The organism is Streptomyces sp. NPDC046335, from assembly GCF_055587985.1.
Window position 1 is genome coordinate 55,534 of the sequence record NZ_JBVJFF010000010.1, and the last position, 107,795, is coordinate 163,328.

General features: G+C 72.2%; 76 protein-coding genes and 2 pseudogenes (1 of these 78 running past the window's edge). 38 read left to right on the forward strand and 40 right to left on the reverse strand.

Annotated features, from left to right (window positions below):
• The 5 genes from ACZ6JY_RS24770 to ACZ6JY_RS24790 all read left to right on the forward strand — a co-directional run.
• Window positions 1–215, forward strand: the end of a protein-coding gene (locus tag ACZ6JY_RS24770; RefSeq protein WP_469198906.1) for an ATP-dependent DNA ligase. The gene continues 1,324 nt to the left of window position 1, outside the view; the window shows 215 of its 1,539 coding nt (coding positions 1,325–1,539); its start codon lies off the left edge, out of view; its stop codon occupies window positions 213–215.
• Window positions 216–347: 132 nt separating this feature from the next.
• Entirely contained in the window at window positions 348–833 is a 486-nt protein-coding gene (locus ACZ6JY_RS24775; RefSeq protein WP_469198908.1) for a cation:proton antiporter regulatory subunit, read from the forward strand.
• A 4-nt stretch (window positions 834–837) separates the two neighbouring features.
• Window positions 838–2,094, forward strand: a complete 1,257-nt coding sequence (locus ACZ6JY_RS24780) for a cation:proton antiporter (RefSeq protein WP_469198910.1) — start codon at window positions 838–840, stop codon at window positions 2,092–2,094.
• A gap of 97 nt (window positions 2,095–2,191) precedes the next feature.
• A complete protein-coding gene (locus ACZ6JY_RS24785; protein WP_469198912.1) occupies window positions 2,192–2,902 on the forward strand; it encodes a hypothetical protein in 711 nt (236 codons plus the stop codon).
• A gap of 85 nt (window positions 2,903–2,987) precedes the next feature.
• Window positions 2,988–3,581 (forward strand): sigma-70 family RNA polymerase sigma factor, encoded by a 594-nt coding sequence (locus tag ACZ6JY_RS24790; RefSeq protein WP_469198915.1) that lies wholly within the window; start codon window positions 2,988–2,990, stop codon window positions 3,579–3,581.
• Between the two features lie 92 nt (window positions 3,582–3,673).
• Here the strand turns inward: ACZ6JY_RS24790 and ACZ6JY_RS24795 are convergent, their stop codons facing one another.
• Window positions 3,674–4,147, reverse strand: coding sequence for a GNAT family N-acetyltransferase (locus ACZ6JY_RS24795; RefSeq protein WP_469198917.1), 474 nt, complete (start codon window positions 4,145–4,147; stop codon window positions 3,674–3,676).
• A gap of 254 nt (window positions 4,148–4,401) precedes the next feature.
• Here ACZ6JY_RS24795 and hemC point away from each other — a divergent pair, with 254 nt between their 5' ends.
• Window positions 4,402–5,337, forward strand: coding sequence for a hydroxymethylbilane synthase (gene hemC / locus ACZ6JY_RS24800; RefSeq protein WP_469198918.1), 936 nt, complete (start codon window positions 4,402–4,404; stop codon window positions 5,335–5,337).
• Between the two features lie 15 nt (window positions 5,338–5,352).
• Here the strand turns inward: hemC and pulA are convergent, their stop codons facing one another.
• The 7 genes and pseudogenes from pulA to ACZ6JY_RS24835 form a co-directional block, all read right to left on the reverse strand.
• Window positions 5,353–8,061: a pullulanase-type alpha-1,6-glucosidase gene (pulA, locus tag ACZ6JY_RS24805; protein WP_469198921.1), complete on the reverse strand. Its 2,709-nt coding sequence runs from the start codon at window positions 8,059–8,061 to the stop codon at window positions 5,353–5,355.
• A gap of 238 nt (window positions 8,062–8,299) precedes the next feature.
• A pseudogene (locus ACZ6JY_RS24810) lies at window positions 8,300–9,697 on the reverse strand (alpha-amylase); the annotation flags it as partial.
• A gap of 397 nt (window positions 9,698–10,094) precedes the next feature.
• Complete coding sequence (locus ACZ6JY_RS24815; protein ID WP_469198923.1) at window positions 10,095–11,162, reverse strand: LacI family DNA-binding transcriptional regulator; 1,068 nt, start codon at window positions 11,160–11,162, stop codon at window positions 10,095–10,097.
• Window positions 11,150–12,799 (reverse strand): glycoside hydrolase family 13 protein, encoded by a 1,650-nt coding sequence (locus tag ACZ6JY_RS24820; RefSeq protein WP_469198925.1) that lies wholly within the window; start codon window positions 12,797–12,799, stop codon window positions 11,150–11,152. Before ACZ6JY_RS24820 ends, ACZ6JY_RS24815 begins: the two co-directional genes overlap by 13 nt.
• A 343-nt stretch (window positions 12,800–13,142) precedes the next feature.
• Window positions 13,143–14,027, reverse strand: a complete 885-nt coding sequence (locus ACZ6JY_RS24825) for a sugar ABC transporter permease (RefSeq protein WP_469199417.1) — start codon at window positions 14,025–14,027, stop codon at window positions 13,143–13,145.
• Between the two features lie 5 nt (window positions 14,028–14,032).
• The gene (locus tag ACZ6JY_RS24830; protein WP_469198926.1) at window positions 14,033–15,079 is read right to left on the reverse strand and encodes a carbohydrate ABC transporter permease; all 1,047 of its coding nucleotides are present in this window, start codon (window positions 15,077–15,079) and stop codon (window positions 14,033–14,035) included.
• Window positions 15,080–15,117: 38 nt separating this feature from the next.
• Window positions 15,118–16,389, reverse strand: a complete 1,272-nt coding sequence (locus tag ACZ6JY_RS24835; RefSeq protein ID WP_469198928.1) for an extracellular solute-binding protein — start codon at window positions 16,387–16,389, stop codon at window positions 15,118–15,120.
• A gap of 348 nt (window positions 16,390–16,737) precedes the next feature.
• Here ACZ6JY_RS24835 and ACZ6JY_RS24840 point away from each other — a divergent pair, with 348 nt between their 5' ends.
• Window positions 16,738–17,775 (forward strand): LacI family DNA-binding transcriptional regulator, encoded by a 1,038-nt coding sequence (locus ACZ6JY_RS24840; protein ID WP_469198930.1) that lies wholly within the window; start codon window positions 16,738–16,740, stop codon window positions 17,773–17,775.
• Here the strand turns inward: ACZ6JY_RS24840 and rfbB are convergent.
• Complete coding sequence (rfbB, locus tag ACZ6JY_RS24845; RefSeq protein WP_469198932.1) at window positions 17,772–18,803, reverse strand: dTDP-glucose 4,6-dehydratase; 1,032 nt, start codon at window positions 18,801–18,803, stop codon at window positions 17,772–17,774. The genes ACZ6JY_RS24840 and rfbB overlap by 4 nt on opposite strands.
• Entirely contained in the window at window positions 18,800–19,867 is a 1,068-nt protein-coding gene (locus tag ACZ6JY_RS24850) for a glucose-1-phosphate thymidylyltransferase (protein ID WP_469198934.1), read from the reverse strand. Before ACZ6JY_RS24850 ends, rfbB begins: the two co-directional genes overlap by 4 nt.
• A gap of 248 nt (window positions 19,868–20,115) precedes the next feature.
• Here ACZ6JY_RS24850 and ACZ6JY_RS24855 point away from each other — a divergent pair, with 248 nt between their 5' ends.
• The 13 genes from ACZ6JY_RS24855 to ACZ6JY_RS24915 all read left to right on the forward strand — a co-directional run bounded on the left by ACZ6JY_RS24855 (window position 20,116) and on the right by ACZ6JY_RS24915 (window position 37,566).
• The gene (locus tag ACZ6JY_RS24855; RefSeq protein ID WP_469198936.1) at window positions 20,116–21,411 is read left to right on the forward strand and encodes an aspartate aminotransferase family protein; all 1,296 of its coding nucleotides are present in this window, start codon (window positions 20,116–20,118) and stop codon (window positions 21,409–21,411) included.
• Window positions 21,408–22,475, forward strand: coding sequence for an ABC transporter ATP-binding protein (locus ACZ6JY_RS24860; protein ID WP_469198938.1), 1,068 nt, complete (start codon window positions 21,408–21,410; stop codon window positions 22,473–22,475). Before ACZ6JY_RS24855 ends, ACZ6JY_RS24860 begins: the two co-directional genes overlap by 4 nt.
• Window positions 22,472–23,287 (forward strand): ABC transporter permease, encoded by an 816-nt coding sequence (locus ACZ6JY_RS24865; protein ID WP_469198940.1) that lies wholly within the window; start codon window positions 22,472–22,474, stop codon window positions 23,285–23,287. The genes ACZ6JY_RS24860 and ACZ6JY_RS24865 overlap by 4 nt, the downstream gene beginning before the upstream one ends.
• Window positions 23,284–24,084 (forward strand): ABC transporter permease, encoded by an 801-nt coding sequence (locus ACZ6JY_RS24870; protein ID WP_469198942.1) that lies wholly within the window; start codon window positions 23,284–23,286, stop codon window positions 24,082–24,084. The genes ACZ6JY_RS24865 and ACZ6JY_RS24870 overlap by 4 nt, the downstream gene beginning before the upstream one ends.
• An 8-nt stretch (window positions 24,085–24,092) precedes the next feature.
• Window positions 24,093–25,571, forward strand: a complete 1,479-nt coding sequence (locus ACZ6JY_RS24875) for a hypothetical protein (protein ID WP_469198944.1) — start codon at window positions 24,093–24,095, stop codon at window positions 25,569–25,571.
• Window positions 25,572–25,573: 2 nt separating this feature from the next.
• A complete protein-coding gene (locus ACZ6JY_RS24880) occupies window positions 25,574–27,676 on the forward strand; it encodes a glycosyltransferase (RefSeq protein ID WP_469198946.1) in 2,103 nt (700 codons plus the stop codon).
• Window positions 27,669–28,796: a sugar phosphate nucleotidyltransferase gene (locus tag ACZ6JY_RS24885; protein ID WP_469198948.1), complete on the forward strand. Its 1,128-nt coding sequence runs from the start codon at window positions 27,669–27,671 to the stop codon at window positions 28,794–28,796. The genes ACZ6JY_RS24880 and ACZ6JY_RS24885 overlap by 8 nt, the downstream gene beginning before the upstream one ends.
• A 98-nt stretch (window positions 28,797–28,894) precedes the next feature.
• A complete protein-coding gene (locus ACZ6JY_RS24890; RefSeq protein ID WP_469198950.1) occupies window positions 28,895–31,945 on the forward strand; it encodes an HAD hydrolase family protein in 3,051 nt (1,016 codons plus the stop codon).
• Window positions 31,938–34,025: a 4-alpha-glucanotransferase gene (malQ, locus tag ACZ6JY_RS24895; RefSeq protein WP_469198952.1), complete on the forward strand. Its 2,088-nt coding sequence runs from the start codon at window positions 31,938–31,940 to the stop codon at window positions 34,023–34,025. Before ACZ6JY_RS24890 ends, malQ begins: the two co-directional genes overlap by 8 nt.
• A gap of 26 nt (window positions 34,026–34,051) precedes the next feature.
• Window positions 34,052–35,263 (forward strand): sedoheptulose 7-phosphate cyclase, encoded by a 1,212-nt coding sequence (locus tag ACZ6JY_RS24900; RefSeq protein ID WP_469198954.1) that lies wholly within the window; start codon window positions 34,052–34,054, stop codon window positions 35,261–35,263.
• Window positions 35,260–35,637, forward strand: coding sequence for a cupin domain-containing protein (locus ACZ6JY_RS24905; RefSeq protein WP_469198956.1), 378 nt, complete (start codon window positions 35,260–35,262; stop codon window positions 35,635–35,637). Before ACZ6JY_RS24900 ends, ACZ6JY_RS24905 begins: the two co-directional genes overlap by 4 nt.
• On the forward strand, window positions 35,612–36,649 hold the full coding sequence (locus ACZ6JY_RS24910; protein ID WP_469198958.1) for an ROK family protein: 1,038 nt from the start codon (window positions 35,612–35,614) through the stop codon (window positions 36,647–36,649). The genes ACZ6JY_RS24905 and ACZ6JY_RS24910 overlap by 26 nt, the downstream gene beginning before the upstream one ends.
• A 5-nt stretch (window positions 36,650–36,654) precedes the next feature.
• On the forward strand, window positions 36,655–37,566 hold the full coding sequence (locus ACZ6JY_RS24915; protein ID WP_469198960.1) for an SDR family oxidoreductase: 912 nt from the start codon (window positions 36,655–36,657) through the stop codon (window positions 37,564–37,566).
• On the opposite strand, the gene ACZ6JY_RS24920 is transcribed toward ACZ6JY_RS24915, so the two are convergent.
• Window positions 37,563–40,670 carry an alpha-amylase family glycosyl hydrolase gene (locus tag ACZ6JY_RS24920; RefSeq protein WP_469198962.1) on the reverse strand — a complete coding sequence of 1,036 codons (3,108 nt, stop codon included), beginning with the start codon at window positions 40,668–40,670 and terminating at the stop codon, window positions 37,563–37,565. The two genes, ACZ6JY_RS24915 and ACZ6JY_RS24920, sit on opposite strands and share 4 nt — an antisense overlap.
• 156 nt (window positions 40,671–40,826) lie before the next feature.
• Window positions 40,827–42,242 (reverse strand): annotated as a pseudogene (locus ACZ6JY_RS24925) (alpha-amylase); the annotation flags it as partial.
• A 372-nt stretch (window positions 42,243–42,614) separates the two neighbouring features.
• Between ACZ6JY_RS24925 and ACZ6JY_RS24930 the strand changes: the two are divergent.
• The 4 genes from ACZ6JY_RS24930 (at window position 42,615) to ACZ6JY_RS24945 (ending at window position 46,561) form a co-directional block, all read left to right on the forward strand.
• Entirely contained in the window at window positions 42,615–43,538 is a 924-nt protein-coding gene (locus ACZ6JY_RS24930) for an adenosine kinase (RefSeq protein ID WP_469198964.1), read from the forward strand.
• Entirely contained in the window at window positions 43,535–45,028 is a 1,494-nt protein-coding gene (locus tag ACZ6JY_RS24935; RefSeq protein ID WP_469198966.1) for a GMC family oxidoreductase, read from the forward strand. Before ACZ6JY_RS24930 ends, ACZ6JY_RS24935 begins: the two co-directional genes overlap by 4 nt.
• A gap of 50 nt (window positions 45,029–45,078) precedes the next feature.
• Window positions 45,079–46,023, forward strand: coding sequence for an aldo/keto reductase (locus tag ACZ6JY_RS24940; protein WP_469198968.1), 945 nt, complete (start codon window positions 45,079–45,081; stop codon window positions 46,021–46,023).
• Window positions 46,024–46,087: 64 nt separating this feature from the next.
• On the forward strand, window positions 46,088–46,561 hold the full coding sequence (locus ACZ6JY_RS24945) for an MSMEG_6728 family protein (protein WP_469198970.1): 474 nt from the start codon (window positions 46,088–46,090) through the stop codon (window positions 46,559–46,561).
• Window positions 46,562–46,566: 5 nt separating this feature from the next.
• Here the strand turns inward: ACZ6JY_RS24945 and ACZ6JY_RS24950 are convergent, their stop codons facing one another.
• The gene (locus tag ACZ6JY_RS24950; RefSeq protein WP_469198972.1) at window positions 46,567–48,012 is read right to left on the reverse strand and encodes a sugar porter family MFS transporter; all 1,446 of its coding nucleotides are present in this window, start codon (window positions 48,010–48,012) and stop codon (window positions 46,567–46,569) included.
• Complete coding sequence (locus tag ACZ6JY_RS24955) at window positions 48,005–48,874, reverse strand: phytanoyl-CoA dioxygenase family protein (protein WP_469198974.1); 870 nt, start codon at window positions 48,872–48,874, stop codon at window positions 48,005–48,007. Before ACZ6JY_RS24955 ends, ACZ6JY_RS24950 begins: the two co-directional genes overlap by 8 nt.
• Before the next feature lie 115 nt (window positions 48,875–48,989).
• Between ACZ6JY_RS24955 and ACZ6JY_RS24960 the strand changes: the two genes are divergently transcribed.
• On the forward strand, window positions 48,990–49,994 hold the full coding sequence (locus tag ACZ6JY_RS24960; RefSeq protein WP_469198976.1) for a LacI family DNA-binding transcriptional regulator: 1,005 nt from the start codon (window positions 48,990–48,992) through the stop codon (window positions 49,992–49,994).
• Between the two features lie 15 nt (window positions 49,995–50,009).
• Here ACZ6JY_RS24960 and ACZ6JY_RS24965 read toward each other — a convergent pair whose 3' ends face one another.
• From ACZ6JY_RS24965 to ACZ6JY_RS24985, 5 genes are read right to left on the reverse strand one after another with little or no spacing between them, the layout of a single operon-like run.
• A complete protein-coding gene (locus tag ACZ6JY_RS24965; protein WP_469198978.1) occupies window positions 50,010–50,705 on the reverse strand; it encodes a formyltransferase family protein in 696 nt (231 codons plus the stop codon).
• On the reverse strand, window positions 50,705–51,937 hold the full coding sequence (locus ACZ6JY_RS24970) for a cytochrome P450 (protein WP_469198981.1): 1,233 nt from the start codon (window positions 51,935–51,937) through the stop codon (window positions 50,705–50,707). The genes ACZ6JY_RS24965 and ACZ6JY_RS24970 overlap by 1 nt, the downstream gene beginning before the upstream one ends.
• A gap of 2 nt (window positions 51,938–51,939) precedes the next feature.
• Window positions 51,940–53,745: a beta-ketoacyl synthase N-terminal-like domain-containing protein gene (locus ACZ6JY_RS24975; RefSeq protein WP_469198983.1), complete on the reverse strand. Its 1,806-nt coding sequence runs from the start codon at window positions 53,743–53,745 to the stop codon at window positions 51,940–51,942.
• Window positions 53,746–53,775: 30 nt separating this feature from the next.
• Window positions 53,776–55,596: a non-ribosomal peptide synthetase gene (locus ACZ6JY_RS24980; RefSeq protein ID WP_469198985.1), complete on the reverse strand. Its 1,821-nt coding sequence runs from the start codon at window positions 55,594–55,596 to the stop codon at window positions 53,776–53,778.
• Window positions 55,593–61,649, reverse strand: coding sequence for an acyltransferase domain-containing protein (locus ACZ6JY_RS24985; RefSeq protein ID WP_469198987.1), 6,057 nt, complete (start codon window positions 61,647–61,649; stop codon window positions 55,593–55,595). The genes ACZ6JY_RS24980 and ACZ6JY_RS24985 overlap by 4 nt, the downstream gene beginning before the upstream one ends.
• Window positions 61,650–62,415: 766 nt before the next feature.
• Here ACZ6JY_RS24985 and ACZ6JY_RS24990 point away from each other — a divergent pair.
• Both ACZ6JY_RS24990 and ACZ6JY_RS24995 read left to right on the forward strand, forming a co-directional pair.
• The gene (locus tag ACZ6JY_RS24990) at window positions 62,416–63,768 is read left to right on the forward strand and encodes an MFS transporter (protein WP_469198989.1); all 1,353 of its coding nucleotides are present in this window, start codon (window positions 62,416–62,418) and stop codon (window positions 63,766–63,768) included.
• Between the two features lie 442 nt (window positions 63,769–64,210).
• A complete protein-coding gene (locus tag ACZ6JY_RS24995; protein ID WP_469198991.1) occupies window positions 64,211–65,713 on the forward strand; it encodes a PP2C family protein-serine/threonine phosphatase in 1,503 nt (500 codons plus the stop codon).
• A 94-nt stretch (window positions 65,714–65,807) separates the two neighbouring features.
• On the opposite strand, the gene ACZ6JY_RS25000 is transcribed toward ACZ6JY_RS24995, so the two are convergent.
• Window positions 65,808–67,301: a DNA-binding protein NsdB gene (locus ACZ6JY_RS25000; RefSeq protein ID WP_469198993.1), complete on the reverse strand. Its 1,494-nt coding sequence runs from the start codon at window positions 67,299–67,301 to the stop codon at window positions 65,808–65,810.
• Between the two features lie 234 nt (window positions 67,302–67,535).
• Here ACZ6JY_RS25000 and ACZ6JY_RS25005 point away from each other — a divergent pair, with 234 nt between their 5' ends.
• The 3 genes from ACZ6JY_RS25005 to ACZ6JY_RS25015 all read left to right on the forward strand — a co-directional run bounded on the left by ACZ6JY_RS25005 (window position 67,536) and on the right by ACZ6JY_RS25015 (window position 72,029).
• On the forward strand, window positions 67,536–68,723 hold the full coding sequence (locus ACZ6JY_RS25005) for an aminoglycoside phosphotransferase family protein (protein ID WP_469198995.1): 1,188 nt from the start codon (window positions 67,536–67,538) through the stop codon (window positions 68,721–68,723).
• Between the two features lie 218 nt (window positions 68,724–68,941).
• A complete protein-coding gene (locus tag ACZ6JY_RS25010; protein ID WP_469198997.1) occupies window positions 68,942–69,775 on the forward strand; it encodes an alpha/beta hydrolase in 834 nt (277 codons plus the stop codon).
• Window positions 69,776–70,037: 262 nt separating this feature from the next.
• Window positions 70,038–72,029, forward strand: a complete 1,992-nt coding sequence (locus ACZ6JY_RS25015) for an N-acetylmuramoyl-L-alanine amidase (RefSeq protein WP_469198999.1) — start codon at window positions 70,038–70,040, stop codon at window positions 72,027–72,029.
• A gap of 84 nt (window positions 72,030–72,113) precedes the next feature.
• On the opposite strand, the gene ACZ6JY_RS25020 is transcribed toward ACZ6JY_RS25015, so the two are convergent.
• Both ACZ6JY_RS25020 and ACZ6JY_RS25025 read right to left on the reverse strand, forming a co-directional pair.
• Window positions 72,114–74,447 (reverse strand): glycoside hydrolase family 95 protein, encoded by a 2,334-nt coding sequence (locus ACZ6JY_RS25020; RefSeq protein WP_469199001.1) that lies wholly within the window; start codon window positions 74,445–74,447, stop codon window positions 72,114–72,116.
• 159 nt (window positions 74,448–74,606) lie between these two features.
• Window positions 74,607–75,107: a hypothetical protein gene (locus ACZ6JY_RS25025; protein WP_469199003.1), complete on the reverse strand. Its 501-nt coding sequence runs from the start codon at window positions 75,105–75,107 to the stop codon at window positions 74,607–74,609.
• Between the two features lie 237 nt (window positions 75,108–75,344).
• Between ACZ6JY_RS25025 and ACZ6JY_RS25030 the strand changes: the two genes are divergently transcribed.
• Entirely contained in the window at window positions 75,345–76,073 is a 729-nt protein-coding gene (locus ACZ6JY_RS25030; protein WP_469199005.1) for a leucine-rich repeat domain-containing protein, read from the forward strand.
• A 36-nt stretch (window positions 76,074–76,109) separates the two neighbouring features.
• Here the strand turns inward: ACZ6JY_RS25030 and ACZ6JY_RS25035 are convergent, their stop codons facing one another.
• The 5 genes from ACZ6JY_RS25035 to ACZ6JY_RS25055 form a co-directional block, all read right to left on the reverse strand.
• Window positions 76,110–76,352 carry a DUF397 domain-containing protein gene (locus ACZ6JY_RS25035; RefSeq protein ID WP_469199007.1) on the reverse strand — a complete coding sequence of 81 codons (243 nt, stop codon included), beginning with the start codon at window positions 76,350–76,352 and terminating at the stop codon, window positions 76,110–76,112.
• A gap of 119 nt (window positions 76,353–76,471) precedes the next feature.
• Window positions 76,472–77,650 carry a thiolase domain-containing protein gene (locus ACZ6JY_RS25040; protein WP_469199009.1) on the reverse strand — a complete coding sequence of 393 codons (1,179 nt, stop codon included), beginning with the start codon at window positions 77,648–77,650 and terminating at the stop codon, window positions 76,472–76,474.
• A complete protein-coding gene (locus ACZ6JY_RS25045) occupies window positions 77,647–78,726 on the reverse strand; it encodes a thiolase domain-containing protein (protein ID WP_469199012.1) in 1,080 nt (359 codons plus the stop codon). Before ACZ6JY_RS25045 ends, ACZ6JY_RS25040 begins: the two co-directional genes overlap by 4 nt.
• Entirely contained in the window at window positions 78,727–79,689 is a 963-nt protein-coding gene (locus tag ACZ6JY_RS25050; protein WP_469199014.1) for a Zn-ribbon domain-containing OB-fold protein, read from the reverse strand.
• A gap of 120 nt (window positions 79,690–79,809) precedes the next feature.
• A complete protein-coding gene (locus tag ACZ6JY_RS25055) occupies window positions 79,810–80,610 on the reverse strand; it encodes a crotonase/enoyl-CoA hydratase family protein (protein WP_469199016.1) in 801 nt (266 codons plus the stop codon).
• A gap of 211 nt (window positions 80,611–80,821) precedes the next feature.
• Between ACZ6JY_RS25055 and ACZ6JY_RS25060 the strand changes: the two genes are divergently transcribed.
• Window positions 80,822–82,435, forward strand: coding sequence for an acyl-CoA synthetase (locus ACZ6JY_RS25060; protein ID WP_469199018.1), 1,614 nt, complete (start codon window positions 80,822–80,824; stop codon window positions 82,433–82,435).
• 38 nt (window positions 82,436–82,473) lie between these two features.
• Here the strand turns inward: ACZ6JY_RS25060 and yczR are convergent, their stop codons facing one another.
• Entirely contained in the window at window positions 82,474–83,976 is a 1,503-nt protein-coding gene (yczR, locus tag ACZ6JY_RS25065; RefSeq protein WP_469199020.1) for a MocR-like transcription factor YczR, read from the reverse strand.
• 98 nt (window positions 83,977–84,074) lie between these two features.
• Between yczR and yczE the strand changes: the two genes are divergently transcribed.
• Window positions 84,075–84,707: a membrane protein YczE gene (gene yczE, locus ACZ6JY_RS25070; protein ID WP_469199023.1), complete on the forward strand. Its 633-nt coding sequence runs from the start codon at window positions 84,075–84,077 to the stop codon at window positions 84,705–84,707.
• On the opposite strand, the gene ACZ6JY_RS25075 is transcribed toward yczE, so the two are convergent.
• Both ACZ6JY_RS25075 and ACZ6JY_RS25080 read right to left on the reverse strand, forming a co-directional pair.
• A complete protein-coding gene (locus tag ACZ6JY_RS25075; protein ID WP_469199025.1) occupies window positions 84,690–85,298 on the reverse strand; it encodes a chorismate mutase in 609 nt (202 codons plus the stop codon). The two genes, yczE and ACZ6JY_RS25075, sit on opposite strands and share 18 nt — an antisense overlap.
• Before the next feature lie 22 nt (window positions 85,299–85,320).
• The gene (locus ACZ6JY_RS25080) at window positions 85,321–86,166 is read right to left on the reverse strand and encodes an alpha/beta fold hydrolase (protein WP_469199027.1); all 846 of its coding nucleotides are present in this window, start codon (window positions 86,164–86,166) and stop codon (window positions 85,321–85,323) included.
• Window positions 86,167–86,352: 186 nt separating this feature from the next.
• Between ACZ6JY_RS25080 and paaK the strand changes: the two genes are divergently transcribed.
• The gene (paaK, locus tag ACZ6JY_RS25085) at window positions 86,353–87,651 is read left to right on the forward strand and encodes a phenylacetate--CoA ligase PaaK (RefSeq protein ID WP_469199029.1); all 1,299 of its coding nucleotides are present in this window, start codon (window positions 86,353–86,355) and stop codon (window positions 87,649–87,651) included.
• A 3-nt stretch (window positions 87,652–87,654) separates the two neighbouring features.
• Here the strand turns inward: paaK and ACZ6JY_RS25090 are convergent, their stop codons facing one another.
• On the reverse strand, window positions 87,655–89,166 hold the full coding sequence (locus ACZ6JY_RS25090) for an acyl-CoA synthetase (RefSeq protein ID WP_469199031.1): 1,512 nt from the start codon (window positions 89,164–89,166) through the stop codon (window positions 87,655–87,657).
• A gap of 259 nt (window positions 89,167–89,425) precedes the next feature.
• Here ACZ6JY_RS25090 and ACZ6JY_RS25095 point away from each other — a divergent pair, with 259 nt between their 5' ends.
• Window positions 89,426–91,780, forward strand: a complete 2,355-nt coding sequence (locus ACZ6JY_RS25095) for a penicillin acylase family protein (protein WP_469199033.1) — start codon at window positions 89,426–89,428, stop codon at window positions 91,778–91,780.
• 45 nt (window positions 91,781–91,825) lie between these two features.
• Here the strand turns inward: ACZ6JY_RS25095 and ACZ6JY_RS25100 are convergent, their stop codons facing one another.
• The 8 genes from ACZ6JY_RS25100 to ACZ6JY_RS25135 all read right to left on the reverse strand — a co-directional run bounded on the left by ACZ6JY_RS25100 (window position 91,826) and on the right by ACZ6JY_RS25135 (window position 102,197).
• Entirely contained in the window at window positions 91,826–93,400 is a 1,575-nt protein-coding gene (locus tag ACZ6JY_RS25100; protein ID WP_469199035.1) for an acyl-CoA synthetase, read from the reverse strand.
• Entirely contained in the window at window positions 93,397–94,509 is a 1,113-nt protein-coding gene (locus tag ACZ6JY_RS25105) for an NAD(P)H-dependent flavin oxidoreductase (RefSeq protein WP_469199038.1), read from the reverse strand. The genes ACZ6JY_RS25100 and ACZ6JY_RS25105 overlap by 4 nt, the downstream gene beginning before the upstream one ends.
• 77 nt (window positions 94,510–94,586) lie before the next feature.
• Complete coding sequence (locus ACZ6JY_RS25110) at window positions 94,587–95,546, reverse strand: MerR family transcriptional regulator (RefSeq protein ID WP_469199040.1); 960 nt, start codon at window positions 95,544–95,546, stop codon at window positions 94,587–94,589.
• 70 nt (window positions 95,547–95,616) lie between these two features.
• Window positions 95,617–97,170: a phytoene desaturase family protein gene (locus ACZ6JY_RS25115; RefSeq protein ID WP_469199042.1), complete on the reverse strand. Its 1,554-nt coding sequence runs from the start codon at window positions 97,168–97,170 to the stop codon at window positions 95,617–95,619.
• 91 nt (window positions 97,171–97,261) lie between these two features.
• Window positions 97,262–99,508 (reverse strand): serine/threonine-protein kinase, encoded by a 2,247-nt coding sequence (locus ACZ6JY_RS25120; RefSeq protein WP_469199044.1) that lies wholly within the window; start codon window positions 99,506–99,508, stop codon window positions 97,262–97,264.
• Window positions 99,490–100,428: an oxygenase MpaB family protein gene (locus ACZ6JY_RS25125; protein WP_469199046.1), complete on the reverse strand. Its 939-nt coding sequence runs from the start codon at window positions 100,426–100,428 to the stop codon at window positions 99,490–99,492. Before ACZ6JY_RS25125 ends, ACZ6JY_RS25120 begins: the two co-directional genes overlap by 19 nt.
• 68 nt (window positions 100,429–100,496) lie before the next feature.
• A complete protein-coding gene (locus ACZ6JY_RS25130) occupies window positions 100,497–101,684 on the reverse strand; it encodes an acyl-CoA dehydrogenase family protein (protein ID WP_469199048.1) in 1,188 nt (395 codons plus the stop codon).
• Window positions 101,685–101,810: 126 nt separating this feature from the next.
• Window positions 101,811–102,197 (reverse strand): four-helix bundle copper-binding protein, encoded by a 387-nt coding sequence (locus tag ACZ6JY_RS25135; RefSeq protein ID WP_469199050.1) that lies wholly within the window; start codon window positions 102,195–102,197, stop codon window positions 101,811–101,813.
• 245 nt (window positions 102,198–102,442) lie between these two features.
• Here ACZ6JY_RS25135 and ACZ6JY_RS25140 point away from each other — a divergent pair, with 245 nt between their 5' ends.
• On the forward strand, window positions 102,443–102,892 hold the full coding sequence (locus ACZ6JY_RS25140) for a VOC family protein (RefSeq protein WP_469199052.1): 450 nt from the start codon (window positions 102,443–102,445) through the stop codon (window positions 102,890–102,892).
• A gap of 13 nt (window positions 102,893–102,905) precedes the next feature.
• Here ACZ6JY_RS25140 and ACZ6JY_RS25145 read toward each other — a convergent pair whose 3' ends face one another.
• Window positions 102,906–104,375, reverse strand: a complete 1,470-nt coding sequence (locus ACZ6JY_RS25145) for a PepSY-associated TM helix domain-containing protein (protein WP_469199054.1) — start codon at window positions 104,373–104,375, stop codon at window positions 102,906–102,908.
• Window positions 104,376–104,786: 411 nt separating this feature from the next.
• Between ACZ6JY_RS25145 and ACZ6JY_RS25150 the strand changes: the two genes are divergently transcribed.
• Entirely contained in the window at window positions 104,787–106,130 is a 1,344-nt protein-coding gene (locus tag ACZ6JY_RS25150) for an MFS transporter (protein WP_469199056.1), read from the forward strand.
• A 66-nt stretch (window positions 106,131–106,196) separates the two neighbouring features.
• Window positions 106,197–107,645, forward strand: coding sequence for an argininosuccinate synthase (argG, locus tag ACZ6JY_RS25155; RefSeq protein ID WP_469199058.1), 1,449 nt, complete (start codon window positions 106,197–106,199; stop codon window positions 107,643–107,645).
• Window positions 107,646–107,795 lie beyond the last annotated feature (150 nt).

Genomic DNA, 107,795 nt, shown 5'->3' on the forward strand with positions numbered 1-107,795 from the left:
AGCGCCTCAAGGAACTGGCGGTCAGCGCGGACGAGTTCGTCGTACGGGTCCGCCCGCAACTGGTCGTCGAAATCGCCTACGACGGCCTTCAGCGCTCCTCGCGCTATCCCGCGGGCGTCACGCTGCGCTTCGCCCGCGTCGTGCGCTACCGCGAGGACAAGCCCGCCGACCAGGCAGACACCATCGAGACAGTGCTGGCCGGACGCACGCCCTGACCTCGGTGTTTCACCACCCGGCCGCCGTCGTGAACGGCCGGCCCGGCTCCTCCCGCGTGATTTTTTGCCAATCCTTGGCCCCGATAGGGTGACAGACCGGGGGTAGATCAAACATCACGCAAGGGGAGAGCTGTGCCCGCATCACGTCTCAGCCGTACGCCGCTTCCAGGCATCGGCATCCGGTACGACCTGGCCACCCGAGAACAGCGCCGGCTCTCGGTGATCGCGCACCGGGACGGGGCGCGGACGCTGAGCGCCTACCGCTCGGACGACCCCGACGAGTGCGCGCTGTCGATGCGGCTCAGCTCGGGCGAGGCGGACGCGCTGATCGACGCGCTGATGCCCTCGCACCACAGCCCGAACCTGCTGCACACCACGGACCTCGGCCTGGTCGCCGAGCGGGTGCTGCTGTCGGCCACCTCGTACTGGAACGGGCGCCTGCTCGGCGAGACCCGGATGCGGACCGAGACCGGCGTCTCGATCGTCGCGGTCCTGCGGCGGGCCGAGGCCATCCCGTCCCCCACCCCCGACTTCCGGCTCGCGGGCGGCGACACCCTCATCGTGATCGGCACACGCGAAGGCGTGGAGACGGCCGCGACGATACTCGGGCGGGAGTGATCGCGTGCATTCCGCTGTCTTCCTGATCGAGTTCGGTGCGATCATCCTGGCCCTCGGCCTGCTCGGCAGGTTCGCCGGGCGCTTCCACTTCTCACCGATCCCGCTGTACCTGCTCGCGGGGCTCGCCTTCGGCCAGGGCGGGCTGCTGCCGCTCGGCGCCAGCGAGGAGTTCGTCGCCATCGGCGCCGAGATCGGCGTCATCCTGCTGCTGCTGATGCTCGGGCTCGAATACACCGCCAGCGACCTCGTCAGCAACCTCAAGACGCAGTATCCCGCCGGGCTCGTCGACATGACGCTCAACGCCCTGCCGGGTGCCGTCGCCGCGCTCCTCATGGGCTGGGGGCCGGTCGCCGCCGTGGTCCTCGCGGGCGTCACCTGGATCTCGTCGTCGGGCGTCATCGCCAAGGTCCTCGGGGACCTCGGGCGGCTCGGCAACCGCGAGACCCCGGTGATCCTCAGCATCCTGGTCCTCGAAGACCTGGCGATGGCCGTCTATCTGCCGATCATCACCGCCCTCCTCGCGGGCGTCGGCCTGGCCGCGGGCAGCCTCACGCTGGCCATCGCCCTCGGCGCGGCGGGCATCGTCCTCTTCCTCGCGGTGCGCTACGGACGGGTCATCTCCCGCTTCGTCTCCAGCGACGACCCGGAGAAGCTGCTCCTCGTGGTGCTCGGCCTGACCATCCTGGTCGCGGGGATCGCGCAGCAGCTCCAGGTGTCCGCCGCCGTCGGCGCGTTCCTGGTCGGCATCGCGCTCTCCGGTGAGGTCGCCGAGGGCGCCCACTCGCTGCTCGCGCCGCTGCGGGACCTCTTCGCCGCCGTCTTCTTCGTCTTCTTCGGCCTGCACACCGACCCGGCCAGCATCCCGCCGGTACTGCTCCCGGCCCTGGCGCTCGCCGTCGTCACTGCCCTGACGAAGATCGCCACCGGCTACTGGGCGGCGCGCCGCGCGGGCGTCTCCGTACGGGGCCGCTGGCGGGCGGGCGGCGCGCTGGTGGCGCGGGGCGAGTTCTCCATCGTCATCGCCGGGCTCGCGGTCGCCGCGGGCATCGAGCCCATGCTGGGGCCGCTGGCCACGGCGTACGTCCTGATCCTCGTCATCGTCGGCCCGCTGACCGCCCGTTACACACAGCCCGTCGCGGGTTACGTGAGCGGGGTCGTCGCCCGGCGCCGCGCGACCGCGGACACCACTGGCGCGACGGTGCCCGGTCCGCGGGAGGCCGTGGAGTCGCTGGACGGGCAGGACGCGGGCGAGCGGTCCTAGCCGCCGTACGGCTCGACGCATTACGTGTAGAGGGCATGTGCAGGTAACCGCGGGACTGCCTCCCGATGCCCCGTTCCCGCCTGGCACGATGCTCCCCATGACCTCAGGGCCAGGGTTCCGCCTCGCACGAGCCGCCGTGTTCGCGGCCGTGTGCGTAGTGGCGACGGCTCTGGGTCACGCGCTCATGTCCGATGCCCCACTGCCCTGGTGGGCGGTGGGGTACGCGTTCGCCGCGACGTCGGCCGCCGCGTGGTGGCTGACCGGGCGGGAGCGCGGGGCCCCGGCGGTCACCGGTGCCACCGTCGCGGCGCAGCTGGGCCTGCACGAACTGTTCGGTCTTGCCCAGCGGGTGAGCGCCCCCGCCCCCGCCCCCTCCCCCACGTCCATGTCCACGTCCATGTCCATGGGCGCTGGGGGTGACGGCATGGATCACATGAGCCATGCGATGCCGATGCCGGTGCCTGTACCGGCGTCGCCGCACTCCGCCGTGCCGGACGAGGGTGTCTCGCACTGGATCATGTCTGTCTTCGGGCCCGGCGACTCCGGCATGTTCCTCGCCCACCTCACCGCCGCGCTGATCTGCGCCCTGTGGCTCTGGCGCGGCGAGGCGGCCGCGTTCCGCACCGGACGGGCCCTCGCCGCCGCCGTCTTCGTACCGCTGCGGCTGGTCCTCACGGCCCTGGCCGTCTCGCTTCCCCCGGCTCCGCCGCACGTCGGCGCGCTCGCGCCCGTACCGCGCCTGCGCGGGGTCCTCCTCCAGCACGCCGTCTCCCGCAGAGGTCCGCCGGTCCTTCCGGCCAGTTCCTGACACCGCCCGCACCCCCAGGTGCCGGGCGGATCTTCGGCGTTCCACGCCGTCGCACCGGACTCTCCTCACCGAAGGACCTCTTGCGATGCCTCCTGCCCTCGTGCGCCCCGGACACGGCCAAGACGCCGCCCGGGACGAGCTGATAACCGAATGGGCCCTCGCCGCGCGCGACGGCGACCCCGACGCGTTCGAGCGGTTCGCGCGCGCCACCCGGCGTGACGTCCTGCGCTTCGTGACCCATCTCAGCGGCGACCCGCACGCGGCCGACGACCTGACCCAGGAGACCTACCTCCGCGCCCTGACCTCGCTGCACGGCTACGCCGCCCGGTCCTGCGCCCGCGTCTGGCTGCTCGCCATCGCGCGGCGCACGGTGGCCGACCGCTTCCGCGCGGCGGCGGCCCGGCCCCGGATCTCCGACACCGGCGACTGGCAGGCCACCGCGGAGCGCGCCCAGCCGCGCGGTCTGCCCGGCTTCGAGGAAGGCGTGGCCCTGCTGGACCTCCTGGCGGCCCTTGACGCGCCGCGCCGCGAGGCGTTCGTGCTGACCCAGCTCGTCGGGCTTCCGTACGCGGACGCCGCCGCCGCTGTCGGCTGCCCCGTGGGGACGGTGCGCTCCCGGGTGGCACGCGCCCGGGAGCGGGTGAGCGCGCTGCTGCTCGCGGCGGACCACGTCGCGTGACCGCCCCCGGCTGACACGACGGCCCCGGCCGCCGGCGCCCACATGCCTCGCGGGTCCGGCGGCCGGGGCCATCGCTCTGCCGGGTCCGTGGCCTAGCCGGTGTTCTCGCGTACGAAGAGCGTCACCGACACGCTCGCCTCGAAGCCGTTGGCGCGCATCAGGGCGGCCGAGGCGGTGTTGCGGGATTCGACGTCGGTGACCACGGCGTCGGCGCCCGCCTCCGTGAGGGTCGCGCAGCAGGCCTTGACCAGGCGGCTCGCGATGCCCTGGCCCTGGTACTCGGGGGCGCACGCGATCCACTCCAGGTTGCCCCAGTCGGAGCGCTGGTCGAAGCCCATCGAGCCGAGGACGAAGCCGGCGAGCCGCTCTCCGTCCAGCGCCACCCAGCAGGCGGACGCCTCGCTGTCGAGGTGGCCGGCGATGGCCGAGAGGGACCAGGACGTGTACGGCTTCACGGAGGTGTCGTAGACCCTGCGGCCCAGCGCGAGGACGTCGGCCAGATGGGTGGCCGTCATCGGGGCGAGGGCGACGGCCCGGCGCTCCGGCGACGCGGCGGGGGTGGACATGCGGGCCTCCCGTGGGCGCGGCGCGGCGCCGGGCCGCGCCTTGGTGACCTCACGCTATGAGGCGGCCCACGGTTACGCATGCCGAGAAGACCCGGGCGGCGGCCGGGCTGTGGCCGGGCGCACGCGCCGCCGGAAGTCCGGCCCGCCGCCGCCCGCCACTCGGCCAACTGGGTTACGCCGGGCCGCCCTTGCCCGGCGGCCCGTATCAGGGGCGTGTGCGTGAACCGCGACCGCGAAGCCCTATCGTGGGGCGCATGTCCGTTCCTGAACTCATCCGCATCGTCTCCCGTTCCTCCCCCATGGCCCTGGCCCAGGTGGAGCGCGTCCGCGCCGAACTCGCCGCGCTGCACCCCGGCATCCGCACCGAGGTCGTACCGGTCACGACCTCGGGCGACCGCTGGATGGGCGACCTGGCGCTGCTCGGCGGCAAGGGGGCCTTCACCAAGGAGGTCGACGCCGCGCTGCTCGCGGGCGAGGCGGATCTCGCCGTGCACTGCGTCAAGGACGTACCGGCGGACCGGCCGCTGCCCGCGGGCACGACGTTCGCCGCGTTCCTCAAGCGCGACGACATCAGGGACGCGCTCATCCACCCCGGCGGCCTCACCCTCGACGAGCTGCCGGCCGGTACGCGCATCGGCACCTCCTCGGTGCGCCGCCGGGCACAGCTCGCCGCCTCGCACCCCGAGCTGGAGTGCGTGCCCATGCGGGGCAACGCGGGACGGCGCATGGAGAAGCTCGCCGCGGGCGACGCCGACGCGCTGCTGCTCGCCCAGTCGGGCCTGGAGCGCATCGGCCGCCCCGACCTGGCGAGCGAGGTGCTGTCCGTCGAGACGATGTGTCCGCCGATCGGTGCCGGCATCCTGGCCCTTCAGTGCCGTGAGGACGACACCGCCACCATCGACGCGGTGACGGACCTCGGCGACCGGGACGCCTGGCGCGAGGCCACCGCCGAGCGCATGTTCCTGCACGTGCTCCAGGGCCACTGCAACTCCCCGATCGCCGGGTACGCGCGCTCCGAGCGGAACGGTGACCTGTCGCTGCGCGCCTGCGTCTTCACCCCCGACGGCAAGACCGTGATCAACGCCCACGAGTGGGCGGGCCCCCTCGACCCGGCGACGCTCGGCACGTCCGTGGCCGTCGCGCTCCTGCGCCAGGGGGCGCGGGAGCTGATCGACGGCATCGCCCACTGACGGAGCCCGCGGGCCTCAGCGCCGCTCGAAGACGGCGACCGTACGGGCGGGGACGGTGAACGTGCCGGACTTCCTCTCGTACGAGGCGGCCCTGACGGTGGCGTCGGCGCCCTTGGCCTGTACGGGGTGCAGTCGGTACGCGGTGTCCGCGAGGGCCCCCACCCGCTGGGTCCGCGCCTGCGGGGTCGCGTTGAAGACGACCACGAGGTCACCGACCCGCATGGTGACGACGCCCGGCGTCTCCGCGGCGGTGCCGGAGAGCGGGAAGGAGAGCCGGGACTGGACCTCGGCGGCCGTCCTCAGGGAGAAGGCGGGCTCGGTCGCGCGCAGCCTGACCAGGTCCCGGTACGCGCCCGACGCCGAGTCGATCTCCCGGCAGCCCGGGTTCAGCGCGGCGGACGCCAGGAGGGGCTTGGCGAAGCTCCACTTGGCCTTGTTGTCCGCGGCCGGCGGCAGCCCGCGCCCGAAGCCGTTGCCCTCCCGGCAGTTCCAGTGGATGGCGTTGAACCAGTCACCGCTGTCGAAGGAGTTGCGGTCCAGGGACTTCGAGCGCAGCAGGTCGCTGCCGGCCTGGGAGAGTGAGGGGCCCTGGGCCAGGGTCGCGGTCGCCATCGCGAGCACCTGCATGCGGGCCCGGTCGGCGGGTGACGTGTCCGCGGGCAGCTTGAAGGCGAGCGCGTCGTACAGCGACTCGTTGTCGTGCGCGTCGGCGTAGGAGAGGGCGTCGCCGGGAGCCGCCGCGTAACCGGCGGGAGAGCCGTTGTAGTCGACCTCCGAGCCCTTGACCCTGCGGCCCGCGGAATCGGTGAACGTGTACGAGGCGAGGTTTCCGGCCAGGCCCACCTTCAGCAGGTCCTGGTAGTGCAGGAGCCTGGCCTTCTGCTGGGCCTCGGTGCCGTTCGACTTGGAGGCGTTGGGGTCGGTGTAGAGGCCGCTCGCGAAGCCCTGGACGCCGGGGTCCTCGTCGAAGGGGCTGCCGCCGCGCACGGCGTCGCGGCTGCGGTCGGAGAAGGTGGCGACGCCCGTGCCCGCCATGTTCTTCTGGGTGGCCTGGACGAAGCGGGCGTCGTCGGCGACCTCGCCGAAGTTCCAGCCCTCTCCGTAGAGGATGATCTTTTTCCCGTCGACGCCGTCCCTCTTGGGGGTCAGCGCGTCCAGGGCCTTGCGCACGGCGACGATGTTGGCCTTGGGGTGATGACCCATCAGGTCGAAGCGGAAGCCGTCGACCTTGTACTCCTTGGCCCAGGTGACCATGGAGTCGACGACGAGTTTGCCCATCATGGCGTTCTCGGGCGCGGTGTTCGCGCAGCACGTCGAGTTGGCGACCGTTCCGTCGGCGAGGAGCCGCTGGTAGTAGCCGGGCACGATCTTGTCGAGGACGGATTCGTCGGCCTGTCCGCTCGCGACGGTGTGGTTGTAGACGACGTCCATCACGGTCCGCAGCCCGGAGCGGTTCAGCCCCTGGACCATCTGCCGGAACTCGACCGTGCGCCGGGTTCCGTCCGGGTCACTCGCGTAACTGCCCTCCGGCACGGTGTAGTGCACCGGGTCGTAGCCCCAGTTGTATCCGTCCTTGGCGGCGGTTTTGCCGACGCACGCCTGCTGCTCCTCGGAGTCGGGGGCCGGCGCCGTCAGGTCGCAGTCGGGCTTGGCCTGGTCGTCCTCGCGCTCGGGGACGATGCCGAAGTCGGAGGCGGGCAGCAGATGGACGTACGACGTACCGGCCTTGGCGAGCTTGCGCAGGTGCTTCATGCCGTCGGACGCCGTGTCGGTGAACGCGCGGTACTTGCCCGGGTGGCGGGAGGTGCGGTCGTCCACGGAGAAGTCGCGGATGTGCAGCTCCTGGATCTGCGCGTCCCGCAGCGGCGTCGCCTTCGGCTTCTTCGTCCTCTCCCAGCCCGCGGGGGCGAGCCTCGGGTCGTCGAGGTCGACGGCGAGGCTGCGGGCGGAGCCGGCGGTCAGGCCGGTGGAGTAGGGGTCGGTGACCTTGTTGGTGACCACCTTCTGGACGCTGGGCGCCCACACCTTCACGACGTACCGGTACGACGTGCCCGCCCAGGCCTTGGGGCCGCTGAGCGACCACACGCCGCTGGCGTCGTCGCGCCGCATGGGCACGGCCTTGCCGCCCAGCTCCAGCGCGACGGACTGGGCCGTGGGCGCCCAGACGGCGAGCGTGGTCCTGCCGTGCCGGAACCGCGGGCCCAGCTCCGCCTTGGTCGCGGCGGCGCTGTAGAGGTCGTCGAGGATGCCCTGCGTCTGGACGCCGGTGGCGGCGAGCAGCGTGCCGTCGGCGTCCTCGCGGACGGCGACGACCTGGCCGGTGAGGGCATGGCGGACCTGGTCGCGGTCGCGCGGGTCGACGGTGAAGGCCGCGTAGCCCTTCAGGTGCGGGTACTTCTTCCGCTGGGCATCGGTGAGACCGCCCTCGGCCGGGGCCAGGCGTATGCGCCGCCCGTCACCGGCGAGCTTCCCGTCCCGCACGGCGAGCCGCCCGTCGGGCGAGTACACCAGCTCGTGGGTCGTGGCGCCACCACTCGGCAGCTCCCAGGCGACGGTGTTCCGGTCGATCCACTGGGCCCTGGCCTTGACCAGATCGACCTGGTCACCCGCTTCGGCGGCGTCGGACGCGCGGGGCGTCGCGGCAACGGAGGACGTCAACGGCGCGACCAGGGCGAGCAGAGCGAGGGCGGAGGTGACGAGGGTACGACGGGGCGAGCCGGTCAAGGGGGTCTCCTTGTGAAGTCGGGGGCCAGAAGCAATCACCGGGGCAAAAATCAGCCCTCCGGCGACCGGGAAGCGGAATGCCGGGGCAAAAATCAGCCCCTCCGGCGTTTGAGGAGCGGGGTCCGGGGCGGAGCCCCGAGGCGGGGGACGGAGCAGCGGGTGGGCCGCCCGGCGGCGGGGAAGCGGAAGCCGGGCGGCCCGTATCGCGGGACGGTTCAGCCGCGCCGCACGGCGCTCAGCACTTGCGGGCCCCCGTGTGCAAAGCCAGCGCCGTGCCCGGCGCGACGCTCGCCGTGAACTGCCCCGAGCCGTTGACCGTGACGGACCTCCGGCCCTGGACGTCGCAGTAGTCGCCGGCGGCCAGCGAGGTCTGGAAGGTGCGGTTGACGGTGGAGCCCTCGTGGTTGATCACCACGTACGCCTTGTCGCCGCGGCCGAACGCGATGGCGTCATTGCCGTTGTCCCACCAGTTGGTCATGCCCGTCCCGCGCGCGGTGTTGCGGAACTTGACCATGCTCCTGATCTCGGGCCAGGCGTGCTGGCACTTCCAGCCGTCGCTGTAGCAGGCCTTCACGTAACCGCCGTCGGGCGACCCGGCATCGGTGTTGCTGAACTCGTAGCCGGAGTGCACGTCGGGCGAGCCGTAGGGCAGGGCGAGCATGAAGACGTGCGCGAGGGTGTACTTCGCGCCGTCCTTGTAGTTGAGGGTCTGGCCGTGCCGCTCGGTGTCGTGGTTGGTGACGAAGACGGACGTCTTCGAGCCGGGCATGTAGCCCCAGCCCTCGCCGTAGTTCTTGAGGTAGGCGAGCTTCTCGTCGTTGAAGACACGCTTGAGGTCCCAGCCGTACCGGAACTCCTGCGCGTCACCGACCGCGGTGTACTCGCTCGGCGACACCGCCTCGTTCGCGCCGAACAGCGTCTCCTGCTTCCAGTAGATGTCCTGCTTGCTCAGCCGCGACTTGATGTTCCTGAGGTCGTCGACGGGCATGTGCTTGGCCGCGTCGACGCGGAAGCCGTCGACGCCGAGCGAGAGGAGGTCGTTGAGGTAGGCCGCGATCCGGCCGCGGACGTACTCCTCGCCCGTGTCGAGGTCGGCGAGGCCGCCCAGTTCGCAGTTCTGGGTGTTCCAGCGGTCCTGGTAGTTGCTGATGGGCGCCTGGCAGTTGTTCATGTCGAAGTGGGAGTACGTGCCCGGGTAGTCGTACTTGGTGAAGCGGGAGCCCGCGGAGCCGGTGCCGGAGGCGTTCGTCATGTGGTTGATCACCGCGTCGGCGACGACCTTGACGCCCGCCCGATGACAGGTGTCCACCATGCTCTTGAACGCGGCCCGGTCACCGAGCCGGGTGCCGATCTTGTAGCTGACGGGCTGGTACGCGGCCCACCATGCCTCGCCCTGGAGGCGCTCCTGGGGCGGCGACACCTGGACGGCGCCGTACCCGTCGGGGCCGAGCTGGTCCGTGCACGCCTTGGCCACCGAGGCGAACTTCCACTCGAAGAGTACGGCGGTGACGTCCTTGCCGCCGGGCGGCGCGGCCTGCGCCTGCGGAGCTCCGGCGACGAGGCTGCCGGCGACTCCGGCGGCGAGGGCGAGGGCGGCGGCGAGGGGTCTGCGGACTCTGGTCTTCCGGGCAGCCATGAGGGCCTCCTGCGTGAGTGGGGATGGCCTTGTCCGGCAACGCGCCGTGCCCGTCAGGCCGTTGAAGGATGTTGCAGCAACATTTCAACGCCGATTTCGGTCGAGACCGTACGACCCCACGGAACCCGGGTCAACCCTTCCGGCACAACTGGGCGCCACACTGCGGTTTCCTGGATTTCATTCAACGCAAGACCTTTCGCAAGAGATTGCGACGGTGTTACGTTCAACGACGACTCCGGCCCGGGCGGTCGGGGGTCCTGAGCAACGGACCCCACGCGCCCGGCCGTTCGGGCCGGGGTCCCGCGAACGGGGAGGCCCCGGTGCCACATCGTTACCCCGCTGCCCCGACCGGGCCGGCGCCGGGCCCTCCCTGCGACACCTCCCCGCGACACCTCACTCAGCGCGGCGCCTGCGCCGTGGACCCCCGGACCACCAGCTCGGGCTGGAAGACGAACTCCGTGTGCTGCACGGGGTTCCCCTGGATCTCCTCGAGGAGCGCGCCCACCGCGGCCGTCGCCATGGCCTGCACCGGCTGCCGCACCGTGGTCAGCGGCGGGTCGGTGAACGCGATCAGGGGCGAGTCGTCGAAGCCGACGACGGAGACGTCCCCCGGCACCGAGAGCCCGCGCTGACGCACCGCGCGGACGGCGCCCAGCGCCATCATGTCGCTGCCGCAGACCATCGCCGTGCACCCCTGGTCCAGGAGCGCGCTGGCCGCCGCGTGGCCGCCCTCGACCGTGAACAGAGTGCGCTGCACCAGCCGCTCGGCCTCCCCCTGTGCCAGGCCGAGCAGGCTGTGCAGCGCCGCGGTGAACCCCTCGGCCTTGCGCCGGGAGGGAACGTACCGGGTCGGGCCGATGGCCAGACCGATCCGCTCGTGCCCCAGGTCGACCAGGTGGCGCACCGCCATCCGGGCCGCCGCGCGGTCGTCGGGCGAGACGAAGGACACCGGGATGTTCTCGTTGTAGCCGTTGATCAGCACGAACGGTGTTCCACGGCCCGCCAGTTCGAGGTAGCGGGTCGGGTCCGCTGTGGTGTCCGCGTGCAGCCCGGAGAGGAACACGATGCCGCTGACGCGGCGCTCCTCCAACTGCTCGACCAGCTCGTCCTCGGTCGCGCCGCCCGGCATCTGGGTGCACAGCATCGGGGTGTAGCCGTGCCCGGCGAGGACCTGCTCGACGACCTGCGCGAAGGCGGGGAAGATCGGGTTGCTGAGCTCGGGGACGACGAGCCCGACGAGACCGGCGCTGTGCCGCTTCAGGCGCAGCGGGCGCTCGTAGCCCAGGATGTCCAGGGCCGCGAGCACCCGCTGCCGCGTACCCGTCGCCACCCCCGGTTTGCCGTTGAGGACCCGGCTCGCGGTGGCTTCGCTCACCCCGGCCTGGGCCGCGATGTCCGCGAGGCGCGGAGCACCGCGGTCGGCCCAGTCCGAGGCGCGCGACGGGGAGATGGTCACACCGCCCACCAGACGGTGGTGTCGGCGGGCAGCTCGGCCTTGCCGTCCACGGCCTCCACGGGGGCGTTGGCGAGCAGGATCCGGCCGGGAGCCGGTATCCGCACCGGGGCACCGGTGGTGTTGGCGGTGCACACGAAGCCCTCGCGGCGGAAGGAGAGGACCCCCTCCGGGGCGTCGAGCCACTCCAGTGAGTCACCCGCGCCGAGGCCCGGCTGTGTCCGCCGTACGTCAAGCGCCCGCCGGTAGAGCTCCAGGGTCGAGTCGGGGTCACCGGTCTGTGCCTGCACGCTCAGCTCGCCCCAGCCGGCGGGCTGCGGCAGCCAGCTCCCGCCCGTGCCGAAGCCGTGGCTCGGGCCTTCGGCGGTCCACGGGATGGGCACGCGGCAGCCGTCGCGGAACCCGTCCTGCCCGCTGGCCCGGGCGAAGGAGGGGTCCTGGCGCACCTCGTCGGGCAGGTCGGTGACGTCGGGCAGGCCGAGCTCCTCGCCCTGGTAGATGTAGGCGGAGCCGGGCAGCGCGAGCATCAGGAGGGTCGCGGCGCGGGCGCGGCGCAGGCCGAGTTCGCGGTCGCCGGGGGTGCGGAGCTGGGTGCCGAGCCCGGGCGGGTTGGCGAAGCGTGTGGCGTGGCGGGTGACGTCGTGGTTGGAGAGCACCCAGGTGGCGGGGGCGCCGACGGGCCGCATGGCGGCAAGTGAGGCGTCGATGACCGCCCGCAGCTCCGCGGCGTCCCAGTACGTGCCCAGGTAGTGGAAGTTGAACGCCTGGTGCATCTCGTCGGAGCGTACGTAGGCGGCGGAGCGCTCGATGGTGGGTGTCCACGCCTCCGCCACGAGGATGCGCTCGCCCGCGTACTCGGCGAGGACGGCGCGCCAGCTCCGGTAGATCTCGTGGACACCGTCCTGGTCGAAGAAGGGCATGGTGTCGTTGCCGAGCAGCATGAGCTGGTCGTGCGCGCCGATGTCCGGCAGGCCCTCGGCCTTGACCAAGCCGTGGGCGACGTCGACGCGGAAGCCGTCCACGCCCATGTCGAGCCAGAACCGCAGGATCGAGCGGAACTCGTCCTGGACTGCCGGGTGCTCCCAGTTGAAGTCCGGCTGCTCGGGGGCGAAGAGGTGCAGGTACCACTCGCCGTCCGGGGTCCGCGTCCAGGCGGGGCCGCCGAAGATGGACTCCCAGTCGTTGGGCGGGAGTTCACCGTTGGCGCCCTTGCCGGGGCGGAAGTGGTAGCGCTCGCGCAGCGGCGATCCGGGGCCCTCGCGCAGGGCGCGCTGGAACCAGTCGTGCTGGTCGGAGGAGTGGTTGGGCACCAGGTCCACGATGATGCGCAGGCCCAGCGCGTGGGCGTCGCGCAGCAGGGCGTCGGCGTGGTGCAGGTCGCCGAACATCGGGTCGATCGCGCGGTAGTCGGCGACGTCGTACCCGGCGTCGGCCTGCGGCGACGAGTAGAACGGGCTGAGCCAGACGGCGTCGACACCGAGGTCCCTGAGGTAGGGCAGCCGGGCGCGGATGCCTGCCAGGTCGCCCATGCCGTCACCGTTGCCGTCGGCGAAGCTGCGCGGATAGACCTGGTAGATCACCGCGTCGCGCCACCAGTCCGTGTGGGTGCCGGAGGCGGGGGCTGTGGGGGCAGCGAGATGCTGGGTCATGTCTTCCCTGGGATCGAGAGATCGAGAGATCGATGGGCCGGGAGAACCGGTGGGCCTGGAGCCGGTGGGCCTGGAGCCGGTGGGCCTGAAGCCCGGTGGGCCGGGAGCCTGGGCCGGGAGCCTGGGCCGGGAGATGCGGTGGCCGAAGGGGTCGGTGGCCGAAGGGATCGGTGGCCGAGGGATCGACGGCCGAGAGGGTCGGTGGCCGAAGGGGTCGACGACCGAAAGGATCGGCAGCCGAGGGATCAACGGCCGAAAGGACGGTGGCCGAAGGGGTCGACGGCCGAAAGGGTCGGTGGCCGAGGGGTCGGCGGCCGGCGGGATCGGTGGTCGGCGGTGTCGGTCAGGACTTTGTCGCGCCGGCCGTGAGCCCGCCGACGAGGTGGCGCTGGACGAAGCCGAAGATCACCGCGGCGGGGACCGCGACGATCACCGCGGCGGCCGTCAGCGAGCCCCAGTCGCTGGTGTACTGGTTGACAAAGGTCTGCAGACCGCCGGCGAGGGTGAGGTTCTCCTCGCCGGTCATGAAGGCGGACGCGTAGGCGACCTCGGCCCAGCCGGTGATGAAGCTGTAGAAGCCGGTGACGGCGAGCCCCGGCTTGGCCAGCGGCACGATGAGCCGCCAGAAGGTGCCGAACGGGTTGAGGCCGTCCACCCGCCCCGCCTCGTCGATCTCCACCGGGATCGTGTCGAAGTACCCCTTCATCATCCAGGCGCAGAACGGCACCGCGATCGTCAGGTAGGTGACGACGAGGCCGATGGGCTGGTTGAGCAGGCCCAGGTTGGCGAGGAGGTTGTAGAGCGGCACGATGAGCACCGCGACGGGGAACATCTGGGTGATCAGCAGCAGCCACATCAGCGGCCGCATGCCGGGGAACTTGAAGCGGCTGACGGCGTAACCGGTGGTGGCGGAGATGAAGACGCCGATGACGGTGGTCAGGCCGACGACGAACAGGGAGTTTCCGACCCAGCTCACGAACTCGGTGTCGTTGATGACGTGGTCGTAGTTGCCGAGCGTGAAGTCCTTCACCACGGCGGTGGAGAACGCCTCGCTCTGCGGCTTGAACGAGGTGATCAGCAGCCACAGCGGCGGCAGGACCGCGATGGCGGCGGCGATGACCAGGGTCACGTGGAGCCCCACGGAGGCCAGCGGCCCGCGCTCGCCGCGCGGTCTGACCTTCGGCTTCGGCTCGCTCCTGGACGTGTTCCCCGTCGGTCGGTTCGTCACGGTCGTCACCAGACTTCTCCCTGCTTGCGGAGCGCGCGGCGGTAGACCACCGCGAAGAGCGAAAGGAGCAGCAGAATGATCACGCCCCAGGCCGCGGAGCCCGCGAAGTCGCGGGGGCTCACGACGAAGGAGAGCCGGTAGGCGTACGTCACCAGGATCTCGGTGGCGTCTCCTGGGCCGCCCCGGGTGAGCAGGAAGATCACCGGGAACATGTTGAAGGTCCAGATGCTGCTGATGAGGATCACCGTGCTGCTGACGGACCGCAGGCCGGGCAGGGTGATGTGCCGGAAGCGCTGCCAGGGGCTCGCGCCGTCCATCTCGGCGGCCTCGTACAGCTCGCCCGGGATGGACTGGAGGCCGCCGAGCATGGCGACCAGCATGAACGGCACGCCCAGCCAGACGTTGACGGTGATCACCGAGATCTTGGCCCACATGGGGTCGTTCAGCCACGGGACGGCGTCGATGCCGCCGCCGGCCAGGAGCTTGTTGAGGATGCCGTTCTTCTCGTTGAAGATCAGCCGCCAGGTGAACACGGAGACGAAGGCGGGCACCGCCCAGGGCAGGATCAGCGCCATCCGGTAGAAGGAGCGCCCCGCCAGCTTGCGGTTGAGCATGTTCGCCAGGGCCAGGCCGAGCGCGAAGGACAGCGCGACACAGGAGACGGTCCAGATGACCGTCCAGGTCAGCCGGTCCCAGAAGACGCCGTCGGAGAGGACCGCGGTGTAGTTGTCGAGGCCGACCGACGTGTACGTCGCCGGGATGTGGTTGACGCCGATGGTGCGCTCGACGTTCGCCTCGTTGGCGTCGGTCGTGGACAGGTAGAGGCCGCGCACCAGCGGATAGCCGATGATCACGCCGATCACGGTGATCACGGGGGCGACCATGGCCCAGGCGTACCAGTGGGTGGACATCGCCCGGCGCAGGCGCCCGGGGCTCTTGCCGGTCCGGTGGTTCTTGCCGGTCCGGTCGGTCTTGCCGGTCAGGTGGCCGCGGCCGCGGATGCCCGTGGCATCCGCGGCCTTCGCCACCGACTGGCCGCTCTCGACAGCCATGAGGCGGTCAGCCCTCCTCTTCTTCCCGTTCCCGCTGCTTACTTGTAGTCCTTGAGGAGCTTGCGGTAGGCGTCACCGACGCCGTCCGCGGCGCCCTGCGGCGATGCCTTGCCGCTGAGCACCTTGCCCATCTGGAGGCGGATCGGCTCGAAGAGGGAGTTGGCCTGCGGGATCCACGGGCGCTCCACGGACTTGTCCACGGCCGGCTTGAAGAACTGCACCATCTGGTTGTTCTTGACGGACTTCTCGTCGTAGACCGACTTGCGGGTGGGCAGCAGGCTGAGCTTCTCGGTGGTCTGCTGCTGCACCTTGGCGGAGCTCATGTACTTGATGAACTCGTAGCTCGCGTCGAGGTTGCCGGAGCCCGCGTAGGCGGCGAGGTTCCAGCCACCCTGCGGGGCCGCCTGCCGGTCACTGCCGCCGGGGACGGGGGCGACACCGAGGTTGCCCTTGTCCGCCTTGAACTCCTTGCCCTGCATGGCGCCCTCGATGGACCACGGGCCGTCGATGGCCATGGCGACCTCGCCGTCCTTGAAGGCGTTCAGCTGGTTGTTGTAGCCGTCGCTCGCGTCGGTGGTGGCGGCCTTGGAGTCGACCAGGTCCTTCATCACCTCGAACGCGGCGACACCCTCGGGGTCGTCGGCGGTGATCTTCTTGTTCTTGGTGTCGAGGAGGTCGCCGCCCTCTCCGTAGAGGTACGGGAGGTAGTAGTACGGGTCGTCGCCGCGCAGGTAGAGACCGGTCTTGCCGGTCTTCGACTTGATCTTCTTCGCGGCGGCCTTCACCTCTTGGAAGGTGGCGGGCACCGGGACACCGGCCTTCTTGAGCATCTTCTTGTTGTAGAAGAGCGCCAGGGTGTCGATGGTCTGCGGGACCGCGTAGGTCTTGCCCTTGAACTTGGTGCTTGCCGCCGCCTGCGGGAGGTAGTCGTCCGGCTTGTCCAGCGCGGCGGTGCCCTCCAGCGGGGCGAGGTAGCCGAGGTTGGCGAAGTCCGCGACCCAGGCGACCTCGGTGCGCATCACGTCGGGGGCGCCGGAGTTGCCGCCGGCGGCGTTCTTGAACTTGGCGTTGGCCTCGCCGAACGCGACGCTCACGTAGTTGACCTTGACGTCGGGGTGGAGCTTCTCGAAGCCCTTGGCGAGCTTCTCGTAGGTCCCCTTCTCCGCGTCGTTCGAGGTGTCCCAGAACGTGACGGTGCCGGAGAGCTTGCCCGAGCTCTTCTTGCCGCTGTCACCGTCGTCACCACCGCACGCTGCCGCCGTCAAGGTCAGGGCCGCGACCAGCGCGGTGGCCCCTATGCCACGCCGCATGTGAACTCCTTCAACTGAACCCGAGAACAAGGGGAGGCGGCATCTCGGCGAGAGGCGCCTCCGGTGAGCCGCACTGGACGCGGCGCCGGGTTGCCAGGGAACGTAACAGGATTGAAAAGCCTCCGAAAGACCTTGCGAGAAATTTCTGCAAGCGTTGGTCATTGTTACCGCTGCGTGTCCTTACGGTTGCCATCGAGGCGCTTGACACGGCCCTGAGGTGGGTGGCATTCGCCGTGGACTCCGCTTCCAAGGCTGCAAGTTTCTTGCATGAACGTGAGCTTGCTGAAAGGTTGCACGTTCTTGCGGGTCCGGTGTGAAAGCGGGCTGATGACAGGTACAGTCCAGTCCATGACCGCACGGCTCGTCGACATCGCAGCGCAGGCGGGCGTCAGCGAAGCCACCGTGAGCCGGGTACTCAACGGCAAGCCCGGTGTCGCGGCGGCCACCCGGGAATCCGTCCTCGCGGCGCTCGACGTGCTCGGCTTCGACCGGCCCTCACGGCTGCGGCAGCGCAGCAGCGCCGGCCTCGTCGGCCTGATCACACCCGATCTGGACAATCCGATCTTCCCCGCCCTCGCGCAGGTCATCGGCCAGGCCCTGACCCGCCAGGGCTACACGCCCGTGCTCGCCACCCAGACCCCCGGCGGCTCCACCGAGGACGAGCTGACCGAGATGCTGGTGGACCGCGGCGTCTCCGGGATCATCTTCGTCTCCGGACTGCACGCCGACACCACCGCCGACATGGAGCGGTACGAGGTGCTGCGCGGCAAGGGTGTGCCCTACGTCCTGGTGAACGGCTTCTCCGCCAAGGTGCGGGCGCCATTCGTCTCCACCGACGACCGGGCCGCGGCGCGACTCGCCGTCACCCACCTGGCCTCGCTCGGCCACACCCGCATCGGCCTCGCGGTGGGCCCCCGGCGGTTCGTGCCCGTACTGCGCAAGATCGAGGGCTTCCAGCTCGGCATGCGCGAGCGCCTCGGCATGACGGCCGATGCCTCCGCGGAGCTGATCGCGCACTCCCTCTACAGCCTGGAGGGCGGCCAGGCCGCGGCGGACACGCTGATCGGCCGGGGCTGCACCGCGATCGTGTGCGCCAGCGACATGATGGCGCTCGGCGCGGTCCGTGCCGCCCGCGAGCGTGGCCTCGACGTGCCCCGCGACATCTCGGTGGTCGGCTACGACGACTCCCCGCTCATCGCCTTCACCGATCCCCCGCTGACCACCATCCGCCAGCCCGTCCAGGCGATGGGCCAGGCCGCGGTCCGCACGCTCCTGGAGGAGATCGGCGGCACCCCCGCCCCGCACAGCGAGTTCGTCTTCCTGCCGGAGCTGGTCGTACGCGACTCGACCGCGTCGGGGCGGCGGGAGGACCGTCGCACCGCCTAACAGCGGGCCGGCAGCAGCGGCTGCCACCAGGCGCGGTTCTCGCGGTACCAGCGCACGGTACGGGCCAGGGCCTCGTCGAAGTCGGCCCGCGGGTGGTAGCCGAGCTCCGTGCTGATCTTGGTGTGGTCCACGGCGTAGCGCCGGTCGTGGCCCTTGCGGTCGGTGACGTGGGTGATGCGGGCCGGGTCGGCGCCGCACAGGGCGAGCAGCCGGTGGGTCAGCTCCAGGTTGGTCAGGGAGGTGCCGCCGCCGATGTTGTACACCTCGCCGGGCCGCCCTCCGGTGCGCACCAGCTCCAGGCCGCGCACATGGTCCTCCGTGTGCAGCCAGTCCCGTATCTGGAGCCCGTCGCCGTACAGCGGCACGCTCTCCCCGTCGAGCAGGGCTGCGAGGAAGCGCGGGATGAGCTTCTCCGGGTGCTGGTGGGCGCCGAAGTTGTTGGAGCAGCGGGTGACCCTGACATCGAGGCCGTGGGTGCGGTGGTGGGCGAGGGCGATGAGGTCGGATGCCGCCTTCGACGCCGCGTAGGGCGAGTTGGGCGCGAGCGGGGACTCCTCGGTGGCCGCGCCGTGCGGCAGTGAGCCGTACACCTCGTCGGTGGAGACGTGCAGGAAGGGGCTCACGCCGTGCCGCAGTGCGGCGTCGAGCAGCGTCTGCGTGCCGAGCACGTTGGTGCGGGTGAAGTCGGCGCCGCCCGCGATGGAGCGGTCCACGTGGGACTCCGCGGCGAAGTGCACGATCTGCCCGTGGCCGGCCACCAGCGCGTCGACCAGTTCCGCGTCGCAGACGCTGCCGTGCACGAAGGTGAACCGGGGGTCGTCGCGCACCGCCGCGAGCCGGGTGAGGCTGCCCGCGTACGTGAGGCTGTCGAGGACGGTCACCGCCGCGCCCGGGCCGCCGGGCCCGAGCAGCGTACGGACGTAGGCGGAGCCGATGAAGCCCGCGCCGCCGGTGACGAGGATGCGGGAGCCGCGGCCGGTGCCCGCGGTCCGGGGGCCGGCGGCGTGCGCCGGGACATTGCCGGTCATGAGGTGAGCTGCACTCTGCTGTGGTCTCCGATGACGAGCCGGTGGGCGCCGGGAAGACGGGGCGCGGGGGACACCGCGGCGCCCCGGCCGATCAGGGAGGTCTCGATGCGGGAGGCCCCCTCGACCTGCGCGCCGCGCAGCAGTACGGAGTGCGCGATGGCGCTGTCCTCGATCCGGCAGTCCTCGGCGATGGATGTGTAGGGGCCGATGCTGCTGTTGCTGACGACGGTACCGGCGCCGATCACCACCGGGCCGACCACGTGGGAGCCGCGTATGACGGCGCCCTCGGCGACCCGCACCCTGCCGACGAGGGTGCTGTGCGCGTCGACCTTGCCCTCGACGAGGCCCGTCATGCCGTCGAGCACCTGCCGGTTGACCTCAAGGAGGTCTTCGACGCTGCCCGTGTCGCGCCAGGGCCGCTCGGTGGTCTCGGCGGACACGCGCATGCCCTGTTCGATCAGCCACTGCACGGCGTCGGTGATCTCCAGCTCGCCGCGTCCCGATGGGCTGATGGCCCGGACCGCGGTGTGGATCTGCGGGCCGAAGGCGTAGACGCCGATGAGGGCGAGGTCGCTGCGTGGCCGGTCCGGTTTCTCCTCCAGTCGCAGGACGTCGCCGTGCTCGTCGAGTTCGGCCACGCCGAAGGCCGTGGGGTCCGCCACCGGGGTGAGCAGCAGCCGGGCCGCGCTCCCCTCGGTCTCGGCGCGCCGGACGAATCCGGTGAGGCCCTCTTGCAGGTAGTTGTCGCCGAGGTAGAGCAGGAAGTCGTCGTCGGCGAGGAACTCCCTGGCGAGCAGCACCGCGTGGGCGAGGCCCAGTGGTCTTTCCTGGTGCAGATAGGTGATCCGCAGCCCGAACCGGGCGCCGTCGGCGACGGCTTCGCGGATTTCCGTGCCGTGCCGGCCGACCACGATCGCGGTCTCGGTGATCCCGGCCGCGGCGATGGCCTCCAGACCGTAGAAGAGCACGGGTTTGTTGGCGATGGGCAGCAGTTGCTTGGCGCTGGTGAAGGTGAACGGCCGCAGTCGGCTGCCCGTTCCGCCCGCCAGGACCAGAGCCTTCAAGGAAGCCGCCCGCTCTGCGGGGCGGCAAGGGGGTGCGTGTCCACGGTTCCCTCCTCGTACTCGAAGCGGCTCCATGACTCAAGCAGAGCCGACCCGATCGCCGCAAGGGCTGTCTGAAAGTTTCTGAAAGCTCTTGCCAAAGGCGTCGGCGGCTTGTTTGACTCGGTCCGTGTTCACCGGGGCACCGCTCAACTCGGGTCTCGGTAGACGCACTTGACGCACGATCGGAACCATGACTGGGGGCAGCAGTGACAGGTCACCGCCAGCGCGCACAGCTGGCCGGGGAGGCCGCCCACCTGGCGCCCGGCGCCTCGGAGGAAACCGCTCTGGGGCAGCGCGTCTTCGCGCACGGCCGAGGTACCGTGCTGACCGATCTGGACGGCGGGGACTACCTCGACTTCGCCGCGGGCACCCTCACGCAGTCGCTCGGCCACTGCCACCCGGAGGTCGTCGACGCGCTCACCACGCAGGCCGCCCGGCTGTGGAACGTGCACGACAGCGCGACCGAGGGTCGGGACGAACTCCTCGACCTGCTCGCCCGGTCGCTGCCCGAGCACCTGGACACGTACGCCTTCTTCTCCACCGGCGCCGAGGCCGTCGAGGCCGCGCTGCGCGTGGTGCAGGCGACCGCTCCCCCGGGCCGCAACCGGCTCGGCGCGCTCCGCCACGGCTTCCACGGCAAGACGATGGGCGCCCGGATGCTGGTGCACTGGGACATCGGCAACCAGGCCTTCGCCGGGAACAGCGTCCTCGGCTACTCGCCGTACTGCTACCGGTGCCCGCTCGACCTGGAGTACCCCTCGTGCGAGGTGCGCTGCGCCTCGCTGGTGCGCAAGCACATCGCCGAGAAGCCGAACGTCTCCGCGCTCGTCTTCGAACCGGTCCTCGGCGCGGCCGGCGTGATCGTCCCGCCGCCCGGTTACTGGGAGCAGATCGCGGAGGCCTGCCGCGCCAACGGCGTGCTGCTGGTCGCCGACGAGGTGCTGACCGGCGGCGGACGCACCGGCACCTTCCTCGCGAGCGAGGCCCTGGGCATCGAACCGGACCTGGTGGTCCTCTCCAAGGGCATGGCCAACGGCTTCCCCTTCGCGGTGCTCGCGGGCCGCGCCGGACTGCTGCGCTCACCCGACGCCGCGAAGGCCGGGTCGTACGCCTCCACCTACGCGAGCAACCCGCTCGGCATCGCCGCCGCGCGCGCCACGCTCGGCGTCATCGAACGCGACCGGCTCACCGAACGCGTACGGGAGTTGGGCGCGTCGCTCGACGAGCGGCTCCGCGCCCTGCGCGAGCGGTACGAGCAGCTCGGCGACGTCCGCGGGGCCGGGCTCCTGGCCGGGCTCGAATTCGTGACCGACAAGGAGAGCCGGACACCCGCTCCCGACATCGCCCGTGACGTCTACACGACCGCGCTCGACCTGGGCCTGCGGACCTCGGTCGGCGGGCACATCATCCGGCTCGCCCCGCCGTTCACGCTCACCGATGCCGAGCTCGACGACGGCGTGCGCATCCTGGCCGAGGCCATCGAGCGGGTGACGTCACCGTGACCGGCTCGGAACCCGTCATCGTCGCGGAGAACCTCACCAAGGAGTTCCGTATCGCCGAACGCGGCCCCGGTCTCCTCGGCGCGCTCTCCACCCTCTTCACCCGCGAGCACCGCATCATCCGCGCGGTGGACGGGGTCTCCTTCGAGATCCCCGCCGGTTCGAGGACCGCGTACATCGGGGCCAACGGAGCGGGGAAGTCCACCACCATCAAGATGCTGACCGGCATCATGACGCCCACCTCCGGGCGCTGTCTGGTCGCGGGCATCGAGCCCTACCGGGAGCGGCAGCGCAACGCCCGCTCCATCGGCGTCGTCTTCGGCCAGCGCAGCCAGCTGTGGTGGGACCTGTCGGTGCCCGACTCCTTCCGCATCCTGCGCCGGATCTACGACATCCCCGATCCTGTCTACCGCCGTAACCTGCGGCTCTACCGCGAACTGCTCGACATCGACGCCCTGGGCACCACGCCCGTACGGCAGTTGAGCCTCGGCCAGCGGATGCGCGCCGAGATCGCGGCGAGCCTGCTGCACGACCCGGCCGTCGTCTTCTGGGACGAACCCACCATCGGGCTCGACATGGTCCTCAAGGAGGCGGTGCGGGTCCTGGTCAACCGCGCCAACCGGGAGCTCGACACCACCGTCGTGCTCACCAGCCACGACATCGGTGACATCGCGGCGATCTGCGACAGCGCCCTGGTCGTCGACCGCGGCCGGGTCGTCCACCAGGGCACCATCCACGACCTGCTGCGCACCGCCGACCGGCGCAGCGTCACCTTCGACCACCGCGACCCGCTGCCCCTGCCCGCCGCCTGCGAGGAGATCGAGCGCGGGCTGCCCGGTGTGCGGGCGAGCGAGGACGACGGCGGGCGCATCCGGGTGGACTATCCGGTCGCGGCCTTCACCTCACGGCAGGTGCTCGCCTTCCTCCTGGACCGCTTCGACCTGGCGGACTGCTACGCCCCCGAGCCCGACCTGGAGGACGTCCTGCGGCGCGTCTACGAACGCGACGCCGACGAGAGCCGGTCCAAGGACGAGCAGGCCGCGCCCGCCGAAAGCGGTGCCGCATGAGTGTGGTGACCCGCACCCGCCGCTATGTGCCCTTCGCCACCGGCGGGCTCCAGTCGCTGCTCCAGTACCGCTCGATGTTCTTCGTCACCGGGGTCACCGCGGCGGCGGGGGCAGCCGTGACGGTCTTCCTGTGGCGGGCCGTGTACGCGGGCTCGCCCGGCGCCGGGCCCGGCGGGTTCACGTCGGCCGGCATCACCACGTACCTCCTGGTGGCGCAGGTGCTCCAGGTGCTTCACGCCAACCGCGTCGACGACGAGGTGGCCGCCGAGGTCTACCGCGGCGACGTGGCGGTGATGCTGGTGCGTCCGGTCAGCTATCCGCTGGTGCGGTTCGCCGCCTGTCTGCCGGTGGTGGCGGCCAACGCGCTGCTCGTCGGCGTCCCCGTCCTGCTGCTGTTCTCCTTCCTCGTCCCGATGACGGCGCCGACCGCCGGGGACGCCGCGCTGTTCGCCCTTTCCACGCTCCTGTCGGTGCTCATCGCCTTCTGCGTGAACCTGCTGACCGGCATGACCGGCTTCCTCACCACCAACACCTGGGGCGTGCGGATGCTCAAGCAGAGCGTGGTCGCGTTCTTCGCCGGACAGCTCGTGCCGATCGCGCTGATGCCGGGCCCCCTGGCGGCCGTCGCCATGGCGCTGCCGTTCAGAGGCATGGTCGACGGCCCGCTGACCCTGCTCCTCGGGCGGTACGAGGGGGTCGCGGGAGCCCTCGGGGTGCTGGCCCAGCAGGCGGGCTGGGTCGTGGTCCTCGCGGGTCTGTCCACGGTGCTGTGGCGCGCCGCCACCGGACGCCTGGAGGTGCTCGGCGGATGACGCGCACGGCTCTGCGGTACATCCGCCTCTCCTTCTTCCTCGGCGGCGTCGGCCTGCACCGCCTTGCCGCCTACCGGCTCGACTTCGTGCTCGGCGCCGGGGCGTTCCTGGTGCGCGTCGGCATCCAGACGGCCGTGGTGGGGCTGGTCTTCCGCCAGGTGCCCTCGGTGGGCGGCTGGTCGTACCACGAGGTGCTCTTCCTGCTCGGCTTCTCCCTGCTGCCGCGCGGCCTGGACCACCTCTTCACCGACCAGCTCTGGGAGCTGGGCCGCAAGCTGGTGCAGCGCGGTGAGTTCTACCGCTACCTCATCCGGCCGGTGAACCCGCTGTTCTCCCTGCTGTCCGAGCGCTTCTTCCACCCCGACGGGCTCGGCGAGCTGATCGTCGGCGTAGTGCTCGTGACCTGGGCGGGCAGTGAACTCGGCCTGGACCCGACGGCATTGCAGTGGGCGCTCGCGCCGCTGCTGGTGCTCTGCGGCGCGCTGATCCACACCGCCGTGAAGCTGTTCTTCGCCTCGCTGTCCTTCTGGACCGTGACGAGCCTGCCCGCGATGTACGCCGCCACACAGGTGTCGGAGTTCGCCTCCTACCCGCTGGACATCTACCACTCCTCGCTGCGCTCCCTGCTGACCTGGGTGCTGCCCTTCGCCTTCACCTCGTACGTGCCCTGCGTCTACCTCCTGACGGGTGACACGGGCCTCTTGGTGTGGCTGCCCGTGGTGACGGCGGGGGCGGTGCTCACGGCCCTCGCCGTGTGGCGGCGCGGCATCAACCGATTCGACATGACCGGGAGTTGAGACGCCGCATGATCCGCGACGAAGACCTCGAACCGCTGCTGCGCACCGCGCCCTGGATGTCCGAGGACGGCCGCATGGCCGACCGCTACGAACGCGTCGACCACGCGGTGCTCGGCTCGGCCGCGCTGCTCCTGGTGGTCGCCGCGGTCGGCGGCCCCGCGCACGGGCAGCGGTTCTTCCTGCCCGTGCGCCCCGGCGGCACACGGGGCATCGAGGAGGCGCACGGCAGCACGGAGTTCGACGCCGCAGCCGTCGCCCGTGCCTGCTCCGGCGGGGAGCTGGTGACCGCGCGCGGCGGCACCGTACGCTTCCGCGGTGCGGGCGGGCCCGCGCCCGAGGTGCGCAGACTCCCCTTCGAGCAGGGCTGGTCCTCCAACGCCCTGTCCCTGGTGGACATCGCGGGGGTCCCGCACATCCACAAGACCTACCGCAGGCTCGACGACGCCGTACGCGAACCGGAGCTGCTGCGCCGCATGAGCGGCACCGGGCACACCCCCACGTGGGTCGGCGACTACACCTACACGGACCCGGTCACGGGCGACCGGCATCCGCTGGGCGTGATCTACCGCTACGCCCCCGGCGACGGCATCGACCTGCCGCTGCGGGAGAACCTGCGGTCGCTGTGGCCGCGTCTGACCGATGCCCGGCAGTCACCCGCCGACGTGGTGCGGCCCCATCTGCTGCCGCTTGAGGACCGGCTCCGCGCGGCCGGCAACTTCCTGCACGCCTTCCACCGCGACCTCGCGGCGCGGCTCGGCGGCCCCGCGCCCGCGGGGTATCCGGCGCGGGAGGCCCTGGCGCGGGCCGCCGAGCGGCGGACCGAACTCGCCCGGGCGCAGGTGGCCCTGCCCGAGCCCTCCTGGCGTGCCGCGTTCGCCGCCCTGGAGTCCGAAGTGGCCTCACTGGGCGCGGCGTTCGACGGCCTCGGCGAGGTGCCGGGGGCGGGCCCGTGCCACGGCGACCTCCACCTGTCCCACCTGCTGTGCGGGCCCGGCGCCGTCACCGGCTGGCGGATGAGCGTGATCGACCTCTCCACGCCGGCGCTCGGCCCCGACGAGCCGGGCTGGGCCGCGCAGTCGCCCCTCCAGGACCTCGTCGCCGTGGAGCGCGCCCTGGAGTACTTCGCGGCCGACGAGGCGGCGTTCGAGAGCGCCCGGCGCCTCGGCGTGGACTCCCTGGAGACGATGCGCGGCGCCCTGGACGGCGCCCCCGGCTGGGCCGACGCGGACCGGGCCGTCCTCGGCCAGGTGTTCCGCACGGCCGACCTGTGGCGCGAGCGCGTGCTGCGGCTGCTGCTCGGCCCGGCCGCCGACAGCCCGCTGCGGCGCCTGCTGTACCTGCGGCGGCTGCTGCACGAGCTCGCCTACAACTGCGCCCACGCCCGCCCCTACCACGCCGCGATCGACCTGCGCCACGCCCTGACGCTGGGCGGCGCGCGCACCCCCGCCCTCCATCCCGCCTCCGCTTCTACCTCCGCGAGGACGTGACCGTGACCGAGCCGACCGACCCGCGCCTGCACATCATCGAGACGTACTTCGAGTGCTGCGGCTTCGACCACACCTTTCTGCAGGGCGGCACCTCGGTGTACCTGTGGAACCTCTCCCGGGCCTTCGCCGCGCGCGGCCACCGGGTCTCCATCGTCACCCCGGCCCACGGCCGGCTCGACGACCTCCGCGAGCGGTACGAGGTCGAGGACCTGCCGTACGAGGACGTCCACACGGTGCCGATCGTCCTCGACCCCCAGGTGTGGCGGGGCTTCCCCGCCGAGGTCTCCCTCCAGTTGCGCACCACCGCCCACCGCATCCGCCTCGACGGGGTCGACCTGTACTTCCTGGCCGACGACTACCTCAACAAGCTGCCGGAGACGTTCTATCCGCCGTACTCGGCCAAGGGCAGCGATCTGGTCTTCTTCAAGCCGCTCGTCTTCCAGGTCGACAGCGTGCGGTTCCTGCGCACGTGGTTCGGCGACGAGAAGGCCCTCGTGCACGCCCACGAGCCGTACTACCACTACCTGCTGCCCGCCGCGCTGCGCGACGACCCCTCGAAGCTGGTCGTCAGCAATGTGCAGAGCAACATGCCGATCACCAAGAAGGTGTACGCGCCCAAGGTGCGGCGGCTCCTCGACGAACTGGGGGTGGATGTTTCCCTGCCCGCGCCGGACACCGCCGACGCGCTTCCCGCGGCGATCCGCCAGTACCAGCAGCTCACCCATCTGCACTACGACTACCCGTCCGACCACGTCGCGGTCTACGAACTGACCGCCGAGCACGCCGACCTGATCGACTTCCTCTCCGAGGGACAGCTCGACTTCTACGCGTCCTTCCGGGACACGCCCTTCGAGCAGCTCTTCGCCCGGTTGCCGATCGCCGACGTGGTGCGGCGCAACGCGCACAAGATGTTCGTGGGCGGCTGCGCGATCTCCGACGAGTGGCTCGGCTGGGACCCCGCCGACGTCGACCGGGACAAGGTGCTCGGCGGCCTCGGCCTCGACCCGGCGCTGCCCACCTTCTTCCACAACGCGCGCTACGCGGTCCACCACAAGGGCCAGGTGGAGCTGTTGCGCGCGGTGGACCGCGTCCTGTCCGACGGGCTCGCCGCCAACTTCGTCGTGCGCTGCATCTCCGCCGACGGCATCGACGACCCGTTCTTCCACGAGATCGCCCGGCGGCACCCGGGCCGGCTGCACCTGGAGTGGGAGCGCGTGGACGAGCGGAGCGTCTTCGAGTACGCCGCGTCCGCCGACTTCTGCCTCTTCCCCTCCAAGTTTGAGATGGACACGTTCCTGATCGCGCAGGGCGAGGCGATGGCGGCCGGCGCGGTCCCCATCGCCACCGACCAGCGGGGCATGGCCCACTTCCGGCACGCGGACGGACCCGGGACCACCACCGGCTTCGCGGTGAACCGGTCGTTCGCCGAGGACGACGAGCTGCTGACCGCCGCGCTGACGGCACGCGTCAAGGAGGCGGTGGCCCTGTGGGCCGACGACCCCGGCCGCTACCGGGAGCTGGCCGACCGCTCGGCCGCCGTCGCCCGCACCTTCACCTGGGAGCACTGCGCCGACCTGCACCTGGCCGCCTTCACCCGGCTCTGGCGCGGCGAGCCCGCACAACTGCCCGCCGGACGCGCCCTGCGCCACGGCTGGACGGAGCTGCTGCCGGACGACCTGCTCACCGTCGACGCGGCGGTCGAGCACGGTGACCTCGCCGCGTACGAGCGCCTGGCCCCACTGGACGACGGCGCCGCCCGGCGGTTCTTCGACGCCGCCTGGCGGCGCGCCGACTTCGCCACCTGCGAGCGGGTGGTCCGGAGCCGCCCGGACGCGGTGCCCGCCGAGGACGTGACCCGGCTGCGCACCCGCCTCGCGCTCCTGCCCGAAGGACGGCTCGGCTACCGGCTCGCGCACGCGGACCGTGTCGAACTGGTCCTGCCCGCGCCGCCCGACGCCCACGGCCGGGCACGGCCCGAGGTACGGCCGCTGGCCCGCACCGCCCCCGGCGAGTTCGCGGGACCCGCGCCGGAGCGCCCCGGCGCATGGCTGCTGCTCACCCTCTCCTCCGGACGCGTGACCTGGGACGAGGTGCGGCATGGCTGAGCCGGACGCGGTACGGACCGTGCTGCTCGCGGGCGGCGAGGGCCGGCGCATGGGCCCCCTCGGCACCGGCCGCCTCAAGCCCCTGGTGCCCTACGGCGGCGCCTGCCGCCTCATCGACTTCAGCCTGGCCAACGCGCGGGCCTCCGGGCTCGGCGAGGTCGTGCTGCTCTCCCAGTACGAGGAGCGGCAGCTGATGGACGACCTGCACCGGGTGTGGAACACCTCCGCGGACTTCCGGGTGCACTTCGGCCCGTACGACCACGCCTACCGCACGGCCGACGACGGCCTGCCGAGCGAACTGCCCGAGCGCACGTGGCCGCTGGAGCGCGGCACCGCCGACGCGCTGATCCGCAAGAGCGAGTACGTCTTCGGCGGCGACGCCGAGCAGGTCCTCGTGCTCCACGCCGACCACGTCTACCGCTTCGACTACGGGCCCCTGATCGAGGAGCACCGGGCGTCGGGGGCCGCGCTGACCGTCGCGTACCAGCGCATCGAACCGCGCTGGGTGCACCTCTTCGGCATGGTCGAGTTCGACGCCACGGGGCATCTGACGGCGTTCGTCGAGAAGCCCGAGAACCCCACGAGCGACCTGGTCTTCGCCGCGTTCTGCGTCTTCGACGCGCGCGTGCTCCGCCGCCACCTGGAGCTGCTCGACGGCACGGACTGGCAGCACGACATCAGCCGCGACGTGATCCCGGCGATGCTCGCGGCCGGGGAGCACATCCGCGGCCACGAGGTCGCCGGGCACTGGCAGGACATCGGCACCGTCGAGCGCTACCACCGCGCGCACCTCGCCCTCGCCTCCCCGCAGCCAGGACCGCCGGGCCCGCCCGCGCTGCCCGTCGAGCGGATGCCCTGGACCCTCGCGCCCGAGGTGGCGCGCCGCCGGGTGGCCCGCGCCCCCGGCGTACGGGACTCCGTGGTCCCCGCCGACCTGGTCAACCACGGCCTGGTGGAGGACAGCGTGGTGTTCCCCGGCGTCCGTATCGGTGCCGGGGCCAGGGTGCGGCGCAGCGTCGTCCTGCCCGGTGCCACCGTGCCGCCGGGCGCCGATCTGGTCTCGGCGGTGGTCCTGGAGGACGGCGGCGTGCAGCAGGTGGCAGACGGGGTGCGGCCGTGATCGGGGCCATCGGCCGCGGCGCCGCACACATCGACCGGCCGGGACCGTGCGCCGCTTCGGCGCGCGCCGTCCCCGCACAGTGAGGGAGCGCTTCTTCCGTGCACATCATCCATGTCTCCTTCGAGTGCGGCGGTTTCGACGGCCGCCTGATGCGCGGCGGTCTCTCACCGCTCGTGTGGAACCTGTCGCGTGCCTACGCGGCGCGCGGTCACCGCGTCTCGGTGATCACCCCGGCGCACGGCCTCCTGGACGCGCTGCGGGAGGACTTCGCGATCGAGGAGACGGCCTACCGCCGCGAGCACTCGGTGCCGCTGGTCCTGGATCCCGAGGCGTGGCCGGACCATCCGGGTGAGGTCACCCTCGACGTGACCACACGCGCCCACCGGCTCCGTCTTGACGGCGTCGACGTGTACTTCCTGTCCAACGCCCACCTGGATCTGCTCCCCGACCGCCTGTACCCGCCGCCGGGCACGGTGGGGCGCGACCTCGCGCACTTCAAGCCGCTGGTCTTCCAGGTGGACGCGGTGCGCTTCCTCGACGAGCTGACCGGCGACGAGCCGGCCGTGGTGCACGGTTTCGAGCCGTCCTACACCTGGCTGCTGCCGCCGGTTCTCGGCGCGGCCCCGCGGCTGCGCACCGCCGTCACGGTCGCCGCCAACGCGCCCGTCACGCAGAAGCTCTACCGGCCGCAGGTGGAACGGCTCCTCGACCTGTTCGGGGTGGGCGACGCCGTAGCCCTCGACGCCCTCGACGCGCCGCCTCCCGTGGAAGGCAGCGCCACGGCGGTGATGTCCCGTGCCCTGGCCGGCACCCGCATGCACGACGAGTACGGCCCCGACCACGTCGGGCTCTTCCCGCTGGTCACCGAGCACGCCGATCTCGTGGACTTCGTGTCGCCCGGACAGCGCGCGTACTACAGCACCTTCCGCGACACCCCCGTGGAGGCGCTCTTCGACACCCTGCCGGTCGCGCGGCGGCTGCGCGAGCAGGCCCACAAGCTCCTGGTGGGCGGCTGCGGCATCGCGGAGAGCTGGCTGGACCGCGACCCGGCCGCCGTCGACCGTGACGAGGTCCTGCGTGCGCTCGGACTCGATCCCGCGCGCCCCGTCTTCTACCACGCGGCCCGCTACGCGGTGCACCACAAGGGCCAGTTGGAGCTGGTGCGGGCGATCGAGGAGGTCCTCGCCACCGACCCGGAGGTCAGCTTCGTCATCCGCTGCTCGACCGGCCGGGGCGGCCAGGAGTCGACGGGCGCCGCCAACGCCTACTTCCAGCAGGTCGCCGACCGCCATCCGGGCCAGGTCCACCTCGACTGGCGGCTGGCCGACGAGGACACCCTCTTCGCGCACGCCTCCTGCGCGGACTTCTGCGTCTACCCGTCCAAGTTCGAGCTGGACGGTTTCCTCATCGCCCAGGCCGAGGCGATGGCGTGCGGGGCGGTGCCCATCGCCACCGCCCAGCAGGTCACCGCGCACTTCCGGCACGCGCTGCCGCTCACCGACCCGGCGGCGACCGGGTTCGCCGTACGCGGCTCGTTCCACGACGACGATCCAGCCCTTGCCCGTGAGCTCGCCGCGCGCATCAGGGAAGCCGCCGCCGTCTTCCGCCACGACCCGGACACCTACGCCCGCCTGTCCGCCAACGCCCGCCGCACCGCACGGGAGTTCACCTGGGAGCGTGCCGCCGATGCGCGGCTCGCCGCCTTCGCCTCCCTGCTGCGCGGCGAGCCGCTGCGCTTCCCCGACGAGGAGGCCATCGGGTACGGCTGGTTCGACCGGCTGTCCGACGCGGCCCGGCACGAGCACCGCGACCTCATCGCGCGCGTCGCCGCCGAGCGCGGTGACCTCGCCGCCTACGGGCGGGTCGCCCCGCTGGACGCGACGGCGTACGAGCGTCTCTTCGAGGCCGCGTACGCGCGTGCCGACTTCGCCCGCTGCGCGGAGGTGGCCCGCGCGGCGGACCGCCCTGACCTCGCGGACCTGATCCGCGAGCGCTGCCGGGTGACCCGCGCGCAGGGCGGCACGCTGACGGTGACCTACCGCCACCCGGGCCTCGAACGGGTCCAGATCGTGGCATCGGCCGCCGCCGGGACCGTCGACGCGCGCGAGTCCGCCGCCGAGGCGCTGGCCTCCGACGAGCCGGTGCCCACCGGCAGCGGGGCCGCGCTCGTGGCCCTCGAACCGGCCGGCGACGGAGTGTTCCGGGGCCGCGTCGACGGGCCGCAGGACGGCCGCGACCTGGCGCTGATGCTGACGCTGCGGTCGGGCCGTGTCACCTGGGACACCGTGCCGGTGACCGATCCGCCCTACCGTGTCGTCGCCACGGACCTGGACGGCACCCTGCTCCGCGGTGATCTGACCGTCTCCGAGCGCACTCGCCGGGCTCTGGCTCTCGTCGCGGAGGCCGGGGCGCACCACCTGGTCGTCACCGGGCGTCCCGCGACGGCCTGCAAGGACTTCCTGGCCGGGCTCGGCTACCGGGGTCTGGCCGTGTGCGGACAGGGCGCCCAGCTCTACGACGCGGCCACCGACCAGCTCCTGGAGTCCGTCGCGCTCGACCTGGACCTCGCCCGCGACGTGGTGGAGCGCGCCGAGGCGGTGCTCGGCACCCTGGAACTCGGTGTCGTCACGGCACCGCCCGAGAGCCGCTTCAAGGTCACCCCCCGCTTCGGGGAACGCGTCAGGCACGGCTGGGACGTCACCACCGACCGGGCCCTGCTGTGGACCTCGCCCATCGACAAGCTCGTACTGCACCACCCGGATGTGCCCGAGGACGATGTCGCCGCCACCGTCGCCGAGCTGTGCGGTGACGCGGTCTCCGTGGTGCATTCGGTGAAGGGCATGGTGGAGGTGCTGCCGCCCGGCGTCACCAAGGGCGCGGGCGTGGCACGCGCGGCGGCGCTCCTCGGCTTCACGGGCGCCGACACCATCGCCTTCGGCGACATGCCCAACGACATCCCGCTGCTCGCCTGGGCGGGACATGGCGTGGCGGTGGCCAACGGACATCCGGCGCTGCGGGCCATGGCCGACGAGACGGCGCCCGGCAACGACGAGGACGGGGTCGCGACGGTCCTGGAACGCCTCTTCGCCCCCGCTCGGGCGCCGGGCTCCCCCGTGCCCGCTCTCCGCAGGGAGGCGGCGCATGACTGACGCGCTCGTCGAACTCGCGCGCGCCCACGGCGTGGCGACCGCGTACACCACCGACCGGGGACAGCGCGTCTCCGTCCCTTCCGGCACCCTCGTCGCGGTCCTCGGCGCCTGCGGAGTGGACGCCACCACGCCGTCCGCGGCACGCGAGGCCCTGGACCGCCACCACGGCGAGCTGGCCGCGCGGCTGCTGCCGCCCTGCGTCGTGACGCGCGCCGGTAAGGGCGTGACGCTGCCCCTCCGCGGTGTGGCCGAGGTGGCGGTGGAGGGCGGCGGAACCCTGCCGGCGGATGCTCCGCTGCCGCCCGGCCACCACACCCTGCGGGTGCGCGTGGGCGGGCGCGAGGCGCGGGCCCCGCTGCTCGCCGTCCCCGACCGCGTGGCCGTGCCCGACCGCCGCACCTGGGGCTTCCTCGTCCAGCTCTACTCCGTGCTCTCCCGCCGCTCCTGGGGCATGGGCGATCTGTCGGACCTCGCCGATCTCGCCACCTGGTCGGGGCGGGACCTCGGGGCCGGTTTCGTCCAGCTCGGCCCGCTGCACGCCGTGCCGCCGGGGCCGCTGCCGGACCCCTCCCCGTACCGTCCGAGTTCGCGCCGCTTCCCCGATCCGATGCACGTGCGGGTGGAGGCGGTCCCGGAGTACGCGTACCTGGACCGGGCGGGACGCGACGCCGCGCACGCCCTGACCGCCCGCGCCCGAACCCTCAACTCCGCGGTCCTTGACGGCAGTTCACTCATCGACCGGGAGACGGTCCGCGCCCTCAAGCACCAGGCGCTGCGCGTCGTGCACACGGTGCCGCTCTCCCCCGGCCGCGCGGCCTCCTTCGCCGCCTTCACCGCGCGCGAGGGGCAGGGCCTCACCGACTTCGCCACGTGGTGCGCGCTGGCCGACGTGCACGGCGCGGACTGGCGGGCCTGGCCCGTGGAGCTGCGCGATCCGCACTCCCCCGCCGTGGCACGGGCCCGCGACGCGCTCGCGGAGAGCGTCGCGTTCCACCGCTGGCTGGCGTGGATCACCGACGAACAGCTCGCCGCCGCGCAGCGGGCGGCGAAGGACGCGGGCATGGCGGTCGGGCTCGTGCACGACCTGGCCGTCGGGGTGGCGCCGGACGGCGCCGACGCCTGGGCGCTCCAGCACTGTCTGGCCACCGGGATGAGCGTCGGCGCGCCACCGGACGACTTCAACCCGCTGGGCCAGGACTGGGGCCAGCCGCCCTGGCGCCCGGACGCGCTCGCCGCGGCGGGCTACCGGCCCTTCGCGGACCTGCTGCGCTCGAACCTGCGGCACGCGGGCGCACTCCGCGTCGACCATGTGATGGGCCTTTTCCGGCTGTGGTGGGTCCCCGAGGGGCGCCCGCCGTCCGAGGGCACGTACGTACGGTATGACGCGCAGGCCATGCTGGGCGCGCTCACCCTGGAGGCCCACCGGGCGGGCGCGTGCGTCATCGGCGAGGACCTGGGCACGGTGGAGAAGGGCGTGCGCGAGGAGCTGGCCGGACGCGGCATCCTCGGCACCTCGGTGCAGCGCTTCGAGTACGTGGGCGGCAGCGAGGGCAGGCACGGGCCGCTGCCGCCCGACCAGTGGCGCGCGAACTGCCTGGCCACCCTCACCACCCACGACCTGCCGACCACCGCGGCCTGGCTCAGCGGTGAACACGTCGAACTGCGCGAGCGGCTCGGCCTGTTGACCCGCCCCGCGCGGGAGGAGAAGGCGACAGCCGCTGCCGAGCGCGACGGCTGGCTCGCCGAGCTGACACGGCTCGGCCTGCTGCCGTCCCCGGACGGCGAGGTGGCGGCCCTGCACCGCTTCCTGCCGCTCACCCCGGCCCTGATGCTCGGGGTCTGGCTGCCGGACGCGACGGGCGACCGCCGCCCGCAGAACCTGCCGGGCACCTCCACGGTGCACCCCAACTGGCGCCTTCCGGTGTCCGACGCGGGCGGCCGCCCGGTTCCGCTGGAGGAGCTTCCCGCATCACCCCTCGTACGGACGGTCGCCGGTGTCTTCGCCGATCTGCGGCCGCACCCCGTACCGCCGCCACCGCACCACCCCGACACCCGATCGACGACGCCGTCGACGACCTGAAGACCGAACGAAGACCGAGGAGAGAGATGGCAGGCCAGGTTCTTGCCGAGGCCGCGGGCGTCCGTGAGGACGCCGGAGGCTTCGACCTGCACGCACCGGACGGCACCGGCTACCGGGTCGACGTCACCGACGGGGTCTTCTCCCCGGACAACCCGCTTCTTGCCCGCCACCTGGAGGGGCGCCGCGTGGTGGCCTTCGTGGGGCCCACCGTGGAACGCCTCTACGGGCGGCAGTTGCGCGCCTACCTGGGCGCGCGTCTGGAGCCGGACAGCTGGAGCGTCCACCCGATCCCGTCCGGGGAACACAACAAGTCGCTCACCTCCGCCGAGCAGGTGTGCGCGACCGCCAAGGCCGCCGGGCTCGACCGGCACGGCGTGATGCTCGCGGTGGGCGGCGGGATCGTCGCCGACATCGTCGGCTTCGCCGCCTCCATGTACTCGCGCGGCATCCGCTACATCAAGGTCAACACCACCCTGGTCGGTCAGGTCGACGTCGGTGTCGGCGTCAAGACGGGGGTCAACGGCCTGCACACGAAGAACATGTTCGGCGCCTACCACCCCGCCCACGCCTCGCTGAACGACCCCGCGCTCCTCGACACCCTGCCGGCCCGCGAGATCCGCTGCGGTCTCGCCGAGATCGTGAAGATGGCGGTGATCCTCGACGGTGACCTGTTCCAGGCCCTGGAGCGGCACCCGGACGTCTTCCGGCGCCCCGGCCACTCGGCCAACGCGGAGCTGGAGACGTACGTCATCCGTACGTCGATGCGGCTGATGATGGAGGAACTCTGCCCCAACCTCCGCGAGAAGGAGCTCGCGCGCCTGGTCGACTTCGGCCACACCTTCAGCCCCGTCATCGAGACGGCGGGCGGCCACCGCCTTGAGCACGGCGAGGCGGTCGCCGTCGACATGGCGCTCTCCGCCCACCTCGCCCGGCTGCTCGGTCTCGCGGACGCCGGCACCTGCGAGCGGATCGTCACGCTCCTCGAGCGGATCGGCCTGCCCGTCCACGACGCAGCGACGTGCACGCCCGACCAGATGACGCAGGCCCTGTGGGCCTCCTGGCAGCGCCGGGGCCGCAAGCTCCACCTGGTGGTGCCCACCGGGATCGGCAAGGCGGGCTTCGTCGACGAACTGGAGGACATCCCCCAGGAGGTCCTGCGCGAGGCCCTCGACGCGCTCGCCACCCGGGCCGCCCGCGCCCCGCGCACCTCTCCGGCCACGAAGGGAGCGACGCGATGACCGACCGCGTACCCAACCTGCGGGACCTCCTCGCCGGCAAGGAGCACGACCACGGCGGGCTCGGCACGATCCTGGCGCACCGCGTGTTCACCCGCGGACCGGGCGGCCCCGGCGCCGAGTTCATCGACCTCGCCGTGCTGCCGCCGGGCACCTCCATCGGGCGCCACCGGCACGGCGCGGACCACGAGACGTACGTCGTGCTCGCCGGTGACGGCCTGATGTACCGGGACGGCGAGGAGTTCCGCGTGGGCCCCGGCGACATCGTCGTCAACCTTCCCCATGGCGAGCACGGGCTCCTGAACGACCGTGACACCGACCTGCACCTGCTGGTCTTCGAGGAGGAACTCCGTGCCGACGGCCACCATCACGGCTGACCCCGAACACACCGTCGTCGACGTGGGCGGCACCACGCTCCGGGTGGGCACGTACGCGCCCGCCACCGGCGAACTGACCCGCGTGCGGCGGATGCCGGTCGACGGCATGGCCCGCGATCCCGGCGCCTGTGTCCCCGTGCTCCAGGAGCGGATGGTGGAACAGCTCGTACGTGAGGTGTCGCGGCACACGGCCGGGCGCGCGCCGGGTCCTGTCGGGGTCGCCTTCGCCGGGCCGATCACCGCGGACGGCCTGGTCCTCGCGGCACCGACGGTATGGGGGCGCAGCGGCGATCCCCTGCCGCTCGGCGCCCTGCTCACCGAACGGCTCGGCAGACCCGTCACCGTCGTCAACGACCTCACGGCGGCGGCCTGGCGGTACGCGGCCACGGAGCAGGAGCCCTTCTGCCTGCTGACCGTCAGCTCGGGCATCGGCAACAAGGTCTTCCGGGACGGTGACGTGCTGCTGCACCCGGCGGGCCACGGCGGCGAACTGGGCCACTGGACCTGCGACCCCTCCCCGGATGCGCCGCTGTGCGACTGCGGGGGCCGGGGCCACCTCGGCGCCATCGCCTCGGGCCGGGGCGTGCTCGCCGCGGCCCGGCGCGCGGCGGCCGCCGACCCGGACGGATTCGCCCGCTCCCGCCTCGCGGAGCTGTGCGAGGACCGCGTCGAGAACCCGGCCCTCGCCAAGGCGCTCGCCGAGGGCGACCCCTTCGCCACCGGCGTGCTGCGTGGCGCCCTCGTACACCTCGCGCGGGCGATCGGCGCCGTCTTCGCCTCGGTGGGGGTGTGCCGCTACATCATCGTGGGCGGCTTCGCGCTGGCCGTCGGCGAGCGCTACCGGCAGCTCCTGGTCGAGGAGCTGGCGCGGCAGGGCTGCTTCGGGCTCACGCCGGAGCGGATCGACGCCATGGTCACGCTCGGCGCGCCCGACGACGACCACGGGTTGATCGGCGCGGGCCGGCTGCTCGCCGCCCGCCATCCGGCTCGGACCGGGCGGGCGGCGCGGTGAGGCGCGTGTCCTCGCTCGTCGTCGGCAGCGGTTTCGTCGGCACGGGCATCGCCCGCCGCCTCGTGGCGGCGGGCGACGCGGTCACCCTCGTCTCGCGCGGTCACCCCGCCGACCCCCCGGAGGAGTACGGGGCACGCTGGTCCGCCCTTGACGCCACCGACGCGGAGGCCTGCGGCCGTCTGGTGTCACGGCTGCGGCCCCGCCGCATCGTCCTGGTGCACGGCCCCTCGGACGTCACCTGGTGCGAGGCACACCCCGAGGAGGCGGCCCGCGCGCACTCAGCGGTGGCCGCCTCCTTCGCGGCCCTCGGCGGACGTTCACGCATCGTCATGATCTCCACGGACAACGTCTTCGACGGCGGTTCGCCGGAGAACACCGAGGCCACGCCCGTCTCCCCGGCGAACGCCTACGGACGGGCCAAGCGCCGGGCCGAGGAGCTACTGCTCGCCCGCGCCGCCGACGCGGTCTCGCTGCGGGTGAGCCTGGTCTACGGCCATGAGCCCGCGGACGCCGGCAAGTGGCTCAACTACTTCGCCGCCTGCGCCCACCGGCTGCGCGCCGGAGCGCCCGTCGAGGCCCCTGAGGACCAGTGGACGACGCCCGTGCACGTCGACGACGTGGCCGAGGTGGTGGCCGCGCTCCTGACGAGCGTGGACCCGCTCCCTCCGGTGCTCCACCTGGGCGGCCCCGACCGGATCAGCCGCGCGGAGTGGGCCACCGTGATCGCCCGGGGCCTGCACCTCCCGGCCGGCCTGGTGCGGCCCGTGCCGAAGGCGCTGAGCCGCTATGCGTCCCGGCCCCGGAACGCCTGCCTGTCCAGCACGTTCCTGGCGGCGCTGCCCGCCACGCGCGGCATCGCGGTCCGCGGGGTGGAGGAAGGCGCCCGCGACCTGGCGGGCGCCTTCCGCTCGCCCTAGCTCTTCCGTACGCCCGTGGCTCCCAGGAGAGCCCCGTCCGCGGCGCGCTCGGTGGCCAGGAGCTGCCGGGCGCGTCGCGCGTCGGGGATGCGGTCCCGGTCGCGCGGGTCGACGGTGAGGGCCGTCTCCCCCTCCGCGAGCCCGTACCGGCGCGCGGCGTCCGCCCCGGCGGGGCGCAGCCGCAGCCAGTGCCCCTCGTCGGAGAGCGCGCCGTCCCGAAGGGTGATGCCGCCACCTGGCGCGTGGACGAGCTGGCGCGAGGCCACTCCCGCACCGCCCTCCGGCCAGGCGACGGTGGACTCGTCGAGCCACCTGACGTGGGACCGCGCGAGATCGAGGCCGAGTGAGCCGCCGAGCGCCGGCGTCAGATACGCCTGCTCGCCCGCGACACGCCACACCTCGTTCCCGTACAGGCCGATGTCCAGGGCCTCGTCGTCGGCCACGTCCTTGTCGTTGCCCTTGTGGAAGGTGTAACTGAGGCTGCGCGCGCCGGGCTTCAGCTTCACCTCGAAGACGAGTCCGTAGGCGTCGGTGCGCACCGGCCGCACGGGGACGTCCCAGTCGGACGGCGTGGCGGCACCGTCCCACACGTGCAGCCCCCAGCCGTCGTAGTCGCCGTCGGGCCGGTGGTAGTGCAGGACGGCCGTGGAGCCGTCCGACGGCGGGTAGGCGCCTTGCGGCCGCTGTTCGCGCTGGCCGCCCTGCCCCTCGGTGATCCACACCTCGCCGGTGCGGGTCAGGTCGACGGAGCGCTCGGGCCCGTCGGTGGTGCCGTCCTTCTCGACGGTGTACGAGACGGTCTCGGCGCCCTTGCCGAGCTTCACCCAGGCGAAGGCGCCGTACGCGTCACGGCCGGTGAAGGCGGCGCCCGCACCGTCCGTGCCGGTCCGCAGCCGCCAGCCGTCGTAGTCGCCGCCGGGCCGCTGGTAGTGCACGACGGCGTAGCCGCGCCGGACGGTGGGCGTGGTTGCCGGTGGGGTGGGGCCCGTGCTGCTGGTGGCGAGGTCGTGCGCGGTGCGCCCGCGGCTGTCCACGGCCACCGCCTTGTAGCGCAGTTCGGTGCCCTCGGGCAGCTTGGGGTCGACCTGCTGGGTGACCTTGTAGGGGGCGTGGTCGGCGGAGCCGAGCACCTGCCAGGGGCCTTCGCCCTGTTGTGCGGCGAAGACGACGCGGTTGAGTTCGCCGCCGTCCACGTCGGCGGTGAGTTCGACCGTGCCGGTGGCGCCCTCCTTCGGCGCGGTCAGCGTGACGTGGGGCCGTGCGCTCGGTCCCGGCAGGGGCCTGTCGGCCTTCAGCACCAGGGTGGAGAGCGCGGGGACGGTGACGGTGATGTGCCGGTCCGCGCCGCTGCGGACCGGGGCGTCCGTGGTGCCGTACAGCGGGGTGTGGCGCCGGTGGGCCGCGCCGGTCGGGATCCGTACCGTCTTCGCCTCGGAGGCGTTGTTGTGCGCCACGACGTACTCGACGCGCTTCTTGGCGTCCGTACGGGAGTAGGCGTACACGCCGGGCCCGTCGGCGGGGCCCGGGTACCGCTCGCTGAAGACGCCGTCGCGCAGGGCCGGGTGGCGTTTCGTCAGCTTGGCGAGGCGGGAGATGGCGCGGTACAGCGGATGCCGGGTGTCGTAGGCGTCCTGTGCGTGGGTGCGGCCGGTGCCGATCTGGTCGTCGTCGCGGTAGGCCGGGGCGTCGGTGGCGAACAGGGGCTGGCGTGCGGCGTTGTCACCGCCGGGGCCGGTGAAGCCCTGCTCGTCGCCCGCGTAGACGACGGGATTGCCGCGGCCGAAGAACATCAGCTCGTGGGCGAGGCGGTCCCGGCGCAGCAGCTCCGCGTCGCTCGCGCCGGGGTTGTCCTGGGCGATGAGGCCGCCGATGCGGCCCATGTCGTGGCTGCCGAGGAAGGTCACCTGCTCGTAGGCGTTGGCCTTGCCGGTGGTGTAGCGGTAGTCCTGGGCGTAGAGGCGGGACAGGTCACGGGGCGGGCCCTCGCGCGAGGCGGAGTTGCGGGCGATGGCCTGGAAGGGGAAGTCCAGGGTGGAGTCGAGGCCGCCCTGTGTCACATAGGGGGCGGTGATGGCGGGGTCGGCGGAGAACGCCTCGGCGAAGATGAGGAAGTCCTTCTTGCCCCGGGTGGCCGCGTAGGTGTCGAGCGCGCGGGCCCACTGGGTCCAGAACTCCATGTTGACGTTCTTGGCGGTGTCCACGCGGAAACCGTCGATGCCGAAGTCGCGTACCCAGCGCTCGTAGACGCGCTTCATGCCGTCGACGACTTCGGGGCGTTCGGTCCACAGGTCGTCGTTGCCCATGAAGTCGCCGTTGAGGCCGCTCTCCCCGGCGAAGGTGGAGTCGCCGCGGTTGTGGTACATGGTGGGGTCGTTGAGCCAGGCCGGGGTCTTGGCGTGCCGGTCGGCGTCCGCGATCCGCGGGGTGTAGGGGAAGCCGCCGTCGTCGACGGGGCGCATGCCCGCGCTGTCGTCGAAGGGGCGGCCCGTGGTGTCCAGGTAGGGGTGCGACCCCTTCGACCGGTAGCCGGACTCCTTCTCGGCGGGGTGGATGACGTCGGCGGTGTGGTTGGTCACGACGTCGAAGAAGACCTTCATGCCCTTGGCGTGCGCCTTGTCGACCAGCTCGGTCAGTTCCTCGTCGGTGCCGAAGTGCGGGTCGACACGGGTGAAGTCGGTGATGGCGTAGCCGTGGTAGTTGGCGACCGGCCGCCCGCCCCGCTCCTGTACGGGCAGGTTCTCGAAGACCGGGGTCAGCCAGATCGCGGTGGTGCCGAGGCCCTTGATGTAGTCGAGTTTCTTCGTGATGCCCTTGAGGTCACCGCCTTGGAAGAAGGCGTCGTCGTCCGGGTCGAAGCCGGTGGTTTCGCGCCCTCCGGTGAGTCCGCCCCGGTCGTTGGCGCGGTCGCCGTTGGCGAAGCGGTCGGGCATCGCCAGGTAGAACTGCTCGCGGGTGAGGTCGTGCCGGGTGGGTTGTGCGGCGAGTGCGGCGTCGGAGGGCGGCGGGGCGGGTGCGGCTGCCGCCGGCTGGTGGTTCGCGGGCAGGAGGGCGGCCAGGGGCGCGAGGGCCAGCAGGACGGCCGATCTCCATCGGACGCGGGTCACGGGTGTGGGCTCCTTCGTGGTGGTCGCGGACAACGCCGATTGCCCGGCGCGGGCGGCGTGGGCCGCGGGCGCCGGGCAACCAGGTTCGTCCGCACAGCTCTGGGGGACGGGGTTGTGGATGTCGGTTCGGGTCGGGTCAGGCCGGGTCGGTCAGGCGCAGCTCCGCGCGTCCACGTGGAGCGCGAGTGCGCTCTTCGCGGCGACGGTGGCCGTGAGCTGCCCGCCGTCGTTCACGGTGACGGGCTTGCCCGCCTGCACGTCGCAGTACTCGCCCGCGGGCAGCGAGGTCTTGAAGGTCTGCTTGAGCTCGCCGTCCCCGCCGTTGACGGCGACGAAGCCCTTGGCGCCCCGGCCGAAGGCCACGGCGCTGCCTCCGTCGTCCCACCAGTCGGTGAGTTCGGCGTCGCCCACGGCGTTGCGGAAACCGACCATGGCGGTGATCTCCTTCTGCGCGTGCTGGCACACCCAGGCGTCGCCGGAGCAGTCGGCCTTGCCGTCGGCGGGCGGGCCGTCGTCCTTGTTCGTGAAGGCGTAGCCGGAGTGGACGTCCGGGGTGCCGTAGGGGAAGGCGAGCATGAAGACGTGGGCCAGGGTGTAGGGGGCGCCCTGCTTGTAGGTGAGGACGTTGCCCTGGCGCTCGGTGTCGTGGTTGGCGACGAAGACCCCGGCGGATTCGGAGGGCAGTTTGCCGTCCGCGATGTTCTTCAGTCCGGCCAGGCCGCCGCTGTCGAAGGCGCCCTTGAGCGCGTAGGCGTAGTTGAACTCCTGGGCGAGCCCGGTGCCGAGGTACTCGCCGGGCTGGACCTCCTCGCCGGGTCCTGGCAGCGTCTCCTGCTTCCAGGGCACGTCCGGGTCGGTGAGCTGCGCCTTGATGGCCTTCAGGTCGTCCGCCGGGATGTGCTTGGCCGCGTCGATGCGGAAGCCGTCGACGCCGAGGCCGAGCAGGTCGTTGAGGTATCCGGCGATGGTCTTGCGGACGTGGTCCTCGCCCGTGTCGAGGTCGGCGAGGCCGCCGAGCTCGCAGTTCTGGCTCTCCTCGCGCTTGGTGTAGTCCTTGATGTCCTGTTGGCAGTCGTCCATGTCCTGGGCCGCGTAGACGCCCGGGTAGTCGTACTTGGTGAACTCGGTGCCGCCCGAGCCGGTGCCCTGGGCGTTGGTCATGTGGTTGATGACCGCGTCCGCGACGACCTTGACGCCCGCCTTGTGACAGGTGTCCACCATGCCCTTGAACGCGGCCCGGTCGCCCAGGCGTGAGGCGATCTTGTAGCTGACCGGCTGGTAGGCGGTCCACCAGGCCGGTCCTGTCAGCCGCTCCTGCGGGGGTGAGGTCTGGACGTAGCCGTATCCGGCCGGTCCGAGTGTGTCCGTACAGGCTTGTGCGATCGAGTCGAAGTTCCACTCGAACATCACGGCGGTGACGTCCTTCTCGCCGGCCGCCGCCTTCGCCTTCGCCGGGGCGGGGGCCGGGGCGGCCTGTGCCTGCGCACCTATGCCGAGACTGCCCGCCGCGGCCGCGACAAGGGCCGTGGCCAGGGCGGTACGCCTGCGGGATCGTGTTGTTCGGCCGTACATCGGAGGTCCTCCTCTGAGTGGGGGGAGAGGGGCCGGCGCCGACGCGGGGTGGGGGAACTCCGCGGCCGTAACGGCGCCGTACACGACGGCACTTGAAACTTTTCTGCCGCCTTGCAGAAACATATTGCGACGGACCTTAAGTGCCGCCCGTTGAAGGGTCAACCCCTTGCGTCCAGGTGAACTCGTCCACCACAGAGCCCACTTCGAGCCCCAACCTCCCCCACTTGCACACCGTCCAGGCGGCTTCACCTGCAAGCAGTCTGAAAGATTGCACAAACTCTTCCATCGTGATCAGTCGCCGTGCTTGACTGCATTCCGGCCCGGGTCCGACCAGCCCAGCCGCGCCGCCACCAGCCCCCGCCAGGAGGATCCGTGCCCACTGACATCGACGTGCTCGTCCTGGGTGGTGCGGGGGTGGACACGATCGTGTACGTCCCCGAGCTGCCGCTGCCCTTCGCCGACAGCCACATGGTCCCCTCCATCGAGATGCGGGCCGGGCAGACCGGTGACTTCGTGGCGATGGGCGTCCACGCCCTCGGGCTGCGCACCCACCACATGGACCTGATCGGTGACGACCACCCGGGCGAGCTGGTCCGCGCGCTCCACCGCGACCGGGGCATCGCGCTCACCGACGTCCCGCTGGCCGCCGGCACCAAGCGCGCCGTCAACCTCGTCTCCCCCGACGGCCTGCGGCTCTCGCTGTACGACAACACCCGCTCCCACGAGACCGACCGGCTGCCGACCGCCACGGTCGCGGCGCTCGCCGGAGCGAGCCGGCACGCCCACGTCTCCCTCACCCAGCCCTGTGCCGACGCCCTGCCCACCCTGCGCGCGGCCGGGGTGTCCATCTCGACGGACCTGCACAACTGGGACGGCGACGACCCCTACCACGAGGCGTTCGCGTACGAGGCCGACCTGGTGTTCCTGTCGACGGCCGCCCTGGCCGACCCCGAGCGGACCATGCGGCGGATCGCCGCGCGCGGCCGTGCCCAGGTGGTCGTCGCCACCGCCGGTGCCGAGGGGGCGTACCTCCTCACCGGCGGCGAGACCGGCGCCGAGGTCACCCATGTGCCGGCCGTCGCTCCCCCGGCCCCGGTGGTGGACTCCAACGGTGCCGGTGACGCCTTCGCCGCGGGCTACCTCTTCGGGCTGCTGGCCGGCGAACCACCCATGAGCTGCGCCCTGTACGGCTCCATCGCCGGTGCCCACGCCTGTACGGTGCCCGCCACCCGCACCGACGTCATCCGCCGGGACCAGCTCCTCGCCCGGGTCGCCGAGCACGGCGGCCGGGCATGACGGGCCCGACACCCGCGACCGGCTACGACGTCGTCGTCCTCGGCGGCGGCGTGGCGGGCTGCGTCCTCGCGGCCCGGCTGAGCGAGGACCCCGGCCGCTCGGTCTGCCTGGTGGAGGCGGGCCGCGACTACGGCCCGCGACGGCGGGACTGGCCCGCGAAGCTGCTCAACGCCCGCGCCCTGCCCCGCGACGACGTGTGGGAGCGGCGCACCGCCGCCCACCGCATCCGCGCCCGCGTCCTCGGCGGCTCCTCCTGCGTCAACGGCTGCTGGCACACCTGGGGTTCCGAGGCCGACCACGCCGAGTGGGCGCGGGCGGGCGGCCCGCGGTGGACGGCCGCCGCGATGGAGCCCTTCCGCCGTGCGGCGGCGGCGCGGATGGACCTCAGGACGGTACCGGAGCACGAGCACTCGGCATGGAGCCACGCGGCCCTGGCCGCGGCCCGCGCCCTCGGCCACCCCGAGGTCGACATGGCCGCACCCGGCGGTCCCGGATACGGGACCCCGCTGCTCAACGCCGTCGACGGAGTCCGCGCCAACGCCGCCTTCGCCTACCTGGACGAGGCGCGCGCCCGCCCGAACCTGACGATCCTCGAACGCGCCACCGTGGACCGGCTGACCGTCCGCACCGGGCGCGTGCACGGCGTCGACATCCTCATGGACCACGGGCCCACGACCCTGCGGGCCGACACCTACGTGGTGGCATGCGGCACCTTCGGGTCGCCCGCCGTGCTGCTCCGCAGCGGGATCGGGCCCGCCGACCGACTGGCGTCGAGCGGCGTACGGCCCGTGCTCGACCTGCCCGGCGTCGGCGCCAACCTCACCGACCAGCCCGGCGTCTTCCTGCCGCTGCGCCCGACCGCCGGCCTGAACGCGCGCCTGGCCGAGCAGGAGGCCGCCGGCGATCTGTACGTCAGCCGGATGCTGGTCAGGGCGGCGAGCCCGTACTGCCCCGAGGGCGCCTGGGACCTGCACATCAACCCCGTCGCGGGCCCGCCCCTGTTCGGTTCCCTGCCGCCGGGGCAGTACGAGGCGGGCATCGCCACCTTCCTGATGAAGCCCAGGTCACGCGGTCATGTCCGGCTGCGCTCCGCCGATCCCACCGCCGACCCGGACATCGAGCCCGCCTTCCTCTCGGACGAGGACGGCCATGACATCGCCGTTCTCCGCTCGGGCCTGCGCATGGCCGAGGAAATGGCCGCCACCGGGCCGCTGAAGTCCCTGGCGGACCCGGCGGACGGCCCGCCCGTACGGGATCTGCCGGATCAGGAACTCCGGGGCCGGGTAGGCACGTACTGGCATCCCGTCGGCACATGCGCCATGGGTGCGCCGGACGATCCGTACGCGGTGGTCGACGGGGAGGGGCGGGTGCGCGGCGTCAGCGGTCTGCGGGTCGTGGACGCCTCGATCCTGCCGACGGTTCCGGCGGCCAACACCCAGCTGCCGGTGCTCGCCGCGGCCGAGATGCTGGCGGCCGCGCTAAAAGCGTGAACAGGCACGAGAAGGAAGACACCGAGAAGGAAAAGGGAAGAGGGGAACGCATGACAGCGCAGACCGACGCGCGCACCGGCCGGCCGCTGTACGGGTGCATGGGACTCGGCGGCACCTGGGACGACGAGCCGTACACCGCCGCGGACATCGCCCACGCGGAGGCCGCCGTCGAGGCGGCGCTCGACATCGGGATCACGGCGTTCGACCACGCCGACATCTACCGGCGCGGCAAGGCCGAGTCGGTCTTCGGCGAAGTGCTGGCCAGGGCGCCCGAGCTGCGGGACCGCGTCGTCCTCCAGACCAAGTGCGGCATCAGGCAGGCCGACGGCGGCCTGCCGGGCATGTACGACCTGCGGGCGAAGACCGTCGTGCGGCGCGTCGAGGAGAGCCTCACCCGGCTGCGCACCGACGTCATCGACGTACTGCTCCTGCACCGGCCCGATCCGCTGACGGGACCGGAGGAGATCGCGGAGGCGCTCACCTCCCTGCACGGGCAGGGCCTGGTGCGGAGCTTCGGCGTGTCGAACATGAGCGGCGCACAGATAGCGCTCCTTCAGGCCCATCTCGACCTGCCTCTCGTCGCCGACCAGCTGGAGATGAGTCTGGCCCGCAGGGACTGGGTGGAGTCCGGTGTCCTCGTGAACACCGAGGCCGCCGCAGGCAACGGCTTCCCGCACGGGACGGTCGAGTACTGCCACGCGCACAAGATCCAGCTCCAGGCGTGGGGCGCCCTGGCCCAGGGCCGCTACACCGGCGGCCAGGACTCGCCGGCCGCCCGGCTCGTCGCCGGCCTCGCGGACCGCAAGGGCACGACGCCGGAGACGGTGTTGCTGTGGTGGCTCCAGCGCCATCCGGCCCGGATCGCCCCGGTCATCGGGACCAGCAGGCCCGAGCGCATCCGCGCCTGCCGCGACGCCGTGCGGCGCGAACCCGACCTCACCCATGAGGAGTGGTACGACCTGTGGGTCACCGCCCGCGGCGGCCCGCTGCCCTGACCGGCCGGATACCGTGCGCCCCGACCCCCGTATGAGAACGGGCCCGCCGCGGTAGGCATCCCGTGTGCAGACCTTTCTCCCGTACCCCGACTTCGCCCGGTCCGCCGCGGTCCTGGACCGGGCGCGCCTGGGCAAGCAGCGGGTCGAGGCCCTCCAGGTGCTGCGCGGTCTGACCGTGCCCGGCTACGGATGGCGGAACCATCCGGCGGTGCGCATGTGGACCGGCTACGAGGAGGCCCTGGTCCGCTACGGACTCGACGTGTGTGCCGAGTGGGTGGCGCAGGGGCGCGCCGACACGTGCGCGGCCACGATGATCACCGACTTCGGCGGCCATCGCCCCGGCGCCGCCGTACGGAGCCAGGAGCAGCTCGCCGAGGCGGGCGAGCTGCCGCCCTGGCTGGGTGACCACGCCTTCCACCACAGCCACCGGTCGGCGCTGGTGCGCAAGGCCCCGGAGATCTACGCGGAGCGCTTCCCCGGCGTCCCCGACGACCTGCCCTACGTCTGGCCGGCCTCTGACCGGGACCCGGCCGCGTAACCCGGTCACCTCTTCTCCAGGGCCCTGCGGAAGGGCAGCGGGCTGTGCAGCGCCCGCTCGATGCTCTCCAGGCTCCGTCCCTTCGTCTCCGGCACCTTCGCCACCACGAAGACGATGCAGGCGACGTTCATCAGTGCGTAGAAGAGGAAGGTGCCGGAGCGGCCGATGGTGTTGATGGCCGTCAGGGCGGTCATGGCGATGAGGAGGTCGAAGCCCCACACGGACAGCGTGGCCAGGCTGGTGGCCGGGCCGCGCACGGAGAGCGGCAGGATCTCCGGGCCGATCAGCCAGACGACCGCCTGCATGCCCACGCCGTTGAACAGGATGTACGCGAACAGCGAGATGATCACTGTCCAGCGTTGCGCCGCGGAGTGCGTGGAGGTGGAGAAGGCGAGCGCGAGCACCGCCATGGCGAGCGCCGAGCCCGGCAGGAACCACAGCATCGTGCGGCGCCGCCCCGCCTTGTCGACCGCGATGGCGCCCACCACCCCGGCCACGACGAGCATCGCGCCGATGCCGATGCCGGTGAGCAGCGCCACCGAGTCGCCGAAGCCCGCGTCGTCCAGGATCGTCGGCGCGTAGTAGACGATGGCGTTGATCCCGGTGAGCTGGGAGAAGGCCGCGATGCCCACGGCGATCAGCAGGGCGGGGCGCAGCCAGCGCTGCCGGAGCTGTCCCCAACTCCCGCCGCCCGCCGGGGTGTTCTTCGTCACCGCGGTGATCTCGGCCGCTTCGGACGCCACGTCGGCTCCGGCGGGCCGAAGGCGCCGCAGGGTGCGCAGCGCGTCGTCGGCGCGGTTCTGCTCGATGAGCCAGCGCGGGCTCTCCGGCAGGAACAGCATGCCGACGGCCAGGGCCACGGCGGGGATGACGGCCAGGGCGAACATGACGCGCCAGCCGCCGCTGCCGGACAGGGCCCAGCCGCAGAGGTAGGCGATGAGCTGCCCGATGGCGACCATGAGCTGGAAGAGCACCATGAGCCTGCCGCGCACGGCCGCGGGCGCCAGCTCCGCGATGTAGACGGGCACCATGTTGGAGGCTCCGCCCACGGCCAGGCCGAGCACGAAGCGCGCGGCGATCAGCGTCCCCACGCCGGGGGCGACCGCCGCCGCCACAGCGCCCACGGCGAAGATCACGGCTACCGCCACCACCACCTTGCGGCGGCCGTGCCGTACGGCGGCGCGCCCCGAGAGCAGGGCGCCTGCCATGGCGCCGAGCAGGATGACGCTGACGACGATCTCCTGCTCGCGCGAGGAGAGGTCGAGGTCGTCGCGGAGGTGGAGGAGGGCGCCGGAGATGATGCCGGTGTCGTAGCCGAAGAGCAGGCCGCCGAGGGCCGAGACCGCGGCGACGGCGTAGACCAGCGCCGGGGGGCGCCCCGCGCCTGTGCCTGTGCCTGTGCTCGTGGGGTGGGCCGGTGGGCGGTCGGCCACCCTGGTCGCCTCAGGCATCGCCCATGACCAGGCCCTCGATGGTGTGCTTCTGCGTGATGGGCGTCAGTTCGTCGACGACCGGGCAGTCCAGGTGGCGGCGCACCCGCTCCGGCAGCGCCTCCCAGTACGCCCGGGTGACGGCGGTGTCGTGGCGGTCGGCGTTGTCCGCCTCGGGGCCGTCGAGACCGAGGACGAGCACGGGCCGCGCCTTGGCGGACTCGTTCTTCGTGCCGCGGTGGATGGTCAGGGCGGTGCGGGCGGAGATGTCGCCGCGCTGCGGGTACTTGCGCACCGCGCGCTCCTGGTAGCGGCCGTAGGACGCGCGGGGCGGGAACATCCCGTGCCCGAAGTCCGGTTCGTCGTCCCACTGGGTGCCGGGCGCAATCTCGAAGGGGCCCATGTCCTCGGCGGTGTCGACCGCGGTGACGTTGAAGGCCAGGGAGGTGAGCCGGCGTTCGGTGCGCGTCTCGGCGGGGATGGGGAAGTCGCGGTGCCACGGCTGGTTCACCGCGCCTTCGAGCGGGACGTCGAAGCCGAGCTCGACTATGCGGTAGCCGGGGCCGAGGACGGCGGTGGCCACCGAGCGGACCCACGGGTGGTCGACGAGGTCGACGAAGCCCCGCAGTTGCTCGGGGTGGATCTCCACGTAATAGCGGTGGGGACCGCGGCCCACGGCGCCGCCGGGCCGGGCGCGCGCATCCTCGAAAGCGGTCTCGATGTCCTCGCGCAGCCGGTCGGCCCACTCCTTGGAGAAGGCCCCCTTCCGTGCGGTGATGCCGTCCTCGTACAGGTTCGCCACGTCCCGCGCCACGTCGACGTCCAGGTCGGCGGCGCTCACACCGGGAAAGACGTGCACACCGGGAAATTCGGACACAGTCATCCTTGCCTCCTTGCAAGCAGAGCTTCCGCCCACAGATTGCATCGTTGAATGCAACGTTGCAATACCCTTTGGGGGACCGATTTCCGTGACGGGCGTCGCATGAAAGGATGACGCGGTGAGCAGTCGTCTGAAGGATGTGGCCGCCCGAGCAGGCGTCTCCGTACGCACCGTGTCGAACGTCGTCAGCGGGTCCGCCTCCGTGGCGCCCGAGACCCGGCAGCGGGTCCAGGAGGCCATCGACGAGCTCGGCTATCGCCCCAACCTCGCCGCCCGCAGCCTGCGCGCGGGCCGTACCGGCATCATCGGCCTCGCCATCCCCGAACTGCACTCACCGTACTTCGGGGAACTGGCCGGGCTCCTGGTGGACGAGGCCCAGCGCCGCTCCTGGACCGTGGTCATCGACCAGACCCGGGGGGACGCCGACGCCGAGCGCCGCCTGCTCGCCCAGGGCGGCGGGCGCGTGGTCGACGGCCTCATCATCAGCCCCTGGGCCCTCGACCCGGCCGAGCTGGCGGCGACGGCACCGGCCGTTCCCCTCGTCCTGCTCGGCGAGCGCAGCCCGCAGGGCGCGGCGGACCACGTCGCCGTGGACAACGTCGCCGCAGCCGACGAGGCCACCAGCCACCTCATCGGCCTCGGGCGACGGCGCATCGCCGCCATCGGCCGCCAGCCCCACCTGCACAACGGCACCGCCCGGCTGCGCGCCGAGGGATACCGCCGGGCGCTCGACCGGGCCGGACTCCCCCACCCCGCCGACGCCCAGCGCGCCGTCGCCGCGCTGCACCGGGCGGACGGCGCGCGGGCCATGACCGAACTCCTCGACGGTCCCACCGCCCCGGACGCCGTGTTCGCCTTCAGCGACGAACTCGCCCTGGGCGCCCTGCACGTGGCGCACGAACGGGGTCTGCGCGTGCCCGAGGACATCGCGATCGTCGGCTTCGACGACATCGAGGACGGCCGCTACAGCCACCCTCCCCTGACCACCATCGCCCCGGACAAGCGGCAGATCGCCGAACGCTCCCTCCAGTGCCTGGCCGACCGCATATACAGCCCCGGCAACGCCGTCCCGCCGCAGGAACTGGTCGTCCCGCACCGCCTGGTCCTGCGCGGCACCGCCTGATCCCGCGCCCCGGGCTCACTGCGCGTGCAGCGCCCACCTGCTGCCGTTGACGTGCGCCGTCCCGGGCAGCGCGATGAGTTCGGGCTTGAACAGCGGCGGCGCGCCCATCGCGGGCTCCCACGTCGCCAGCTTCTCGTCCTGGGGGACCTCGATGCGCCGGCCCTCGGCGAGGTCGGTGACCACCTTGAGCAGCAGCCGCACACCGAGCGGCGCCAGGTGCTCGCGCCACAGGCTCTGCGCGGTGGAGCCAGGGGGCACGAACAGGTGCTCCTGGGCGGCGAGCGGCCCCGCGTCGGTGCGCTCGGTCAGGTGGTAGACGCTCCCGCCCGTCACCTTGTCGCCGTCGCGGACGGTCCACCGGATCGCGTCCCTGCCGCGGTGCAGCGGCAGCAGGCTGGGGTGGTAGCCGATGGTGGCCACGGCCGCCCTGGCACGCGTATGGCGGCCGAGGAAGGCGTGGGAGTGCGCGGCGACGATGATGTCCACCCCGTCGGGGACGTGCATCGCGCGCAGTTCGGCCGAGTCCGTCCAGGCGATGTCCCTGGGGTACGCCCAGGAGCGCAGGCGGTCCCAGGACATGGCGTTGCTCTCGTCGGACTGCCCCTTGCGCAGCCGGGGGGCGGCCACGCCGAGGAGCTTGTGCCCCTCGTCGAGCAGGGCCTCCGCGACCTGCACCGCGAACGCCCCCTGCCCCGAGACGTAGATGTTCATCACTCGCCCTCCTTCAGTCCCAGGTGATCGGGCAGGAACCGCACCGGCAGCGTCGAGAACCCGGTCAGGAAGTTGGACCGGATGCGCGCGGCCTCGCCGGTCCGCTCGAATCCGGTTGTGAAGTCCCTTAGCGCCATGAGCAGTTCGGCTATTTCCACCTTGGCCAGGTACGAGCCGACACAGAAGTGCGGGCCGTAGCCGAAGGCCAGGTGTTTGTTGGGGGTGCGGCCGAGGTCGAACACGCCGGGCCGCTCGAAGACCCGCTCGTCCCGGTTGCCCGAGGCGTGCCAGAGCGTGACGATCTCGCCGGGACGCAGCCGTACGCCGTGCAGTTCGGTCTCCGCGACGACACTGCGCCCGAAGTGCATCGTGGGTGACGCCCAGCGCAGCACCTCGTCCACCGCCGTGTCGACCGACACCTCACCGTGCTTGAGCCGCCGCCACTGCCCGGTCTCGGCCGCGAGCGTGTGGACGGCGTCGATCATCGTGAGCCTGCTGGTCTCGTCGCCCCCGATGATCAGGCTGTAGCAGTTGAGCACGATGTCCTCGTCGGACAGCGGCTCCCCGTCGATGGAGCTGCCGATCAGCATGCTGATCACGTCGTCGCCGGGCGCCTCGCGCCGCTCCTCCACGATGTCCATGAAGTACATCAGGATCTCGTTGCGGGCCATCTCGGAGTCGACGTCGTCGACGTCCTCGTCATCGGTCGACAGCGCGGTCTTGGTCAGGCCGAGCAGGAACTCCCTGTCCTGCTCGGGCACTCCGAGCAGATTCGAGATGGTCGTCATCGGGATGCGGCTCGCGATCTCCTCGGCGAAGTCGCAGCCGCCGGCCTCGACCGCCTCGCGGATCCACTGCCGGGTGTTGGCCCGTACCGTCCGCGCGACCTCGTCGAGCACCCTCGGCGAGAGCACCCGCTGGAGGATCTTCCGCAGCTCGTGGTGGCGGTGCCCGTCGGTGACGGCCAGCATGCGGCCGGCCCCGGCGTCGCCGCCCTCAAGGAGGGTGACGAGTACGTTGCCGCGCTCCGACGTGAAGTGCGCGTCGTCGCGGTAGGTGGTCATGATGTCGTCGTGGCGGGTGACCACCCAGAACCCTCTGCGGCCGCCGGCCGGCGGGTTCCAGTGCACCGGGGCGGTGTCCCGCAGGGTGCGCCAGAACGCGTCGAGGTCGTGGCCGGCGAAGGTGTCGGGGTCGCCCAGGTCCCTGGTGTCCAGTACCGGTGCGCTCATGGTCACCAGTCCGTGCGCCAGAACCGGCGCGGCTGGAAGGGGTAGGTGGGCAGCGGTACGCGGTGACTGGTCTCCCCCACGTGCAGGGAGGCGAAGTCCACCTGCTGGCCGCCCACCCAGGCGGCGGCGAGATCGGCCAGCGACCGCGCGTCCGTGCCGCTCCGCACGATCCCGTGGTCGTTGCGCCGGAAGGAGGCCAGGTCAACCCGCGGCGCGGCGGAGGTCTCGGTGGCCAGGCCGCGGGAAGCGTCGTCGGACAGCGCCGCGATCAGCTCCGCACGGCTGCGGACGACGGCCGCCCAGCGGCGGGGCATCACCTTGCGGCCCAGGTTGAGGCTGAAGCAGATGTCGTCGAGACGCAGGCCGGGATCGGCCGCAAGACGGTCCTTCAGCCGTGCGCGCTGGCGGGCCAGGGCGTCGTCGTCCAGGGCGGAGAGGGTGGCGAGGCGCGGCGTGCCCTCGGCCTCGGGGGCCCGCCGGGCGAGGGCCGGTGCCTCCTCCAGGACCAGGTGGGCGTTGTAGCCACCGCCGCCGATCGAGGTGATGCCGGCGCGGCGGACACCCGCTTCCGTCTCCCAGTCCGCCGCCTCGATCTGCGGTACGAAGGGGGTGCCGGGGAAGTCGAGGTCCTCGTTGACCTCCGTCAGGTTGATGGTCGCGGGCAGCTTCTTGTGGTGCAGGGCCAGGGCGGCCTTGATGGTGCCGAAGCCGCCGGAGACCACACCTCCGTGGCCCACGTTGCCCTTGACGCCGCCGATCGAGGTGGTGGCGGTCTGCTTGCCGAACGCCATGCTCGCCGCGTGCACCTCCAGCTCGTCGGTCATCGGCATGCCGAGCCCGTTGGCCTCGTACATGGACACGGTGTCCGGGGTGACACCGCCGACCTCCATGGCGCCCGCGATGCACGCGCTCAGCCGCTCGGGCTGGGCGAGGCCGTAGGCCATCGCGCTGACACCGTTGTTGTTGACGGCCGAGCCCTTGACCACGGCGTAGATGTGGTCGCGGTCGGCGACGGCCTGGGCCACCGGCTTGAGCAGCACCGTGACGACACCGCTGGACAGCGCGGTGCCGGTGCCGTTGGCGTCGAACGGGCGGCAGTGGCCGTCCTTGGACAGGATGCGGTTCTCCTCCCACAGGTGACCGCGGGGGTGCGGCAGGCGGACCATCGAACCGCCCGCCACCGCCATGTCGGTCTGGCCGAGCAGCAGCGACTGGCAGGCCAGGTGCACCGAGTAGTGGAAGCCCGCGCAGACCGCGGCGACCGTGACGGCCTCGCCGGTGAGGCCCATGTAGTACAGCGCGTTGGACGTCATGGTGTCCGGCGACCACGCCAGGCTCGCCTCGATCGCCTCGGGGCCCACCGACACGCGGTCCGGCGGCGAGCTGTAGAGCGCGGCGGTCTGCGGGTTGTTCGCGCCGTAGACGCCCACTTCGCACGTGACCCGCTCGGGGTCGTACCCGCCGTCCTCGAACGCCTCCCAGGCGCTCTCCAGGAACAGCCGGTTCTCCGGGGTCATCGCGGCCGCCATCCGCTCGCTGATGCCGAACACCGACGGGTCGAACTTGTCGTACGTGTCGAGCACACCGCAGGCCCGCACGTAGTACGGGCTGTGGATCAGCGTCTCGTCGACGTGGATGTCGTCCTTGGCCAGGAACGACACGGACTCCCTGCCGTGCACGAGGTTGTCCCAGAACTGTTCCTTGGTGCGGGCGCCGGGCGCTCGCAGGGACATGCCGATGACGGCCACGTCCCCCGGGTCGTAGTCCTGCTCGGGGTTGTCGGTCATGGACTCGGGGCTCTCGGTCATGAAGGCTCCTGCTTCGGTCGAGTCGGGGGCTCAGCTGCCGGTGGAGGTGGCACGGCCACGCAGCGCGGCACGCCGGGTGTTGGCGCGGCGGCGGGCGGAGGTGACCACCTCGGGGGTGGCGCCGCTCTCCTCGTCGAGCCAGCGGCCGAGGGAGGAGATGTCACGGAAGCTGAACAGGTCGGGCACGCGGACACGGCGGCCGAACCGCCTGGTCATCAGCCTGGCGAGGCGGACGAGGAGCAGGGAGTCGCCGCCCAGGTCGTAGAAGGCGGCCTTGACGTCGATGCCCGCGGGTTCGAGGTCGAGCAACTGGCCCCAGATCTCCGAGAGCGCCACCTCGGTCGGCGTGCTCGCGGCGGTCACGGGTACGTCGGTGCCGGCGGCCGGCGGCTCGGGCAGCGCGGCGCGGTCGAGCTTTCCGCCGGGCGCCAGCGGCAGTGCGGTCAGGAACACGAGTGTTCCCGGCACCATGTGGTCGGGCAGTTCGGTGGCGAGCCTGCCGTTGACGGTTGTCTGGAGCGCGGCGTCCAGCCAGACGCCGTCGCGGGGTTCGCCCTCGGGCACGACGTAGCCGATCAGCCGGTTGCCGCGTACGACGGCGGCGGCTTCCCTTACCTCGGGGCAGCCGGTGAGGCGGGCCTCGACCTCCTCCAGCTCGATGCGGTAGCCGCGGAGCTTGACCTGGTGGTCGGTGCGGCCGCCGAACCGGAGTTCACCGTCCTCGGTGAACGTGACGATGTCACCGGTGCGGTAGACGCGCTCGCCGTCCACGAACGGGTCCGGCAGGAACCGCTCGTCCGTGGTCTCCGGCCGGTTGACGTAGCCGTGGGCCAGTGCGACGCCGCCGATGTACAGCTCACCGGGCACACCTGCCGGCAGCCGCTCCATGTTCTCGTCGAGCACGTAGGCGCGGGCGTGGGCCGACGGCGGGCCGATCGTCGGCTCACCGGTCCCGTCCCTCGGCACGAGCCCGAACGAGCAGAAGACGGTTCCCTCGGTGGGCCCGTAGGCGTTGAAGACCCGGTCCGCGCCGGTCTCCTCGTACGCCCGGTCCACCAGCTTGCGCCGCAGGGGCTCGCCGCCGAACACGATCGTGCGCACGTTGGGCGGCAGGTACCCGGCGTCGAGCAGCCCGTTCATCACCGACGGGACGACGTTGAGGTGCGTGATCCGGTCGGCGTACGGGCTCTCCGGCAGATGCACGGCGCTCTGCACGAGCACGACGGCCCCGCCGCGGCACAGCGCGCCGAAGATCTCCATCACGGACATGTCGAAGCAGACCGAACTCGCCGCCGAGACGCCGCTCAGGTCGCGGCCCTCCAGGATCCGGTCCAGCTCGGCCAGCATGGCGACACAGCCGGGGTGGTGGATGGCCACGCCCTTGGGCAGCCCGGTGGAGCCCGAGGTGTAGATGATGTACGCGGTGTCGCCGGGCACGACCGGCACGGGCCGCTCACCTGGCTCGGTCGTCACGCTCTCGCCGAGGACGACCACGGTCGGCCCCGCCGGGCAGTTGGCCCGGGACGCGGGCGTGGTCAGCAGCAGCCGGGTGCCGCTGTCGCGGACCATGAAGGTCAGCCGCTCGGCGGGGTAGTCCGGGTCGAGGGGGACGTAGCAGGAGCCGGTGCGCAGCGTGGCCAGGAGCGCGACGAGCAGGTCGGGGGTGCGCTCGACGCAGATGCCGACCGGGACCCCGGGCCCCGCGCCCTCGGCGGCGAGCCGTTCGGCCAGGACGCGGGAGCGCTCGTTCAGGTCGCCGTAGGTCAGGACACCGGCGTCGGAGTAGACCGCGGGCGCGTCGGGGTTCTTGTCCGCCTGCTCGATGAACTCGGAGTGCAGGGTCTCGGTCACTGGTCCGTCCCTTCGGGGCGGCCGTTCGGCGCGATGTCCTTCAGCGCCAGGTCGGGGTGGGCGATCGAGTCGAAGAGCACGGTTCGGTAGAGGGCGAGCAGGTCCGTCACGGTCTGCCTCTCCAGATAGCTCGGTTTGTACTGGATGTGGCCGGCCACCTCGCCGTCGATGTCGGCCATGGAGATCTCCAGGTCGAATTTGGCGAGGTGCCTGCGCACCGGGAGCGGTTCGAGCGGCAGGGCGCCGTCGGGCGCGATGGTGTCGCCGATGCCGTGGAAGAGCTTCACGGACCGGGGGAAGGCGTCCGAGGACAGCCAGTTCACCACCACGTCGAACCACGGGGAGCGGCCCTCGGCCCGCGGCGGCTTCAACGCGGAGGCCAGCAGGTCCAGGGGGTAGTTCATGTGCTCGAGGAGGCCGAGCGAGAAGGCGTGGACCTCGGCGAGAAGGTCGCGGAAGCTGCGGTCCCCGGCCGGGTTCGCCCGTACGAGCACGGTGTTGAGGTAGTAGCCGACGGCGGATTCCCGGCCGGGTTCCGCGCGTTGGGCGATGGCGGTGGCCAGCACCGAGTCCTCGGCGCCGGTCGCCCGGTTGAGCGTGGCGAAGAAGCCGGCGAGTACGACGGTGCTGATCGACACGCCCTCGCTGACCGCGAACTCCCGGAGCAGGCGGCTCTCCTCGGCGCTCCAGCGGAACGTGAGGTCGCGGCCTTCGTAGGTGACGCCGGGCGGTCGTTCCCTGGTGGACAGATCCAGGTGGGCGGGCGGGTCGGCCAGCTTCTGGGACCACCAGTCCAGGGCCGCGTCGGCGGCCGGGCCCGCGAGCCACTGCCGTTCCCACTCGACGAACTCCGTGTAGGGGGCGACGGGTGCGCTGTCGGCCGGGTCGGCGCCCTCGTAGTACGCCTGGAGTTCGCGGATCATCACGTCGGCCGACGCCGCGTCGGACGCGATGTGGTGGACGAGCACCAGCAGGTAGTGGTCCTCGGGGCCGCGGGGCATCAGCACCACCCGGACGAGCGGCCCGTTGTCCATGTCGAGCGGCTCGTGCCCGAGTTCGGCCAGCGCCTCGCGGGCCTCCTCGTCGTCCAGCTCCGTGCTGTCGATGACCGCGAACTCGTAGACCGGTTCATCCAGGATGACCTGGTACGGACGGCCGCCCGCCTCGACGAACAGCGTGCGCAGCGCGGGGTGCCGCTCCATCACGGCCCTCACGGCGCGCTCCAGCGCCTTCTCGTCGACCGCGGCCCGGACGCGGGCGGCGACCATGAAGTTGTACGGCACGGCGTCCGGCGCGACCATCTGCATGAACCACAGCGAGGCCTGGCCGTGCGACGTCGGGGCGAGTTCGAGCCCCAGATCGTCGGCGCGCAACTGTTCCGCCGCCGGTGCGTCGGTGGGGTCGAGCAGCCCGCGCGCGGCCAGCTCCTCCACGAGTTCTTCGGCGTCCAGGTCGGAGAGGTCGTCGAGGAACGTGCGGCCGGGATGGGCCGTGGGTGCGGGCGGCCCGCCGGTGATTTCGACGAAGTGCCCGACGACCTCGGCTATCGTCCGGCCGTCCAGGAACACCACCGGCGACACCCGCTGCCCCAGCAGCGCCTGCATCCGGTTGACGAGGCGGATCGCCAGCATCGAGTCGAGGCCGAACTCGCGCAGCGTGGCGTTCTCGTCGAACCTGCTCACCGGCACGCCGAGACCGTCGGCGAGCTCGGCGAGGACGACTTCCCGCACCGACGTGGCCGCCGAAGCGGCCTTGTCGAGTCCACTCTCCGCGGGCTGCCGCTCCACCTGCTCGGCCACCGCCACATGTTCGGCGCCGGAGGCCGCGACGGACCGGGGGCCGGGCGTGGTGTCGAGCCAGTAGCGGTCCTTCTGCCACTGCACGAGCGGCGTCTCCACCACCTCGACGTCATCGGCGAACAACGGGTCGAAGGTCAGCGGCAGGCCCCTGACGTACAACGACGCGACGGCCGCCAGCAGGCAGCGGACGTCGCTCTCCTCGCGCCGCAGGGAGTTGACCGCGTGCACCTGGGCGCCACGGGTCACCGCGATCTCCTCGACCGCGCCCCGCAGCGTCTCGTGCGGGCCGATCTCGATGAAGGTGCCGATCCCGTCCTCGACCAGGGCACCGATCGTCTCGGCGAACCGGACCTGGTTGCGCAGGTTGTGCACCCAGTACTCGGCGTCGGCGACCGGGTCCACCGTGTCGGCCAGTGCCGTGGAGCGGAACTGGATGGTGTTCGTCAGGGGGGTGATGCCGTCGATGCTCTCGCGCAGCGGCTGGAGCAGCGGGTCCATGCCGGGGCTGTGCACCGGCCGTTCGACCCGGATGCGCCGCGTCGAGATCCCGTCCCGCCGAAGGTCGGCCTCCAGGGCGTCGACGGCGTCGGGCGAGCCGGAGACCGCCGCGCTGGTGGGGCTGTTGACCACGGCGACGGCCGCGTGCTCGGCGTACGGGGCGAGCCTCGGCAGCAGCTCCGCCTCCGGCAGGTCGACGGAGATCATGGCACCGGCTGCCGCCTTCCGTTCGAGCAGGTGCGAACGGGCGACCACGACGCGGGCGGCGTCCTGGAGCGAGAGCGACCCCGCGACGCAGGCGGCCGCGACCTCGCCGAGGCTGTGCCCGACGACGGCGGCCGGCTCGATGCCGAGTCCGAGCCAGACCTTGGCCAGCGAGACCTGGAGGGCGAACAGGACGGGCTGCTGGACGTCCATCTCCTCGTACCCGGCCTCTTCGGCGGGGGCGGCGAGCCGGTCGAGCACCGAGCCGCCGCCCGCCGCGCGCACGGCCGCGTCGCAGGCGGTCATCCACGTACGGAATCCGGTGTGCGAGCGCATCAGCTCCCGGCCCATGCCGACCCACTGCGTGCCGCCGCCGGAGAACACCAGCGCCACCCGCCGGTCGCTGTTGCCCGCGACGGTGCCCGTGACGACGTCGGGGTGCGGCCGGCCGGCGGCGACCCGGGCGAGTCCGTCCAGGACGTCCTGGCGGTTACGGGCGAACAGCGCCACCCGGTGGTTGTGGTGGGTGCGCCTGGTCGCGAGGGTGTGGGCGAGGTCGGAGACCCGCAGCCGCACGTCGCGCTCGACGTGGTTGGACAGTTCACGGCAGGTGTCGGCCAGCGCGCCCGCCGTACGCGCCGAGACGGCCACGAGCTGCACCTGCTCGTCGGCGGCCGGCTCGCCTCCGCCCGGGGTGACGTGGCGTCCCCGGTCGCCCGCGAGGAAGGGGTGGGGCGTGACGGGGTGACCCGCCGCGTACAGGGCTCCGAGGGAGCCGAGCAGAGTCGAGGCCTCGTCGGCGCCGCGCCGCAGCGAGGGCAGGGTGGCCGCCGTGAGGATCTCCGACACCGACTTGAGCAGGACGGGGTGCGGGCTGACCTCGATCACCGCGTCGATGTCGTGGGCGCGCAGGGTCGTCAGGGCGTCGACCACCCGGATCTCCTGGCGCAGGTTGTCCGCCCAGTAGTCGGGGCCCAGCTCGGGGCCGTCGACGCGTTCGCCGGTGACCGTCGAGATCATCGGGATGCGCGTGGCGCGGGGCGTGATGCCCGCCAGTTCGACCTTGAGGGGGGCGAGGACGTGGTCGACCAGCGGTGAGTGCGGTGCGTGGCCCATCCGCACCCGGTGGTGGGTGACGCCCTGGTCGGTCAGCCGCTGGACGAGGTCGTCGATCTCCTGCGGTGTGCCGGTCACCAGGGTGGAGTTGAGGCCGTTGCGGCCGGAGACGGTGAGCCCGCCAGTCAGGTGCCGCCCGGCCTCGTCCGCGCCGGTCATGACCACGATGCCCTCGCCGCGCCCCACGGCCAGTTGCTGGAGGAGTCTGCCGTGGTGGGCGGCCAGGCGTGAGGCGTCGTCGAAGTCGAGGGCTCCGGCGATGTGAGAGGCGGCGAACTCGCCGACGCTCTGTCCCACGACGACGTCCGGCTCCACCCCCAGCGAGCGCCAGGCGTCGGCCAGCGCGACCTGGAGGGAGAACAGCAGCGGCTGGAAGACGTCCATGTCGTCGATGCGGCCGTCGGGCGCCAGCATCTGCTCGACGAGCGAGAAACCGAGCAGCTCCCGCATGCGCTGGTCGGAGCGCATCAGGGAGCGGCGGAACACGGGCATTCCGGCGAGCAGTTGCCTGCCCATGCCCACCCACTGCGAGCCGTTGCCCGAGAACAGGAACGCCACCCGCGGCTTGCGCGCGCCCTTCTCCCCCACGCTCAGCCCGGCGGCCGCGGCCCCGCTGCGGAAGGCGTCGAGCTGTGTCCTGAGTTCGGTCATGTCGCGGGCGGCGGCCGCGAGCCGGAAGGTGCCGTCGCCGGGCGACCGGCCGCAGAGCGCCCGCAGGTCGCTCTCGTCACGCAGCACCGCGGCCCGCTCGGCCAGCGCCTCCCGTGAGTCCGCGGCGAGGAGCAGCAGGGAGCTCTCGGGGCGCGGCAGTTCCTCGACGGCAACGTGGCAGATCGCGCCGCCGAAGCCGAACGAGCTGACGCCGCCGCGGCGCGCGTCGGACCGTCGCGGCCACGGCGTCAGCCGGTCCTGGACGGTGAGGTGGTACTCGTCGAACATGATCTGCGGGTTCGGGGCGGTGTAGTGCAGGCTCGGCGGCAGCACGCCGTTGCGCATCGAGAGGGCTAGCTTGACCAGGCCGACGATGCCGGCCGCCGCCTCCAGGTGCCCGACATTGGACTTGACGGAGCCGAGGCGCAGCGGCTCCGCGCGGTCACCGCCGAGGACGGCGCCGATGGCGTTGGCCTCGATGGGGTCGCCGAGGGGGGTCGCGGAGCCGTGGCACTCGATGTAGTCCACGAGGTGCGGCGCGATGCCCGCCCGCTGGTAGGCGGTGCGCAGCATCTTCTCCTGCGCCTGGGGGTTCGGCGCGGTCATGCCGTTGCTCAGGCCGTCGTTGTTGGACGAGCTGCCCTTGATCAGGCAGTACACCGGCAGGTCACGTTCGAGGGCCACACTCAGCGGGGCAAGCACGACGACGCCGGCGCCCTCACCTCGTACGTAGCCGTCGGCGCGGGCGTCGAAGGACTTGCAGCGGCCGTCGGGGGCGAGCGCGCCCATGGCGTCCATGGCGGTGTAGTAGTCGGAGACGAAGCTCAGGTTCACGCCGCCGGCGAGGACCAGCTCGCTCTCGCCCAGCCAGATCGACTGGCACCCCACGTGTACGGAGACCAGTGATCCGGCGCAGGCGGCGTCGATGGCCATGCTCGGGCCCTGGAGGCCGAGGACGTAGGAGACGCGGTTGGCGATGATGCCGTCGTGCATGCCGGTCGCGGTGTGCGGGGTGATCTGGCTGTCGGGCCCGCGGTAGTGCGCGAGGGCGGCGTAGTCGCCCCAGCAGGAGGCCATGAACACGCCGGTGTCGCTGCCGACGAGGCTGTTCGGCGCGACACCCGCGTCTTCCAGCGCCTCCCAGGCCAGTTCGAGGATCAGACGCTGCTGCGGGTCCATCTGGACGGCTTCGCGCGGTGAGATGCCGAAGAACAGCGGGTCGAACTGGTCGATGCCGTCGATGAACCCGCCCCAGCGCACCCTGTCGTTCAGGAGCTCGCGCCGCGCGGCGGGCACCGGTCCGACGGCGTCGCGGCCCTCGGACAGCAGTCGCCAGAACGCGGAGGGGTCGGGGCCGCCGGGGAAGCGGCAGCCGATGCCCACGATCGCGACGGGCTCGTGCGATGCCGTGCGGCGGGCGCCGCTCGGCGCGGCCGGCTCGGGCCGTGGACCGTCGGCGAGCGCGCGGGCGAGCGCGTCGACGGTCGGGTGCTGCCACATCCGGGTGACCGGGACTTTCCAGCCGAGGAATTCGGACAACGAGGCGGCGAGAGTCGACAACTTCAGCGAATCCAGGCCATATCGCTGCATCGGTGTCGAGCGGTCCAGCGCGTTCTTGGACAGGTCCGTCAAGTCGGCGACACGAGAAAGTAAAAACTCCGTTATGGCATGCGAATCTCGTGCTGCGCGCTCTTGGGGCATTTCGGCTCCTCGGCAGGGCGGATCGAATGTACCGGTGCGGCTCGCGGCCGACTGATTTACGGCTCGGTGAATGCGCGGCCCCATTCGGGACAGCGGTCATGGGTGAATACGGCTGTACGGCTCACCTGCGAGCGTGCCGATGGGCACGGCCGGGGCCGATGGGCGGCAAAGGGGCACGGGCCGGCGCTCGGGCAGCCGACGACCGGAATGGCTCAGGACACGGAAGCTTCGCTTCTACGCGTCGAGTACCGCGGTGGAGCGGGACAGGGGTGGCCCTGTCAGAGGGGGAAGGACCCGTGACGTGCTGGGCGGAGTGTGCCGTCCCTGGCAGGAAGGCATGTCTGGAGAAGAACTGGTACCCGCACCGCGGCCCGACCCCCGTTAAGTCGTCCTGGCTGAATCGGACGCGCGGTCCGATTCAGGATCACTGCCCCCGGCGGTCCGGCCGCCGGTGCGCATCGTGCGTTTCCTGGTCAATTCAATGCCCAGGGCAGGAATTACGTGGTCTGACGTGGACCGTATCACCGGGTACTCGTCCGACCGACGAACTGCAGACTGCCACTTTGTGAATGATGGAACAAGAGTGCCTCATGGGCCGGAAGGTGCACTGGCGTGAATCAAACCCCCCGCTGACTGATTCGCTCTCTTGTCGCGCAATGGCTTTGAGGCGTTATGGACGTCATGCGGAGCGAGGGGCGGAAGGGCCCGTCTGGACACGGGGTCGAGCGGCGTTGCAAGCTCTCGCCATGAAAATCTTGAACCACGGCCCTTCGCCGGCCGGCGCCCGCGCCGCGGGCGGGACGAGCGCCCGATTAGGGCTCTGCCGGGGCGAGTTCGCCGGGAGGCCCGCGTGACCAGTACCGAGGTGCTGTCACGGCAGCGGCCGGGCCTCGCGCTCGGAGTGCTGGCCGGGGCGCTCGCCCTGGACGTGAGTGGTCTCGCGGTGCTCAACGCCGCTCTACCGTCCGTCGGCGACCGTTTCGGCATGGCCGACTCCACACTCCAGTGGGTCATGATCGCCTACGCCGTCACATTCGCCGGCTTCCTGCTGGTGGGCGGCCGCCTGGCCGATGTGCTGGGCCGCCGCAGGGTGTTCGAGGCCGGTGTCGCGCTGTTCACCGTGGCCGCGCTGGCCGGGGCGCTGGCTCCCAGCACCGAGGTGCTGCTCGGCGCGCGGGCGGTGCAGGGCATCGGCGCGGCCCTGTCGGGGCCGGCCGCACTGGCCCTGCTGACCGAGGTGTTCCCGGCCGGTCCTGCGCGGAACCGGGCGCTGAGTGTGTACGCGGCGGTCGGCGCCGCGAGCTTCAGCGGCGGGGTGCTGCTCGGCGGAGTGCTGACCCAGTTCTTCGGCTGGCGCTCCGTGCTGTGGTTCTCGGTGCTCCTCGGCCTCGCCGTGCTGGCCGCGACGCGCGCAGGGCTGCCCGACGGGGCCGGGCGCGGCGGCGGGCTCGACCTGCCCGGCGCGATATCGGGCACGCTCGGCCTCACCCTGCTGGTCGTCGGCGCGAGCAGTCACGGCACCCTGGCGTGGACCGCGCTCTGCGCCGCGGTGGCCTTCCTGGTGCTCTTCGTCATACGCGAACACCGCACCGACGACCCGGTTCTCCCGCTCGGCCTCTTCCGCGTCTCCTCGGTACGCTCCTCGAGCCTCGCGGCGTTCCTTCAGTACATGGGCTCGGTCGGGCAGCTCTTCTTCGCACCGCTGTATCTCCAGGAGATGCTGGACTACTCCCCGCTGGAGTCCGGTCTCGCCCTGGTGCCGATGTCGGCGGGCGTCTTCCTCACCGCCAACTTCGCCACCGGCCGCCTGCTGGCCAAGTACCCCCCGCGCACGCTGATGGTCGTCGGGCTCGTCCTGATCGGCGCGGGAACAGCGCTGTGGATGAGCACACCGCACGACGGCTCCTACGCCCTGTACGTGCTGCCCGGCCTGCTGATCAGCGGCATCGGCCAGGGGCTGAACTTCCCCGCGATGACGTCCGCGGCGCTCACCGGCGTCGCGCCGGAGCAACACGCGGTGGCCGGTGCGGTCAACGTCGTGGCCCAGCAGATCGGCGCCAGCGTCGGCGTGGCGGTCATGGTCCTGACCGCGGCGACCCAGGACGACAAGCTCGGCGGCTACCACCTCGCGTACTGCGTGGGCGGCGCCGCGTGTCTGGTCGGAGCGGTGATCATCGCCACGACGGGCCGAACACCGCGCTGACGGTGTCGCGGTGGCCGGCGTGGTACCTGCGTTCCCGAATGCGCCGTGCGTTCGTTCCCGGACGCCCGGCGCACGCCGTTTTCCGTACGCACCCGACGGCGGAGCCGATTTGGCACACACGTACGACCATCGAACGGGATTTGCACACATACGCGAGTACGGAACGGGACGGACCGGGTCGACGTAGACGAACCACCCTGGCACAGCCTCGAAGACCGGACAGGAACCCCGCATTCCATCCGGAAACGCCTACGCTTTCTTCACCATTTATCCATGGACTTACGCCCCGGTACGCACATACCCGCAGGACAAAGGCATATGCCGTAAGCAACACCGCATCGACTGTTGCCAAATGCCTTACGGGCCCCCATCCGCTGTGCCAGAGTCGTGAGCGGTCCACCACCGCCGAGTCGGTCGCACCGCCACTTCAACGGAGCACCCCATGCCGTCCCACGTCTTCGCGGACCACACCGCCGCCCAGCCGCCCGAGCGCGGCGCGGTCGACGCGCTGATCTCGCAGACGCGCCGCCTGCGCGGCGAGGTCGACGCCATGCGACGCGAGACCGCGGCCGACGGCGGGGACCCGACGGGGCGCTGGCAGCGGGCACTGTGCGACCTGGCGGTGCACCAGCTCAACGACGTCGACGACCATCTCGCCCAGCTGCGGGAGGGCCCGCCGCGGGCAGGAGGGGAGCCCGCGGCGCCGGCCGCACCCGCCACGAACGGACCGCGCCGGGGCTCGCTCCTGAGCCGGGTCGGCAGCGCCGAGTGGGACCTCCTGACCGACGAGGCCACCTGGTCCGGCGAGCTCTACGAAATCCTGGGCCGCGACACGGCCGCCCCGCCCCTGTCCCTGGACGAACTCCCCGCCCTCGTGCACAGCGAGGACCAGCCTCTGCTGACCGCGATGGTCACGGACTGCCTCGTCGACGGAAAGCCGATCGACGGCGAGTTCCGCGTCGTGCGGCCGGGCGGCGGCGTGCGCCAGGTGCACATGATGGGCGAGCCGGTGCTCGCGGCCGACGGCTCCACCGCTTCCATGTGGGCGGTCCTGCGGGACGTGAGCGAGCTGCGCCGCAGCAGGCTCGCCGTCCACGAGAGCCGGGACTCACTGCGGCGCCCGCACGACCTCAGGGACACCGGCCACGGCCTCACGGACGCCGACCACGACCTCAGGGACACCGGTCACGGTCCCGTGCACACCGACCACCGGCTCGCGGACACCGATCACCGGCTCGCGGCCGCCCTTCAGGAAGCGGTCCTTCCGCCCTGGCGCGACACCCTGTGGTTCCCGGCCGGCGGCCCCGGCGGGCTCGACCTCGCCGCCGACCACCTCCCCTCCACCGCCGGCGCCCCGATCGGCGACGGCTGGTACGACGCCATACAACTCCCGGGCGGCGACGCCCTGTTGAGCGTCGGCAACCTCACCGGGCACGGCGTCACCGGCACCTCCGGCATGGCGATGCTGCTCGGCGCCCTGCGCGGCATGGCGGTCACCGGAGCCCACCCGGGCAGCCTCCTCGGCTGGCTGAACCAGCTCCTCGACGCCACCGCACAGGCCGCCATCGGCAGCGCCATCTGCTGCCGGTACAACCCGGCGACGGGCCTGCTCACCTGGGCGCAGGCGGGCCACCCCGCCCCCCTGCTGTTCCGCGAAGGGGCGGGGCGCGCGCTGACGCCACCGGGCGGCGTACCCCTCGGAGCCACCTCCGGAGCCGCGTACGGGCAGGCGGAAGTACAACTGCGCCCCGGCGACCTCCTGCTGCTGCACACCGACGGCCTGGTGCCCCGGTGCGACCGGGACGCGGCCACGACCGAACTGCTCGCGATGGCACCCCGGTTCACCGGGGCACAGAGCGCGCAGGACTGTGTGCGTGCCGTCGTGGAGGCGTTCGGCGAGACCCCTCGCGAGGACGACGCCTGCCTGCTGATGGCACGGGTCTAGCCCTCTGCCCGCCGTATCGGAACCGCTGTGTCGGAATCACTGTGTCGGAACCGCTGTGTCGGAACCTTTTTGCCCGCTCGTCAGGACGGGCGCGTCACACCCTCGCCGTCCGGCTCGCCGATCTGACCCCCTTCGGCAGCGCCAGCCTGATCTCCTCGCGCAAATCCTGGATCTTCGGGTAGCCGGAGTACTGCCCCGTCAGCCTGAACATCTCGCGCAGCCGGTCCCAGGTGCGGTGGGACGAGTTGGAATTTATCGACACCAGGGCCAGGCGCGCGTAACGGTCGGCCTGTTCCGGGTCGTCGGCGATGAAGCAGGCCGATGCCAGCGAGATGTAGTCGAAGATCTGCGAGCGGTCGCGGCCCTTGGCCCGCAGTTCGATGGCCAGCTTGGCGTGCCGCTGTGCGACGCTCGCCGCGGCCGGCTCGTGATCGGCGAGGGTGCGATAGGCCAGGGCCTGCATGCCGTGCAGGTCCGCCTCGTCGAACATCTGCATCCAGCTCGGCGGCTCCACGTCCCCTTTGTCGGAGACGAAGAGATCCTCGGCGAGGCCCAGCGTGCGCCGCATGGCCTGGCCGTGCCCCATCGACGCCTGCGCCCAGGCCTCGATGGTGTACAGCATGGCCTTCGTGCGCGGCAGGGCCTCGTCGCCGCCGCCGGACTTGGCAAGCTTCATCAGGTCGAGGGCGTCGTCCGGCTTGCCGAGGTGCACCATCTGGCGGGCGGCCCGTGACAGGGCCTCCCCGGCGCGCGGCCGGTCTCCGCCCTCCCGCGCCGCGTGCGCCGCGATGACGAAGTACTTCTGCGCCGTGGGTTCGAGGCCGACGTCGTGCGACATCCACCCGGCGAGGACGGCGAGGTTGGCGGCGACGCCCCACAGGCGCCGCTGGAGATGGTCGGGGTGGCGGTAGGCGAGCATGCCGCCCACTTCGTTGAGCTGGCCCACCACGGCCTTGCGCTGGAGTCCGCCGCCGCGGGAAGCGTCCCAGGCGCGGAACACCTCCACCGAGCGCTCCAGCTCCTCGATCTCCTGGGAGCCGATGGGAGCGGCCTCGTAGCGGTCGGCCCCGGCGGGATCGACGTGGAGGGGGTCGTTGATGCGGGGGGCGTCGGCCGCGAGGGCCGGGTCGGCGTGCAGCCAGTCATGCATGGCGCTGCTGAGCGCGGAGCCTGCGGCAAGCGCAGCGCCCGCGCCCACCAAGCCGCGTCGGTTGAGCATGAGGTCCATTCCCGTGAATTCGGTGAGGACCGCGGCCGTCCGCTCGGGCGCCCATGGCACGCCGTCGGGGTGCTCCACACTCCCGTCGCCCTGCCGCTTCCCTGGGCGTCCCTGTCGGACCAGACCTAGATCCTCAGTGGTCACGACACGGCCGAGACGCTCGGTGAACAGAACAGCCAGCACCCGGGGCACCGGATCGCGCGGGATCTCCCCCATGTCGATCCACCGCCGCACCCGCGAGGTGTCGGTGGCCAGCTGCGGGTGGCCCATGGCCGCCGCCTGCCGGTTCACCAGTCTCGCGAGCTCACCCTTGGACCAGCCGGCCAGGCCGAACAGGTCCGAAAGGCGGGTGTTGGGTTGTCCGTTCACGTCAAGCCCCCAGGTTCTCGGCTGAGTTGACAGTAACCGTCTGTCAGTTGCTGAGCGACTATTCGCCAGGGTTCGCCAGGGTGCGCCACATGGTGTGCCAGGGGGCGCCGGGTGTCAGGTAGGAACGCGCCACCCCGACCCGGTCGCCGCAAGGCACTCCCCAGGGTGCACCCGAAGCGGCCGGGACGGGAGGTGCTCGCAATCCACAGGCACACGAAGGGATCTGTATCTCCCATGTACGCAGCATCGTCCTCCGTGTCCGCCCCGCCTCGGCCGCCGCGTCCGCGCCCCCCCGTCCAGCGGGGCCGCGAAGCATCCCCCTCGCCGGGGAGCGGCCCCTATCTGGAGCCGGTGCGGTCCTCCGCCGCGCAGCTCGGCGTCGGCCGTGCGCACCGACTGCCCGGGGCCGGCACACAACCGCTCAGCGGGAGACTCGACTTGTCCGGCCCCCAGGGGGCGCAACTGCGGACCGCGATCGCCTCGGTGCACCGCATCTGCCCGGAGTTCAACCCCGTACAGGTGCTCCGTCGCAGCGGCCGCACCGTCCTGCTCATCGGCACCGCCGGGCGCGGCACCGCCGTCGCCAAGTGTCTGCTCGACCACTCGCCCGCCTGGTCGGAGCGGCTGCGGCACGAAATAGCCGCTTACCGCTCCTTCGTCCGCCACCGCCCGCCGGTCAGGGTGCCGCGGCTCATCGCCGCCGACCCCGATGACTGCACGCTGGTGATCGAGCGGATGCCGGGGCGTGTGGCGGCGTTGCAGCGGCATCCGATCGAGGCCCCGCCGCGGGCGGACATCCGCGCGGCGCTCGGTTCCGTCGTCCGCCTCAACCAGTGGCGGCCGCCGGCGGAGATGTTCGGCAGGCCGCTGGACTACGGCAAGCGGATCGCCTACTTCCATAACCTGGGCCTGCTGACCGACCGGGACATGGGCGACCTTCAGAAGCTGCTGCACGGGATCGCGCACTCGGCCGTCCACCAGGGCGGCGGGACGCAGGCGATGTGGCAGTTCTGCCACGGCGACGCCCTGCTCTCCAACGTCCTGCTCTCGCCGCCCGGGCCGGTCCTCGTCGACTGGGAGCACGCGGGCTGGTACCTGCCGGGATACGACCTGGCGACGCTGTGGGCGGTCCTCGGTGACGCCCCGGTGGCGCGGCGCGAGATCAGTCAGCTGGCGCAGTCGGCGGGCCCGGCGGCGGGCGACGCCTTCCTGGTCAACCTGATGCTGGTGCTGACCCGCGAGATCCGTACGTACGAAACGGCCGTGCAGCGTTCGATGCACGACTCGACCCCGGCGGCACCGGGCCCGGCCCATCCCGGTGCTGTGCCGTCCGGCGAGGAACAGCGGCTGCTGCTGAGGCGGCTGCACGACGACTGCCAGCTGGCCCGCCGGGCCGTGCGTGCGGCGGTCGGCACTCGCTGACGGGGACCGGAGGTCCGCGGCGCGCCGGGGGGGGTCCGGGCGTACCGCGGACCTTCGTATGCCCCTGGTCTGTTCCCGTGTCCTGGGCGGGGGACAACGCACCGTGGCCTATGCCACGGCCCGCGTCTCACCCGCCGTTCCGGTTGCGCGGGCGGCAGTATCGGCCATCCTGTCACGTTCGCCGTACGGCCGCGGCCTTGCGACCGTAGCGTCAGGGTATGTCCGCCACTGACGCAGAGCAGATCGACCGGGCCAACGCCTCCGGTCGCACGCCGGTCGTATTCGTGCACGGCCTGTGGATGACCGTGAGCAGCTGGGACCACTGGCTCCCGCACTTCGAGGCCGCCGGGTACGCGCCGGTCGCGCTGACCTGGCCCGGTGAACCGGCGACGGTGGCCGAGGCCCGCGAGCACCCCGAGGCCATCGCCGGCAAGACGGTCAAGATGGTCGCCGACCACCTGGCCGCCCTGATCGGCACCCTGGAGCGCAAGCCCGCCGTCGTCGGGCACTCCGTGGGCGGTCTGCTCACGCAGATCCTCGCGGGGCGCGGCCTGTCCGAGGTCTCCGTGGCGATCGACCCGGCGCCGTTCCGCGGCGTCCTGGCGCTGCCGATGTCGACGGTGCGCTCACTGCGCCCCATGATCGCCAACCCGGCAGACCGGAAACGCGCCAAGCTCCTGACCTTCCCCCAGTTCCGCTACGCGTACGCCAACGCCGTCAGCGAGGAGGAGGCCAGGGCCATCTACGACCGCTATGCCGTGCCGGCGCCCTGTGCCCCGCCCGCGCAGGCGGCGATGGCCAACCTCAATCCGCGTACAGAGGCGAGGGCGGACTGCCGGACCGCGCGGCGCGGCCCGCTGCTGATCATCTCCGGGGGCCGGGACAACGCCGTGCCCTGGTCGCTGGCCAACGGCGCGTACAAGCGGCAGAAGGCCAACGTCAACGTCACGGAGATCGTCGAGCTGCACGGGCGGGACCACGCGCTGACCCTGGACAGCCGGTGGCAGGAGGTCGCCGAGACGGCGCTCGCGTTCGTGCGCCGCTTCGTCTGACCTCTCGCCGTTCACCACCTCTTGCCGCTCATCCGAACAGGTGATCTTCACGCCGCTCATTGGTCCATGCCACTGACGCACCGCAGGCGGTGTGGCCTCCCCTGGCGAAAACCCTCCTTGACCCGGCCGGACCAGCGCTGACTTGGGAAATTCCCTGTCCTGGGCATGATTGACGGATCGTCGGCGAGCCGGTACCACTGACCCACGCCCGGCCCGCACGCCCCGTCACGCATCACCGGCCCAGAAGTCCCAGGAGGCTGCTTTGCGAGGATCCGCCCGTGCCCGTACGTCGTCCGCGCGCAGACGCACCATCAGGACGGCGGGCGCCCTCGCGTCGGCCGGGCTGCTCGTGCCGCTGCTCGGCGCGGCTCCGTCGTCCGGTGCCGACCGACCGTCGTCCGACACCGACCTGCAGAGCGCCTTCGCCGCCGCGTCCGCCGAGTACCGCGTGCCCCAGAGCGTGCTGCTCGGCGTCTCCTACCTCCAGTCCCGCTGGGACGCGCACGGCGGCGCGGCCAGCGTCACCGGCGGCTACGGCCCCATGCACCTGACCGACGCGCGCGCCGCCCTCGCCGCCGCCTCGCACCACAGCGAGGGGACGGAGGACCCGCGCGGCGACACCTCGCGCCCCGCGAAGACGCCGAAGGCCGAGGTGCCCGCGGAGAGCGAGGTCCCCGCGCGGCTCAAGACGCTGCCGCGCGCGGCGGAGCTGACCGGCCTGCCCGCCGAGAAGCTGCGCGGCGACACCGCCGCGAACGTCGAGGGCGGCGCGGCGCTGCTCGCCGCGGCCCAGAAGAAGCTCGGCAAGCCGCTGGGCGGCGACCCCGCCGACTGGTACGGCGCGATCGCCCGCTTCTCCGGGGCCGACGACCGGGCGACGGCGGCGACGTACGCCAATGACGTGTTCGCCGTCATCCGCGACGGCCAGCGGCGCACCACGGACTCCGGGCAGCGCGTGACGCTCGCGCCCCGCCCGGGTCTCAGGCCCGACGCCGCGCAGCTCGAACGCATGGGTCTGCGCAAGGCGCCGACGGGCAACACGGAGTGTCCGAGGACCGTCTCGTGCGAGTGGATTCCCGCGCCGTACGAGGAGTTCAAGGACCCCAACGGCAACCCCGACTACGGCAACCACGACCTGGGGGACCGTCCCAAGAGCCAGAGCATCGACTCGATCGTCATCCACGACACCGAGGGCCGGTGGGAGGGCGTCCTGAAGATGGTGCAGGACCCGACCTATGTGTCGTGGCAGTACTCCCTGCGCTCCACCGACGGCCACATCGCCCAGCACGTGAAGGCCAAGGACGTCGCCTGGCACGCGGGCAACTGGTACGTGAACGCCAAGTCGATCGGCCTGGAGCACGAGGGCTTCCTGGTCGCCCCGGACACCTGGTACACCGAGGCCATGTACCGGACGTCGGCCCGGCTGGTGAAGTACCTCGCCAAGCGGTACGACATCCCGCTGGACCGCCAGCACATCCTGGGCCACGACAACGTCCAGGGCACGACGTCCTCCGGAATCCCGGGCATGCACACGGACCCCGGCCCCTACTGGGACTGGCAGCACTACTTCACGCTGCTCGGCAAGCCGTTCCAGCGCACGGCGGGGGCGAAGGGCGGCGTGGTGACGGTGGCGCCGGAGTACGCGAAGAACAAGCCGGAGTACACGGGCTGCGTCAAGCCCGCCGAGAAGTGCGTGCCGCACGGTTCGGCCGCGGTGCGCGTGCACACCGAGCCGCGCGACGACGCGCCGCTGATCAAGGACATCGGCAAGCGGCCCGGCGGCCAGGACTCCACGATCGACGTGAACGACGTGGGCGCGCGGCTCTCCACCGGCCAGCAGTACGCGGTCGCCGAGCGCAGGGGCGACTGGACCGCCGTGTGGTACCTCGGCCAGAAGGCGTGGTTCAAGAACCCGAAGAAGCAGCCCACGGCCGTCGACGCCAAGGGCCTGGTGGTGACGCCGAAGGCGGGCGCCACGGAGGTGCCGGTCTACGGGCGGGCCTACCCGGAGAAGGAGGCCTACCCTGCGGGCGTCCCCGTGCAGGCGGTCTCCCCGCTGCCGTACAAGATCCTCGCGGGCCAGCGGTACGTGATCGGCGACAAGGTCCCCGGCGAGTACTTCTACTCGCCGACGTTCGACACCGCGCCGCACAAGGTGGTGCGCGGCAAGGACATGTACTACGTGATCCAGTACGGGCACCGGATCGGGTACGTGCGGGCGGCCGACGTGCGGGTGGTCCCCTCGTCCACGTGACGGTGTGGTGACCGGCCGGGTCCGGGTCCGCGTGGGAAGCGGGCCCGGACCCGGCGCGTGTGCGCGTGCGTGTGCGTGTGCGCGTCAGCCGAAGACGTGGCGCTGCCCGGCCCGCGCCCTGAAGGTCTTCGTCCCGCCCCTGAACAGGGTGGAGCGCAGGGTGAGTTCACGGGTGCGGGAGGCCCTGACGACGACACGGGTGGCGCGGCCCGCCGCCCAGGTGATGTCGAGTGTGGCGCCGCCGCGTGCGCGCAGGCCCCTGACCGAGCCGTCCGGCCAGCTCGCCGGCAGCGCGGGCAGGATGTCGAGCACGTCGTGCTGGCTCTGGAGCAGCATCTCCACGATGCCGGAGGTCGCCCCGAAGTTGCCGTCGATCTGGAACGGCGGATGGGTGTCCCAGAGGTTGGGCAGCGTGGAGGACCTGAGCTGTTCACCGAGCATCTTGTGGGCGTGGTCGCCGTCGCGCAGCCGCGCCCAGAAGTTGATCTTCCAGGCCTTGGACCAGCCGGTGCCGCCGTCGCCGCGGGCGGTGAGGGAGACCTTGGCCGCGTCGGCGAACGCGCTGCCGGCCTCGATCCGGCGGCCGGGGTGCAGGGCGTAGAGGTGGGAGACGTGCCGGTGCTCGTCGTTCTTGTCGTCCAGGTCGGCCTTCCACTCCTGGAGCTGGCCCCAGGAGCCGATCCGCAGCCCCGGGTCGAGGTCGGCGAGCGTCCGTTCGAGGTCGGCGCGGAAGGCCGGTGAGTCGCCGAGGGTCCGCGCGGCCTCCAGGGTGTTGGTGAACAGGTCGTGGACGATCTGCTGGGCCATGGCGCCGCCCGCGGTGAAGTCCCCGTGCTCGGGCGAGTAGCTGGGCGTGACGACCAGCTTGCCGTCGCGCGGATCGGTGCGCAGGTTGTCCAGCCAGAACTCCGCGGCCTCCTTCATCACCGGGTAGGCCGTGGCGCGCAGGTAGTCCGTGGAGCCGCTGAAGCGGTAGTGCTCGTAGAGCTGGGCGGTGAGCCAGGCCGCGGCTTCGGGGAACCAGAAGGCGGTCGGCCAGTCGTGCACTCCGGTGAACCCGTAGGGGTTGGTCTCGTTGTGCACGACCCAGCCGCGGCTGCCGAACATCTCCTCGGCGGTACGGCGGCCGGGCGCGCGCAGCGCCTCGACGAAGCGGTCGTAGGGGGCGGTGGTCTCCGCGAGGTTGGCGGCCTCGGCGGGCCAGTAGTTCATCTGCAGGTTGATGTTGGTGTGGTAGTCCGCCGCCCAGGGCGGGTTGGTGCTGTTGTTCCAGACGCCCTGGAGGTTGGCGGGCAGGGAGCCCGCGCGCGAGGAGGCGATGAGGAGGTAGCGCCCGTACTGGAAGAACAGCGCCTCCAGGGCACGGTCGGCGGCGCTCGCGCCACCCCCGTACTCCGTGAGCAGCCGGTCGGTGGGCACGTCGGCGGGCAGGGCCTGTCCGATGTCGAGGGCGACGCGGTCGAACAGGGCCCGGTGATCGCGCAGGTGCCGGGCGCGGAGTGCCGTGTGGCCCGCCGCGACCGCCTTGTCCACGGTCCGCGTGACGGCGGCGTGCGGGTCCTCGCCGCGGTAGCGGGGGTAGGTGTCGGCGTAGTCGGTGGCCGCCGCGAGCACGAACCAGACGTGGTCGGCGCCGGTCACCGTGACGCCGCCGTCGCTGTTCGCGGCGCGGGTGCCGCCCTGGTGCCGCACCCGGAGCTGCGCCTCGAACCGCAGGCCGTTGTCGGCCAGCGCACCGCGCACGGTGATCCGGTCACCGTCCGCCTTCGCGGTGAAGTCGGCGCGGGGCGAGGTATAACGCAGGGTGCAGGTGACCTTGGCGGCACGGTCGGCGGAGAGCCGCCCGACGATCACCCCGTCCGGGTACGAGGCGAAGAACTCCCGGTGGTGGCGCACCTGTTGCCGCTCGTACGTGACGGTCGCGAGCCCTTGGCCGAGGTCGAGCGCGCGGCGGTAGCCGGCGTCGGGCGCGGCCGGGGCGCCGGGCACGTCGATGTGCAGCTCGCCGAAGCTCTGGTGGGCACCGTAGCCGCGCTTGGCCTGGCCGAGTTCGGAGGCGACCGCGTCGGGGGCGAGCCGGCCCTCGGCGTCGAGTTCCGTGCGGACGGCGTCGAGGACGCCGGGCCTCGGGGCGCGCCAGTTGCCGGAGTCGTAGCCGTCCTTCGAGCCGGGGCCGCCGGTCCACAGCGTCTTCTCGTTGAACTGGAGCCGTTCGGAGGCGAGCGTCCCGAAGACCATGGCGCCGAGGGCGCCGTTGCCTATGGGCAGGGCCTCGCGCTCCCAGTCGGCGGCGGGAGCGGCGTACCAGAGCAGCAAGTCATCGGAGGTGTCGCCCGCTGTGTCTTCTGCGGCCGCGGCGTCGGCGAGCACTCCGCCACTCGCCGCGAGCCCGGCGGCACCGCCCAGCGCCGACTTCATCGTGGTTCTTCGCGTGATCCCGTGAGAGGTCCCCTGAGTCATGACCGGCCACGCTAAAGGTCCGATGACTGGGTGGCAAGGCATGGAACAGCCCCGTTCCATGGACGGAACGGGGCGAAGGTTGGACGGATGTGGGCCCGGGTGATCGCCAGGCGCAGGTCAGCCCTGCTGGAAGAGCTCCGCGGGCAGCGGCTTCAGGAGCGCGTACAGATCGTCGGTGATCGGGCGGTCCCAGGCGGCGATGGTCACCAGGACATTGTCGCTCCGGTCGAACTGCACGCACGAGATGCGGCTCTCCGAGAGCTTCAGGCGGCGCACGATGAGGAGGTTGTCCCCCTGCATCACCGGGATGTCCTCCGTGGAGACGACCGTGATGTCCTCGTCGTTCTCCAGGGCCAGGAGGAGCTGCGCCACCTCGAAGGGGATCTCGCCCTCCTCGGTGTCGCGCGCGGGCGAGCCCTCGGGGAGATTGCCGATGATCATCGCGGGGCCGCGCCCGCCGAAGAGGTCGTAGCGCAGGAACACGCCCTGGCAGCTGCCGTCGGGCGCGGGCAGCAGGCCCGCGCCGAGGTTGCCGGGCCAGTCACCGGGATCCATGGCCAGGACGTCGAATTCCGGGCCCGCGGGAGTGGCGGAGCTGCGGCGGCGGAGGAAGGACATGCGCCCATGGTACGTGGCCCGCGAGGTTTACCGGCGCGGGGGCCGTGCCCCGCCGGGGGCCGCGCGGGCCCTGCCGGGGCGTGTCCGCATGCCCGGAGCGCCTGCCCGACCAGTGGTGACGCTCGCACGGGTGAACACCGGCGGTGACGGCTGACATCCACGGACACGGCCCGGCGCCGGCGGCTGCCACTCACGGGGAAGAATGGCGCACCCGGCACAGACGGAGAGGCCCGACGCATGGACGACGGAAGCACCGTACTCAACTACTGGCACGGCGGTCTCGACGCCGTACCGGACGAGGTCTGGCACCACCCGTGTCTGGAGGTGCTGCTCCTGCCCGACAACGCGCTCACGCGCCTCCCGCCCCGCATCGGCACGCTCGGGAACCTGCACACCCTGGATCTCGGGCACAACAGACTGCGCACGATCCCCGCCGAGCTCGGTGACCTCACCCGGCTCAGCCGCTTCCTCTACCTCCACGACAACGAACTCACCGAGCTGCCCGCGTCCCTCGGCCGGCTCACCCGGCTCGCCTACCTGAACGTGGGCGAGAACCGTCTGACCGCGCTGCCCGACGCACTCGGCACCATGAAAGGACTGGTCGAACTCCGGGCCCAGCACAACCGGTTGGCGTGCCTCCCTGAGACGGCCGGCTCGCTCACCTCGCTGCGCGAACTGTGGCTGCGCGGCAACCGGCTCGGGGACCTGCCCGCGTCCGTGGGCCGCCTGCGCGAGCTGCGCGAGGTGGAGCTCCGGGAGAACGCCTTCACGGCCGTCCCTGAGGCCCTGCGCGGCCTGCCCCTGCTGCGCCGTCTGGACCTGCGCGCCAACGGCATTCGCCGACTCCCCGACTGGCTCGCGGAGTTGCCCGCCCTGGAGAAGCTTGACCTGCGCTGGAACGACACCCAGGTCCACGGCGGGCTGCTGCGGGCGCTTCAGGACAAGGGCTGCGTGGTGCTCCGCTAGGGGGGACGCCATTCGGCTCCCCCCGACCACGGAGCTCTACGTCAGGTCGAACTCGCCCTCGCGGGCACCGTGGACGAACGCCCCCCACTCCGCCGGGGTGAAGATCAGGGACGGGTTCTCGGGGCGGCCCGCGTTGCGCATCGCGATGAAGCCTTCGACGAAGGCGATCTGTACGTCGCCGCGCCCCTCGCTGCTCGATCGCCAGTCGGCCCTGCTGAGGTCGAGCTCCGGCTTGTCCCAGCCCGCGAGTGGATGCTGCTGAATGGTGCCTTCGGCCACGTCCGTGCTCCTCCCGAATGCGTCGGTCCGGCGTCAGCCTAGCTTTCGCTCCGGGCGCCGCACAGGCCGTGTGAGAAGGCGGTGCTACGCCGCTCCGGATTATGTCTCGTACAAGCCGCTCAGGAGGTGGGCGGTTCCGCCCCGACGAGCCACATCGAGAAGAACTGCGAGCCGCCCCCGTAGGCATGGCCGAGAGCCCTGCGGGCCCCTTCCACCTGGTGTTCGCCTGCCTGGCCGCGCACTTGGAGCGCGGCCTCCGCGAAGCGGATCATGCCCGAGGCGCCGATGGGGTTGGTGGACAGGACGCCGCCGGACATGTTCACCGGCAGATCGCCGTCCAGTTCCGTCACACCGGCCTCGGTGAGCTTCCAGCCCTCGCCCTCCGCCGCGAAGCCGAGGTTCTCCAGCCACATCGGCTCGTACCAGGAGAACGGCACGTACATCTCGACCGCGTCGATCTCCCTGCGCGGGTCCGCGATGCCCGCCTGCCGGTAGACGTCGGCCGCGCAGTCCTTGCCCGCCTGCGGCGAGACGAAGTCCTTGCCCGCGAAGAGCGTCGGCTCGCTGCGCATCGCGCCGCCGTGCATCCAGGCGGGCGGACGGGGCGAACGCGCCGCGCCCGCACGGTCGGTGAGGACCATCGCGCACGCGCCGTCGGAGGAGGGGCAGGTCTCCGAGTAGCGGATCGGGTCCCACAGCATGGGCGAGGCCTGGACCTTCTCCAGGGTGATGTCCTGCTCGTGGAGGTGCGCGAAGGGGTTCTTGAGGGCGTTGCGGCGGTCCTTGTACGCGACGAGCGAGCCCACCGTGTCGGGCGCACCGGTCCGCCGCATGTACGCGCGCACGTGCGGGGCGAAGAAGCCGCCCGCCCCGGCGAGCAGCGGCTGCTGGAAGGGGATGGGCAGCGACAGGCCCCACATCGCGTTGGATTCCGACTGTTTTTCGAAGGCGAGGGTCAGCACGGTGCCGTGGACGCGGCCCGCGACGAGGTTGGCGGCGACCAGCGCCGTGGACCCGCCGACGGACCCGGCCGTGTGCACGCGCAGCATGGGTTTGCCGACCGCGCCGAGGGCGTCGGCGAGGTACAGCTCCGGCATCATGACGCCCTCGAAGAAGTCGGGCGCCTTGCCGATGACCACGGCGTCGATGTCGGCCCAGGTCAGCTCGGCGTTGGCCAGGGCGCGCACGGCGGCCTCGCGGACGAGCCCGGCGATCGACACGTCACGCCGGGCGGCCACGTGCTTGGTCTGCCCGATCCCGACGACGGCGACGGGTTCTCTGCCTGCCGGACGGCTCATCGAGCCTCTCCTTCCAGGAGGGCGACCAGGTTCTGCTGGAGGCAGGGCCCGGAGGTGGCGTGCGCGACGGCCCGGTCCGACTCGCCGCGGTGGATGCGGGCGGCGGCCTCGCCGAGCCGGATCAGCCCCGCGGCCATCAGGGGGTTGGCGGCGAGCGCGCCCCCCGAGGGGTTCACCGCGACGTCGTCGCCGAGCCGCAGGGCCTCGCGCAGGACGACCTCCTGGGAGGTGAAGGGCGCGTGCAGCTCGGCGGTGTCCACGGGGCGTTCGAAGACTCCGGCGCGCTCGGCGGCCAGCCGGGTGGAGGGCGAGTCGGTGAGGTCGCGCACCCCGAGGCCGTGCGCCTCGACGCGGTGGTCGATGCCACGGATCCACGCCGGCCGTCCGCACAGCTCACGGGCCCGTTCCCCCGCCGCGAGGATCACGGCGGCCGCCCCGTCACCGATCGGCGGGCAGTCACCGGTACGCAGCGGGCGCACGACGTACTCCCCCTGCGCGACGGTCCCGGCGAGCTGCGCGTGCGGGTTGGCGGCGGCATCGGCACGGCTGCGCCGCGCCACCCCGGCGAGCGCCGGCTCATCGGTCCGCCCCGCGTCGATGAGCGCCTGCGCCTGGAGCGCGGCGAGCGCCACGGAGTCGGGCCAGAGGGGAGCGACGTAGTACGGGTCGAGCTGCCGGGTCAGCACGTCGCGCACGGAGCCCGGCGAGGATTTGCCGTAGGAGTAGACGAGGGCGGTGTCGGCCTCGCCGGTCTGGAGCTTCGTCCACGCCTCGTACAGCGCCCAGGCCCCGTCCATCTCCACGTGCGACTCGGAGATGGGCGGCCAGGCGCCGACCCCGTCGAGCGCCATGGTGAAGGAGAAGGCGCGCCCCGCGAGGTAGTCGCAGGACCCGGAGCAGGTGAACCCGATGTCGCTGGTCTTCAGCCCGGTGGCCGCGAGCACCTCGTGCAGCACCGGCATGAGCATCTCCACCTCGGAGAGCTCGTCGGTGGAGCGCAGGTGATCGGTCTGCCCGAAGGCGACGACGGCGACCTCGCGGGCGGGCCGCATCACGGACGGCGTGCGGGGCGCCATCTACACCAGCTCCTTGTACGTGTCGTAGTCGGCGTCGGGCTCGCCCGTGGGCCGGTAGTGGTCGGGAAAGCGGCCGCCGTCCGTCCACACCGGCTCGACGCGCAGCCCCATGCGCACCTGGTCGTAGGGGACCCCCGCGATACGCGCGTGCAGGGCGAGGTCGGCTCCGTCCAGCGCGATGTGCGCGTAGACGTAAGGGACGTCGATGTCGAGGTTCTTGGCCTTGATGTTGACGATGCAGTACGTGGTGACGGTCCCGCGCGGCCCGACCTCCACGCGCTCGGCCGTGGCGACGCCGCAGGTGGGGCAGGCGCCGCGGGGCGGGACGTACACCTTGCGGCAGGACGGGCACCGCTCGCCCACGGTCCGCCGCTCGGACAGGGCGTTGATGTAGGCGGTCTGGGCGCGGCCCGGCGAGTAGCTGTAGTCGAGCCGGGCGGCGGCGACGATCCCGGTGACGGGCTCGTCGAAGACCCCGCTGTGCGGCACGGGGCCCCGGCCCGTCTCCCCGCCCTCCTCCGGCTCGAAACAGGCGATGTCGGTGATGGCACCGACCCGTTCACCGGCCCACCGCACCCGCACGCGCATCCCGGTCCGCACGGCCTCGGGCCCCGGCACGTCGAGCGCGTGCAGCAGTGCGGTGTCGGCCCCGTCGAGCCGCACCAGAACCCAGGCGAACGGAGTGCCGAGCGGCTGTCCGCGCCGGGGTTCGTGGTTCCAGGCCCAGGTGGTGACGGCCCCGGTGGCACCGACCTCGACGAGGTCACGTATCTCCTCGGCGGTGACGGGGTCGTACTCGACGGGCGGCACGAGGACCCGCCCGTCCCCGGTCCGCACCCCGAGCAGGGTGCGCTCACGCAGCCCGGTGAGGAAGGCGCTCTGGACGGTCCCGAGCGACCGGGTGAAGGGAAACTCGACGACAAGAGGGGCACGAAGCACCCCGGTAGAGCCGACAGCCGACATGAACACTCCGTTTCGATGGACGGAACCGAGAAGCCGCCGCCCCCTCAAGGGGCGCGGGGAACTGCGCGACAAGCCACGACGAACCGGCAGCCGAAGAGAGACGACCCCGGCCCGCGAGACCTAGGCCCGCCGAAACACGGCGGCCCGTTTCTCGGCGAAGGCTCTGGAGCCCTCCCCCGCATCGGCGGTGTCAAAGATCGGCCACCCCCGCTTCAGCTCGGCCACGAGCCCCTCGGCCTCGGGGAGCTCCGCGGTCTCGTACACGGACGCCTTGACCGCCTCCACGGCCAGCGGCCCGCACGCGTTGATCTGCTCGGCGATGACGAGGGCCCTGTCCAGCGCGGCCCCGTCCGGCACGACGTGCCCGATGAGCCCGATGGCCGCGGCCTCGGCAGCCGAGTAGGGCCGCCCGGTCAGCAGCATCTCCAGGGCGTGCGTACGCGGTATCTGCCGAGGCAGCCGCACGGTCGACCCCCCGATGGGGAAGAGCCCACGCCGGACCTCGAAGAGCCCGAAGGTCGCCGACTCCCCCGCGACACGGATGTCCGTGCCCTGGAGGATCTCCGTGCCGCCGGCCACGCAGTAGCCCTCGACGGCGGCGATGACGGGCTTGCGGGGCCTGTGATGCCTCAGCATCGCCTTCCAGTGCAGGTCGGGGTCGTCCCGCAGCCGGTCCCTGTAGTGGTCCCCCGCCATCCCCTTGCCCGCGAGGGCCTTGAGGTCCATGCCCGCGCAGAAGGCGCCGCCCGCCCCGGTGAGCACGATCGAGCGGATCTCGTCGTCCGCGTCGGCCGCCACCCACCCGTCGTACAGGCCGACGAGCATCGGCAGCGAGAGGGCGTTCCTCGCCTCGGGTCTGTTCAGCGTGAGTACCAGTGTGGCGCCCTCGCGCCGCACGGAGAGGTGTTCCGTCCCACCCATGTGCCGTGCTCCCTCCATCGACGGCCCACCGCACGGCCGGCCTGTCGCTTCCGGACCTGGAACAGGTTGCAGCAGGCGGGGAACCAGTTCAATACTTTTCTGACAGTCAGTCAGTTTTTCTCGCGGCGGCCCTTCCCACTTACCGGTGCCTCTGCTCTGATGACCGCCGAGCGCGACGACAGAGGCGGACGCCGGGGTCAGGAGGAGCGTGGTGGAGTACAACCTTGCCGACCTGTTCGAGTCGGTCGTCGACGTGGTCCCCGACCGCGAGGCCATCGTCTACGTCGACCACCCCGGTACGGGCGCGGAACGCCGCCTGACCTACGCCGAACTCGACACGGCGGCCAACCGCGTCGCGCACCACCTGATCGACAGCGGCCTGCGCCCCGGCGAACACCTGGGCCTGCACCTCTACAACGGCGTCGAGTACCTCCAGACGGCCCTCGCCTGCCTGAAGGCCCGCCTGGTGCCGGTGAACGTCAACTACCGCTACGTGGAGGAAGAGCTGGTCTACCTCTACCGGGACGCGGACCTCGCCGCGCTCGTCTTCGACGCCGAGTTCACGGAGCGGGTCGCGGCGGCGCTGCCGCGCACCGAGAAGCTGCGGCACCTGATACGGGTCGGCGAGCCGCCCGCCGGCGCGCCCGCGCTGGACGCCGTGGCGTTCACCGGGGCCGAGGCGTCGGGCTCACCGGAGCGGGGCTTCGGGCCGCGCTCCGCGGACGACCTGTTCATCATCTACACCGGCGGCACCACCGGCATGCCCAAGGGCGTCATGTGGCGCCAGGAGGACCTGTTCTTCGCCGGGCTCTTCGGCGGCGATCCCGCGGGCGAACCGGTGAAGCGGCCCGACGAGCTGGCCGAGCGCGTCGCGGCGGGCGGCCCCGGCCTCACCTTCTTCCCCGCTCCCCCGCTGATGCACGGCACGTCGACGCTGACGTCGTTCATCGCGTTCCACTACGGCCAGCGGGTGGCCCTGCACCGCAAGTACGTGCCCGAGCAGGTGATCCGCACCATCGAGAAGGAGAAGGTCTCCAGCGTGTCGCTGGTGGGCGACGCGATGCTGCGGCCGCTCATCGACGCGCTGACCGGCCCCCTGAAGGGCGCCGACCTCTCCTCCCTCTTCAGCGTCTCCTCCTCCGGGGCGATCATGTCGGAGACGGTGCGCGCCCAGTTCCAGGAGCTGGCGCCGAACGTGCTGCTCCTGAACAACTTCGGTTCGTCGGAGTCCGGCTCCAACGGCAAGGCCACGGACGACTCGGGCCCCGAGCGGGGCTTCCGCCTGGAGGTCAACGAGCGTACCCAGGTGGTGGATCCGGCCACGCACGAACCCGTACGGGTCGGCGAGGTCGGCCGCATCGCCCAGCGCGGCCACGTGCCGCTCGGCTACTACAACGACCCGGCGAAGACCGCGGAGGTCTTCTTCCGCAAGGGCGACGAGCGGTGGGTGCTGCTCGGCGACATGGCCACGGTCGGCGACGACGGCATCGTCACCGTCCTGGGCCGCGGCTCGCAGTGCATCAACACCGGCGGTGAGAAGGTCTACCCCGAAGAAGTCGAGCAGGCCCTCAAGTCCCACCCGGACATCTACGACGCACTGGTGGCCGGAGTCCCCGACGAACGGTGGGGCAACAGGGTCGCGGCGGTGATACAACTCCGGCCCCTGGCCGACGGCCTGGACCTGACGGCGGTACAGACCCACTGCCGGACCCTGCTCGCCGGTTACAAGATCCCGCGCTCAGTTATCTTCACGGACCACATCCAGCGCTCCCCGAGCGGCAAGGCGGACTACCGGTGGGCGAAGGCGGTGGCGGCGAAGGGGTAGCACCCGCCGTTCGGACGGCTTCGGACCGCTCAGACCGTTCAGGCCACCCAGAGCGGCCGCCGGTCCCCCTTCGCCGGCGGCAGCCCCTCGGCGAGGGTGGCGGCCATTCTCCGCACCGCCTCGCGCAAGGTGTCCGGCGGTGCCGTGTACGGGATGCGCAGCCGCTGCTCGAAGACGCCCGGGTCGGTGGCGAAGCAGGAGCCGCTCTCGATCCGTACCCCGTTGCCGAGTGCCCGCTCGGCGAGGGCGGCCGCGACCGGCTCCCCGAGGTCGACCCAGAGCGACAGGCCGCCGGGCGGCAGCTGCCATCGCCAGCCGGGGAGGTGCTCGGCCAGGGCGCCGGCCAGCGCCGCGCGCTGGGAGCGCAGCCGTTCGAGACGGCCGGGCAGCAGGTCGTCTGCGCGGTCCAGGAGATCGAGGGCGAGCAGTTGGTCGAGGACCGAGCCGCCCATGTCGTTGGCGACGCGCTGCCCGGCGAGTTCGGTGACGAGCCGCGCGGGAGCGCGCAGCCAGCCGACGCGCAGCCCCGCCCAGTGCGTCTTGCTCATGGAGCCGACGGTGATGATCTGCCCCGCCTCGCCCCGCGCCGCGTGGGAGGCGAGGGGCGGCGGTGCCTCGACGTCCAGGGCGAGCTCGGCGAGGGTCTCGTCGACGACGAGCCGGCCACCGGAGCGCTGAGCGGCGCGCAGCACGCGCCCCCGGTCCTCCTCCGGCATGAGGCACCCGGTCGGGTTGTGGAAGTCGGGGATCAGGTAGGCCAGTTGGGGCACGGTCTGACGGAAGGACGACTCGACGATGCCGGTGTCCCAGCCCGCGTCGGTCACCGGGACCGCCACCGTACGCAGCCGGGCGCGGCGCATGGCCTCCAGGGCGTTCGGGTACGTCGGGTTCTCGGTCAGGACGCGGTCACCGGGCCGGCACAGCAGGGCCAGGACAAGGGTGAGGGCGTGCTGGGCGCCGGAGGTCACCAGAATCTGTTCCGGCACGGTGGGCAGCCCCCGCCGGGTGAAGCGCGCGGCGACTGCCGCCCGTAGCTCGGGCAGCCCGTAGGGGTGGTAGCCGGGAGTGCCCGCGTGCTCCGCCAGCCGTGGGGTGATCCGGGCGAGGGCGTCGGCGAGTACCCCTTCCGGCAGCCCCTGCGCGGCCCTCGCCAGATCGATCACGGCGTCCTCGTCCGTGTCGAGATGCCTCCGTATCCCGGTAGGGGTACGGCCTTCGGGCAGTGCCGTCCAGGTCCCCGCGCCCTGGCGGCTGCGTGCGTAGCCGCCCTGGCGCAGCAGGTCGTAGACGGCGGTGACGGTGGTCCTGCTGGTGTTCAGGACGGTGGCCAGGTCCCGTTCGGCGGGCAGCCTGACGTGCGGGGCGACGCGCCCGTCCAGGATCAGTTCGCTGATCGCGCGGGCGAGGTGGCGGTAGGCGGGCCGCATTCCGTCGGGGTCGGGCAGCAGCGCGGCGAGCTGCCGACCGCCCAGGCTCCGGTCCGCGCGCCCCGCCGAACCCGTCATATGGCTCGCCGGGAGCTCCGGCCTCGCGTCAACCACGCCATTCTCCCGTAATTGGCCGTGTTTCCAGGGCCAATCACTCTACAGAGTGGCCGCAATGGCCCGGAAACGAGCCCGACCCACGGAGGCACCCCGGCATGCGGCAGGACATCACGTACGTCTCCCTGAGCGAGCGACCGCTGAGGCGGCTGACCCAACTCCTCGTCGGCCTGGCGCTGTACGGCTTCAGTCTCTCGGTCCTGGTGCGGGCGGGACTGGGCGTCACCCCGTGGAGCGTGCTGTACGAGGGTCTGCGGCACCGCACGCCGCTGAGCTTCGGTACGGTCACCGCCGTCGTGGGCGTGCTCGTACTGCTGGCCTGGATTCCGCTGCGGCAGCGTCCGGCGCTGGGCACCTTCGCCAACATCGCGGTCCTCGCCGCCGCCTCCGACCTGGGCCTCGCGCTGCTCCCCGCCCATCCGGGGCTGCCCGCCCGCTGCGGGATGCTCATCGGGGGCGTGCTCCTCAACGGCCTCTCGGTGGCCGTGTACGTCGGCGCGCGCTTCGGCCCCGGCCCGCGGGACGGCCTGATGACCGGGTTGTCCGCGCTCACCGGCCACTCCCTGCGCCGCGTGCGCACCCTGATCGAGGTGGCCGTGCTCGCCCTCGGCTGGCTGCTCGGCGGGACGGTGGGCGTGGGCACCGTCCTGTACGCGTTCGCGGTCGGCCCGGTCACCCAGTTCTTCGTGCCGCGCTTCGCCTTCCCCGGCCCCTCAGCGCGAACAGACTGACCACAGCGCACGCCCGAGCCCCGCGCTGTGCAGGGCGTCGAGCCTTCCCTCGTGCCGGACCCGCACGGCCGCCGCGGTCAGCGCGCCACCGCAGCGCGGCGACGTCCGCGCCCGCTCGGAGGCCGCGATGCCCCGCACCAGTTCGCCGTTGACCCGGTTGATCTCCTCGCGCACCTCGGCGAGATCGGGCCGCTCGGTCGGGGCCTGCCCGGGGTCGGCGTCCCAGCGCCGGAACAGCCCCCGCTGGACGACCTTGTTGGCCTCGATCTGGTCCCGGAAGATCCGCACGGTCGCCGCGGGGTCGGCGCCGGCCTCCCGCGCCTGCTGGGCCACGGCGTCCAGGACGACCTTCTCGCGGGCCGGGTCGTCGATCGGGCTGCCGGTCCCGTACTTGGCGGCGGCGACGAGGTCGGCCGTGGCCAGGCGCCGGGCGGAGAGGTCGGCGAGCGGCCGCAGCCGTTCGTACGTCCCCGCAGTCCGGGAGGGGGCGGCGGTGGGCGCCGCGACGGCCGGGCCCGCGGCCCCCGCGAGCAGGGCGGCGGCGAGGGCTCCGGCAGCCAGGAGACGGCCGGTGGGAGAGGCGGAGCGCATGACGGTTCCTCAGAGGTCGATGTCAGTCCTGTGCCAGGAATCCGGCCACCCGCCGCGTGAACCACTCCGGGTCGTCCAGCCACGGGAAGTGACCGCCGCCGGGCTGCACATGGCGGACACCGGCGGGGAACAGCTCGGTCAGCTCGGCGGCGCGGGCGGGGGACGGGCCGCCGTCGTAGGCGCCCGCGAGCACGAGGACCGGGGCCTTGAGGGACGCGAGGGCGGCGCGGGTGGCGGGCGGGTCGAAGGACGCTTCGCCGTAGTAGGCCTCGGAGGCCGCCGCGTTCTTCTGCTCGGCGCTCCGGGCGCGGTGCTCCTGGGCGGCGGCGTCCCAGCGGCCGTACGTGAGCGGGGCGATGGCATCCCAGCCCGCGCTGGGGGCGCCGCTCTCCGCGATCTCGCGCAGCGCGGTCTCGGCCGCCGGGTACCAGGGCTCGTCCTTGCGCAGGGCGGCCGCCTCGGCGCGGTCCTTGAGGGTCATGGTGCCGCCGACGGCCGTCGTGGCCGGGGTGACCAGGACGAGGGTGCGGATCCGCTTCGGGTACCGGGCCGCGTACAGCATCGCCAGGTCGCCGCCGGCGGAGTGGCCGAGCAGATCGGCCTGGTCGAGCCCCAGGTGCTCGCGGAGCGCCTCGATGTCGTCGACGAGCCGGTCGCAGCGGTAGGTCGCCGGGTCGGCCGGCTCCGCGGAGTCACCCGTGCCGCGCAGATCGAGGAGGATCAGGCGGCGGTGCGCCGACAGGCCGCCGAGGTCGCCCAGGTAGACGGAGGCGCGCATGGGGCCGCCGGGAACGCACAGCAGCGGCTCGCCCACCCCCTTCTCGTGGTAGGCGAGCTCCGTCCCGTCGTACGCGCTGAATGTCGGCATGAGGGCGATCATCACATCCCGTGCCGGATGCGGGCAACGCCTTTCGGTCCTGGCCTCGGGCGGTGCGCCGCAGCTCGCGGGCGTGTCGCGCGATCTCTTGACGCCCACGGCCGGGGCTGGATTACTGACCTCCACGGAAGATCGACGACCGAATGATCGGTCGCCCGTTCGGGACGGGAGAACCCCATGACGCGCAGGCCGCTCCAGCTGGACGCGGCGGAACGGCTCGGCCCCCGGGAACTCGGGGCCCTCCAGCTGGAACGCCTCCAGGACACCTTGCTGCACGCGTACGAGAACGTCCCGTTCTACCGGGCGGCGTTCGACAAGGCGGGGCTGCGCCCCGACGACTGCCGTTCGCTCGCCGACCTGGCACGCTTCCCCTTCACCACCAAGGACGACCTGCGGGCCAACTACCCGTTCGGCATGTTCGCCGTCGAGCAGTCCGAGGTGCGGCGTCTGCACGCCTCCAGCGGTACGACGGGGCTGCCGACGGTCGTCGGGTACACCGAGCGGGACCTGTCCATGTGGGCGGACGTGGTGGCCCGCTCGATCCGCGCCGCGGGCGGCAGACCGGGCGACAAGGTGCATGTGGCGTACGGGTACGGGCTGTTCACCGGGGGTCTCGGCGCGCATTACGGCGCCGAGCGGCTCGGCTGTACGGTCATTCCCGCGTCGGGCGGCATGACCGCGCGCCAGGTGCGGCTGATCCAGGACTTCCGGCCCGAGATCATCATGGTGACCCCCTCGTACATGCTCACCCTCCTCGAGGAGTTCGAGCGGCAGGGCGTCGATCCCCGTACGACCTCGTTGCGGACCGGCATCTTCGGCGCCGAACCGTGGACCGAGGAGATGCGGCGCGAGATCGAGGAGCGCTTCGCCATCGACGCCGTCGACATATACGGGCTCTCCGAAGTGATCGGTCCCGGCGTCGCGCAGGAGTGTGTGGAGACCAAGGACGGCCTGCACATCTGGGAGGACCACTTCTACCCCGAGGTCGTCGACCCGGTCACCGGCGACGTGCTGCCGGACGGTGAGCGCGGCGAGCTGGTGTTCACCTCCCTCACCAAGGAGGCCATGCCCGTCGTCCGCTACCGCACGCGCGACCTGACGCGGCTGCTCCCCGGTACGGCACGGGTCTTCCGGCGGATGGAGAAGGTGACGGGGCGCAGCGACGACATGGTGATCCTGCGGGGGGTCAATCTCTTCCCCACGCAGATCGAGGAGATCGTGCTGCGTACGGCGGGCGTGGCCCCGCACTTCCAGCTCCGTCTGACCCGCGAGGGCCGCATGGACGCCCTGACCGTGCGCGCCGAGGCCCGCGCGGACACGGCTCCCGAGCGGCGCGACGCGGCGGCGCGGGAGATCGCCGCCGCGGTCAAGGACGGCATCGGTGTCTCGGTGGGCGTCGAGATCGTCGATCCGGAGACGCTGGAGCGTTCGGTGGGCAAGTTCAAGCGGATCGTCGACCTGCGGGGCAAGGACTGACCGTCAGGCGTCGTCTGCGGGGCCGAAACGGTCCCGCAGTTCCCGCTTGAGGATCTTCCCGCTCGCGTTGCGCGGCAGCTCGTCCACGAAGAGGACCCGCTTGGGCGCCTTGAAGTGGGCGAGCCTGTCGCGCGCGTGGGCGATGAGTTCCCCTTCCGTGAGCTCCTTGTCCGCGCGTACGACGACCGCCGTGACCGCCTCGATCCAGCGCTCGTCCGGCAGGCCGATGACCGCGGCCTCGGCGACGCCCGCGTGGTCGTACAGCGCCTCCTCGACCTGGCGGGATGCGACGAGGACTCCCCCGGAGTTGATGACGTCCTTGACCCGGTCGACGACGGTGAAGTAGCCGTCGGCGTCGCGTACGGCGAGGTCGCCGGAGTGGAACCAGCCGTCGCGGAAGGCCTCCGCGGTCTCCTCCGGCTTCTCCCAGTAGCCCTCGCACAACTGCGGTGAGCGGTAGACGACTTCGCCCTGGGTGCCGTCCGGAACCTCCCGGCCGTCCTCGTCGACGACGCGTGCCTCGACGAACAGGACGGGGCGACCGCAGGAGGCCATGCGCCCCTCGTGCTCGTCGGGGCCGAGGACGGTGGCGAGCGGGCCGATCTCGCTCTGCCCGAAGCAGTTGTAGAAGGCGAGCCCCGGCAGCCGTTCCCGCAGCCGTTCCAGGACCGGCACGGGCATGATCGACGCCCCGTAGTAGGCCTTGCGGAGGGCGCCGAGGTCACGCGTGGCGAAGTCCGGGTGGCGGGAGAGGCCGATCCACACGGTGGGCGGCGCGAAGAGGCTGTCGGCGCGGCCCGCCTCGACGAGGTCGAAGATCCGCCCGGCGTCGGGTCCGTCCAGGACGGTGTTCTCGGCGCCGACCGCGAGGTAGGGCAGCAGGAAGACGTGCATCTGCGCCGAGTGGTAGAGCGGGAGTGAGTGCACCGGCCTGTCGGTCGCCCTCAGGTCCAGGGCCGCGATGGCGCTGGCGTACTCGTGGACCAGTGCCCCGTGCGTGAGCATGGCGCCCTTCGGCGAAGCCGTGGTCCCCGAGGTGTAGAGGAGCTGCGCCAGGTCGTCGCCGCCGATGCCCTCCCCCTCGTACGCGGGTGACGCGGCAAGCCGTGCGAGCAGGGAGTCGTCCGTGTCGCGCAGGGCCAGGGTCCGCGTCCCGGCAGGCAGCCGCGCCGCCAGGTCCGGGTCCGCGAGGACCAGCGAGCTGCCGGACTGCCCGACGATGTACGCGAGGTCGTCGCCGGCCAGGTTCTGGTTGACCGGCACATGGATCAGGCCCGCCCGCGCGCAGGCGAGGAAGCCGATCAGATAGGCGTCGGAGTTGTGGGCGTAGGCGGCGACCCTGTCGCCCCGGAACAGGCCCTGCTCGCGCAGCACGTGGGCCGCGCGCGAGACGGCCGTGTCCAGTTCCCCGTACGTCCAGGACCGCTCGCCGTAGTGGAGCGCCGGGCTCCGCGGCGTGCGGCGCGCGCTGCGGCTGAGGACTCCGTCGACCGTGTTGTCGCGTGCACCCGTCATGGCGTGATCCTGGGTGCCGTGCGCCACCCCGGTCAAGGGAGGACGCAGATGACATACCGCTTGGTACGCTCAACCGCTCCTTCCCTCAACGATGTCGGGAGGCACCATGAGCACCAGCCGAACCACACGCGCCACGCACGCCGCAAGCACCACAGGCACCGCTGGCACGGCAAGTACGGCAAGTACGGCAAGCACGGCAAGTACCAAGCGCACCCGTGGGAGACGTCTGTCCGCCGTCGGGGTCACGCTGCTGACCGCCGTGGCCCTGCTGCCGGCCGGCGCCGGAGCCGCGGCAGGCGACGCGCGTCCCTCCGACGGCGGGCTGCACGCCACCATCCGCTACACGCAGTACGGCATACCGCACATAGTCGCCCGTGACTACGCCGACCTCGGCTTCGGTACCGGCTGGGCGCAGGCCGCCGACCAGGTGTGCACGCTCGCCGACGGCTATGTGACCGTGCGCGGCGAGCGCTCGCGTCACTTCGGGCCCGAGACCGCGCCCGGCTCCGCGCTGTCCTCCGCGTCCACGAACCTGCGCAGTGATCTGTTCTTCCGTGGCGTGCGGAAGAGCGGCACGGTGGAGAAGCTGTTGAAGCAGCCCGCGCCCGCGGGGGCGAGCCGTGACTCCAAGGAGCTGATGCGCGGCTTCGCGGCGGGCTACAACGCCTGGCTGAAGCAGAACCGCGTCACCGACCCGGCCTGCGCGAAGGCCGCCTGGGTCAAGCCGATCACCACGCTGGACGTGGCGCGGCACGGCTTCGCCGTGCAGGTGCTCGGCGGCCAGGGCCGTGCCGTCGACGGCATCACGGGCGCCGAGCCGCCGGCCGCGGGTTCGCCGGAGCCCGCGGCACCCGATCCGCGGCGGACCGCAGAGGCCGCCCGCGAGCTGCTGGCCCCGCAGGACGCCGACATGGGTTCCAACGCCGTCGCCTTCAACGGCCGGACCACCGCGAACGGCAAGGGGCTGCTGCTCGGCAACCCGCACTACCCCTGGCAGGGCGGGCGCCGGTTCTGGCAGTCGCAGCAGACGATCCCCGGCGAGTTCAACGTCTCCGGCGGTTCGCTGCTCGGCACCGGCCACGTCAACATCGGCTTCAACGCCGACGTGGCGTGGAGCCACACCGTCGCCACCGGCGTCCCCTTCAACGTGCACCAGCTCACGCTGGACCCGGCCGACCCGACCGTCTATGTGGTGGACGGCGAGCGGCACAGGATGCGGAAGCGGACGGTCACGGTCGACGTGAAGGGCGGCGCGCCCGTCACCCGCACCCAGTGGTGGACCCGGTACGGCCCGGTGGTCACCGGGCTCGGCGCCCAGCTCCCGCTGCCCTGGACCTCGACGACGGCGTACGCGCTCAACGACCCGAACGCGGTCAACCTGCGTGGCACGGACACCGGCCTCGGCTTCGCCAAGGCCCGCTCCACGGCGGGCGTCCTCGCGTCCCTGCGCGAGACGCAGGGACTGCCGTGGGTGAACACCGTCGCCGCCGACCGCCGCGGCCACTCGCTGCTCAGCCAGTCGCAGGTGCTGCCCCGGATCACCGACGACCTGGCGCGGCGCTGCGGCACGGCCCTCGGCAAGGTGACGTACCCGGCCGCGGGCGTCGCCGTGCTCGACGGCTCGCGCGGTGACTGCGCGCTCGGTTCCGACAAGGACGCCGTGCAGCCCGGCATCTTCGGCCCCGGCAAGGCCCCGACCCTCAAGGACGCCTCGTACGCGGTGAACTCCAACGACAGCGCCTGGCTGAGCAACGCCGACAAGCCGGTCACCGGCTACGAGCGGATCTTCGGCACCATCGGCACCCAGCGTTCGCTGCGCACCCGTGGCGGCATCGAGGACGTGGCGGCGATGGCGGAGAAGGGCGATCTGACGGTACGGGACCTCCAGCGGCAGCAGTTCGCCAACCGTGTCCCCGCTGCGGATCTCGCCGCCGGTGACGCGGCGAAGGCCTGTGCGGCGCTGCCGGGCGGCACCGCGACCGGCGGCGACGGCCGAAGCGTCGACGTGGGCAAGGCATGCCGGGTCCTCGCGCGCTGGGACCACCGGATGGACACCGGCAGCCGTGGCGCCCTGCTCTTCGACCGCTTCTGGCGCAAGCTGACGGCGGCCGTGCCGAACGACCGGCTGTGGAAGGTGCCGTTCTCGGCGGCCGACCCGGTGCGCACCCCGAACACGCTGAACACCTCGGCGCCGGGCTTCGCCACCGCGCTCGCGGACGCCGTGCGCGAGCTGAACACCTCGGGCATCGCCCTGGACGCACCGCTGGGCGAGCACCAGTACGTCGTACGCGGCAAGCACCGCGTCCCCGTCCACGGCGGCACGGAGTCGCTCGGCGTCTGGAACAAGGTCGAGGCGGTATGGGACGCCAAGGCCGGCTACACCGAGGTCGCGCACGGCTCCAGTCATGTCCAGGCGGTCGGCTGGGACGACGGACGCTGCCCGAAGGCCCGTACGCTCCTGACCTACTCGCAGTCGTCGAATCCCGCCTCGCCGCACTACAGCGACCAGACGCGGCTGTACGCCAAGGAGCGCTGGGTGACGTCCCGCTTCTGCGAGAAGGACATCCTCGGCGATCCCGCGCTGAAGGTGGTGAAGGTGCGCGAGCGCCGCTGAGTGCGGCGGGGGGCGGCCCACGCTGTGGCCCGCCCCCCACACACCTCACATCGCGCGCTCGCGGCCTTCCCAGTACGGTTCGCGCAGCCGTCGCTTGTACAGCTTGCCGTTCGGGTCGCGCGGCATGGTCTCGATGAAGTCGACGCTCTTGGGCCGCTTGTAGCCGGCCAGCCGCCGCTCGCAGTGGGCGAGGATCTCGGCGGCGAGCGCGTCGCCCGCCGTCCTGCCCTCGGCGACCTCGACGACGGCCTTGACCTCCTCGCCCCAGTCGTCGTGCGGGATGCCGAAGGCGGCGGCGTCCGCGACGGCGGGGTGGGTGAGCAGCGCCGACTCGATCTCGGCGGGGTAGATGTTGACGCCGCCCGAGATGATCATGTCGATCTTGCGGTCGCGCAGGAAGAGGTAGCCGTCCTCGTCGAGGAGGCCCAGGTCGCCGACGGTGAAGAAGTCGCCGATGCGGTTCTTCTCCGTCTTCGTCCGGTCCTTGTGGTACGAGAATCCGCCGGTGGTCATCTTCATGTAGACGGTGCCGAGTTCACCCGGCGGTAGGCGGTTCCCTTCGTCGTCGAAGACGGCCAGTTCGCTGATGGGCCAGGCCTTTCCGACCGTCCCCGGCCTCTTCAGCCAGTCCTGGGCGGTGGCGAAGGCGCCGCCGCCCTCGCTGGCCGCGTAGTACTCCTCGACGCACTCGCCCCACCACTCGATCATCGCCCGTTTCACGTGGTCGGGGCAGGGCGCGGCGCCGTGGATGGCGTGCCGCATCGACGACACGTCGTACGCCGCCTTCGTCGTGTCCGGCAGGGCGAGCAGGCGGTGGAACTGGGTCGGCACCATGTGGGTGTGCGTGCAGCGGTGCGTGTCGATGAGGCGGAGCATCTCCTCGGGCGTCCACCGGTCCATCAGGACCAGCGGGTGACCGATGTGCAGGGCCGCGCCCGCGAACTGGAGCACGGCGGTGTGGTAGAGCGGCGAGCAGACCAGGTGGACGTTGCCGTCGAAGGGCTTGATGCCGAAGATGCCGAGGAAGCCGCCGAGGTAGGACTCCTCGGGGAGCTTGCCGGGCAGCGGGCGGCGGATGCCGCGGGGGCGGCCGGTGGTGCCGGAGGTGTAGTTCATGACCCAGCCGAGCGTGCGGTCGGCGGGCGCCGTTTCCGGCTGGCCGTCGAGCAGTTGGCGGTAGGGGCGGAAGCCGGGCACGTCGCCGACGGCGTAGCGGTGGGTGGCCGGGAGCGCCGCCTCGTCGGCCGCCGCGACGGCCGCGTCGGCGAACCGCTCGTGTGCGATGAGCACCTTGGCGCCGGAGTCGGCGACGATCCAGGCGATCTCCGGGCCGACCAGGTGGTGGTTGACGGGGACGAGGTAGAACCCGGCCTGGGAGGCGGCAAGGTGGGCGGTGAGGAACTCGACGCCGTTGGGCAGGACCACGGCGAAGGCGTCGCCGCGCTTCAGGCCCGCCGCCCGAAGGCCGTGGACCAACTGGTTGACCGTGGCGTGCAGTTGCCCCGCCGTCCACTGCTCGCCGCCGGGGGCGACGAGGACGGTGCGCCCGGGGTCGGCCGTGGCCTGCGCCCAGAATCCGTTGGGTGGTGTGCCGGGGCTGGTGCCCGGGGGTGTGCTCACGGCTGGCTTCCCCTTCCCGCGATGCGGTTGACGCGGTCCACGGCCCGCTCGAAGCCGCGCGTCAGGTCGTCGAAGACCTCCTGGACGGCCCGTTCGCTGTTCATCCGGCCGACGATCTGCCCCACGGGCGTGCCGAGCAGCTCCTGCACCTCGTACTTCTGGATGCGCGATACGGCATCGGCGACGAGCAGCCCCTGGAGCGGCATGGGCAGGGTGCCGGGGCCCTGCGGGTCGTCCCACGCCTCGGTCCACTCCGTGCGCAACTGGCGGGCGGGCTTACCGGTCAGGGCGCGGGAGCGGACGGTGTCGCCGGACCCCGCGGCGAGCAGCTTCCGGGTGAGGGCGGGTGAGTGCATGTCGGCCTCGGTGGTGGTGAGCCACAGGGAGCCGAGCCAGACGCCCTGCGCGCCGAGCGCGAGCGCGGCGGCGATCTGCTCCCCGCTGCCGATGCCCCCGGCGGCCAGTACGGGCAGTGGCGCGACCGCCTCGACGGCCTCGGGGGTGAGCACCATGGAAGCGATCTCGCCGGTGTGGCCGCCCGCCTCATACCCCTGGGCCACCACGACGTCGATGCCCGCCTCGGCGTGCTTGCGGGCGTGCCGGGCGCTGCCCGCGAGGGCGGCGACGAGAACGCCCTGGTCGTGGGCGCGCCGGACCACGTCGGCCGGCGGTGAGCCGAGCGCGTTGGCGAGCAGTCTGATCGGATAGCCGAAGGCCACGTCGAGCTGGCTGCGGGCGACCTGCTCCATCCACCCCGTGATGCGCCACCCTGACACGTCACCCTCGGCGAGCTCGGGCACGCCGTGCTTGGCGAGGGTGTCCCTGACGAACCGCCGGTGCCCTTCGGGGATCATCGCCTCCACGTCGGCCTCGCTCACGCCCTCGACCTTCTTGGCGGGCATGACGACGTCGAGCCCGTACGGCCTGCCGTCGACGTGCTCCTGCATCCAGTCGAGATCCCTGGCCAGCTCGTCGGGCGCCGTATACCGAACCGCCCCCAGCACCCCGAACCCACCCGCCCTGCTGATGGCAGCGGCCACCGCCGGAAACGGCGTGAACCCGAAGACGGCGTACTCGACTCCCAGCTTCCTGCTCAGCTCCGTCTGCATGGGCGCAGGATGCCGCAGGGTCCGTCACGGGGGAAGGGGTTTTCTGATGCTGCGTCAGTTTCTTGTGCCGACGGCGGTCACGTCGTGGTGTCCGGGGTGGTCAGGGCCTCGATCGTCCAGTTGAGGGTCGGGGTCAGGATGGTTGGGGGTGGCCAGGCGTTCACTACTGCAAGGAGGTGCAGGTAGTGGTCTCTGCGGGGGTCGTTCATGGTCTGGAGGCGGGCGGCGAGCCGGTGGCGGAGGGCGTCGTCGTCGGGGTGTCCTGTGATGCGGGCGTAGTGCGCCGTGAGCGCCCTGACGATGCGGGCGGCCTCCGGGGAGCGCGGGGCGGTGCCGTCGGCGTGGGCCGGTTCGGCCAGGTGGCGGACGGCATCGGCGAGGATGCGCGGCAGGCCCGTGGCATCGTCCTGTGCCCGGTCGGCGGCCAGGTCCCGCGCCATGCCCTGCATGCTCGCGCGGAAGCCGGGGTCCTGGAACAGCTCTGCCAGCTCCACCCACGCCTCGACCTGCTCCACCGTGGGGTCGTCCGGGAGCTCCGGGGTCATGGAGCGGATGACCGCGCCGAACGCGGGGTGGGTGTCGAGGCCTTCGAAGACCGTGCCGAGGAAGTCGTCGATGAGGCGGCTCCGTTCGGCCTCGGACAGTTTCGCGAGGCGGTGCATGAGGGCCAGCTCCTCGGGGCTCGCGCCGCGCTTGGCCACCGCGGTCAGGACGGCCCTCCGCAGGCGCAGGGCGTGGATCTGCACGTCCAGCGCGTCGGCGTGCGCCGCCGCCACATCGGCGAGCGGTATCTCCCGCTCCACGACCTTGCGGATGGTGGGCAGGTCGAGTCCGATCTCGCGCAGGGTCCGCACCAGGTCGAGGCGGGCCACGGCGTCGGTGCCGTAACGCCGGTAGCCCGCCGGGGTGCGCTCGCTCGGCGGGACGATCCCGGAGTCGGACCAGAACCGGATGGTCTTGACGGTGAGTCCGGTGCGGCGGGCGAGCTCGCCGATCGAATAAAGGGGGTCAGGGTGCGGGACGGTGTCGCCGTTCATGCGCCTACTCTCACGTCTCCCCCTACGGGATACTCAAGCGGGCCGCTCGGACGGCCCGGCCACGGCGGTGTCACTCCCCCAGCGCGGCCATCGCCGCGTTGTGCCCGGGCACCCCGCTGACACCGCCGCCCCGCACCGCGCCCGCCCCGCAGAGCAGGACGTTGGCGTGCCGCGTTTCCACGCCCCAACGCCCGCTGCCCTCCTGGACGTAGGGAAAGGCGAGGTCGCCGTGGAAGATGTGGCCGCCCGGCAGCCGCAGGTCGCGCTCCAGGTCCAGCGGCGTCTTCGCCTCGACGCAGGGGCGTCCCTCGGCGTCGAGCGCGAGGCAGTCGGCGATCGGCTCTTCCAGGTGCGCGTCGAGCTGGGCGAGCGTCGACTCCAGGAGGTCGGCCCGTACCGCGTCGTTGTCCGCGGCGAAGAGCCGGGCGGGGGTGTGCAGGCCGAAGAGCGTGAGGGTCTGGTAGCCGCGTTCGGCGAGGTCGGGGGCGAGGATCGTCGGGTCGGTGAGCGAGTGGCAGTAGATCTCGGAGGGCGGCGCGGTAGGCGGCGTACCGGACGCGGCCTGCGCGTAGGCGGTCGCCAGCTCCTCGTACCCCTCGGAGATGTGGAAGGTGCCCGCGAAGGCCTCGCTCGGGTCGACCGTGGTGTCGCGGAGCCTCGGCAGCCGCTTGAGCAGCATGTTGACCTTGAGCTGGGCGCCTTCGGCGGGCGGGGGCGGCTCGTCGCCGAGGAGTGCGGCGAGGGCCTGCGGGGAGGCGTTGACCAGGACGTGCCGGGCGGCGACCGTGTGCTCGCCCTCGTCATCCTGCCGGTAGGTGACCTCGGCGCGCCGCCCGTCGGCGGCGATCCGCGTCGCCTCGCAGCCCGTGCGGAGCTTGGCGCCCGCGGCGCGGGCGGAGTCGGCGAGGGCGTCCGTGAGGGCGCCCATGCCGCCGACGGGGACGTTCCAGTCGCCGGTCCCGCCGCCGATGACGTGGTAAAGGAAGCAGCGGTTCTGCTTCAGGGACGGATCGTCCGCGTCGGCGAACGTGCCGATCAGGGCGTCGGTGAGGACGACGCCGCGCACCAGGTCGTCGGCGAAGCGCTCCTCGATCGCCGTGCCGATGGGCTCCTCGAACAGCGTGCGCCAGGCGGTGTCGTCGTCGACGCGGGCGCGCAGCTCCGCCCGGGTCGGCAGCGGTTCGGTGAGCGTGGGGAAGACGCGGCCCGCGAGGCGTCCTGTCATCGCGTAGAACTCCCGCCAGGCCTCGTACTCCCTGCCGTCGCCGGTCAGCCGGGTGAAGGCCCGCCGCGTGCGGGCCTCGCCGCCGCCGACGAGCAGCCCGCCGGGGCGGCCCCCGCGCTCGGCCGGGGTGTAGGAGGAGACGGTGCGCGTGCGCACCCGGAAGTCCAGGTCGAGGTCCCGGACGACCTTCTTCGGCAGGAGGCTGACGAGGTACGAGTAGCGCGAGAGCCGCGCGTCGACCCCGGGGAAGGGCCGGCTGGAGACGGCGGCGCCCCCGGTGCCGCCGAGCCGCTCGAGAAGCAGTACGGAACGTCCGGCGCGGGCGAGGTAGGCGGCGGCGACGAGACCGTTGTGGCCACCGCCGACGATGACGGCGTCGTACACATCGCGATCAGACATGGCTCTTCCTAACACGAAGGACCACCGCCGGGGACCCCGCGCGACCGCGCCCGGACCCACCGGTCCCGCATCGGGTCACTGGGAGCCGGTGTCAGAGCCCTCCCGCGGCCGCCTGCTGCCGCAGCGCCGCCACCCTGCGGTAGAGCTCGACGGCCTCCGTGCCGCGGCCGAGCTGCTCCAGGCAGTGCGCCTCGTCGTTGCGGCTGGCCAGGGCGTCGGGGTGACCGGCGCCGAGGACCTTCTCCCTGGCGGCGGCCACCCCGCGGTACTCGGTGAGGGCGTCGGGCCAGCGCCCCAGCCAGCCGAGGCCGACCGCGACCTCGCGGCGGCTGACCAGGGTGTCGGGGTGGTCCGCGCCGAGGACCCGCTCCCGGATCGCGCACACGTCCCGCGCCTCGGCGAGGGCCTCCTCCCAGCGGCCGAGCCGCCCGAGGTTCACGCCGAGCCCGTGGCGGGCCCTGAGCGTCTCGGGATCGGCGGGGCCGTTGACGCGCGTACGGTCCTCGATCAGGTCGCGGTACAGGTCGAGCGCCTCGGCGCTGCGGCCGAGCCTGCCGAGGCTGATGCCGACCTCGTAGCGGGCGGCGAGCGTGTCGGGGTGGTCGGCGCCGAGCGCCCGCACCCGTGCGTCGGCGACCTCGCGGTAGGTCCGCAGCGCCTCCGGCCAGCGTCCCAACTGGCCCAGTGCGTACGCGACTTCGTACCGCGTGACGAGCGTGTCGGGGTGCGTGGCGCCCAGGACGCGCGCACGGGCCGCCGCCACCTCGTCGGCCAGCCGGTAGGAGTCCTCAAGGCGGCCGAGACGGCTGAGGTTGTAGGCGAGGTTGTGACGGCAGCGCAGGGTGTCCGGGTGGTCGGGCCCCGCCACCCGCTCCCGCACGGCGAGTACGGAGGTGTACGTCTGGTGGGCCTCGAAGTGCCGTCCGAGCTGACCGAGTACGTACGCCATCTCCTGGCGGGCGGCGAGCGTCTCCGGATGCTCGGCGCCGAGGGAGCGCTCCCGCCCCTGCGCCACACGGGTGTACTCACGCAGCGCGTCGGCGGCCCGCCCGGTGCGGCTGAGCGTGAAGCCCACCTCGTACCGGCTGGCGAGCGTGTCGGGGTGGTCGGGGCCCAGGGCGTGCTCACGCTCGGCGGCGACCGCGCGGTGCACCTCGCCCGCCTCGGTCCAGCGCCCGAGCCTGCCCAGGCTGAGGCCCGCGTTGTGGCGTCCCGCGAGGGTGGCGACCAGTTCGGGCGGCGGTGCGGGCCGTTCCGGCCTGCGGGGCGCGGCGGCCCGGCGCGCGTCGAGCCGCGGTATCCACTCGCCGGTCAGGCCCGCCGCCGTGTCGGGCGGGGTGCCGCGCGTGGAGCCGCCGCCCGCCTTCAGCCCGGTGGTCATGCCCCGAGTCCAGGAGGGCAGCCGCGGCTCGTGGGAGCTGCCTGGGTCCCGCTGCTCGCCCCGGCGGCGCGGGTGCGGCGTGACGACCGTCGGGACGTAACTGGGGGTGGCGCGGCCCTCGGCGATGCGGCGGCCCAGGTCGCGGGCGTCCTGCGGCCGGTCGGCCGCGTCCTTGGCGAGGAGGTCGAGGACGAGGTGGTCGAAGAACTCGGGCAGTTCGCCGCGGTGGCGGCGCGGCGGCGCGGGTTCGGTGTCGCGGTGCCCGACGAGCACGGCCCAGGCGTCCTCCAGGTCGAACGGCGGGGCGCCGGTGGCGATCTCGTAGAGCACGCACCCCAGGGAGTACAGGTCGCTGCGCTGGTCGACCGGTTCGCCGCTGATCTGCTCGGGCGACATGTAGTGCGGGGTGCCCATCGCGATGCCCGTGCCGGTCAGGCGCGAGGTGAAGCCGATGTCGGCGCCGAGCCGGGCTATGCCGAAGTCGCAGATCTTCACCGTGCCGTCGGTGAGCAGCATGATGTTCGCGGGCTTCAGGTCGCGGTGCACGATGCCCTGTTCATGCGTGTACGCCAGGGCGGCGGAGACCTGGGCGGCGATCTCCACGACGTCGGCGACGGGCAGCGGGTGCTGCTTGTTGTCCTCCAGTATCTGGCTGAGGTTGCGCCCTTCGAGGAGCTCCATCACCAGGTACAGCACGCCCTCGTACTCGCCGAAGTCGTGGACGACGGTGACGCCGCGGTGCTGGAGCGCGGCGGCGACGCGGGCCTCGCGGCGGAACCGCTCGCGCAGGACGCGGGTGAAGGACTGGTCGTGCTGCGGCCCCATCGGCTTGAGGCACTTGACCGCGACGTGGCGTCCGAGCGACTCGTCGCGCGCCCGCCACACCTCGCCCATGCCGCCGCGCCCGATCAGATCCAGGAGTCGGTAGCGGCTCTGGATCAGCCTGGTGTCCGCCATCTCGTGCCGTCGCCCCCGTTGCCTCGCTGCGCCCTCCCCGGCCCGTCCAGTATGGCGTCTGGTCTGTGGAGTTTGTACGGGGCAGGGCGGCTGCCGGGTCCGAGCCTGGCCATGGCGCGCAGGATGTGCTTGGGCGGAAGTTGCCAGCGCAGGCGGCTGGGGACGGTGCGCAGGACGGTGCCGGTGAGGACGAGGCGGCGCGTCACCGTGGCGGGCGGCGGGGCGGCCCTGCCGTACAGCCGGTGGGCGTACGGGGGCAGCGAGGCGTACGCGAGATCGGCCACGCGCCGCCAGAGCAGGGCCCGCGCCGGGACCAGGAGGGCGGGTGTGGGCGGCCGCCGCAGGAAGTCGTCCACGGCGCGGGCACCGGGTCCGGCGGCCAACTGCCCCCGCACTGCGGCGAAGTAGGCGGCGAGCTCACCGGTGGACCCGGGCACCTCGGCCGGATCGAGCCCGACGAGCCGGGCGCTCTGCCGGTGCTCGCGTACGTACTGGTCGGCCAGCGCGTCCGGCATCCGTATCCCGGAGCGGCGTGCGACGTGCAGGTAGGAGTCGATCTCCGCGCAGTGCACCCAGAGCAGCAGCTCCGGCTCGTCGACGCCGTACCGCTCTCCCGTCCCGGGGTCGGTGGCCGTGAGCATCGCGTGGATCTTCCGCACCCGGGCGCCCGCGCTCTCGGCGGCCTCGGTGGTGCCGTACGTGGTCGTCCCGACGAAGCCGGCGGTGCGCATCAGCCGCCCCCAGGCGTCGGCGCGAAAATCGCTGTTCTGCATGACGCCGCGGACCGCCCGGGGATGCAGGGCCTGGAGATAGAGGGCGCGGATTCCGGCGACCCACATCATGGGATCGGAGTGCACCTGCCAGGTCACCGATCGCGGACCGAAGAGTCCGGGGTCGGGCGCGTGCGCGGGGTCGGTCACGGTGTCCACCTCCAGGGGCCTGTCCTCCAGTGTGACCCTGCCCGTGTGACGCGTGTCCGGCACCCTGGTCACCGCCGTACGCGGGGCATCCCCAGGCCGATCCAGGAGATGATCTCGCGCTGGATCTCGTTGTTGCCGCCGCCGAAGGTGAAGATGACCGCGGAGCGGTAGCCGCGTTCGAGGTCGCCGCGGAGGACCGTGCCCGCCGAGCCCTCCTTGAGGGCGCCCGCCGCGCCGACGACCTCCATCAGCCAGGCGTACGCGTCGCGGCGCGCCTCGGAGCCGTAGACCTTGACGGCGGAGGCGTCCTGCGGGGTGAGGGTGGATTCCTGGACGGCGTTGACCATCTGCCAGTTGAGGAGCTTCATCGCGTCGAGCCTGGTGTGGGTCATGGCGAGGCGCCTGCGGACCCAGCCGAGGTCGATGACGCGGCGGCCGTCGGCGAGCTTGGTGTCCATGGCCCAGCGCTGCACGTCGTGGAAGGCGCGGATGGCCGTCGCGCCGTGGGCGGCGAGGGTGACGCGCTCGTGGTTGAGCTGGTTGGTGATGAGGCGCCAGCCCTTGTTCTCCTCGCCCACGCGCCGGGAGACGGGGACGCGGATGTTCTCGTAGTGACTGGCCGTGGTGTCGTGCGAGGCGAGGGTGTTGATGAGGGTGCAGGAGTAGCCGGGGTCGCTCGTCGGTACGAGGAGCATGGTGATGCCCTTGTGGAGCGGGACGCCCTCCTCGGGCGCCGTGGTGCGCACGGCCAGCCAGACCCAGTCGGCGGTGTCACCGTTGGTCGTCCAGATCTTCTGCCCGTTGACGACGTACTCCTCCCCTTCCCTGACCGCCTTGGTCTTCAGTGCCGCCAGGTCGGTTCCGGCGTCGGGTTCGCTGTAGCCGATGGCGAAGTCGAGTTCTCCGGAGAGGATTCTCGGCAGGAAGTAGCTCTTCTGCTCCTCCGTCCCGAACCGCATGATCGTCGGGCCCACGGTGTTGAGGGCCATCAGCGGCAGCGGCACGCCGGCCTGCGCGGCCTCGTCGAAGAAGATGAACTGTTCCATGGGCGTGAGCCCGCGCCCGCCGTACTCCTTGGGCCAACCCACCCCCAGCCAGCCGTCCGAGCCCAGGCGGCGGACGGTCTCCCGGTAGAACCGCTTCTGGGCGGCGGGGTCGGCGTGGCGGGCGTGCGCGTCGTCCGGCACCAGTTCGGCGAAGTACGCGCGCAGCTCGGTGCGCAACTGCTGCTGCTCAGGCGTGTATTCGAGGTGCACGGCCCCTCCAGGCTCTGGCTGGCTCACTCGCTCCCGGACCTGACGGCGCACACAGTAGAACGCGTTGCAGAAATTGGGAATGGCGGTGACGGGGCGAGTAGCGCGGGGCAGCGGGGCCCCGCCGGTTCACCCCATGGCCGCCAGGAAGTCGTCGCAGGCCGTGGCGGAGCGGCGGCAGGCGTCCGCGCAGCGGGCCGATTCGGGGCTCCCGTCGCAGAGGTCCGCGCACTGGTGACAGATGGCGCGGCACCACTCGACCTGCGCGCGCACCAGCTCCTCGTCCTCGTCGCCGTGCGCGCCCTGCTCGGCGAGGACACGGAAGGTCGCGTCGCAGACGTCGCCGCAGGCGGTGTTGAGGCGGGACACATGACACGGCTCGGCGGGGAAGCGGCGCCGGGCGCACACCCGCGCACACTCCTCACAGGCCTGCGCGCAGGCGAAGCGGCATTCCAGGTATCTGACGAGCTCCGGCCGGCTGCGCTCCGCGCTCGGCGAGGGTGTCGTGGCGGTCACGATGCCTCTCCCTTCGGCGCGGTCACGAGTAGCCGACCTGGGGTCACTCAAACCTGCCGGGAAGGGGGCCCGGGGCGTCCCGGACACGAGGAGCCCCGCCGCGACGGGGGAGACACGGCGGGGCCCATATGTCGAGTGCCCGCTCCGGGGGCCTCACACACCCGTACCGCACTTGCTTTCGGCGGAATCACCGTGGCCTGTACAGCCCGGGCCCGTTGTCAGTGCCGCGCAGTACGGTCCGATACATGGCAAACATGATCGACCTGACCCTCGACTGCGGTGACGCACAGCTTCTCCGCGCCTTCTGGAAGACGGCCCTCGGCTATGTCGACGAGCCGCCGCCGAGACCGTTCGCCACCCGTGAGGAGTGGTTCGCGAGCTTCGGCCCGCCGGAGGGCGAGTCCCTGGACGACGGGGCCTGGCTCTGCGACCCCGAGGGGCGCGGCCCGCGCCTGTCGATCCTCAAGGTGCCCGAGCCGAAGACCGCGAAGAACCGCCTGCACATCGACGTCCGCGTGCCCGGGCACGGCTCTCCGGGCGAGCTCTGGGCGAGGATCAAGGCGGAGTCCGAGCGGCTCGTCGCGGCGGGCGGTCGCGTGCTCGCCGAGTTCACCGGCCACCACGTCGTGATGGCCGACCCCGAGGGGAACGAATTCTGTGTCGCCGCCGAGCCGCCGCCGACCGCCTCGCCCTAGCGCATCGGGGGGCTCAGGCGTACGTACGTTTCCCCCGCCGGTAGGCGATCTCGCCCAGCGCGATGTCCACCGCGAGGAACGCCGCGAGCGGAATGCCGAGCAGCGGCACGAAGTAGCCGACCACCGCGACGGCCGCGAGCAGCGGGACGAGGACGTGTGCCGGTACGTTCTGCCACGCCCCGCGCGCCATGGGCCGCCCGAAGGCGGAGCCGCGGCCGCGCTGCCACCACATGCGGTAGCCCAGGACGATCAGGAGGATCAGGCAGAGTGCGAGCGCGACCAGGGCGATCTGGTTGGCGATGCCGAACAGCGAGCCGGAGTGCGCGTCGATGCCCCACCGCGTCAGCTTGGCGAGCACCGGGTAGTCGTCGAACCGCAGGACGTCCGTGACCTCGCCGTTCGCGGGGTCCACGGCGACCGAGTCCTGCTTCTCGGGCCAGCTTCGCTGGATCTGGCTGACCACGTACGTGGACGAGGCGTCGGCGGGCGGCACGATCTCCACGGGGTTCGAGAGCCCCTGGCCGCGGGCGGCACCCAGGACGGCGTCGAGCCCGACGTCCGCCCCCTCACTCTCCGCCGCCCCTGATCCACCGCTCGCGCCGTGGCCGGAGTGCTCGCCTCCGGACTCCGCCGCCGGCTCCGCGCCGGGGGTGAGGGTCGACGTCACCGCGGGCGTGGTCTGGCCGATGGCCTCCCGGAGGTCGCCGATGCTCTGGCCCGCGTACGCCGACCAGGTCAGTCCGGTGGCCGAGAGGAAGATCAGGCCGAGGGCCGCCCAGACGCCGACGGAGCCGTGCAGCGACAGGGTGCGGCGGCGGCCCGTCGTGGCGCGCGGCTTCCGCCGCGACCTGCGACGCCCGAACCAGAGCAGGAGACCGCCGCCCGCGATCACCCACAGCCAGCTCGCCGCGAGTTCGCTGTAGAGGCGGCCGGTCTCGCCGAGGTGCAGATCGCGGTGGAGTTCGTCGATCCAGGTGCGCAGCGGCAGGGCGCCGCTCGAACCGTACTGTTCGAGGTCGCCGCGCACCTCGGCCGTGTACGGGTCCACGAAGACGGCGAGCGTGTGGTCGGCGTCGACGCCCGGCACCCCGGACAGCAGGACGCGCGTGGTGGCCCCCTCCTCCGGTGACGGCCGGACCGCGCTGACCGACCCCTCGGGGTGCGCGTCGCGGGCGGCGGCCACCTGGCGTGTCAGGGGCAGCTCGCCCTTGCCCGACGGCACCGGGACGCGCAGCTCGTCGGCATACATGATCTTCTCGGCCTGGTACGAGCAGGCGTACAGCAGACCCGTCGTGGCGGCGACGAGCAGGAACGGCGCGATCAGCAGCCCGGCGTAGAAGTGCAGCCGCAGCACGAGCGGGCGCAGCGCCTCCCGGCCGGACCGCTTCGGCGCGCCACCGCCCCGCGCGTCCCGCGACGCCTGCCCGGACTCTGCCGGTGGCTGCCCGTCACCTTCGGTGAGGACGGTGGATTCGGCGGGCATGGCGCTCCCCTGGATAGACGGACCACGGCCCGGCTGGGCCCGAGCCGATCCAGGAGTCGGCCCGCGCCCCGGCCGAGTTCCGACCCCCGCCTGTGACCTGCGTCACGGCACCGGCAGACCGCCGTCGCCACTCACGGAGCGGTCCGTAGTCCGCAGCACATCAGCCACTTCGGGTAAATACCGTTGCGTACGGCACGGCCCCCACGGTTAATCTGTCGGTCCCGAGCCGGACCCCCGAGGAGTGGACATGCCCGGTCGCACGAGCGCGCGTTGACGTCGTAGGTCGATCGACCCGTCATCGCGTGCTGCCCCTGACACGCGGCACAGCGAGCCTTTCTCCGCCCGCCGCCGAACCGGAGCGCTTCCCCGCTCCCCCGGCGGGCGTCGCTCTCGGCATGCCAAGGGGTCCTTGTGCCGTCCCTCTTCCGCGCCCGCTCCGGCGAGTCCGGTGACCGTGACTTCCGTCTGCTCTGGGCGGGGCAGACCGCCTCCCACCTCGGAGCGCAGCTCAGTCTCGTCGTGCTTCCGCTCATCGCCGTACTGGCTCTCGACGCCGGAAGCACCGAGCTGGGCCTGCTGCGTGCGGTCGAGCAGGCGCCGATCCTCCTCTTCTCGCTGTTCGTCGGCGCGTGGGTCGACCGGTGGCACATCCGCGGCGTGATGGTCCTCGCCGATCTGGGGCGCGCCCTGGCGATGGCCGCCGTGCCGGTCGCGTATCTGCTGGGCGTGCTCGGCTATCCCGTGCTGCTCGTGGTGGCGTTCTTCGTCGGCGTTCTGGGTGTGGTGTTCGACGTGGCGTACCAGGCGTTTCTCGTACGTCTCGTCCCGCGCGACCGGTTGGTGCGGAGCAACAGCGCGCTGGAGGGCAGCAAGTCCGCGGCGCGGATCGGCGGGCCCGCGCTCGGCGGGGCGCTCGCCTCGCTCGTCTCGGCGCCCCTGGCCGTACTGACGGGGGCGTTCTGCTTCGCGCTGTCCGCCCTGTCGATCCGGCGCATCCGGCGTATCCGGCGGTGCGAGCCGCGGAGTGCCGGCAGCGTGCGCCCCACCGGCATCTGGCGGCAGATCCATGAAGGGCTCCGCCTCGTCGCGGGGAGTGCGGCCCTGCGGGCCGTGGCGATCGCGTCGGCGGTCTTCCAGTTCTCCTTCGCCGCGCTGATGACCGTGTACCTGCTGTTCCTGGCGCGCGGGCTGCACCTGTCGGGGGCCGCCATCGGCCTCGTGCTCGCCGCGACGGGGCCGGGCGCGCTCCTGGGGTCGCTGCTCGCCGCCCGGCTGCCGGGAGCCCTCGGCCACGGCAGGGTCCTCGTGGGCGCGGCCCTGCTCGCCGACGGGGTGCTGCTCTGCGTGCCCGCGCTGCACGGCTCCGGCACGGCCACGGTCGCCCTGCTCATGGCCGTCAACTTCACCTTCGGCACTTCCAGCCAGATCGTCGACGTCACGGTCACGGCCGTGCGTCAGGCGCTGACACCCGTACATGTGCAGGGCCGGGTCGTCGCGACGCTCAACTTCCTCGGCATGGGGCTGACCCCCGTGGGCTCGCTGCTCGGCGGGCTGCTGGCCGGGGCCTGCGGGACGCGCGGCGCGCTGCTGCTCGCCGGCTGCTGCCTGGCGCTGTCCCCGCTGACCCTGGCCCTCTCGCCGCTGGCCGGGCTGAAGGAGCTGCCCCGGGAGCTCGGTGATGAGGGCGCCGTCGGAAGGGGTGATGAGGGCGCCGGTGGAAGGGCGATCGAGGGCGCTGGGGGAAGAGGCGATTGAGGGCGCGGGAGGAGGACGACCATGCGGGGGTTTGCATGGCCATGCATCCTCATGCATACTCTTCCTATGTCCAAGGTCCTCACCTCCCTCCCCACCGGCGAGCGCGTCGGCATTGCCTTCTCCGGCGGTCTCGACACCTCGGTCGCCGTCGCCTGGATGCGCGACAAGGGCGCCGTGCCGTGCACGTACACCGCCGACATCGGCCAGTACGACGAACCCGACATCGCCTCCGTGCCCGGCCGTGCCTCCGCGTACGGCGCCGAGATCACCCGGCTCGTCGACTGCCGTGCCGCGCTGGTCGAGGAAGGCCTTGCGGCGCTGGCCTGCGGCGCGTTCCACATCAGGTCGGGCGGCCGCCCCTACTTCAACACCACGCCGCTGGGCCGTGCCGTCACCGGCACGCTCCTGGTGCGGGCGATGCTGGAGGACGGGGTGCAGATCTGGGGCGACGGCTCCACGTTCAAGGGCAACGACATCGAGCGGTTCTACCGCTACGGACTGCTCGCCAACCCGCACCTGCGGATCTACAAGCCCTGGCTGGACGCGGACTTCGTCACGGAGCTCGGCGGCCGCAAGGAGATGTCGGAGTGGCTGCTCGCCCACGAGCTGCCCTACCGGGACTCGACGGAGAAGGCGTACTCCACGGACGCCAACATCTGGGGCGCCACCCACGAGGCCAAGACCCTGGAGCACCTCGACACGGGCATCGAGACCGTCGACCCGATCATGGGCGTGCGGTTCTGGGACCCGGACGTGGAGATCCTCACGGAGGACGTGACGATCGGCTTCGAGCAGGGCCGCCCCGTGACGGTCAACGGCAAGGAGTTCGGCTCCCCGGTCGACCTCGTCATGGAGGCCAACGCGATCGGCGGCCGCCACGGTCTCGGCATGTCCGACCAGATCGAGAACCGCATCATCGAGGCCAAGAGCCGCGGCATCTACGAGGCGCCCGGCATGGCCCTGCTGCACATCGCCTACGAGCGCCTGGTCAACGCGATCCACAACGAGGACACCCTGGCCGCGTACCACAACGAGGGCCGGCGGCTCGGCCGGCTGATGTACGAGGGCCGCTGGCTGGACCCGCAGGCGCTGATGATCCGCGAGGCGCTCCAGCGCTGGGTCGGCGCCGCGGTCACCGGCGAGGTGACGCTGCGGCTGCGGCGCGGCGAGGACTACTCGATCCTCGACACCACGGGCCCGGCGTTCAGCTACCACCCGGACAAGCTCTCCATGGAGCGGACCGAGGACTCGGCGTTCGGCCCGGTGGACCGCATCGGCCAGCTCACGATGCGCAACCTCGACATCGCCGACTCCCGTGCGCGCCTGGAGCAGTACGCGGGCATGGGCCTGGTCGGCAGCGGCCACCCGACGCCGATCGGCGCCGCGCAGGCGGCCTCGACCGGTCTGATCGGCGCCATGGACGCGGGCGGCGCCCAGGCGATCGCCTCGCGCGGCGAGGTGACGGACGAGGAGTCGGCGCTCGACCGCGCGGCGATGGAGTCCGGCACGGACTGACCCCGGCCATCGGTCGTACGGAGTGAGGCCCGCGGGGCCCGGGGGTGTCCCCCCCCCACCCGGGGCCACCTTCCTTGGTCCCGAAAACCCGACCAAACCCCCCTTCTGGGGTGACACGGAACCCCCCTTTTCGTTTTTCCTTGGCGCCCC

Coding starts and splice junctions, on each gene's coding strand:
- ACZ6JY_RS25010 (WP_469198997.1), top strand. CDS start 68,942: ATGTCCGCCACTGACGCAGAGCAGATCGACCGGGCCAACGCCTCCGGT.
- ACZ6JY_RS25050 (WP_469199014.1), bottom strand. CDS start 79,689: ATGTCGGCTGTCGGCTCTACCGGGGTGCTTCGTGCCCCTCTTGTCGTC.
- ACZ6JY_RS25075 (WP_469199025.1), bottom strand. CDS start 85,298: ATGCGCTCCGCCTCTCCCACCGGCCGTCTCCTGGCTGCCGGAGCCCTC.
- ACZ6JY_RS24995 (WP_469198991.1), top strand. CDS start 64,211: ATGCCGTCCCACGTCTTCGCGGACCACACCGCCGCCCAGCCGCCCGAG.
- hemC (WP_469198918.1), top strand. CDS start 4,402: ATGTCCGTTCCTGAACTCATCCGCATCGTCTCCCGTTCCTCCCCCATG.
- ACZ6JY_RS24820 (WP_469198925.1), bottom strand. CDS start 12,799: ATGACCCAGCATCTCGCTGCCCCCACAGCCCCCGCCTCCGGCACCCAC.
- ACZ6JY_RS25115 (WP_469199042.1), bottom strand. CDS start 97,170: ATGTCTGATCGCGATGTGTACGACGCCGTCATCGTCGGCGGTGGCCAC.
- ACZ6JY_RS24985 (WP_469198987.1), bottom strand. CDS start 61,649: ATGGGGCCGCGCATTCACCGAGCCGTAAATCAGTCGGCCGCGAGCCGC.
- ACZ6JY_RS25105 (WP_469199038.1), bottom strand. CDS start 94,509: ATGCAGACGGAGCTGAGCAGGAAGCTGGGAGTCGAGTACGCCGTCTTC.
- ACZ6JY_RS24870 (WP_469198942.1), top strand. CDS start 23,284: ATGACGCGCACGGCTCTGCGGTACATCCGCCTCTCCTTCTTCCTCGGC.
- ACZ6JY_RS25145 (WP_469199054.1), bottom strand. CDS start 104,375: ATGCCCGCCGAATCCACCGTCCTCACCGAAGGTGACGGGCAGCCACCG.
- malQ (WP_469198952.1), top strand. CDS start 31,938: ATGACTGACGCGCTCGTCGAACTCGCGCGCGCCCACGGCGTGGCGACC.
- ACZ6JY_RS24875 (WP_469198944.1), top strand. CDS start 24,093: ATGATCCGCGACGAAGACCTCGAACCGCTGCTGCGCACCGCGCCCTGG.
- ACZ6JY_RS24900 (WP_469198954.1), top strand. CDS start 34,052: ATGGCAGGCCAGGTTCTTGCCGAGGCCGCGGGCGTCCGTGAGGACGCC.
- ACZ6JY_RS24940 (WP_469198968.1), top strand. CDS start 45,079: ATGACAGCGCAGACCGACGCGCGCACCGGCCGGCCGCTGTACGGGTGC.
- ACZ6JY_RS24795 (WP_469198917.1), bottom strand. CDS start 4,147: ATGTCCACCCCCGCCGCGTCGCCGGAGCGCCGGGCCGTCGCCCTCGCC.
- ACZ6JY_RS24840 (WP_469198930.1), top strand. CDS start 16,738: ATGACCGCACGGCTCGTCGACATCGCAGCGCAGGCGGGCGTCAGCGAA.
- ACZ6JY_RS25090 (WP_469199031.1), bottom strand. CDS start 89,166: ATGACGGGTGCACGCGACAACACGGTCGACGGAGTCCTCAGCCGCAGC.
- ACZ6JY_RS24905 (WP_469198956.1), top strand. CDS start 35,260: ATGACCGACCGCGTACCCAACCTGCGGGACCTCCTCGCCGGCAAGGAG.
- argG (WP_469199058.1), top strand. CDS start 106,197: ATGTCCAAGGTCCTCACCTCCCTCCCCACCGGCGAGCGCGTCGGCATT.
- yczE (WP_469199023.1), top strand. CDS start 84,075: ATGCGGCAGGACATCACGTACGTCTCCCTGAGCGAGCGACCGCTGAGG.
- ACZ6JY_RS24790 (WP_469198915.1), top strand. CDS start 2,988: ATGCCTCCTGCCCTCGTGCGCCCCGGACACGGCCAAGACGCCGCCCGG.
- ACZ6JY_RS24865 (WP_469198940.1), top strand. CDS start 22,472: ATGAGTGTGGTGACCCGCACCCGCCGCTATGTGCCCTTCGCCACCGGC.
- ACZ6JY_RS25005 (WP_469198995.1), top strand. CDS start 67,536: ATGTACGCAGCATCGTCCTCCGTGTCCGCCCCGCCTCGGCCGCCGCGT.
- rfbB (WP_469198932.1), bottom strand. CDS start 18,803: ATGACCGGCAATGTCCCGGCGCACGCCGCCGGCCCCCGGACCGCGGGC.
- paaK (WP_469199029.1), top strand. CDS start 86,353: ATGACGCGCAGGCCGCTCCAGCTGGACGCGGCGGAACGGCTCGGCCCC.
- ACZ6JY_RS25110 (WP_469199040.1), bottom strand. CDS start 95,546: ATGAACGGCGACACCGTCCCGCACCCTGACCCCCTTTATTCGATCGGC.
- ACZ6JY_RS25045 (WP_469199012.1), bottom strand. CDS start 78,726: ATGGCGCCCCGCACGCCGTCCGTGATGCGGCCCGCCCGCGAGGTCGCC.
- ACZ6JY_RS25055 (WP_469199016.1), bottom strand. CDS start 80,610: ATGGGTGGGACGGAACACCTCTCCGTGCGGCGCGAGGGCGCCACACTG.
- ACZ6JY_RS25120 (WP_469199044.1), bottom strand. CDS start 99,508: ATGGCGGACACCAGGCTGATCCAGAGCCGCTACCGACTCCTGGATCTG.
- ACZ6JY_RS24950 (WP_469198972.1), bottom strand. CDS start 48,012: ATGCCTGAGGCGACCAGGGTGGCCGACCGCCCACCGGCCCACCCCACG.
- ACZ6JY_RS24970 (WP_469198981.1), bottom strand. CDS start 51,937: ATGAGCGCACCGGTACTGGACACCAGGGACCTGGGCGACCCCGACACC.
- ACZ6JY_RS24965 (WP_469198978.1), bottom strand. CDS start 50,705: ATGAACATCTACGTCTCGGGGCAGGGGGCGTTCGCGGTGCAGGTCGCG.
- ACZ6JY_RS24830 (WP_469198926.1), bottom strand. CDS start 15,079: ATGGCTGTCGAGAGCGGCCAGTCGGTGGCGAAGGCCGCGGATGCCACG.
- ACZ6JY_RS24955 (WP_469198974.1), bottom strand. CDS start 48,874: ATGACTGTGTCCGAATTTCCCGGTGTGCACGTCTTTCCCGGTGTGAGC.
- ACZ6JY_RS25025 (WP_469199003.1), bottom strand. CDS start 75,107: ATGTCCTTCCTCCGCCGCCGCAGCTCCGCCACTCCCGCGGGCCCGGAA.
- ACZ6JY_RS25080 (WP_469199027.1), bottom strand. CDS start 86,166: ATGCCGACATTCAGCGCGTACGACGGGACGGAGCTCGCCTACCACGAG.
- ACZ6JY_RS25020 (WP_469199001.1), bottom strand. CDS start 74,447: ATGAAGTCGGCGCTGGGCGGTGCCGCCGGGCTCGCGGCGAGTGGCGGA.
- ACZ6JY_RS25040 (WP_469199009.1), bottom strand. CDS start 77,650: ATGAGCCGTCCGGCAGGCAGAGAACCCGTCGCCGTCGTCGGGATCGGG.
- ACZ6JY_RS24785 (WP_469198912.1), top strand. CDS start 2,192: ATGACCTCAGGGCCAGGGTTCCGCCTCGCACGAGCCGCCGTGTTCGCG.
- ACZ6JY_RS24975 (WP_469198983.1), bottom strand. CDS start 53,745: ATGACCGAGAGCCCCGAGTCCATGACCGACAACCCCGAGCAGGACTAC.
- ACZ6JY_RS25140 (WP_469199052.1), top strand. CDS start 102,443: ATGGCAAACATGATCGACCTGACCCTCGACTGCGGTGACGCACAGCTT.
- ACZ6JY_RS24885 (WP_469198948.1), top strand. CDS start 27,669: ATGGCTGAGCCGGACGCGGTACGGACCGTGCTGCTCGCGGGCGGCGAG.
- ACZ6JY_RS24935 (WP_469198966.1), top strand. CDS start 43,535: ATGACGGGCCCGACACCCGCGACCGGCTACGACGTCGTCGTCCTCGGC.
- ACZ6JY_RS25030 (WP_469199005.1), top strand. CDS start 75,345: ATGGACGACGGAAGCACCGTACTCAACTACTGGCACGGCGGTCTCGAC.
- ACZ6JY_RS24835 (WP_469198928.1), bottom strand. CDS start 16,389: ATGCGGCGTGGCATAGGGGCCACCGCGCTGGTCGCGGCCCTGACCTTG.